The organism is Bradyrhizobium sp. SZCCHNS3016 (assembly GCF_032484535.1).
Lineage (GTDB): Bacteria > Pseudomonadota > Alphaproteobacteria > Rhizobiales > Xanthobacteraceae > Bradyrhizobium.
Genome location: NZ_JAUETE010000008.1, coordinates 225,132 through 318,995, shown reverse-complemented (window position 1 = coordinate 318,995; position 93,864 = coordinate 225,132). Strand labels below are relative to the sequence as shown.

Below are 93,864 nucleotides of genomic sequence, written 5' to 3'. Positions count from 1 at the left end.
AAACAAGGCACGATAGTCGTCGTGGCAACCCCACTGTCACAGAAATTATCGTGTCTCACTTAAGGGGGGCAGTCCAGTGCACTTAACTCTACGCGTTCCGGCTCCCGCATTGACGTGTATGGCTGGGGCAAGCTCGGCCATGGGCTGCCCCGAGCGCTCGCCCTGCCGCAGCATGCGTTCACCGCGATTCCGAACCGGGATCCCTCCTGACTTCAACATGCGAATTATTCCAGCAACTCCCGGACGCAGGAGGCAACCCAGGCCCCCCCCCCCAACAGTCCGCTGCCGGCGAGTCGATGGTCCCATTGGAGCCCCGCATGCCCCATCGCATTGACGAGAGCCTTGTAGGTGATCAGGAAGAGCACCGAATTACGGTGACAGTGCACTAAATTTGAATCCGCCCGCCGATCGAATGAGTTCTGTGCACTGCCACCGCAACTGAGTGTCACCGCAACCGTAACCGCCAATGACGAAAGATCCGTCCCTCACCTGCCGGAGGGATCGGCCTCCAGCACGACCTTCGCCACGGGATAACGCCAGTCGTTCTTCGTGTTATCGGCGGCGGCATCGATGCCTGCCACGATGACCGCACCGAGGATACCGCCGTTGACGCCGCTGGCCAGACGAGCCTGGCGCGTCGCATCGAAGGGTGCGACCGTGATCATCCGCTTTTGATAGCCGGGCTTTTGGCAGGTCACGGCAAGCGTGCTCGACTGTCCGCGATAGAGCGGCACGCGCACCTTCGCGGGGCTCGTCATGGTTGCGCTGAAACCGGAGGCTTCCAGTGAGCAGGAGGCCCCGGCCATCTCGACCTCGCCCTGGCCGGGATTGTGAAACGTTCGCACTTCCACAAGCTGGTCACCCGCGAACTCGGGCACGCTTGCGTCGGTTCGGCGCTTCGGCTCGTAGACGTCGATTCCTCGGCTGCCCGTGCTGGACCTGATGTCGGTCACATTGTTGACCGCAAGCGGCGCAGCACACCCGCCAAGACACGCCCCTCCAAGGATGGCCACCCAGGTGGCCAGCCAACGCAAACAGTCCATTTGAGCCCCCACAGCACCCCTACTGTTGTTGACCAGCGGTAGCAGGGGCCGATCTGGGGAACAATAGCCGCAACCTCAGGGGGAATAGAGCGACTATCAAAAACCAATGACGTTGCGGACAGGACACAGTCGCTGTCGTCCCCCAGCATCAAATACGTCGGTGGTCATGTGTCAGACGATCGCCAGCGGCGGGAATTCAGGGCCATCAACATGACGCGGTTGCTCCGCCACAACCTTCCGCGCGATCAATGCCAGGGCGGCGCGTTCAGTACCTGCACAGGTTGCAGTGACCGGTGGGCATCCCGGATCATGGCGCGACGGCGCTGCGCTTTCCAGCAACATGTGCTGTGAGGATGCGCGGACAAACTTATTTCATCAGGCAGCTCAACACGATCACCCCTGTCCAGTCCGCTTCTGAAAAATATTCCTCTTCCTTTTTTCCGAAATTCATGATTGACTGTCCCCATCCCGTGCTCCTCGAGAGGGGCGGATCGCGATCGTCACGGACGTTGGGCGCGGGATGCGGTGGCCGCAGGCGGGTCGCAGCGTGCTTGAGGCGCGCGGACGAACGACTCCGTGCGGACGTGAAATCGCGTGGTCCTGGCGCCCCGAAGCTGGCGCCAAGTCCTGGGGGTGATGATCCCCGAGGGCGACGGTGGCTATCTGTGGTCTTCCAGGAGGTTGTCCATCCGGTCTGAACCGAGGAAGCTGAGGTTGCGAAGCTTCAGTGTTCCAAGGAGAGACCAGATGGACGTCCACAAGAATGCGCCTATGACACCGAAAGGTCGAGAGGCGATGGTGCGGAGTGTCGTTGAGGGTGGGCTGAGCTATGCTGAAGCTGCTTACCAGTACAATACGACGCCGAAGACCGTAGCCAAATGGGTGAAGCGGTTCCGCGAGGAAGGTGTCGAGGGATTGCTCGATCGCTCCTCCAGACCGCACTCATCGCCAGGCCAAACCACTGCTGCCACATGTACCGCTATCGAGGCTTTGCGCCGTCAGCGCCACACGGGCAAGCAGATTGCGGCTGAGGTTAAGGTGTCGCCGGCCACGGTCAGCCGCGTTCTGCGACGACTGGGGTTGAACCGAATCCGTGATCTGGAGCCGATCGAACCCGTGCGTCGCTATGAGCACGCTGCGCCGGGCGAGATGATCCATATCGATATCAAAAAGCTCGGCCGTTTCGCGCAAAGCGGCCATCGCGTCACCGGCAATCGGAACGGCTATAGTCATTGTCGCGGACTTGGCTGGGAGTACATGCATGTCTGCATCGATGACCACTCCCGTGTCGCCTTTTCACAGCTCAAGCCTGATCAGACCGCCGAGAGTGCTGTTGCGTTTCTCAAGGCCGCTGTCGCTCACTACAAGAGCTTGGGCGTTACCGTCACCCGCGTCATGACCGACAACGGTGGCTGCTATATCGGCTTCGATTTCGATAAGGCCTGCCGCGATATTGGTCTCAAGCATATCCGCACCAAGCCCTACACGCCCAGAACCAATGGCAAGGCTGAGCGCTTTATCCAGACAGCGCTCCGGGAGTGGGCCTATGCACACACCTATCCCACTTCCGATCAGCGCGCCGCGCAACTGCCCATCTGGCTGCACCAGTATAATTGGCACCGGCCTCACGGCGGCATAAACTCCCAGCCGCCTATCAGCAGACTCGGTTTAACCGAGGACAACCTCCTGAGGCTCCACAGCTATCAAGCCGGACACCGGGGAGATCGCGTATAAGCGTGAAGACCATCGCGCGGGGAATGCCGGATGATCCGGCTGAACCTGTGGTGACTGCCGCCTGCTTTTTCTTCTGCAGGCGGGCCATGGGTGAGGCCCTCACCCGGCATTCCCCGCGCCCTCTGTTCGATCGGGGGCGAACGATGAGCATAGCTCGGGCGCGAAACGCGTCGCGACGATGCCTGATCGCGTCCCCTGCCCGGCAACCGCCCCTGCGTCGTGATGAGGTTCAGATGGCCCGGCCGATTGGTCGTCCTACGACAGGACTGAGCGCAGTCGCCCGTTGCGTCCCCGCGGTGCGGACGCACGCGGCTTTCAATCACCGGCTGCCGGGAGCGCGCGCACGAACAGCAACAAGATCTTACATGGCGACATCCGACCTGCGCAAAAGCGCCGCGTCCGCGGCGTGTGTTCGCATGTGTGGCCGCACGCGATCGAACCGATGGCGATCGTCGCGGTGCAGCCGCGATCGCGTCAACCGTATCGTGAGGAAGTCCCGATGTCGTCACCCACGCCCACAGGACGGCGGGCCATGCTCGTCCTGCTCGCCGTTCTCCTCCTCGGCAACATCGCCGCCATCATCGCCTGGCCGTCGCATTGCGGCACGAGCCCACGGCTCACGATCGGCGCCGTCGTGCTCGCCGGCTGCGGCGAGGCCGGCGCCGCCGGTCCTCACCTCGAGGCGATGCGGCGGCCGCATCGGGCGCCCGAGCCGGTTGAAATGGCGAGGGCTCCCTGACATCGTGGCCGTCACCCGTGGTCAGCGATCAGCAGCCCGCCGAGATCGAGCGCGACGACGCGTTGAGGCTGCTGCCGCGCCTTGCGGGCTGACGCGCCTCGTCTCGCCCAAGGAGCTTCCCCGATGTCCTACGCCTTCCTCTTGACCTCGCTGATCGTGGTGGCCTCGCCCGGCACCGGCGTGCTCTACACGCTCGCGGTGGCGCTGACGAAGGGGTCGCGGATGAGCGTCGCCGCGGCGTTCGGCTGCACGCTCGGCATCATCCCGGCGATGCTCGCCGCGATCGTAGGGCTTGCCGCCGTGCTGCACACCAGCGCGCTGGCCTTCGCCGCGCTGAAATGGTGTGGCGTTGCGTATCTCTTGTACATGGCCTGGCAGACGCTCGGTGAGCGTGGCGCGCTCTCGGTGGAGGCCAAGGATGACGCGAAGGACGCGGCGCGCTCGGCCGGGCGCGTGGTGCTGACCGGCTTTTTGATCAACATTCTCAATCCCAAGCTGTCGATCTTCTTCCTCGCCTTCCTGCCGCAGTTCATCGCCGCGAACGAAGTGCATCCGCTCGCCGCCATGCTCGAGCTGTCGGCCACGTTCATGGCGATGACATTCGCGGTGTTCGTCGTCTACGGACTGTTCGCCTCGGCGGTGCGCGATCGCGTCGTCAGCCGCCCCCGGGTGATGGCGTGGCTGCGCCGCGCCTTCGCCGGCGGCTTTGCTTTGCTTGGCGCCCGGCTGGCGCTGAGCGAGCGGTGAGGGCGGCCGATCAAGGGGGGCTGACGGCTCATGGCGACGGGAATACGACCTTCGCTCCTCACCCTGAGGAGCCCGCCGCAGGCGGGCGTCTCGAAGGGCGAGGCCCGCGCTGTGGCCTCATGGTTCTCACGGCGATGCAAGAGCATCGCCGGAACGCGCCGCAAGGGCGGCGCTCCTCACCATGAGGGGTGGGGGTCCGAGGCCGCCGCTGCACGTTGACCACGAGTAGCGCGCTTATGATGGGAGTATCGAGTTGCGCCTTGGAAAGCCTGCGCAAAAACAAAACCCGCCCGGAGCGGTGCCGCTCCAGACGGGTCGTGTTAGTTCAACAATTCAGCAGGACTGTATCAGCCGAACTGGTTCATCGTGTTGTGCGCGCCGCCGGCCTTCAGCGCCTTGTCGCCAGCAAAGTACTCCTTGTGGTCGTCGCCGATGTCGGAGCCGGCCATGTTCTGGTGCTTGACGCAGGCGATGCCCTGGCGGATCTCGGCGCGCTGGACGTTCTTGACGTAGCCCAGCATGCCCTGCTCGCCGAAGTACTCGCGGGCGAGGTTGTCGGTCGAGAGCGCGGCCGTGTGGTAGGTCGGCAGCGTGATCAGGTGGTGGAAGATGCCGGCGCGCTTGGCCGAGTCCGCCTGGAAGGTGCGGATGCGCTCGTCGGCTTCCTTCGCCAGCGGGGTGTCGTCGTACTCCGCCTTCATCAGCTCGGCGCGGTTGTACCTGCTGACGTCCTGGCCCGCCTCCTTCATCGCGTCATAGACCTGCCAACGGAAGTTGAGGGTCCAGTTGAACGACGGCGAGTTGTTGTAGGCGAGCTTGGCGTTCGGGATCACCTTGCGGATGCGGTCGACCATCTTGGCGATCTGCTCGATATGCGGCTTCTCGGTCTCGATCCACAAGAGGTCGGCGCCGTTCTGCAGCGAGGTGATGCAGTCGAGCACGCAGCGGTCCTCACCGGTGCCGGGACGGAACTGGTAGAGGTTGGAGGGCAGCCGCTTCGGACGCAGCATCTTGCCGTCACGGTTGATGATGACGTCGCCGTTGCGGGCGTTCGCGGGCGTCACCTCCTCGCAGTCGAGGAAGCTGTTGTACTGGTCGCCGAGATCGCCGGGCTGGCTGGAGAAGGCGATCTGCTGCGTCAGGCCGGCGCCGAGCGAGTCGGTGCGGGTGACGATGATGCCGTCCTCGACGCCGAGCTCCAGGAAGGCGTGGCGGCAGGCGCGGATCTTGGCCAGGAAGACGTCATGCGGCACGGTGACCTTGCCGTCCTGATGGCCGCACTGCTTCTCGTCGGAAACCTGGTTCTCGATCTGCAGCGCGCAGGCGCCCGCCTCGATCATCTTCTTGGCGAGCAGATACGTCGCTTCCGCATTGCCGAAGCCGGCGTCGATGTCGGCGATCACAGGGACGACGTGGGTCTGGAAGCCGTCGATCTTGGCGATGATCTCCGTCTCCTTCGCCTTGTCGCCGGCCTTGCGGGCTGCGTCCAGCGTGCGGAACAGGTCATTGAGCTCGCGCGAGTCGGCCTGGCGCAGGAAGGTGTAGAGCTCCTCGATCAGCGCGGGCACCGAGGTCTTCTCGTGCATCGACTGGTCCGGCAGCGGACCGAACTCGGAGCGCAGCGCCGCGATCATCCAGCCGGAGAGATAGAGGTAGCGGCGGTCGGTCTTGCCGAAATGCTTCTTGATCGAGATCAGCTTCTGCTGCGCGATGAAGCCATGCCAGCAGCCCAGCGACTGGGTGTACTTGGTGCTGTCCTCATCATAGGCGGCCATGTCGGCGCGCATCACGGCGGCGGTGTAGCGGGCGACGTCGAGGCCGGTCCGGAAGCGGTTCTGCAGGCGCATGCGCGCCACGGCCTCGGCGGTGACGCCGTTCCAGGTCGGGTTGGTCTCGAGCAGCGCGCGCGCCGCCTCGACCTCGGCCTGGTAGGACGAGGGGCCCTGGAGAGCCTGGTCGTTCAGTCCACGCGGTTGAAAGTTCATGTCCGTGATCCCTTGGTTAAGGACAACCTGGGACCTGTTGTAAGCACCCGGCGCGAGCGGACCAGACATTGCGCGGAAAACTTGTCACACTTTACAAACATCTCGTGTATAGCTGTAAGGAGATTACAAGACCGGGATTTGGCCATGACCACAGCCACGGCACGATCGATCTTCATGGGCCCGCGCCTGCGCCGCCTGCGGCGCGAGCTCGGCCTGACCCAGGCCGATATGGCCGCCGACCTCGAAATATCAGCGCCTTACGTGGCGCTTTTGGAGCGGAACCAGAGGCCGGTGACGGCCGACATGCTGCTGCGGCTGGCGCGGACCTACAAGATCGACCTCGCCGATCTGGCCGGCGACGGCGGCGCCGATCACACCGCGCGGATGCAGTCGGTCCTGAAGGACCCGATGTTCTCCGACATCGACATCCCCGCGCTGGAGATTTCCGACCTCGCCGTCAGCTATCCCGGCATGACCGAAGCCTTCCTGCGCCTCTACACGGCGTATCGCGAGGAGCAGCTCGCGCTGGCCGAGCAGCGCGCGCCGGCGCTGGCCGGCACTGCGCCGCGGCCGGGCAACGACGGTTTCGACGCCAACGATCCCGTTGCCGACGTCCGCCGCTTCCTGGCCGCCCGCCGCAACAACTTTGCCCAGCTCGACGATGCCGCCGAGCGCCTCGCCCAGGCCATCTTCCAGGGGCCGCCGACCGGGTCCCCGCAGGTCTCGGCGGGGCCGGCCGGCTTCATCGAGCGCTTTCGCGCGCGGCACAATCTCCAGGTCCGCTACATGCCACCGAACGTCATGCTCGGCTCGCTGCGGCGGCTCGACCTGCACCGGCGGCAGCTCCTGATCGAGGACTCGCTGGACAGCGCCAGCCTGAAATTCGAGCTCGCCCGGCAGCTCGCTTATCTCGAGCTCGATACCGAGATCGGCGCAGCGCTCGAGGACGGCAAGTTCGCGAGCAAGACCGCCGAGCTCTTGGCGCGGCGCGCGCTCGCGGCCTACGCGGCGGCTGCGATCATCATGCCCTATTCGATCTTCGCGAAGGCCGTCGATGCGAGGGCCTATGATCTCGAGGCGCTGGCGCGGCAGTTCGGCACCAGCTTCGAGCAGACGGCGCATCGCGTCACCACCCTGCAGAAGCCGGGCGCCGAGAAGATCCCGTTCTTCCTGATCCGGGTCGATCCCGCCGGCAACGTCTCAAAACTGCTCGACGGCGCCGGCTTCCCGTTCGCGCGCCACGGCGGCGCCTGCCCGCTGTGGTCGGTGCACGGCATCTTCAAGACGCCGCGCCAGATCGTGACGCAATGGCTGGAGCTGCCGGACGGCCGCCGCTTCTTCTCGATCGCGCGCACCGTGACCGCCGGCGGCGGCTCCTACGGCGCCGTCCGGGTCGAGCGGGCGATCGCGGTCGGCTGCGCGGCCGAGCATGCGGGCCAGTTGATCTACACCCGCGACGGCCACGGGCCTGATGCCGACGCGCCGACCCCGATCGGCGTCGCCTGCCGGGTCTGCCACCGCCCGAAATGCGCGGCGCGCTCGGCGCCGCCGATCGGGCGCGAGATCCTGCCGGACGATTTCCGGACGTCGTCGGTTCCGTTCGGCTTCTCGGCGGATTGAGCATGGGCCGGCAATGGAACAAGGAGCTGGTCGGCGGCCGGGATGGCGGGCGAAAATCCGCCAAAACGGGCTGCAAATCGGCTGGGACGCCATGGCCCTTGACGGAACAGCCATAAACCGGACAAAGATTGCGCCAAAATGTCGCGGCGGAGATTGGCCATGAGATACGTCGACGGCGCTGTGATGTTCCTCAGTCTGTGGCTGCTGGCATCGATGGTCCTCGACGCCGTGACGCCGCCCGAGCTGAACTTCTACATGATCGGCCCGATCATTGCGCCGGCCGCGATCATCACCGGCTTCCTGTACTGGCTTCGCATCCCCTCCCGCGACTTCGTGCTGGCGTCCGCAGCCATCTGGATGGTCTGCGAGATGACGATGGAGATGATCACCCCCAAGCCGCTGTCGCCGCTGCTGGCGGTGGCCGCCGTCGCGCCGCTGCTGGTGGCCGGGATCCTCCTGCACGTCCAGCACTGGCGCCAATCGAGCGGCCGCTCGCCACCGCCCGCTTCGGCGCCGACGACCAATCTGCCGGGCTCCTCCAACGCGATGCCGAGCCGGCGGCCGTTCTGAGAGCCGCGCCGGCAATGGTGGATAGCGTGCAGATCCTCCCGCTGTTCTACGGGACTGGTTGTTTACGAGGAAATCAGAAACCCCCTCTTAAGCTCCGCCGGTCCATCAGAAGCCGACACACAGCCGCGCGGGGACCATGCTCAACGAACTTCTCGTGATCGAAGATGCCGACGTTCATCTGTCGATCCTGCGCAAGATCGCCGTGCAGGCGGGCTTTGCGACGACCGGCGTGAACTCGGTCGACGGCGCGATGAACGTGCTGCGCCGGCGCAACTTCGAATGCATCACGCTCGACCTGAATCTGGGCGAGCGCTCCGGCACGGAGGTGTTGCAGCTGTTGGCGGACATCAAATCCCGCACGCCGGTGCTGATCATCAGCGGCTCCGACGATCAGACCCGGGACGTCACGGTCCGCGCCGGCAAGATCCTCGGCCTCAACGTCTATCCGCCGTTCTCCAAGCCGGTCGACCTCGCTTTGCTCCGACAGACGCTGCGCCAGATCGCCGCCGACACCGACCGGCAGCGCCGCGTCAAAGCCAGCATTCGCTAGCCCGAACGCTCGCTCGTTTTCCCGCTTGATCCAGATCAAGGCGCCATACCTCTGCCGCTTGTTGGCTGCAGAGGGACGAGCGGAAACGAGATGCGATGACGGCAGCGAATTCAGCCAACGAAGCAGAAGCAGTTGTGATCGAAGCGACGCCCTATGAGCTCGTGGGCGGCGAGGCTGGCGTGCGCCGTCTGGCGGAGCGCTTTTACACCATCATGGACCAAGAGCCCGGCGCCAGCCGCATCCGGGCGATGCACGACGCCGATCTTGGTCCGATCAAGCAGTTGCTGTTCGAATTTCTCAGCGGATGGCTCGGCGGGCCGGCGCTCTATTTCGAGCGGGCCGAGCATCGCTGCATAATGTCGGCGCACCGTCCGTATCCGATCGGCGATGCCGAGCGCGACGAGTGGATGACATGCATGCGCCGCGCGATGTTCGATTGCGACATCACCGGCGACATGTATGCACTGCTTGATCAAGCGTTCCTGCGGATGGCGAACGCATTCCGGAGCCGCCAGGCGAGCTGACCGGAGCTCCCATCAGTCCGACTTGGTGGCGGCCTCCCGCGCCAGACGCTCGGCCCTGAGCCGCTCGCGGTTGGCGTAAAAGGCCCGCTGGGCCGCCTCGTGATCGCGCATGGCCTGCTCGGCATCAGCCCTGCGGGTGGCGTCACGCGCCCGACGCTCTTCCGGCGTAAGGACGCGAGGCTGTCTGTCTGTGCTATCGTAAGGCATGGGCAGATAACGCCCAAGCGGCCGGGATGTTCCCAGCATACGATGGTTCAGTCCGACTTTCGTGGAAACAGCTGGTCGCGGATGTAGCGCGACGTCGGCGTCAGGCTGAGTCCGTAGGGCTTCTGCCACACCGCGCGGTCGATCTCCTTCTTGTCTCCGATCTCCAGGCGGCCTTTGGCATGCTTGGCGATGAAGATGGCGTCGCTCATCTTGCGGCCCGACCGCTTGTTCTTGGCGGTGACTTCCTTCCACAGCCGCAGGCGGCCGAGCTTGAGCTTCGGAAGCTCCTCCTTGATCTCGCGCTTCAGGCAATCCTTCGCCGTTTCCTGCGCGCGTTTGCGGCCACCCGGAAACATCCAACGTCCATCGGCCCGGCGCCGGACCAGGAGAACCCTTCCGCCCTTGGCGGCAACCAGCTTGGACGCCTTGGTCATGGCTCCGGAACTCTCACCTCTCGAACAATGAAGCGGAGTCTATCAAGATTCGCTCCCACTCCTGCTCCGGAGCTTTGCGGAGATTCGGCCAGGACCGCGCGTCCGCCGAGCAGGCTCGACCGCAGCGCTCCCCGTCGGCAGCGCTCAGTAGCAGGAGCGCGGATCGACCGCGACATACTCTCCCGACGGATAGCGATAGTAGCAATTGCCCTGCGACAGATAATAGCCTGGTCGCGCCGCAGCCGTCGCGCCGGCGATAGCGCCGGTGGCACCACCGAGCACGGCGCCCGCCGCGGCACCGCCCGCCTTGCCGGTGAGGATGCCGCCGAGCACCCCGCCGATGATCGCGCCCCCGAGCGCGCTGGCGCCCGGATCGACTTCGGCCGAAGGCGGCGCCGGCTCGTAGGCAACCGGCGGGGGCGCCTCGTAGGCCGCCGACGGTGCATAGACCACATCGTCAGCATAGTCCTCCGACACGTAGGTCGGCGGCCCTTCCATGGGCTCGGGATAATAGTACCAGACGCCACCGACGTCCCACCACCAGCCGGGACGGCCGTTATGAACCTCGTGCCGCCATCGGCCCCCCGCCCAGCCGACCCGGCCGCGATAAGACTGCCCACCATAGTCGCGCACCGCGACCCTGCCGTGCGCATAGCGCGCATCCGGTCCCCGCCCGATCGCCGCCGGACCCGGGCCTGCGGCGTAGCCAGGGCTGGCTCCCGGCGGACGTCCCTGCTGCGCCACAGGCGCTGGCGGACGTCCTTGGGGCGCAACGGCAGCCCGCGGCGGTGCGGCCGGCTGTGCTCCCTGCGGCTGGCCGGCCATGGGGCCGGCTTGCCGCGGAATCTGGACATGGGGCTGACCGCCCGGTTGCCCACCCTGGGCTGGCGCTTGGCGGATGACACCCGGCGAGCGGGCCTGGGGCGAATGCCCGGCGCCAGGACCAGCCTGGTCCTGGGTTTGCGCCCCGGCTTGGGCGGGGATCGCGACCGCGGTCAGGATTGCGATCGCGGGCAGCCACCGTGTGCTCTGGTTGGACAACGTCATTCTCCCCTACCCCTTTGATCGCCCGCCGTCTGCGTTGGTTGCCGCGCAGTGCGGGGTGCGATGCGGACTGATGAACCCCGGCTCGCCGGCTTCGGCTTGTATGGTCCGCACACACCATAATTTGCGCGACAAACGGGTAAAATCCCGACTATTTTGCGGCCAAGTCAACCTGCTGCCGTCAACCTGCTGCCCTCAGGTTAACCGAGACGCAGCCTGATTCGCCTCTCCGATCGTGCAACCTCGCTTGCGCGGTCTTGCCGATCCGGTTCGAGCTGATCGGCGGTCACCGGTCGGGCACGATCACGTTGCAGTTGGTTCGTCCCGACATCAGACAATCCTGCATCCGGCTTGCGGAGGTCAGGCTGCGGGCCAACCACAAGCCGAAGGCCACCACGACCGCCGCGAACACGAGTCCCGCCACGGCGCCGCGTCGCCCGTTATCCGGCCCCTGCGTACTCATCGGTGCCCTAAGCGGCCCGCAGGCCAGCGGCCTCACCGTGCGGTTGCTGCTGCTGCTGGCGCGATGCCGGCGAGATCGACTCGATCCGCGTGCAGCTCGTCACCCAGAACAGCTGCCCGCATTCCCATTCGGAACCCAGCACACCGGCCGAAACGGGCCTCGGGCGGGCGAGGACCGCGGTCATCACGCATGCGCTGACCACGAGAGCGACGAGCGCGAGGCCGAGCGCCATGCGCCCACGGCGAACAGAGGTCATGCCGGTCAACTCCGTTGGATGTCGCACCCGGGCGGTGCGCTGGTGCCGCGAGGCGTGAAGCGACTCACAGCCCGCCGACCTGCGTCAGCGACGGGGGTGCTTACATAGCCTCCGGCGAACGCCATGCAAGCGCCGGGCAGGTCGGATGTGGAGGAGCGGCGATAAAGCATTTGTCATCGACGCATGCGATCCTATACACACGGGCTCGCGTCGGCCTCCGCTCGTGTTCACGACATCGTGGAAGAATTGCCTGGCGGCGCGTGCAGCCCCTGACCGACCACACCCTGACCGAACACCCAACTAGCGAAGTGACGACGTCTCCATGAGAGGATTCAAGGAACCTGGATTTGCCGATCGGCAGAAGGCCGCACAGCAGGCCCGCCAGAGCATCGTGCAGAAGTTCAAATCGCAGCCGGGACCGGACGATCCCGAAGTCGTGAAGCGACGGCAGGAGCGCGAAGCCGCCGCCGCCCGCCGCGAGCAGCAGCGATTGGAGCGCGAGGCCACCAAGGCCGAGCAGAAGCGTCTCGAGGAAGAGGCCAAGGCCGCCGAGAGTGCCCGGCTTGCGCGCGAGGCGGAAGAACAAGCCGCCCGTCTGGCCGAGATGGAAGCCGAGCAGAAGGCGAAGCGCGATGCGCGCTACGCCGCGCGCAAGGCCCGTGGAAAGAAGAAGTAAGCAGCGACGCTGCCACCACGAGTCGTCGCAGCCGGCATCGCTGCGATTCCTCATTCATCGGCGATGGGACTGATACGGTCGTCCCATCGCACGATGACGTGCGAGACGCGTCAGTTCTTCTTCATCATGCCGTCGTCCTTCTTCATCCCGTCCTTGGACATGGCATCGTCCTTCTTCATGGCGTCCTTCGCCATCGAGTCCTTCTTCATGCCGTCGTGGGACATCGCGCCCTTTTTCATCCCATCGTCCTTGCTCATCTTGTCCTCCGCGAATGCCGCCGGCGCGACGGCCACGTTGAACGCGAGTGCGGCAGCGGAGATTCCGAGGATGAGGCGGCTACGATTGGTCATGATGATCGCTCCTTCGTATGACGGGTTCGACGGCGACGGACGCGCCGTTCTTGGACATCGACGTTCCGATGAAGGCGATTGTTACGAGCGCGGACGAGAATCTTTGTTCGATCAAATTTGACTCGAATGCGCCCTCTTCTGGAATCAACGACACAATTTTGCCCGGCAAAACCATGTTAGTACAACCAGCGCAAGGGATTCACAGGCCGGCACGTGCGCCGCAGCAATATGTCGCTTCCCATGCATTTGGCCTCGAACGAACTGTCTAGTTCGGCTAGAGGTAAGTCCGGCAAATTGGCTGGTATAAGTCACGCCAACGAACCGGGGTCGGGAACCCAACCAGAAGTTGTCCAGGGGAAATCTCATGCTATCACGCCGTCATGTCATCGCATCCGCGCTCGCTGCGCCGGCCATTCTGCGTTTTGGAACCGGTACGGCCCACGCGGCAACGACGCTGAAGATCTCCCACCAGTTTCCCGGCGGCACCATCGACAAGGGCGATTTCCGCGACCGGCTCTGCCGGGTGTTCTCGGAGGAGGTTGCGAAGCGCTCCGGCGGCGAGATCGCGACCGAGATCTATCCGAACTCCTCGCTGATCAAGACCGTCGCGCAGTTCTCCGCCATGCGGAAGGGCGCGCTCGACATCAGCCTCTATCCGATGCCCTATGCCGGCGGCGAAGTTCCCGAGACCAACATCGCGCTGATGCCCGGGCTCGTTACGAACTACGATCAGGGCATGCGGTGGAAGAGCGAGCCGGTCGGCAAGACGCTAAGCGATTTCCTGGCCGACAAGGGCATCATCTTGCTGACCTGGGTCTGGCAGGCGGGCGGAGTCGCCAGCCGATCGCGGCCGCTGGTGACACCCGACGATGCCAAGGGCATGAAGGTGCGCGGCGGCTCGCGCGAGATGGACATGGTGCTGCAGACCGCCGGCGCCTCGGTGCTGTCGGTTCCATCGAACGAAATCTACACCGCGATGCAGACCGGTGCCTGCGATGCCGGCATCACCTCGTCGACCAGCCTGATCTCGTTCCGCCTGGAAGAAGTGTCGAAGGCCCTCACCTCCGGAGCCAAGGCGTCGTACTGGTTCATGCTCGAGCCGCTGATGATGTCCAAGGCCTCGTTCGACAAGCTGCCGAAGAACCAGCAGGACATCCTCCTCGCGGTCGGCGCGGAGATGGAGGCGTTCGGGCGCAAGGGCGCGCAGGACGACGACATCGAAGTTGCCAAGGTCTATGAAAAGGCGGGCGCCAAGGTTGTGGAGCTCGATGTCGAGACCGTCAACAAATGGCGCGACATTGCCCGTGACACGGCCTGGAAGGACTATGGCGGCAAGTCTGCGAACTGCGCCAAGCTCCTCAAGCTCGCTTCCGACGTCGCGGCCTGATTGATGCACGCGCCCGTCATCGATACCGAGGCCACGACAGCCATCGGCGCCAGCGGTCCGCTGGCGCCGCTCCAGCGTGTTGTCTCGCTGCTCAATCGCATCATCGTCGTTCTGGCCGCGTTCGCACTGGTCGCGGCCTGCGTCATCCTGAGCTACAGCGTGGCGGGCCGTGCATTGTTCAAGGCCGCCAACTACTGGCAGGACGAAGCCGCCGTGTTCTTGCTCGTCGGCGCCACCTTCATGACTGCGGCCTATGTGCAGGAGCATCGCGGCCACGTCAGCATCGAAGCCTTCGTTGGGCTGATGTCGCCGCTCGCCAACAAGATCAGGCTCTGGCTGGTCGACGTCGCGAGCTTCTTGTTTTGTGCCTTCTTCACCTGGAAATCCTGGACCCTGACACACGAGGCCTGGGTCGATGGCCAGGTCTCGAATTCGATGTGGTCGCCGCCGCTGGCGATTCCTTACGGCCTGATGGCCGCCGGGATGACCCTGCTGTGCCTGCAGATGCTGCTGCAGATCGTGGCCCCGCTGACCGGAGCGCGTCGATGAGCGTGTTCGGAATTGGGGTTGCCTACGGACTCTCGACCCTGTTTGCGATGTTCGCGGGCATGCCGATCGCGTTCGCGCTCGGCGCCGTCGCCGTCGTATTCATGGCCATCTACATGCCGGCCGCGTCGCTCGATACCGTCACGCAGAACGTCTACGAGGAGATGGCGTCGATCACGCTGCTGTCGATCCCGCTGTTCATCCTCAAGGGTGCCGCGATCGGCCGTTCCCGCGCCGGACAGGATCTCTATTCTGCGCTGCACGCCTGGCTGCATCGCGTGCCCGGCGGATTGGGCGTCGCCAACGTGTTTGCCTGCGCGCTGTTCGCGGCGATGGCCGGATCGTCGCCGGCGACCTGCTCGGCGATCGGCTCGGCCGGCATTCCCGAGATGCGCAAGCGCGGCTATTCCGGCGGCTTCGCCGCCGGCATCATCGCCGCCGGCGGCACGCTCGGCATCCTGCTGCCGCCGTCGATCACGATGATCCTGTTCGCGATCGCCGCGGAGAAATCGCTGGGACGGCTGTTCCTGGCCGGCATCGGCCCCGGATTGCTGCTGGTCACGCTGTTCGGCGTCTATGCCGTCGTGCGCTTCCGCCAGGAATACGCGCGCGCAAAAACGGTCTATGAGAAGTCGGGCACCTGGTCGGACATCCTGATCAAGGACGAATACACGATGGCGCAGCGCTTCTCTGTGCTGCCCCGCGTGATCCCGTTCGTGCTGCTGCTGACTGGCGTCATGGTTGCGCTCTATGGCGGGTTGGCCACGCCGTCGGAGACGGCAGGTCTCGGCGGCATCCTGGCGCTGGTGCTGATTGCGATCATCTACCGGGTCTGGAGCCCAACCGACCTCGCGCCGATCATGAAGGCGACGCTGCGCGAGTCGACCATGCTGATGCTGATCATCGGCATGTCGCTCTTGTACTCCTACGTGATGAGCTACCTGCACATCTCGCAGTCGGTGGCGGAATACATCGTCGCCATGCACCTGCCGCGCTGGGAGCTGCTCGCCGCGATCCTGCTGATGGTGGTCGTGCTCGGCTTCTTCCTGCCGCCGGTGTCGATCATCCTGATGACGGCGCCGATCATCCTGCCGCCGCTGCGCGCGGCGAACTTCGACATCATCTGGTTCGGCGTGGTGATGACGATCGTCATGGAGATGGGCCTGATCCATCCGCCGGTGGGTCTCAACATCTTCGTCATCAGAAACGTCGCGCCGGACATCCCGCTGCGGGAGGTGATCTGGGGCACGCTGCCGTTCGTGCTGCTGATGATGGCCGCCGTGCTGCTGCTCTGCTTCGTGCCGCAGATCTCGACGGCGCTGCCGGATCTCGTGATGGGGCCGGATCTGAGCCGCTGACGCGGCGGCGAATGGCGAATGGGGAGTGGCGAATAGGGGATATAGCGAATGGGCCTTCCCTATTCGCTAGCCGCCATTCGCTACTCGCCTCATCTTCGCATTCAGTGCCGCTGCAACACGGCTGACCGGTGGCCGGCCGAGCAGCCGGCTGATTTCGTTGGTGGCGGCCAGCAGTTTCGTCATGTCGACGCCGGTGCGGATGCCCATGCCTTCGAGCATGTAGACGACGTCCTCGGTCGCGACGTTGCCGGTCGCGCCCGGCGCGAACGGGCAGCCGCCGAGGCCGCCGGCCGCGGCATCGATGACGCGGACGCCCTCCTCCATGCCCGCATAGAGATTGGCCAGCGCCTGGCCGTAGGTGTCGTGGAAATGCATCGCCAGATGCGTCACCGGCACGTCGCCGCAGACAGCGCGCAGCATCTGCCTGGTCTTGAGCGGCGTGCCGACGCCGATGGTGTCGCCGAGCGAGATCTCGTAGCAGCCGAGGTCCCACAGCGCCTTGGCGACATCGGCGACGGCCTGCGGCCTGATCTCGCCTTCATAGGGGCAACCCAGCGCGCAGGAGACGTAGCCGCGCACCCGGATGCCGTCGGCCTTGGCGTGGGCGATCACCGGCTTGAAGCGCTCCAGCGACTCTTCGATCGAGCAATTGATGTTGGCGCGGGAGAAGCTCTCGGAGGCCGCGGTGAAGACCGAGATCACCTTGGCGCCGGCAGCGTGCGCGGCCTCATAGCCCTTCACGTTGGGAACCAGCACGTGGAATTCGCCGGGCAGCGCGGCCACGCTGCGCATGACCTCGTCCGATCCCACCATCTGGGGGATCGCCTTGGGCGAGACGAAGGCGCCGACCTCGACCGTGGTCAGCCCTGCGTCCACCAGCGCACGGACAAAGGCGATGCGATCGGCCACGCTGATCGGCGTCTTCTCGTTCTGCAGGCCGTCTCGCGGGCCCATTTCGATGATGCGCACGCTTTCGCTCATGCCGACCTCTTCGGGTTCGAGGATCAGGCGGACGGTTCGAGGTCCGCCAGTTCGACGCCTTCCTGCACGATGTCGCCGACCTTGCACTTGATCGCCTTGAGCCGGCCTGCGAACGGCGCCCGCAGGGTCTGCTCCATCTTCATGACTTCGAGTGTCAGGATCGCCGCGCCCTTCTCCAGGACCGCACCTTCCTGCGCGAGCAGCGCCACCACGGTCCCCGGCAACGGCGCCACGATCTTGTCCTCGCCGGCCTGCTCCTCGTCGTCACCGCCGAACGGATCGATCCAATGCAGATCGAAACGGCCGTTGCGGGTTCGCAGGTACAGTTCGTGGCCCTCGATGACGGCCACCACATGGGATTTGACGCCGTCGCGCACAAGGTCGAAGCCGCCGTCGTCGGTCGGAAGTGCCGAGAACGAGGTCTCACGGCCCTCGATCGACAGGCGCTGCACGCCCGGACCATAGGCCAGCGTCACCGTCCGCGACCCCGCTCCGGCGCCCTGGCGGAACGAGAACATGCGCTGCCGCAGTCCCACCGGCATCCAACCGGATGCGCGCCACGGCGATCCCTGCTCCTTCACGGCCACGGTCTGCTCGTCGATGAGAATGGCCGCGACGGCGGCACAGAGCTCGACGTCGCCGGCCACCGCCCCTGACTGGGTTAGATGCGTCAGACGGCGCTCGATGAAACCGGTGTCGATCGCGTTCGCCACGACGTCGGGATGCGTCAGCAGCGCCGACAGGAACGGGATGTTGCTGACGATGCCGCGGACGTCGGTGTCCTCCAGGCCGCGGTTGAGCCGCTCGATCGCGACCTCGCGGGTCGGCGCCCAGGCAATCATCTTGGCGAGCATCGCGTCGTAATAGGGCGAGACCGCATCGCCCTCGCGATAGCCGGCATCGATGCGCAGGCCGCCGGTTTCAGCAGGAAGCCGCCAGGTCTTGATCGTGCCGACTGAGGGCATGAAGTTCTTGGCGGGATTTTCCGCGTAGACGCGGGCCTCAATGGCATGACCATGCAACCGGATCTGGTCCTGCGTCAGCGGCAGCTCTTCGCCGAAGGCGACGCGCAACTGCCATTCGACGAGATCGACGCCGGTGATCAACTCGGTGACGGGATGCTCGACCTGCAGGCGTGTATTCATCTCGATGAAGAACACGTCGCGGCCGTCGGAGACGAACTCGATGGTGCCGGCGCCGACATAGTTCACCGCGCCCGCCGCGCGCCTCGCCGCCGCGCAGACCGTCTCCCGCTGCTCCGGCGTCAGCGTCGGCGACGGCGCCTCCTCGATCACCTTCTGGTGCCGACGCTGCAAGGTGCATTCGCGCTCGAACAGCGACACCAGATTGCCGTGGCTGTCGCCGATGATCTGCACCTCGATGTGGCGCGGGTTCTGGACGAATTTCTCGATCAGCACACGGTCGTCGCCAAACGCCGCCTTGGCCTCGCGCTTGGCGCTGGTGACGGCATCAGCGAGATCGCCGGCTGCATTGACCACGCGCATGCCGCGGCCGCCGCCACCGGCGGAGGCCTTGATCAGCACGGGAAAGCCGATCCGCGCGGCTTCATTGGCGAGCGTCGCCTCGTCCTGCGCCTCGCCGTGATAGCCGGGCACCAGCGGCACGCCGGCCTGCTCCATCAGGAATTTGGAGCCGGACTTGGAGCCCATCGCGGTGATCATCGCGGCCGTCGGCCCGACGAACACCAGGCTCGCGTCGAGACAGGTCTGCGCGAATTCGGCGCTCTCGGACAGGAAGCCATAGCCGGGATGAACCGCCTCGGCGCCTGTCTGCCTTGCAGCCTCGATCAAGCGCTCGATGTTGAGATAGGAATCGCGGGCGCGTGCGGGGCCGAGCAGCACCGCCTCGTCGGCGAGCGCGACATGCAGCGCGTTTCGATCCGCCTCAGAGTAGACCGCGACGGTCTTCAATCCCATCGCGCGTGCCGTGCGGATGACGCGCACGGCGATCTCGCCGCGGTTGGCGATCAGGAGCTTGCGGAAACGGCGATACAATCCGGGACGAACCATGATCACATCCTGAACAGGCCGAACCTAGTCGGCTCGACCGGGGCATTGGCGGCGGCAGACAATCCGAGGCCAAGCACGAGGCGGGTATCGGCGGGATCGATCACGCCGTCGTCCCACAGCCGCGCCGTCGCGTAGTACGGATTGCCCTGCGCCTCGTATTGCGCACGGATGGGGCTGCGGAATTTCTCTTCCTCCTCCGTGGGCCAGCTCTCGCCCTTGGCCTCGATGCCATCGCGGCGGACCTGGCTCAGCACCATCGCCGCCTGCTCGCCGCCCATCACCGAGATGCGCGCATTCGGCCACATCCAGAGGAAGCGCGGCGCATAGGCGCGGCCGCACATGCCGTAGTTTCCTGCGCCATAGGAGCCGCCGATCACGACGGTAAACTTCGGCACTGCGGCGGTCGCGACCGCCGTCACCAGCTTGGCGCCGTCGCGTGCGATGCCCCCGGCCTCGTATTTCTTGCCGACCATGAAGCCGGTGATGTTCTGCAGGAACACCAGCGGGATGTTGCGCTGGCAGCACAGCTCGATGAAGTGCGCCCCCTTCAGCGAGCTCTCGCTGAACAGGATGCCGTTGTTGGCGATGATGCCGACCGGATGGCCCCAGATATGCGCGAAGCCGCACACCAGCGTCTGGCCGTAGAGCTTCTTGAACTCGTCGAACTCCGAGCCGTCGACCACCCGCGCGATGATGTCGCGCACGTCGAACGGCTTGCGGCCATCGACCGGCACGACGCCGTAGATCTCTTCCGCCGTATAGCGCGGCTCGCGCACCTCGCGCATGTTCAGCGCGCTGCGCGCGCCCGGCGGCTTCAGCGTGCCGACGATGCGCCGCGCGATGCCGATCGCGTGCGCGTCGTTCTGCGCATAGTGATCGGTCACGCCCGACTGCCGCGAATGCACGTCGGCGCCGCCGAGCTCCTCGGCGCTGACCACCTCGCCGGTTGCCGCCTTCACCAGCGGCGGGCCGCCCAGAAAAATTGTGCCCTGGTTGCGCACGATGATGCTCTCGTCCGACATCGCCGGCACATAGGCGCCGCCCGCCGTGCACGAGCCCATCACGATCGCGATCTGCGGAATGCCGGCCGCCGACATCTGCGCCTGGTTGTAGAAGATGCGGCCGAAATGCCGCTCGTCGGGGAAGATCTCATCCTGCAGCGGCAGGAACGCGCCACCCGAGTCGACCATGTAGACGCAGGGCAGATTGTTCTGCCGGGCGATGTCCTGGGCACGCAGATGCTTCTTCACCGTCATCGGGTAGTAGGTGCCGCCCTTGATGGTGGCGTCGTTGGCGACGACGACGCATTCACGGCCGGCAATGCGGCCGATGCCGGTGACGATGCTGGCCGAGTGGACGTCGCCGCCATAGAGCCCGTGTGCGGCCAATGGCGACAGTTCGAGGAACGCCGTTCCGGGATCGAGCAGCAGGTCGACGCGCTGGCGCGCCAGCATCTTGCCGCGCGACAGGTGCCGGTTGCGCGAGGCTTCGCCGCCGCCCTCGGCGACCTGCGCCAGCTTTGTTCTGAGGTCGGCGACCAGCGCGCGCATGGCGTCGGCATTGCGGGCGAAATCGGAGGACGATGGATCGATCGTGGAATGAAGCGTCATGACCGGCGTCTTCGTTGCGAGGCTGGAGGGGGAAGCCGTGGGAGCACGCGTCAGAGCGGTCGCGGCCGTCCAGGCCGCTGCGAGGCCGGGTGTACCATCTTTGCCCGCATGCTGTCCTCCCTGCCCGCCGGCGGCCCGGTTTGCGGCCATCCGTCCTTCTCGAATTAAACGATCATACGTTTTTAAATTCTATTCTCAAGCGGATTGTTGTAGGGTCCGGGGCGAGCAGCATTTGCTTGAGACCACGGAATTTTCAGACTTCACTACGGGACCCCCTACCGTGGCGGATCCGCCGCGATCGGCACCGGGACGGTCCAGCGAGGACGAGATGGCGCGCACGATCGGGTCGCATGGTCCGACGACGATGGAGGCGATCCGCAAGGCCGGCCTGCGGCTGATCTTCCAGCACGGCTATGAGGCCATGAGCCTGCGCCAGCTCGCCGCCGAGGTCGGCATCCAGCCAGGCTCGCTCTACAATCACATCAGCACCAAACAGGAGCTGCTGGCGGAGCTGATCCAGGACCACATCAACGACCTCCTGCGCGAGCTCGAACAGGCGCTGCGCGGCATCCAGGGTCCGGTCGAACGTCTCAGGGCGTTCGTCGCCTTCCACGTCGGCTATCACATGACCCGAAAGCGCGAGGTCTTCATCGCCAACTCGGAGCTGCGCAGTCTCGATCCCCGCAACTATGAGGCGGTGGTAGCGCTGCGCGGCGCCTATGAGTGCCGGCTGGCCGACATCCTCAGCGACGGTGTGGCGCAAGGCGTGTTCGACGTCGACGACATCCAGGTCGCGACCTTTGCCATCATCGCGCTCTTGACCGGGCTGTGCAGCTGGTACCGTCCGGGCGGCCGGCTCAGCAAGGAGACGATTATCGCGGCCCATGAGAAGCTCGTCCTCTCCGGCGTCATGCCGCGCACCGCCGGGCCTGCGCAGGCCGGCGGCGGCCGGCCTGATCACCCGACCGGCTGAACGGGCCGCGCCGATGGCTGGCAGCCCGGAGCTCGACGCGATCGATCGCAGGATCCTGGCGGAGCTCCAGGCCGACGGCCGGATCCGCATCAACGAGCTCGCCGGCCGGGTGGGGATCTCGCATCCGAACTGCCTGCGCCGCGTGCGGACGCTGCGCAATAGCGGCGTGATCAAGTCCATCCGCGCCAGCATCGACGAGCGGTCGCTGGGCTATGAGGTCGTAGCGTTCGTGTCGATTCAGCTCGACAGCCAGCACCAGACGGCGCTGGAGGCGTTCGAGGCCGCGATCGTGCCGTTGCCCTGGGTCCAGCAATGCTGGCGGCTGTCGGGAGATGCGGATTTTCTGCTGAAATGCGTGTCGACCGGGGTCGAAGGCATGAGCCGCCAGCTCCGCCAGTTCGCCGCCCTGCCCGGCGTCCGGGCCATCAGGAGCTTCCCGGTGCTCGGCCTGTCCAAGGACGCGCCGCTGCCCATCCCCGGCGGGCTGCTGAACGGATGATGGCCGTGTCGGCCCCTCAATGCGTCCAGGGCTCGCCGCGGCGGAACGAGAAATTGTCGGCATAGGCGATCTGCCGCTTCACCGGCTCCTTCGGCTCGATCACCTCATAGGGAATGCCCTTGCGTTCGCAATAGGCGATCGCCTCGTCCTTGGTGTCGAAGCGCAAGGTGACCTGCTGCTTCATGTCCGAGGACGACGTCCAGCCCATCAGCGGCTCGACCGAACGCGGCTGCTCCGGCTCGTAATCCAACTGCCAGTCCCGGGTCTTGGCCTTGCCCGATTGCATCGCGTTCTTGGCGGGCTTGAAAATGCGTGCGGTCATGGCTGGTAGAGCCCCTGGAAGCTGCGGTCGTCATGCGTTTGGCGGAAACGGCCGGGATGGGTTACAGGCAAGCTTCAGCACGGAACGGTGATTCCCATCCTGGACATGACCGTTTATCGTGCTCCGTATAGTCATTCTGCCGTCCCGTGACAATCTCGGTCGACTGCCACGGCGCCTCTGCCCCCCGACGTTTTCCATTCAAAACAGTGCGTTGAAGCGGCCATGAAAATCAATGCCACGCTGCCCGAGCGAGGGCGCGACCTTCGGCTCGACCTGTTTCGCGGAATCGCCAACTGGGCGATCTTTCTCGATCACATCCCCGACAATGTGGTGAACTGGATCACCACGCGGAATTACGGCTTCAGCGACGCCGCCGACCTGTTCGTCTTCATCTCCGGCTATACCGCCTCGTTCGTCTATGCGCGCATGATGATCGATCGCGGCTTCATCGTCGGCGCCACCCGGCTGTTCAAGCGGGTGTGGCAGCTCTACGTCGCCCACATCGTGCTGTTCGTGATTTATATTGTGGCCATCAGCTATCTGGCGACGCGCTTCGGCGTTTCCGAGATCATCGACGAGTTCAACGTCGCAGGCCTCGTCGACCACGCCAGCGATACGCTGGCCCAGGGGCTGATCCTGAAGTTCAAGCCGGTCAATCTCGACGTGCTGCCGCTCTACATCGTGCTGATGGGCTTCTTCCCGCCGGTGCTGTGGATGATGCTGCGCCAGCCCGACCTGACCATGATCGCCTCGATCGTGCTCTGGCTCCTGGCGCGGCAGATGGGCTGGAATTTTGCGGCCTACCCGGCCGGCACCTGGTACTTCAATCCGTATTGCTGGCAGGTGCTGTTCGTGTTCGGCTCATGGTGCGCGCTCGGCGGCGCCCGCCGCTCGATGGGCATCATCATGGCGCCGGCCACGCTCTATTTCTGCATCGCCTATATGGTGCTCGCACTGGTCATGACGATGGCCGGCCGCTTCCCTGAGCTCGGATCGATGTTTCCGAACTGGCTCTATTCGGCCTTCAATCCCAACGACAAGACCAATCTCGCGCCGTACCGCTTCCTGCATTTCGTGGTGATCGTCATTTTGGTCATCCGTTTCGTGCCGAAGGAATGGCCGGGCCTGGAGTGGAAGGCGCTCGATCCCCTCGTCGTCTGCGGCCAACAGTCGCTGGCGGTGTTCTGCGTCGGCGTGTTCCTGTCCTTCATCGGCCACTTCACCCTCATGCTGAGTTCAGGTTCGCTGCTGGCGCAGATCCTCGTCAGCGCGGCGGGCATCGCGATCATGACCACCGTGGCCTACTACATCTCCTGGTCGAAGCGGCAGGACAAGCCGCTGCCGAAGCCGCCTGCGCCGAAGTAAACCCCGCACATCAGGGGCGCGGGGGGGGGGGTCCCGCGTCCGTTGACCTGCATCAAGCCGGCCACGATCGGGCTCGCTAAGGTTTGCATCACAAAGGGTGCCGCCTTCCGCGGCGCGCGTTCCCTGGCGAACGCACAAGGCCGCCACGCGGCGATTTGCTGACAAGGACCAGAACATGCCGACTCATTTCCATGCCGTCGTGTGGCTCGATCACAGCGAGGCCAAGGTGTTCCATATCGGACTGACCGGTGCCGACGAGCTGACGCTGCATCCACACCTGCAGACCAAGCATCTGCACCACAAGGCCAACGAGATCGGCAGCGGCCACGCGGCGCCCGACAAGAATTTCCTCGAGGAGGTCGCGCACGCGCTCGATGACGCCGGCGAGATCCTGATCATCGGTCCGGCCAGCGCCAAGACCGAGCTTGCCAAGTACCTGCACGACAAGCATCCTGCGGTCGGAAAGCGCATCGTCGGCGTCGAAGTTGCCGATCACCCGACCGATCGCCAGATCGTCGCCTATGCCAAACAGCACTTCAAGATGGCTCCGCCCCGCGTGGCGACTGGCACTGCGGGCTAAGTATAGCCTTTCTCCCGTCGCAGGGTCCGTTCCATCATGGACATGCTGACGCCGGACCAATCCAATGCCATTGCTGCCACGCCGGCCCTCGATCGCGGCCGGCGTCATTTTCCGTGGCGCGGCCTGTTCTCGATCACCCTGCTGTTCGGCGCACTGGCTGGGCTTGCCGCATGGTGGATGCGTGGACCGCTCATCGCGACCGCCCGCATCACTCGCGGCACGGCGGCCGAGATCGTCTATGCGACCGGCGCGGTGGAGCCGGTGACGTGGTCGCGGAGCACGCCGCTGGTCCGTGGCCGCATCGTCGAGCGCTGCCGCTGCGAGGGCAAGCCGGTCAAGGCCGGCGACGTGCTGGCGCGACTCGACGACAAGGAGGCGCTGGCCACCTTGAACGATCTGCGCGCACAGGAGGAATTCCGGCGCCTCGAATTCGAGCGGCAGACGCAGCTGCTGGCCCGCGGCGCGGCCACCTCGCAAGCGTACCAGCGCTCCGAAAGCGATCTCGCCCGCATCCGCGCCCAGATTGCGGCCCAGACCCAGCGCCTCGACTACTTCAAGCTGGTGGCGCCGATGGACGGCGTCGTCCTCAAGGAGGACGGCGAGGTCGGCGACATGGTCGATCCCGGCACCATCCTCTACCGCGTCGGCCTGGAGAAGCCGCTCTGGGTCGTCGCCGACGTCAACGAGGAGGACATCCCCCGTGTCCAGGTCGGCCAGAAGGCGCTGCTGCGCGCCGATGCGTTCGGCAACCAGGCGCTGCCCGGGACGGTGAAGCAGATCACGCCGGCGGGCGATCCCGTGGCCAAGACGTTCCGCGTGCGGATCGGCTTGCCCGACAACACGCCGCTGCGCGTCGGCATGAGCGTCGAGGCCAACATCGTCAGCCGCGAGACGGCCGACACGCTGCTCGCGCCGGCCAATGCCGTCGTCAACAACAGCCTCATGGTGATCGAAGGCGGCCGTGTGCACCGGCGCGCGGTGCGGATCGGCATCCGCGGCTCCGCGGCGGTCGAGATCCTCGACGGCGCACGCGAAGGCGAGCTGGTCGCGGCGCCCGCGACCGCCGACATCACGGACGGCGAGCGGATCCGCGTGATCGAGCCCGAGACGTCCGCGCCATGAGCCTCGTCCTGACCATCGCCTGGACCCATGTGCGCCATCGCGCCCGCCAGACGCTGGTCGCAATCGCCGGCGTGATGACTGGCGTGGCGTTTTCGGTGATGATGGCGGCGATGATGGAGGGCTCCCAGGACGACTTCATCCGCACGCTGGTCGACGCGCTGCCGCACATTTCGATCACCGACGAGCTGCGCCAGCCGACCCGCCAGCCGGCCGACCAGGTCTATGCGGCGGCCGAATTCCACCGGTTGACCCCGAATGTCCGCCGCCCCGGCATCAAGAACCCAATGGCCACCATTGCCTCGCTGCAGGGCTGGGTGCCGGGCGCGCTGACGGCGTCGGTGCAGTCCAAGGCCGTGCTGCGCTTCGCCGGCCGCAACCTGACGGTCGCGATCATCGGCAACGATCCGCGCACGGAGGGCCAAGTCTCGACGCTGCCGAGCCACATGCGGCAGGGCAATCTCAATTCGCTGTACCGGTCCTCGCACGCGATCCTGCTCGGCGACCGGCTCGCGGCCAAGATCGGCGCGCGGGTGAACTCCAACATCACGCTCGCCTCGGCCCAGGGCATCAGCATGAACGCGACCGTCGTCGGCACCTTCCATTCCGGCTTCCGCGGCACCGACGAGACCACCGGCTACGTGCTGCTGCGCACCGCGCAGATCCTGGAGCGCCAGACCGGGATCATCAACGAGATCCGCGTCCGCACCAACGATCCGATGCAGGCGCGCCTGATCAGCGAGCGCATCGGCGAGCAGACCGGCTACAAGGCGGTCTCCTGGCAGGAGGCGCAGGAGGATCTGCTGGCGGCGATCACGCTGCGCAACGTGCTGATGTACACCATCGTCGGCGCCATCCTGCTGGTCGCGAGCTTCGGCACCTACAACATCATCTCGACCATCACCCACGAGAAGACCCGCGACATCGCCATCCTCAAGTCGCTCGGCTTCCGCGACCGCACGGTCCGCGCCATCTTCATCGTCGAGGCGCTGTTCATCGGCCTCACCGGTGCCGCCCTCGGCTGGGCATTCGGATACCTGCTTACCCGCGGGCTCGCCTCGCTCGAGTTCAAGACGCCGTTTTCCGACTACAATCATCTGCCCGTGCTGTATTCGCTGAAGCACTATCTGCTGGCGGGCGCGGTCGCGCTGATCTCCAGCGCCGTCGCCGGCTACTTTCCGGCCCGCGCCGCGGCGCGGTTGCATCCGGTCGACATCATCCGGGGCGCGACGTGAGCCCGCCCCTGATCGAGGCGCGGCAAGTGACGAAGGTGCTGCCCGGCGAGGTGCCGGTGACTCTGGTCGCCGACATCGATCTCGTGATCCATCCGCGCGAGCTCATCGCCATCACCGGACCGTCGGGCTCGGGAAAATCCTCCCTGCTCTATCTGCTTGGCCTGCTCGACCTGCCGAGCCAGGGGGACGTGCTGATCGACGGCCGCTCGACGACGGGCATGAACGAGGATGAGCGCGCCGAGGTGCGGCTGTCGCGGCTCGGCTTCGTCTTCCAGTTTCATTTCCTACTGCCGGAATTCTCGATCACCGAGAACGTCGCGCTGCCGATGCGCGCGCTGGCCCGGCTGTCGCCGCGCGCCGTCACCCAGCGCGCCGAGGAGCTGCTGGCGTCGCTCGGCCTCACCGATCATCTGCGCAAGACGCCGGACAAATTGTCCGGCGGCCAGCGTCAGCGCGTAGCGGTGGCGCGCGCGCTCGCCAACGATCCGCCGGTGATCCTCGCCGATGAGCCGACCGGCAGCCTCGACACCGCAGCGACCGCGCAGGTGTTCGGCATCCTGCGCGATCTCGTCACGCTGCGCGGCAAGACCGTCGTCGCGGTCACGCACGATCTCAACCTCGCGGCGCAGATGCACCGGCGCGTGCACATCATCGACGGCCGGCTGGCGCAGGACGAGCTGGCGCGCTGATCCGCCCGCCGCGACCTCGGCACGGCCGACGCGCGAACGGCCTCCTGCGCCTGATTTGATCTAGCGCAAAGACGCGAGATTTCGATTCAGAGGATGCTGACGATCAGCGGATGTTCCTTCCCCGGATTCACCCGCACACTTCGGATGCTCCCGGGTTTTGCCGCTGCGGGAGCATCCGAATTTTTTTATCGGTCCAGCCGCGCTCGCGGTCGCTCGGCCGATTGAGCGCTGGCGGCCTGGCCGAAATCTTTCTCGCTATCGTGAGTATCGCGCCAGCTATCGGGCCTCACCTGAGAAAGCTGCGCCGCTGCGGAGATGGTCGGGGCAGCTGGATTCGAACCAACGACCTGCAGTACCCAAAACTGCCGCGCTACCAGGCTGCGCTATACCCCGATGTTCTCAAGGACCATTGTCCTGGAGGACCCGTCACTACACGGTCGCGGCCTCCGCAGCAAGACCGCGGCCCGGTCCGTGAAGCGGAGCCGACATGAAAACGGCCCCAGGAAGCGCCGTTCCAGGGGGCCGTCAAATACCGTGGTCGCAGGAAGCATCCGCTCAGTGCGAGGACAATGCCGGCGAGCCCGTCTCGGGGTGGATCTCGGCCGCCATCATGCCCTTGGAGCCGGGCCCGTAGCGGACCAGCACCCATTGACCGGGGCGCAGCTCGGTCATGCCGTAGCGGCGCAGGGTCTCCATGTGGACGAAAATGTCCGGGCTCCCTTCCCCGCAGGTCACGAAGCCGAAGCCGCGCAGCCGGTTGAACCACTTGACCTGGGCTCGCTCCAGCCCGCTGGTCGGCGTCACCGTCACATGGGTGCGCGGCGGCAGCATCTGCGCCGGATGGATCGCCGTCGACTCGTCCATCGAGACGATGCGGAACGCCTGGTAGCCCTTGGAGCGCTGCACGCACTCCACCACCAGGCGAGCACCTTCATAGGCGGTCTGGTAGCCGTCGCGCCTGAGCACCGTGACGTGCAGCAGCACGTCCGGCCAGCCATTGTCGGGAACGATGAAACCGTATCCCTTCGAGGCGTCGAACCACTTGATGACACCGCTGATTTCGACGAGGTTCTCGCCAAGACCGGTCATCGCATCGATTGCCGAGTCGCGCGCGACGCCGGTTTGATATTCCGCCCCGAGCCGGGTTGGTGTCGATACACCAACGACCGGCGCCCCAAGCTTCTTGGACTCAAATCCGTCCGACCCCATAACCCCGGACCTCACATATGAATTGTGAGCCGCCACCCCTGCAACGGCGCCCTCATACACGTGCTCACCACCTATACCCACGATGAGTCACGCGAATCTCTCGAATCAAAGATAACATTCCCTCGTGCCGCGCATAGATAAAAATCGGTTTCAGTGAGGCATATGAACAGAGATGCCGACAAAAATGCATCAATTTCCGTTCAATTACGGACGAACGATCCGAGTACTTCGCCGATGTCGTGGTGGATAACAAGGTCTGCAACGTCGTCCTGATCGGTCGGTTCCCGGTTGATGATCACGAGTTGCGCGCCAGCCCGCTTTGCCATCAATGGAAAGCCCGCGGCCGGCCACACAACCAGCGATGAGCCGATCGCGACGAACAGATCGCAGTGCTGCGCGAGTTCGGTGGCACGCTGCATTTCATGCTCGGGCATCGACTGACCAAAGGATACCGTCGCCGTCTTCACCGGCTCCGCGCAATCGGGACAATCCGGCGCGGCACCGTCGGCCTCGAAGCGCTCGCGCACCCAGTTGAGCTCATAGCGCTGCCCGCATCCGATGCATCGCGCGTAGGTGGTGTTGCCGTGCAGTTCGATGACGTGATCCGGGGCGAAACCGGAGTCCTGGTGCAGGTTGTCGATGTTCTGAGTGATGACGGCCGGAATTTTCCCCGCACGGTAGAGCGACGAAAGCGCCAGGTGGCCGCGGCCGGGCCGCGCCGCGGCAAACGTCTCCTGCATCGCGAAGCGCCGCCGCCAAGCCTCGTCCCGCGCCTCCTGGCTGGCGACGAATTCGTCGAAATGGATCGGTCGGTTGCGCGTCCATAGACCGCCGGGAGAACGGAAATCCGGAATGCCCGTCTCGGTCGATAGTCCAGCGCCGGTGAAGGGCACGATCACGCGCGCCGCAGCGATCATGTCTCCCAGGCGATTCACCCCGTCGTGCAGATCGGATGCAATCATCAGCGGCTGCCCCGAACCATGAGACCTCGCATCATCATTGTCCTCCCTTCATAGCACGGCAAGCTGGCTCCCGCCTCCAAGCGTGTCCGGCCCGGCTGCGTCGTCGTGCCACTCCGTATCCACCGGAACCGGCCGTGAACGACGCGGCTACAAGCAAAACGAGTCGGATTGTTCCGTGTCTACCTGAAGACGTTGGCGCTGCTCGCCTCCCGCGGTCTGTCCCCGGCAAAACGCGCGGGCCGCCTGCAGCCGGGCCGTGCGTCCGCAATCACGCCTCAATCGGACATCCACATCGCGCCAGCGATTCGCCAGGAAGTTTGTCACGCGTCTCACGGCGAGACTCGCCGGATAGCAACCGGAGCAGAGAGGATCCGTGAGGCAGAACGAGACGCAGGACGACCGCCGCGCGAGGGAGCGCGCCGACATCACCGCAAGGATTGCACGGTTCAAGTCGACCCAGGAGAAGTTCGCGCGCGAACGCGAGGAATATGCCCGCTCGGCGTGGAAGAAGGCGCAGCGCGGCGAGGCCGCGGAATAGCAGGGATGAAACGAGAGCCCGGAGGCTTTCGCCATCCGGGCTCTCCTTCTCACGGCTGACGTCTACCAGTGATGACGCCAGTGGTGGTAGCGATGATAGTACGGTCCGCCGTAATAGGCATACGGGCCGGGCGCGTAGACGTAACGCGGGCCGTCGTCATAGTAGCCGTAGCCCGGACCATAGTAATAGGGATGCGACGCCGCGATCGCGCCGGCGGTCAGCGCGCCCGCCGCGAGGCCGAATGCGAGACCCGGACCAAGACCGCGCGCCTGTGCCGGCGCGGGCGCCGCCAATGCGGTGACGGCGACGGCACCTGCGGTCGCCAGAACTGCCAATGCCTTTCTCATGATCGATGTCCTCCAATTCCGATGCGTCCAAACAACGCAGATGCGGGGGAATAGGTTGCAGGCTGGTCGCCCCCGCGCGCGGCGGGAACGGTAACGGTAGTCATGCGTTTACCCCTCTAGGGGGAGTCCGCGATGGCATCCTGGCTGGAACTTCTATTCAACATCATCGGCTATGGCGGCTTCGTCGCGCTTGCGTTCCTTCATCCCGGGACCGAGGCGGCCGGTACGGAAGACGGAGCGGACCTGGACCGCGACTGACGCCGAGCCGCGCGGCGATCACGCCAGAGGCTCATCCACAATCGATCCAACGCCTGTCCACAGCTCCTAGCCTGTGTCTTTTGGCTCCCGGATCAACGGCTTGCTGCGCAATATCCACCAGCTTGTCCCCAGCGCGCGCGACGACGCTGCCCGCTCGGGCGGAGGCCGCACGGGCCAGTCAATCTTCCCGGAAAAACCCTTGAACCTTCCTGCGGCACGCCGAGACAGATCAGTACTGGGGATTTCAGGGCCCAGTGTTCGAGGGTGGCGCCACGCGACGAAGATATTCCGTCGCGCTGGCGCTGCTGTCGTTTTCCGCTCTCCCCGCGCGAGACTTCGCGATCCGCGCCGGCGGCGCTTCCGCGAACGCAACACTCAGGCCGCGCTGCAGCCTACACATTCCGCAACGAAAGAGGCCCCCTTCTCAGGGGGCCTCTGACGTGATCACGACCGTGGCTGACGGTCAGATCAGGCAACCGCGTCCTTGGCGGCCTTGACCGGGCGCGCGCGCACGATCTTGCGGGCCGGCTTGGCCTTGAACATCATCTCTTCGCCGGTGAAGGGGTTGGTGCCCTTGCGCGCCTTCACGGCGGGTTTCTTGACGACGACGAACTTGGCGAAGCCCGGCACCAGGAACACGCCGTTCTTCTTCAGCTCCTTGTGGCCGACGTCGGTGAGCGTCTCCATAACGTTCTTGACGTCGCGCTTGGACAGCTCGGTCGAGGTCGCAATCTTCTCGATCAGCTGCGACTTGGAAAGTTGGGTAGCCATCGTATCTCCTTGTGATTGGTACCGGTGAATGACGTGACGACTGCGCGGCTATCAGCGCATTGCTGCGCAGACTGGTCGGGGCTTTCTGGCTGCATTGCACAGCCGGGACTTCAGTCGTCTGGTGGCGTATCACCCCGCGATTTTTCGGGATTCTCCTGCATTTCAAGGGGCCCCGAAGCACCCACAGCGGCGCCAAAATTCCAACGGAGCGCGCAGAAGTCAAGCTGCGATGGCGATCGAACGGAGCATGCGATTCATTTTCCCCTATATTTCCAGGCATTTTCGATGGTCCTGCGTGATTTTGGCCTCACATTGCAGGCGAAACACGCTGAAATCCCTGCATGCGGTCGCATCGCGCCCGTTCATCCCTGCCCCGAATCACTGCCAAAACAGCGATTCGCTGGCATACGGAGAGGCTCTCGCAACACCGCGCAGCCCCGTCGAATGCGTCGCCGCGCGCACTGCACATCCGCGCGAGCCGGCATCGCCGCAGCATCAGGCTCGATACACGGGCGAACGAATTACTGCTATGGATCGGCGTCCGCAGGCGGCCGTTGAGCATCCGCTTCGAGTTCAGGGAGAGAAGAAACGATGCGTTATCTCCACACCATGCTGCGCGTGCGCAATCTCGACGCCGCGCTCAAATTCTATTCCGATGCGCTCGGCCTCAAGGAGGTGCGCCGGATCGAAAACGACAAGGGTCGCTTCACACTGGTGTTTCTCTGCGCACCCGAAGATGAACACCTGCTGAAGAGCCTGCCGCCGACGCGCGGCGCCCCGCTGGTCGAGCTCACCTACAATTGGGACGAGGAGAGCTATGGCGAGGACCGCTTCTTCGGCCATCTCGCCTATGAGGTCGACGACATCTACGCCACCTGCGACCGGCTGATGAAGCTCGGCATTACCATCAACCGGCCGCCGCGCGACGGCAACATGGCCTTCATCCGCTCGCCCGATCTGCACTCGATCGAGCTGTTGCAGAAGGGCGAGCCGAAGGCGCCGGCCGAGCCCTGGCTGTCGATGCCGAACACCGGACATTGGTGAGCCGTTCGCACTCGTCCACCTGCCGGAACATCGAGGCCATCCTCGCGTTGTCGCTCCGATTGATGGAGAGGATTCGAGGAGGCCGAGATGGGTCGAGGAATTCTACTGTGGTTGTTGGGCGTGCCGATTCCGGTGATCATTCTGCTGTGGCTGTTCTTCGGCCACTGATCGCCGCGAACGACGCGTTCGACGGAAAAGCCCCGCTTCGAGCGGGGCTTTTTGCGTAACATGCGCTAGCAATGCCGCTCGCCCAGACAGGAGCCGGACGTGTCCGCCGACAACAGACTGACGATCTGGGGCCGCCCCAATTCGGTGAACGTGCAGAAGGTGCTGTGGTGTCTCGCCGAGCTCGATGTCGCTTATGACCGTATCGACGCGGGCATGCAGTTCGGCCGCAACAACGAAGCGGACTATCTCGCGATGAATCCGAACGGCCGCATCCCGACGCTGGTCGAGCGTGATTTCGTGCTGTGGGAGAGCAACGCAATCATGCGCTATCTCTGCCTCGCCCATGGCGATGGCACGCCGCTTTATCCAACGACGCCGCGGCACCGCGCCGCAGTGGAGCGCTGGCTGGACTGGACGCTGTCGACGGTGCAGCCGATCGAGCGTCCGCTGTTCTGGGGTTTGGTGCGAACGCCGCCGGAGCAGCGCGACATGGCCGCATTGCAGAAGGCGGCCGACGACGCCGCGGCGATGTGGCGCATCCTCGACACACATCTGGCCACGCGCAGCCATGTCGAGGCCGAGCGCTTCACGCTCGCCGACATCGCGCTCGGCGCCTATGCACGGCGCTGGTTCGGAGTCGAAGGTGTCGTCAAGCCGGAGCTGCCGAGTCTCGCGCGCTGGTACGGGCAGATCGCGCGACGCCCGGCCTTCATCCGCCACATTGCGCCGCCGCTGTCGTGAGCACCTCAGCGGCTGGTCGAGGTGCCCATCTCGACACGCAGGGCGCCGCCGATCTTCACGCAGGTATCGGTTCCCTCGACGCGCACGAAGTTGGCACCGTAGGACGCGCAGGGATTGTTGCTGGCGGCGCCTGAACGGGGTGCAGCCTTGTTGGGTCCAGCCGCCTTCGGCGCGGGAAGCGATGGCGCAAGAAGCGATGATCCCGGCGAGCCGGCGGCTGCCACGGTCACGGCGGCCAGCGCCGTGATGGCGCCCAGGATGAGAGATCGACACATGCCGCTTGTTAGCGCGTCTGCCGCAGGGAAGCGACAGCGACGCCTAATTGCCGATGAACTTGACGCCGACCGAGGCGCCGCGGCGCCACACCACCTGGCACTGCCGGCCGGTTCTTGCGTCGCGCGCGAAGGCGAGCCGGATGGTCGCCGGCAGCGCCGCCGCGTCCTGCAGGGTCAGCTTGGCGCCGGCGCTGGAAATGTCCTGAACCAGGCAATGGCGAACGGCGAACCCGCCCTCCAGCGTGATCCACGCCGGCTGCTTCATCGATTTGCGGGCTTCCCGCTTCTTGGGCGCGGCCATCATCCTGCTCCTGCTTCGCCCGCTGCAGTACGGCAAGGACCCTAATGGACGGTTGACCGGACCACGTACTCGCCTGCGGTGCATGAGCGCAGACCTCACGCCGACCGCATCTCGACACGGACCGTGGATTTCAAGATCGGGGGGATGGGTAAGGAAAGCCGGCGCGGAGTGGCGCTCCCTAGCGGAATCGAACCGCTCTCTCCACCGTGAAAGGGTGGCGTCCTAACCGATAGACGAAGGGAGCAATACGCACGATGCCAGAGGGCACGAGGTCCCGGTGCCATCGCCGCTTGCACGTTTCGGTAAAACCTTCAGCAAATCAGCCGCTTGAGGCGATGATCTGCGAGGTCGGCTGAACCACCGACGGTGATTCCGTGCCGCGCGCCGAACGTATAGAGGCGTTTCGCCGGCCGGGCAAGCCACCCCTTGGCGGTCTTTCCGCGCTCCTCCAGCCATGCTCAACGCGCCGCAAACAGCGGGGAGATGCCGTCCGTGTCGATGTAGACCACGCCCTCCTCGACCTTGACCGGATATTGCGCCAGCGCGCTCTCCGGCGGGTGGAGCGGCGTACCGGTGAAAGCATCCCACGTCCAATTGTGCATGGGGCAACTGAGCACGCGGCCGTCGAAGCCGGCCTCCTCCATCGGCGCCGCCGTGTGCGGGCAGACGCCCTGGAACGCCTTGAGCTCGCCATTTTCGGGCCAGGCAAGGATGATGAGCTGGGCGTCGGCGATGACGAGGCGCATGCCGCCTTCGTCGATGGTGTCGGCCTTGCAGACGCGGGTGAACATTCGCTGGCCTCATGCTCCATTGCGACCATCGCAATCGAAAGACCACGAGCAAAACTCGTTCCGCGGACCGCGCTGTGCCCCGCGAGCCCGACAAGACCGTGGCACCCTTCTTGCTGCCCTTCCCGGCATCTCTCGTCGAACGAGCCGACGTGTCGCAAAGGCGACAGACCGCTCGGCGGCGAGTTGCGGCGGAGTGCGACATGACCGACATGACCGAGCTGAGAACACGCAAGGAGCCGCTCAATCTCGCCATCGTGCATGTCGATCCCGACGCCTTCATCGCCAACCTCATGGGCTGGCTCGAGATCACCGCCTTCATCAAGGCGCAGCGCGCCGGCGAGGCCACGGTGCCTGCAGACGGCAAGACACCCGCATTGTCGGCGGCGCAATTGCAGAACGGCGGCGTTCACGAGGTCGGCAACGACGCGCTGTTCGCCTTCGCGATGACGGCGTCGCTGAAGGGCGACAAGGCCGCGGTCGACAAGGTCGAGACCGCCTTGCTCGACGGCATGGGCAAGGATTTTCCCGGCTCGTTCGCGCTGTGGCACTTCCGCGCCACGATCGATGCGCCGACCACGCTCGACGATTTCGTCGGCCAGGCCGGCAAGAAGATGCTGACGGGCGATCTGCCGCCACCGCCACTGCGCGCCAAGGAATATTGGAGCGCCGGACTGCGCTTCTTCGAGAAGGCGCGCAAGTCGAACTTCGTCCACGAGATCATGTATCCGCTGGCGAAATGGACGCGGGCGCGCTGGACCGAGACGGCGGAGAAAGGCGTCGCCTTTCTGCATCACATCGAGGACAACGTCCCGGTGCTGCGCGAGGTGCTGGAGGAGCCGCGAAACGACCAGGCGTTCATCGCCAATGTCCTGCTGAGGCTCGCGCCCGCGGTCGATATGGAATTGAATGAGGAATATCAGGGGTTCCTGCGCTCGCTGGCGCGGCGCAACTGACGCAAGGGTGCGGTGTCAATTCCAGCTGACCCGCCCACGCAAAAAGGCCGACGGGCGTTACGCCGCCGGCCTCTTGTCGCGACTGCCGGCTCCGGCCGTCCGGTTCCGTCGCATTCCTGGGGAGTATGCGAACAGGGTCGCGCGATCTGGTTAATGACAGGTTAACGCACGTATACTGGAATAACCACGATCCTGAACTCTACAACCATGATCCCGGGTTTGCGTTCCGGCCATGAAGCAGCGCGAGAACCATCGAGCGGCGAGATCTGACAAGACCGTCAGCTCAGTTGCAAGGTGCGCTTCGTCTCACGGCGCAGCGCCTGCTCCTGGCAGCCCGACAGCCGGACGAGCTCCTGGGGATACATGTCGTAGCCGTGGCTGCCAAAGGCACTCTGCTGCGCCATCGGGACCTGCGCAGGCGTCCGGGCCGCATCTGCCCCTCCCCCTGCATTCGACGAACCTCGGACCGGATCGAGCCCAGTGTTCAAAGCGGCCATAGCCAGCTCCGCGAAAGAGTGCCTGCCCCGACTGGAACTATAGTCCACCAGCCACGGGGCGCAATTGGGCAAAACGCCATCAGCCGGCGGTGGCGCGCGCCTGCTCCGCCTCCTGTTCCCAGCGCAGGATGGTCCGCTCGAGATTGTGGAACTTCTCGGCGACATCGCCGTCGAACAGCGGGTCCTTTCGGTCGGACATGCGGGCATCGATGTCGGCCCAGTCCTCCGCGCTCAGGATGCGCAGCGCCGCGGGAAACAGCAGGGTCTCCTCCTTGCGCAGATGCTCGCGCTGGCTGTCGATGAACTGGTGCACGGCGGCATGAAAGCTTTCGCGCAGGATCTCCTGGTCCGACAGCACCGCGTTCACGGCGTCGGCAAAGCCGCGCAGCCGCTGCGCCTCGGTCTCGTGCTCGTCGTCGACGTCGCCATAGGCTGCGGCCGCAGCAGGGTCGCGCTCGCGCAGCTTGTCGAAGATCATCTCCTCCTTGGGATGATGACAGCGCTGCGGATAGTCCTCGAAATAGGCGATGATGCTTTGCAGGATGTCGTAGTCCGGCCGCCGATTGTGATCGAACAGCTCCAATTCGTGCTCGAGCACCGACAGAAGCTTCTCGAGATTCTCGTGCTCCTGCAGCAGCGCTTCGATGATCCTAGCCATGGCCGCCCTCGCCTGTGCGCCGGCCGGGCCCTGCCGAACCGGCATTTTCCCTGAACGCAGGAGACTACGCCCGCGCGAGCGCGGGCGGCATTGCGGCAGATCAAACTGACTGGCCGATGTGACAGGTCAGCGGGACGGGCTCACTCCGCGGCCAGCGCCTGCGGCGCCCGCGCAAGGCCGAGCCGGTCCCAGACGTCGACCAGCGCCTCAGCCAGGGCGTCGATCAGGCCGTCATCATGGTAGGGCGATGGCGTGATCCGCAGCCGCTCCAGGCCGCGCGGCACGGTCGGATAGTTGATCGGCTGGATGTAGATGCCGTGCTCGGACAAGAGCAGGTCGGACGCCGTCTTGCACTTCTCGGGATCGCCGACATGCACCGGCACGATGTGGGTGTCGGACGGCATGACCGGCAGCCCGGAGGCGTTCAGCACGGCCTTGAGTCGGGCCGCCCGATCCTGGTGCCGGTCACGCTCCCACTGCGAGGTCTTGAGGTGGCGGATCGCGGCGGTCGCGGCGGCGCAGACCGGCGGCGGCAAGGCGGTGGTGAAGATGAAGCCCGGCGCATAGGAGCGGACGGCATCGATCAGATTGGCATTGGCAGCGATGTAGCCACCGAGGCAGCCATAGGCCTTGGCGAGCGTGCCTTCGAGGATGTCGATGCGGGCCATCGCGCCGTCGCGCTCGGCGATACCGCCGCCGCGCGGGCCGTACATGCCGACCGCATGGACCTCGTCGACGTAAGTAAGCGCGCCATAACGCTCGGCGAGATCGCAGATCCGGTGCAGGGGCGCGACATCCCCATCCATCGAATACAGGCTCTCGCAGACGATCAGCTTGGGCCGGTCGGGATCGGCCGCCCGCAGCAGCTCCTCGAGATGGGCGAGGTCGTTATGCCGCCAGACCTGCTTCTCGCTCCCGGCCTTGCGGACGCCCTCGATCATCGAATTGTGGTTGAGCGCGTCCGACAGCAGCAGGCAGTTCGGCAGCAGTTTTGCGATGGTCGAGATGCCGGTCTCGTTGGAGACGTAGCCCGAGGTGAACACCAGCGCCGCTTCCTTGCCGTGGAGATCGGCAAGCTCGCGCTCGAGCTCGATCAGCGGATGGTTGGTGCCGGCGATGTTGCGGGTGCCGCCGGCGCCGGTGCCCATGCGCGCGGCGACATCGACCATGGCGCCGATCACCTTCGGATGCTGGCCCATGCCGAGATAGTCATTGGAGCACCAGATCACGACGTCCTTCGGCCCCTCCGGCGAATGCCAGATTGCGCGGGGGAAACGGCCGGCGAGGCGCTCCAGATCGGCAAAGACGCGATAGCGCCGTTCCTGGTGCAACTGTTCGAGGGCACGGTCGAAATAGCTGTCGTAGTTCATCACCTGATCCGTCCTTCCCCTGCCCGCGTCCCGAACCTGCGTTCCGGCGCGCCCTTGGAGGTTCCTGTTCGGGGTGGGACCAAAGCGCAATCCGGCGCGTCCTTCGTTGATCCAGATCAGGGATCGCGCACGATGCCGGGCATCCGGATGCCGCTCGCCGCGGTCCGCGACGCCCCCGGAGGCGTTCAGGCGCGCAGCGGGTTCTCCGCATCGGCAACCTCGAGCCGCAGCGGCGCACCGGTGTCGAGGAAGGCAGACAGAGCTGCCTCGTACGGCGCGGGGTCGAGACCGCGCGCGGAGAGCCATTGCGGCTCGTAATAGGTTTGGCGATAGCGCTCCCCGGAATCGCAGATCAGCGTGACCAGTGAGCCGCTCTGTCCATCCTGCCGCATCTCGGCCGCCAGCCGGCACAGCGCCAGGAAATTGGTCCCGGTCGAGCCGCCGACCGGCCGGCGCAGCCGCCGCGTTAGCACGTTCATCGCCGCGACGGAGGCGGCATCCGGCACCTTCATCATGCGATCGACGACCCCCGGCACGAAGGATGGCTCGCAGCGCGGACGGCCGACGCCCTCGATCAGCGACGGCCGTTCGCACGTCCGGGCGCTGTCGCCGTTGCAGAAGGCGTCAAAGAACGCGGAATGCTCGACATCGGCGACGCACAGCCGCGTCGGGTGGCGGCGGTAGCGCAGATAGCGGCCGATCGTCGCCGACGTGCCGCCGGTGCCCGCGCCCATCACGATCCATTCCGGCAGCGGGCAGCGCTCGCCCTGCAGCTGGTTGAAGATCGACTCGGCGATGTTGTTGTTGCCGCGCCAATCGGTGGCACGTTCGGCGAACGTGAACTGGTCCATGTAATGGCCGCCGAGCCGGCTCGCGAGCGCAGCCGCCTCGGCATAGAGAAACCGGCCGTCATCGATGAGATGGCAGTTGCCGCCGTAATGCGTGATCGCGGCGATCTTCTCCGCCGAGGTGGTGCGCGGCATTACCGCGTAGAACGGCACGCCGATCATCTGCGCGAAATAGGCTTCCGATACCGCTGTCGACCCGGAGGAGGCCTCGACCACGGGCGTGCCTTCGCGGATGTGGCCGTTGCACAACGCATAGAGAAACAGCGATCGGGCCAGCCGATGCTTGAGGCTCCCGGTCGGATGGGTCGACTCGTCCTTCAGGTAGATGTCGATGCCGGCGAGCGCGGGCACGATCAGCCGGATCAAGTGCGTGTCGGCGGTCCGGCACTGGTCGGCCTCGATGGCCGCCACGGCGTCGTCGACCCAGCCACGGCGATAGCGTGGACCACGGGCTCTGTCGGAAGCTGACCAAGGCGGCGAATTCATCGCGGCAACCGACCATGATCCCTTCGCCACATCAAGCCCGCCCGGCCGCCCATGCCGAGCAAGCTGGGGGCAAATAGCGGTTCGGCGCCAGCCGCCGAGCCTTGGCGCCGCAACGGAGCGAACAGCTTCGCATTTGCACCAGCGAAAAACGCTCGCATCGCTTGCAATTCATGGAATGCACGCGTGAATTTCGGAAGAATCTTTTGAATGACGGCGGGAATGGTCAAATATTTGCACGCTTTTGCGACCAAGCTGGGCATCATCGAACGGCACGACCGAGTCGAGCCTGCATCACGGGCGACCCACGCCTGCTCCGAGGGGCACCATGAGAGTTCTGTCGATTGTTCTGGTTGCGTGCGCGATCAGTCAGGCCGCTTTCGCTGAAGGTCTGGAATGCCGGCGTGTGGCCGACCCGACGCCGCGCTTGAGCTGCGTGGAAACGCCGACGACCGCCCAGGCGCCAACCACCTCCCGCACCGACGCCTGGACCCCGGTCGAGCCGCGCCAGGAGGCCCCGGTGCGCGGCGGCGAGGCGACGGCGCCGAGAGCCTCCCGGCCCCGTTGAGGCCAGCCGGGCGGCAGCCGACGGCGGCTGCACTCGGCCCTGCGGCGGTCTCTTCCCAATCGAGCGCCAGGGCGCGGTTCTTTCCCTTGAAGGGCGGCTCATTCTGCCGACATGTAGATCTTGCCGTGCGGCCACGGACCGATGTCAAATCCACCCCCGCGCGGGCGGTGGAGGGCCGGTTCGGCCCCGCCGCATTGGATGATCGGAGACCATGGCTTACTTGCCATCGCAAATGAACCTGCTCGAAGCCCTCGCTACCGTGATCGGCACCGCGGCGATCGCTCCCGCGCTGCTGATCCTCTGGCTGGTGGTCGCCGCCGGTGACAATTCAGGCCCCCCGCTCAAGATCTGGACCGCCTTCCTGCTCGGGGCAGCCAGCGTGCTGCTGCTCGGCATTGTCAGGATCCCGTTCCAGCATGTCGGGCTGGCGCTGGAGAATCCCTGGATCGCGCAAGCGATCCGGGCTCTGTTCGGCGTCGCCTTGCCGGAAGAGCTCGCCAAGGTCGCGGTGATCGCCGCGCTATGGTCGCGGCGCCGGCAGGTCGGCAACGCCATGGACACGGTGTTCTATGGCGCGGCCGTAGGCCTCGGCTTTGCTGCCTATGAAAATCTCGCTTACCTCGTCCAGCATGCCGAGATGTGGCGCTCGCTCGCGGTGCTGCGCAGCGTGCTCACCGTGCCGTTTCATGGCGCGCTCGGCATCATTGCCGGTGCCTATCTCGCGATCGCCCGCACCAGTACGGCGCTTGGCGCCAACCGCCACAATCGCGAAGGGGCGCGGCTGTCGAGCTGGGCGCTGGTGCTGGCCGCTCCCGTGATGCTGCATGCGGCCTTCGACTATCCATTGCTGTTGCTGCAGCGGGCGTCGACTCTCGACACCGCCGCGCGCCTCTGGCTCGGCGGCGCCAGCGTGCTGATCGGGTTCTCCTCGATCGGCCTGGCCGTTCGACTGGTGCGCCGGGTCGCCCATCACCACACGCCCCGCACCGAGGTGGCGCGAGCAAGACTGAGCCAGCTGCGCAGGATGTGGGCGCTGCTGCTGCTCGGCGGCGCCGCCGGCTTCGTCGGGCTTGGATTCGTGCTGACCTCGATTCGGCATTGGCTACTCAACCCCGACCGCAACGTCGCCGGCGTTCTGGTTCCGCTGGGCCTCACCGCGATCATCGTCGGGATGGCCCTTCTGATTGTCACGACGACGATCTATGTTTTCGGCCGCAACCGGATGCGGACGACGGCATAATCCCGGCCCCGCCGCGCCATCAGAGCAACGAAACGCGCATCACGCGCTTGTCCCGGCCGTCGTTCCTCACCATCTGCGTGGGAAGGCGGACGCGGCATCCAGCCCGTGACCTTGCCCGGAGTGACGATCATGACCCTTCCGCAGGATACGATTCCGCCCGAGCTCGAGCGCATGAGGTCGCAAATGGGCGCAGCCGTGCGCACGCATTGGAAGGCCTTCCTGATCGAGGGCATCCTGCTCGCCGTACTTGGCCTGCTTGCGATGATCCTCACCCCGCTGGCAAGCCTTGCGGTCACGATCTTCCTCGGCTGGATGTTCCTGATCTCGGGCATCACGGGGCTCGCGCTCACCTTCTGGGCCCGCGGCATGCCGGGCTTCTGGTGGTCGCTGTTGTCGGCGGTTCTCGCCATCATCGCCGGAATCATTCTGGTGGCGCAGCCGGTCCAGGGGACGGTGACGCTGACCATCGTGATCGGCGTCTATTTTCTCGCCGAGGGCGTCGCCACCATCATGTATGCGCTGGAGCACCGCCGCGAGCTGTCCGGGCGCTGGTCGTGGCTGGCAATCTCGGGCGTGGTCGACATCGCGATCGCCGGCATCATCATTTCCGGGCTGCCGGGCACAGCGTTGTGGGCGATCGGTCTGCTGGTCGGCATCAACCTGCTGTTCGGCGGGCTGTCTATGATCGGCATGGCGCTCGCCGCGCGCAACGGCTGACGCCGGGGGCTCGATTTTCGGGATGACAAGCGGCCGCGCGGCCGCTATAGGATGGCCATGATCAACGCCGCCACCAGCTTCTATTGGTACTTTAGCTACGACAGCTCGCTGGCGGCGGGAGGATCGCGCTCAATCTGACACATTGCAGCAAGATATCCGAACGAGCCGCCAGAACCTGGCGGCTTTTTTGTTGCCGGCAGGTGCCCATCAAGACACCCAGGAGCCCGCCATGCTGAGCACCACAGACGATCTTCGTATCAAGGAAATCAAGGAATTGAGCCTGCCGGCGGAGGTGATGGGTGAAATCCCCCGCACCCTGACCGCGACCCGTGTGGTGATGGCGGCGCGCAACGCGATCCACGCCATCCTGACCGGCAGCGACGACCGCCTGCTGGTCATCGTCGGCCCCTGCTCTATCCACGATCCCGACGCGGCGATCGACTACGCCGGCCGCCTCGCCGCCTTGCGCGAGCGCCTCGCCGACCGCCTCGAAATCGTGATGCGGGTCTATTTCGAGAAGCCGCGCACCACCGTTGGCTGGAAAGGCCTGATCAACGATCCAGGCCTGGACAACAATTCCTTCGACATCAACAAGGGCCTGCGGCTCGCGCGCAGCGTGCTGTCCGCCGTCAACAATCTCGGCCTGCCGGCGGGATGCGAATTCCTCGACATGACGACGCCGCAATACATCGCGGACCTCGTGGCCTGGGCCGCGATCGGCGCGCGCACCACCGAGAGCCAGATCCACCGCGAGCTGGCCTCAGGCCTGTCGTGCCCGGTCGGCTTCAAGAACGGCACCGACGGCAACATCCGCATCGCCGCCGACGCGGTGAAATCGGCCGCTCATCCGCATCATTTCATGGCGGTGACCAAGGGCGGCCGCTCGGGCATCGCGGCGACCACCGGTAACGAGGACTGCCACATCATCCTGCGCGGCGGCAGCGGCCCCAACTACGACGCCGCCCATGTCGAGCAGGCCTCGGCCGAGCTGATCAAGTCCGGACTGCCGGCGCGGCTGATGATCGACACCAGCCACGCCAATTCGAGCAAGAAGCCGGAGAACCAGCCGCTGGTCGCCGCCGACGTCGGACGCCAGCTCGCCGCAGGCGAGCAGCGCATCATGGGCGTGATGATCGAGAGCCATCTCGTGGCGGGTCGGCAGGACGTGAAGCCGGGCGTGGCGTTGACCTACGGCCAGAGCATCACCGACGGCTGTATCGGCTGGGACACGACGGTGGAGGTGCTGGAGCAGCTCGCCGATGCCGTCGCCGCCCGGCGTGCGGCGCAGCGCAACTCCCCGCGTGAGCGCTCGGCGTAGCACTCACGACCGATGAGCGGCGCGCGTCGGGCGCGCCGCAGGTCGCGCTCAGCAGCCGCGGCAGATGCCCTTGATCTTGCGATCGAGCTCGCGGTCTTCCTTGGTCATGCCGCTGAATGAATTTTCTTCGGCCTGCTCGGCCTTGGGCAAATCGCTCGGGCGGACCTGGCGGTGACCGACCGGCGCCTGCGGCGGCATGCCGCTCTTCGATCCGGTGCCGGCGGAGGAGCCGCTGCCGCTCTGCGCCAGCGCGATGCCATCAGTCACGACCATCAGGAGCCCCATCGCGATCGCAAGTCTCTTCATGTTGCTCCTCCGTGTCAGCGGAATCGGCAGGACACTTCATCCCGCGGCGGGCGGATAGAGGTGCGCCTCGCCGCAATAGTCAATCACACGATAGCGCGTTTGCGCACCTGCCGCATGATCCTGCTCAACAGTTTCATCGGCAGTGAGGTATTGCGGCCCCACCGGCGCCTTGCCGTAGCCGCCGGGAATGTCGAGCACGTAGTCGGGCTGGCACAGGCCGGACACCCGGCCGCGCAGCGTTCGAATCAGGGCCTGACCTTGCGCCAGCGTGGTCCGCAGATGCGCCGTGCCCGGCGCTAGGTCGCCATGGTGCAGGTAATACGGCTTGATGCGAATCTCGACGAAGGCGCGCATCAGCGCCTCCAGGGTCGCCGCATCGTCATTGACGCCGCGCAGCAGCACCGACTGGCTGACCATGGGAATGCCGGCATCGATCAGCCGCGCGCAGGCTGCCTGAACCGCAGGGCTGAGCTCGCGCGGATGATTGGCGTGCAGCGCGACCCAGGTCGCGGCGCCCGGCACCTTCAGCGCCTCGACCAGCGCCGGCGTGATGCGCTGGGGATCGGCGACCGGCAAACGGGTGTGGATACGGACGATCCTGACGTGATCGATGCCGGCGAGATCGGCCATGATCTCCTTCAGCCGCCGCGGCGACAGCATCAGCGGATCGCCGCCGGTGAGGATCACCTCCCAGATCTCGTCATGTGCGCGGATGTAGTCCAGCGCCGCGCGATAGGCCTCCTCCGACAGCGCATTGTCCTTGCCGGGTCCGACCATCTCGCGGCGGAAACAGAAGCGGCAATACACTGCGCAGACATGCACGAGCTTGAGCAGCACGCGATCGGGATAGCGGTGCACGATGCCGGGCACCGGCGCATGCGCATCGTCGCCGATCGGATCGCCGCTCTCGCCGGGCGCGGCCTTCAGCTCGTCCACGCTGGGCACGAACTGGCGCGCGATCGGATCGTTCGGATCGTCAGCGTCGATCAGGTCGGCGAGATGCGTCGTCACCGCCACCGCATAGCGCTGCGCCACGCGCGCCAGCGCCGGCTGGTCCGCCGCGTCAGCCAATCCCTGCGCGACGAGATCCTCGGCGCTGCGCAATGTCGTCGGACGTTCGACCCTGTTCATCGCTCACCTGCCGGCGGCGTCCACACCACCTGGTCGATCCTCGTGGCGCCGGCCGCCAGCATCACCAGGCGGTCGAAGCCAAGCGCCACACCGCTCGCCTGCGGCATCGCGGCCACGGCGGCGAGGAAGTCCTCGTCGAGCGGATAGCGCTCGCCATAGCGCCGCTCCTTCTCGGCCATCTCCTGCTCGAAGCGGCGGCGCTGCTCGGCGGCGTCGGTGAGCTCGCCAAAGCCGTTGGCGAGCTCGACGCCGCAGGCGTAGACCTCGAACCGTTCGGCAACGCGCGGGTCCGCCGCCACCCGCGCCAGCGCGGCCTCCGGCGCCGGATATTCATATAGCACGGTGAGGCGTCCCTGCCCGAGATGCGGCTCGACATGCTCGACCAGCACCTTGCTGAACAGGTCCGACCAGGTGTCGTCGTCGCTGATCCGGATCTTGCCAGCGGCGGCCTGCGCCAGCGCCGCACGGTCGCCCGCGCCGTCGCGGATGGTCGCCAGCAGGTCGATGCCTGCATGGCGCTCGAACGCGCCGGCAACCGTCAGCATCTCGGGCTCTGCGAAGGGATCGGCGGTGCGGCCGCGAAAGGCGAACTGCCGGATTCCGGTCGCCTGGGCCGCGTGCGCGATCACCACGACCGTGTCGGCCATGATCGCATCGTAGGGTGCCTCCGCCCGATACCATTCCAGCATTGTGAATTCCGGCAGATGCAGGTCGCCGCGCTCGCGGTCGCGGAACACGCGGGCAAACTCGAAGATCAGCCGCTCGCCGGCCGCCAGCAGCTTCTTGCAGGCGAATTCCGGCGACGTTCGGAAATACCGCCGATGGCGGGTTCCGTCCGGCCTCGTCAGGTCGGTGCCCGGCGCGTGCAGATGGGTCTCGTTGCCCGGCGACACCTGCAGGATGCCGGTCTCGACCTCAATAAAGCCCTGCTCGTCGAACCAGGCCCGCAGCGCGCGGATGATGGCGGCCCGGGCGAGCAGGAACGGCCTGATGTCGGCGTGCCGCTGCGGCGACCACCAGGGCGAAGGCGCGGGCTCCCGGGACATCAGGGGATCGCCCGTTCCGGCCGCAAAAGACTGGCAACCCCGGACAAAATCAGTATGTTGCCGCCCGAAACCGCATTCCGCGTCGCGTGGCGCCCCGGCCCAGTCCGGCGCCCCTTTTTCAGTGTCAGGAAAACAGCTTTGAAAGTCATCGCCAGCTCTATTCGCAAGGGTAACGTCATTGAGCAAGATGGAAAGCTCTATGTCGTCGTCACCGCCGAGAACATCCATCCCGGCAAGGGCACTCCGGTCAGCCAGATCGAAATGCGCCGAATCAGCGACGGCGTGAAGATCTCCGAGCGCTTCAAGACCACCGACCAGGTCGAGAAGGCGACGATCGAGGAGCGCAACTTCACGTACCTTTACGAGGATGCCGACGGCTTCCACTTCATGAACCCGGAGACCTACGACCAGGTCCAGGTGCCGAAGGACGTGGTCGGCAACCAGGCCGCCTATCTCCAGGAGAACATGACGGTCAAGCTGTCGATGCACGACGTCGTCCCGGTGGCGATCACGCTGCCGCAGCGGGTCACGCTCGAGGTGGTCGAGACCGAGCCGGTCACCAAGGGCCAGACCGCGTCGTCGTCCTACAAGCCGGCGGTGCTCTCCAACGGCGTTCGCACCGGCGTGCCGGCGCACATCACGGTCGGCACCCGCATCGTCGTCATGACCGAGGACGGCTCCTACTGCGAGCGCGCCAAGGACTGAGGCATCTCGAGGATCTGACGCCGGGGGGCGTGGGGGGAATTGGGGGCACGGGTCACCATCATCGCCGCCGCCCTTGCGGCGGTCATCGCGCTGGCCGCGTCGCCAACGCGCGCGGCGGATGGTTTCACGACGCCCTCCGTCACCATCAATCGCGCCGACTGGCGCGCGGCGCTGGACCAGCTCCGCTCCGAGCTCAACGCGGCGCCCGAGGTCGCCGCCGACTTCGCGCCGGCGCGCCGGCGCAGCGTTTCGGCCGGTGATGCGCGGCGCAGGCCCGCGCTGGTCCAGCTCAACGGCGTAACCTCGACCATCTTCACGGGGATCGGACGCAGTCCGGTCCCCGTTTTGCTGCCGCTCGACACCACCGCCTATCTCGCCGCGCGCCGCAGCGCCGCCAGCGCGGCGCGCGGCCTGCCGCGCTATCAGGCCGACTTCCAGACCGACCTGTTCGATGCCGGCCCGTCCGGCTACGACGCGGTGTTCTCGCTGCCGCCGGAGGTGACCTCCGGCCTGCCGTCGCGCGTCTTCGCAAAACCGGTCGAGATCCAGATCACCGGCTCACTCCTCACCTACGATGTCGCCGATCCCGCCGGCGGCAAGGGCGAAGGCGTCAAGGCGCTGTCAGCGCAATATCCCGATCTGCGCCGCTTCATTCGCGAGGGCTATGTCCGCTACGCCTTCACGCGCTTCGGCGTGCCCTATGTGGTCTCGATCCAGTGCCTCGACAGCGCGCCGCGACCGCGGCGGCTCGCCTGCCGCGAGGCCTATCCCATCGCCGAGCGCTTCCTCAAGGCACTGCGCATCGCCGGCGGGCAGCCGTCGCGCATCCCGCCGGAGATCGCGCCGCTCGCCGTCGAGCGCCCGGTCACGCTGGATGCCGATTTCACCTATCGGCCCGTTGGCGACATCGTCGCCAACAGCGGCGGACGCGGCCAGAGCGGGCGGGCCGACCGCACCGTCTATTCGCAGATCCGCTACCCCCTTGATGCGCCGGCCTATGTGCATTCGCAGTCGTTCGGCCGCCGGCGCGCGAGCGACAAATTCGACCAGCCGTGGAGCCAGTATCCCTGGCGTGACAATTTCTGCGAGGCGCGCAGCTTCAACGTCGGCCAATGCGCCAGCGGCTTCGGCCATCAGGGCCAGGATCTCAGGCCGGGCGCCTGCCCGGTGCGCCGCGACGGCGCCGACGGCTGCAACCCGTGGCGGCAGCGCGTGCTCGCCGTGCGCGACGGCGTCGTGATCCGCTCGACCCGGCAGCAGGCCGTGACGGTGCAGGTCAACAGCGGTACCGAGCACGTCCGCTTTCGCTACATGCACATGAATCCCGCGGCGATGGATGCCGACGGCCTGCTCAATGGCCGCAGCCTCCGCGAGGGCGAGCCGATCGGCGTGGTCTCGAACTATCTCGACCATCCCAACGGCACCACGCGCCATCTGCATTTCGACGTCCAGTTATTCACGCGCGATGGCTGGATCTGGGTCAATCCCTACGTGACGCTGATTACAGCCTATGAGCGCCTGATCAGCGGCCGCGGCCGCGAGGTCGGGCTGGAGGAGATCGCCGCGTCGCCGCCGGCGACCACCGGGGCACTCGGATCGTCGCCGCTCGGACCTGCGGCCGACGCCGCCGCCGCGCGCGACCGGAACTGATCGCCGGCGGACCCGGAACCGGGGCCCACCGCTCCGGGTTGTCTGGCCACGGAGGATCGCAGATGATGACAGCCAACCCGCATCGCAGAGCCGGACCGGCGCTCGCTTCAGCCGCAATTGCGCTGCTCTGCGCGGGCGCGCTGACAATGCTGGTGCGCGACCGCTGGCATCCGCCGGAGATCAAGTCCGTCGAGGCGGCACGGCATTCGACGACCGGCCAGGTCGCCCGCGCCGCCGGCGCGCGCGTGATGCCGACCGACCCCAGCCTCGCGGTCGAGCCGAAGCCGGAAGGCCCCAAGCGGGCGCAGCCGGCGAATCCGTTTTGAGCGTGGGACGCGGGCTTATTAGTTCGAGCTGATTGCAAGCAGCATCTGTCTCCCGCAACTCTCAGCGAGATACGAGACGGGGAGACAGTCAACAGTCACGCCGACCACTTGTCCTCTTCGCGACGATGCTCCTCGGCATTGAGGCGGTCCGCAATCTCTTGCGCCATCGCCTCGTTCTTGGTCGTGGCGATCGGCTTGCCGTCCTGGCGCTGCACGCGCTCCTTGTCGGCTTCCAGCGGAAAATCCTCCGGCTTGAGCGGTTCGTCCGTCCCGGTCATGCGCGCCTCCTCTACCTCCCGCGCATAACCCGCCGGGCCGTGCTGCGGTTCCAGGCAACTCAGGAGGCCGCCCGCACGGGCCGCTCCGCCGGCGTCCAGCGGAACGCGACGCCATAGCGATTCCAGAGATTGATCACGCCGATCGCCGACGTCAGGAACACCAGCTCCGTTTCCGAGAATTCGGCCCGGGCCTGGGCATAGACCTCGTCGCTGACGCCGCCCTGCAGCGTGGTCAGCGCCTCGGTGAACGCCAGCGCCGCGCGCTCGCGAGCCGAGAATTGCGGCGCCTCGCGCCACACCACGACGAGATTGATCTTGTCGGCGGACACGCCGAGCTTCTCGGCCAGCAGCACGTGATGCTGTACGCAGAATGCGCAACCGTTGATCTGCGACGCCCTGATCTTGACGAGTTCGAGCAGCTGCTTGTCGAGGCCGGCCTTGGCCGCCTGCTGACTCACCGCAAGGATGGCATCGTACAGCTCCGGCGCCTGGCTCCGGAACGCGGTGTACTCGCTGCGCGCATGTGACATGGGCCTGTCTCTCGTGTTATCAGATATCTGATAACTTATCAGGGCTCTGATGATATGCGCAAGGCACCGGAATTGACGACCTCGCGAGCGTCACGAAAGGCAGCCCCCGCAAAGGCCGGCCCCGCGCATCGGCCGAAGACAGCGGCCCGCCCGCTATCGCCCGGCGAGGGCAAGCGCGGCGAGGACGGCTACCTCGCCTATTTGCTGCGCCAGGCACAGGCCGCGGCGCGGCTGTCGCTCGACCGCGCGCTCATCGCGACCGGACTAACCCATCCGCAATTCGTGGTGCTGACGATGCTCAAGGCCTATCCCGGGCTGTCCGGCGCCGACCTCGCCCGCGTCGCGCTGCTGACGCCGCAGACCGTCAACGTCATCATCGGCAATCTGGAACGCGACGGTGCCATCCAGAGAGCGCCGCATCCCGTGCACGGCCGGGCGCTGCAATGGACCCTGACCCGGCACGGCCTCGCTCTGCTCGCCAAGGCCCGGCGCCGCGCCACCGCGGTGGAGCGGCGACTCGCCGGCGACCTGAGCAAGCGGGACCTCGCGACCATCCGCCGTTGGCTGGCCCGCATCGCCGCCGAGCTCCACCAAGCGTGAAAGTTCCGCCCGTTCCGGGCTTTGCCGCCGGCCCGCATCAGCGGGTAGACTGCCCTCCATGACCCAGTCCGATTCACAGCCCGATACGATGACCCGCCGCGCCCTGCTCCGCTCCGGCATCGGTGCCGCCGCGCTGCTCGGCCCCGCCCTGCCGGCAGCGGCTGCCCCGGCCGAGTTCGAGGCCTGGCGCGACGGCTTTCGCGCTCGTGCGCTGGCCAAGGGCATCTCGCCGGCGACCTGGACCCGGGTCATGGCGCGGCTCGAGCCCGACATGACCGTGTTCAAGGAGATGCGCAACCAGCCGGAGTTCAAGGAGCAGCTCTGGCAGTACATCAACCGTCGCGTCTCCGACTGGCGCGTCATCAACGGCAAGATCGCGCTGCAGAAGAATGAGGCGCTGTTCGCGCGCATCGAGAAGGATTTCGGCGTCGAGCGCGGCACCCTGCTGGCGCTGTGGGGCGTCGAGTCCGCGTTCGGCGATCCGCTGGTGCAGCAGAACCACATGCGCCCGGTGTTTCCGGCGCTCGCCGCGCTCGCCTGGAACGAGCCGCGCCGCAAGGCCTATTGGGAGACCGAGCTCACCAACGCGCTCAAGATCGTCGACCGAGGCTGGAGCACGCCTGAGGAGATGCGCGGCTCCTGGGCCGGCGCCATGGGCCACACGCAATGGATGCCCGAGGTCTGGCTCAACGTCGGCTTCGACTATGACGGCGACGGCAAGATCAACCCGTTCGGCAAACCCGACGACGCGCTCGGCTCGACCGCGCGCTATCTCGTCAACCGCGGCAAATATCATCGCGGCGAGCATTGGGGCTACGAGGTGCGCGCGCGCGGCAACATGTCGGGCAGCCGCAGCTACGCGGCCTGGCAGGCGGCGGGCGTCACCCGCGCCGACGGCCAGCCGTTCCCGCAGCCCAATGCCACCGCGCAGCTCTGGATCCCGGTCGCGGGCGGCCCCGCCTTTCTGCTCGGCCCGAACTTCTATTCGGTGAAGTCCTACAATCCGGCGATGAGCTACGCGCTCGCGATCTGCCATCTCGGCGACCGCATCCTGGGCGCCCCGCCGTTCCTGCAGCCCTTCCCCGGCTCCGAACGCGCGCTGACGCTTGCCGAGGTGCAGGAGATGCAGAAGCGCCTGACGGCCGCCGGCTTCGACACCGGCGGCACCGACGGCCGCGTCGGCAACGACACCATGAAAGCGATCCGCGACTTCCAGGCCAAGGCCGGAATCACCCCCGCCGACGGCTATGGCGGCTTGAAGGTGCTGGCGAAGCTCAGGCAGGGCGGCTAGCAGCGAAGAAATGTAGGGTTGGCAAAGGCGCGGCCGTGCTCTCTCCACCGGAGAGCTGGTAGTGGCGCCGTGCTTACCACCTCACCGCTGGCACGCCGCCCGACGGTGGGCACGCTGCCGCCTTCGGCGGCTGCTTTGCCCACCCTACGTGTCCGTCATGTTGCGAGCAACGGCGCGACGCTCAGCTTGCGTCACGCCTTGGCCGCCGCCTCGCGGTGTCCCCTCGGCGCCTTCGCCTTGGGCTGCGACGCGCTCGACGCCCTGACGCGGATACGCACCGAGCCGCCTTTCGGCTGCTCCTCGATCTCGAACGCGCCGGTCTTGCGCACGAGATCGCTGAGCTTGCGGCAGCCATAGGTGCGCGGATCGAAGTCGGAGACCAGGTTGGAGAGCTGCTTGCCGACCTCGCCGAGCGCGACCCAGCCGTCCTCGCTTTCCATCTGCGTGATGACGTTCTTGATCATCGGCGTCGCCGCGGTGATGGGCAAAAGAGACTTGGGTGCCGCAGCCGTATCGGCGTCCTTGCTGGTCGCGGCGTCGCTGCGCAAATTCTCCGTGTAGATGAACCGGCGGCAGGCCTGCCGAAAGCTCTCCGGCGTCTTCTGCTCGCCGAAGCCGAACACGTCGATGCCCTGCTCGCGGATGCGCGCCGCGAGCCGGGTGAAGTCGCTGTCCGAGGACACCAGGCAGAAGCCGTCGAACCGTCCGCTGTGCAGCAGGTCCATCGCGTCGATCACCAGCGTGATGTCGGAGGCGTTCTTTCCCGTGGTGTAGGCGAACTGCTGCTGCGGCACGATGGCGTGTCTGGCGAGCGTGTCGGCCCAGGGCCTGGAGCGCGGGCTGGAAAAGTCGCCATAGATCCGGCGCACGCTCGCCTCGCCGATCTTGGCGATCTCCTCGAACAGCCCGTCCACGATCTTGGCCGAGGCATTGTCGGCATCGATCAGAACGGCAAGACGTGGCGAGCGAGGTTCGGACGGCATCGGATAGTCCTCAAAGTTGGCCCAGTTCTCATTCCCTTATACGCGCCCTTATACGCGGGCCGACATCCAGCCGAATGATTTTCTTGAGACGAATGGCAAGACCACGGGATGCGCAACCAGGCACTCCGCGAGTCGCGGCACGGCTGGCTGGGTGCGCGGAGACCGGCCGCTGACGCTCCCTCCGTTCGTACACGAACAAATTTGGGTTCCAGGCCTGTTCTGACGGTTGTTTTCACCTTCTCTTAATTCGCCTCGCACAACGATGCGGACGACCCAACGATGGGATCTGCGGCAGATGATGAAGGAAGGCACCTATTCGGCCTGGTTCAGGACCCCCAAAGGCCAGGGAACCGGCATCGTCGAACTGGTGGGCGGCAAGGTCTGCGGCGGCGATACCGTGCTGAGCTATGCCGGCAGCTACGAGACGCATGGCGATCGGTTTACCGCCATCATCAAGACGAAGCGTCACGCGCCGGGACAGCCGTCGCTGTTCGGCCCCGACGAGCTGACGCTCAGCCTCGAAGGGTGCTGCAGAGGCACGCCCGTCACGTGCTCCGGCTATGCCGCGGAAGCTCCCGACGTGCCGTTCGAGGCGCTGCTGCTGTTCTCGGCGTCCGACGACGCCGCCGCTACACCGGCTCCTCGGCCGCCCCCGGCATACAATCCCGATCATCTGCCGAAGCCGTCCTGGCGCTAGCATCCGACGCGATTGACGTCATCCTTTCCCCTGGGAACCGAGCGCCTACGCGGTCGCCAGCGGCAGCTTGCGTTCGGCCACGATCCGCACCGGCGGAAACACGACGCAATCAATCGCATCGAACACGACCTCAAAGCGGCCGACGAACGAGCGCGCAAACGTCATCGCATCGTCGCGCCGGTCATCCGAGATCCGCGTGCCCAGCGTGCAGTGAGGCACCCACGCGCCGGGACGATAGTGCGGCCGGCAAAGCAGCGGATCGATCGCTGCCGAGATCGATGCATGCCATCGCAACAGCGTCGCGTTCATCTCAGGCTCGGCCCACAGCACGCAACGAGGGTGCGAGAACCAGCGGACCCGATTGAACGCGATCCGCAGCGCCGTGTCGCCTTGAACAGCCACGCGCATTGCGCGCGAAGCCGTCTCGACGTCGATCTCAGGCGCGTCATAGATCGCGAAGGTGAAGTGCGGCCGGTAGCGCAGCTCGCGCATCGACGGCGCGTCCTCGAAAGCCGCGACCTGCTTCCACAGGTGCTCGATCTCGCACGAAGAGGCGTCGTCGGATCGGAGGTTGATCGCCAGGGCCATCGACGTCCTGCTCAAGGAACCGACGCGCTGATCTTGCCGACGAGATCGAGGAAGCGCTGCGTTCGGACGCCGTTCCGATTCACGGCCAGATCGACCAGCTCGACGACCACCAGGTGCTTCGAGGGAACGACCACGATCTGCTGTCCGCCGTAGCCGGAGGCAAAATAGCCGCTGATGCCGGATCGGACGCTGCTGAAGGTCCACCAGAGATAGCCGTAACCCCGTCCGGGCTGCTCGGTGTCCGAGAGACGGCTGGTCGATTCCGTCACCCATGTCGGCGGGATCAGTTGAGCCCCATTCCAGCGTCCGCCGTTCAGGAACAGCAGGCCAAACCTCGCCAGGTCTCGCGCGCTCATCCGAAACACATAGGCCGGATGCGACGAGGAGGCTTCCTTCACGTACACGCCGTCTGCGGCGGAGAAATCCTCCATCCCGATCGGCCGGCCGATCCGTCTGTCGAAGCTTGCGAACACGTCGTCGACGGACTGCCGATAGATCGTGCCGAGCGCGTTGAAATCCCAGTTGTTGTAGTACCAGAAACTGCCCGGCGGATGGCTCTCGCGCGCCGGCCGCCCCTGCTTCATCTGCCCCGTCTCATAGGACGCGAGATGATAGACCCCGGAGCGCGCCATCAGTAGCTGACGCACCGTCGCGGTCTGCTCGGCCGGCGAAAGCCCCGGCGGAACGTCGTCGATCTCGAGCGCGGCAAGCGTGCTGTCGAGGTTGATCCGGCCGGCTTCGACGGCGATGCCATACAACGCGCTGAGCAGACTCTTGCGCACGGACCGGACATTGACCTTCGCACCGAGATCGCCGAACGAGGCAACAATGTCGTCGTCCCTCACGACCATGATCGCAGTCGGCTTCTGTTCGACCGCAAACTCCTGCACCTCGCGTGCGATCGGTGCAGACCAGGGCGTCTCGTCCGGGCTTGCCGTCCGCCAATGCAGTCCCGGCTCGGCCTGAGCCCAGGACCACCCCATCGCAAGGATTGCCAGCACGGCAAGCGGACGTCGCATTGGCACGTTCATTCCCGTCTCGACAAAACCGATGTCGAGAATGCTAGAGCAAGACCGACGGACGGTACAGAGGTCACCGGCCATCGACGTCTCTGTCTGCATGGCCGCGGATCTCCACTGCTCGATGACGCAACATGCTCCGTTGCAATTTTTTATTTTCACCCGCAGCATCAGCCAGATGACCGCCGCAGCCAGCCCCGCCCTCAAACTTTCCGCTTGCTTTTGTTCCGAAAATCGGAAATAACATCCGCGTCCCGTCCTCGTGAGAGGGGCGCTTCGCGATCGTCATGAACGTGGAGGGCGGGATGCGGTGGCCGCGATCATGTCGCAGCGTGCTCGATGCATGCGGACGAACGGCGGGTTGCGGACGTGAAGTCGCGTGGTCCTGGCGCCCCGATGCTGGCGCCAAGCTCTTGGGAGATGATGATCCCGGGGGCGACGGTGGCTAACTGTGGTCTTCCAGGAGGTTGTCCATCCGGTCTGAACCGAGGAAGCTGAGGTTGCGAAGCTTCAGTGTTCCAAGGAGAGACCAGATGGACGTCCACAAGAATGCGCCTATGACACCGAAAGGTCGAGAGGCGATGGTGCGGAGTGTCGTTGAGGGTGGGCTGAGCTATGCTGAAGCTGCTTACCAGTACAATACGACGCCGAAGACCGTAGCCAAATGGGTGAAGCGGTTCCGCGAGGAAGGTGTCGAGGGATTGCTCGATCGCTCCTCCAGACCGCACTCATCGCCAGGCCAAACCACTGCTGCCACATGTACCGCTATCGAGGCTTTGCGCCGTCAGCGCCACACGGGCAAGCAGATTGCGGCTGAGGTTAAGGTGTCGCCGGCCACGGTCAGCCGCGTTCTGCGACGACTGGGGTTGAACCGAATCCGTGATCTGGAGCCGATCGAACCCGTGCGTCGCTATGAGCACGCTGCGCCGGGCGAGATGATCCATATCGATATCAAAAAGCTCGGCCGTTTCGCGCAAAGCGGCCATCGCGTCACCGGCAATCGGAACGGCTATAGTCATTGTCGCGGACTTGGCTGGGAGTACATGCATGTCTGCATCGATGACCACTCCCGTGTCGCCTTTTCACAGCTCAAGCCTGATCAGACCGCCGAGAGTGCTGTTGCGTTTCTCAAGGCCGCTGTCGCTCACTACAAGAGCTTGGGCGTTACCGTCACCCGCGTCATGACCGACAACGGTGGCTGCTATATCGGCTTCGATTTCGATAAGGCCTGCCGCGATATTGGTCTCAAGCATATCCGCACCAAGCCCTACACGCCCAGAACCAATGGCAAGGCTGAGCGCTTTATCCAGACAGCGCTCCGGGAGTGGGCCTATGCACACACCTATCCCACTTCCGATCAGCGCGCCGCGCAACTGCCCATCTGGCTGCACCAGTATAATTGGCACCGGCCTCACGGCGGCATAAACTCCCAGCCGCCTATCAGCAGACTCGGTTTAACCGAGGACAACCTCCTGAGGCTCCACAGCTAACAAGCCGGACACCGGGGAGATCGCGTATAAGCGTGAAAACCTCCGCGCAGGGAATGCCGGTTGAAACGGCTTTGCCTGTGGTGACTGCCGCCTGCTTTTTGTTTGCAGGCGGGCCATGGGTGAGGCCTTCACCCGGCATTCCCTGCGCCCTCTCTTCTCTGATGAGGGTCTTGATCCAGCATCACTCGGGCGCAGATGCGCGGCGAGATTACAAAGACTTGCCCTGCAATGAGACACGCGACGGCCACCCCGCACTCCGCTGTCGTCCCGGCCTCCGCGCCGGGACCCATACCCACACGGAGCAGTTTGAGGCACGATCGGAGTGGGCATCTCGTCCTCACAACATCTGCTGCTGCGTATGGGTCCCGGATCGGCGCTTCGCCGACGCGAGCGTCGTCGAAGCTTGTCCGGGGCGACAGCGGTGTTGGGGCTGCTACCTGATCATCGCCGGTCCATGATCCGGCACGGCGACATCGAGCACGCGCAGTTGCACGCGCTCGACTCCCTGGTAGCGGTCGACGGTGAGCGTGCCGGCGACATGCAGGATCTGGCCGCGATGCTGAACCAGCGCATTGCCGAGCTTCTGACCGACGGAGCGGAACGCGATCGCGTTCACCATGGCGCCGTCGCCGGACTTGAAGCGCAGCTTCAGATGCGCCTGCCCGACTTCGTCGGCGTAAACCAGCTGATGCGACGGCAGCGCCACGATCGGCTCCGGATTGCCGCTGCCGAAGGGACCTGCGCGATTGAGGGTCGCCACCAGCTCCGGCGTCGCGGCGCGCGCGCTGATGGCGCCGTCGATCAGGATCTCGTTGACGTGCCGTGCGTCGGCGACGTCGGCGGCGAGCGCGCTTTCGAGAAAGGCGCGAAACTCGGCCAACCGCTCCTTGCGCAAGGTGACGCCGGCGGCCATCGCGTGCCCGCCGCCCTTCATCAGGATGCCCTGCTCCACGGCATGGCGGACGGCCTTGCCAAGATCGACGCCCGGAATCGAGCGGCCCGACCCGGTGCCGATGCCGCCCGGCTCGAGCGCGATCGCAAACGCCGGCCGGGCAAACTTTTCCTTGAGCCTGGACGCGACCAGTCCGACCACGCCGGGATGCCAGCCCTCGGACGCCGTCACGATGACGGCGCCCTTGTCCTCCAGGCCGAGCGAGGCCAGCGCCTCGGCCTCGGCCTGCGCTTCGGCCTGCTGCTCGATGACGCGGCGCTCGCTGTTGAGGCGGTCGAGCTCGACGGCGATGCGCGCGGCTTCGGAGACGTCGCTTTCCAACAGCAGCCGCACGCCGAGATCGGCGCGGCCGATGCGCCCGCCGGCATTGATGCGCGGTCCCAGCATGAAGCCGAGATGCCACGCCTCGGGCGGGCCGTTGAGGCGGGCGACATCCATCAGCGCGGTGTGCCCAACATGGTCGCGCCGGCGCATCGCGATCAGGCCCTTGGCGACGAACGCGCGGTTGAGCGCGATCAGCGGCGCGACGTCGGCGACGGTGCCGAGCGCGACGTGATGCAGCATGCTAAGCAGATCCGGCTCCGGGCGCGTGCTGCTCCAGAAGCCGCGGCCGCGCAGCTCGCGATTGACTGCAACCAGCGTGACCAGCGTCAGCCCGACCGCGGCGAGATAGCCGAGGCCGGAGAGATCGTCAGGCCGGTTCGGATTCACCAGAGCGTCAACCTCGGGCAGGTCCTCGCCGCATTGATGGTGATCGATCACCACCACGGACATGCCGAGCCGCCGCGCCTCCGCCAGCGGCTCGAGGCTGGTGGTGCCGCAGTCGACCGTGACGAGCAGCGTCGCGCCCTTGGCCGCGAGCGCGCGGATGGCATCGACGTTCGGGCCGTAGCCTTCGAAGATGCGGTCGGGAATGTGGATAAGCGGATCGAGCCCGCAATGGCGCAGATGCCAGGCGAGCAGCGCCGCCGAGGTCGCGCCGTCGACATCGTAGTCGCCGAAGATCGCGACCGTCTCGCCCTTGACCGCGGCGTCGGCAATGCGCTGCGCCGCCGCCTCCATCTGCGTCACCGTGAACGGATCCGGCATCAGCTTGCGGATGGTGGGATCGAGGAAGTCGTTGACTTGATCGAGCTCGACCTCACGCCCCGCCAGAACCCGGGCCAGCATCTCCGGCAGTTGATAGCGCTGCACCATCGCAAGCGCGCGCGCCGCGCCGCGCGCATCCAGCCGGTCGCGCCACAATTTGTTGGTCAGCGACAGCCGCACGCCCAGGAACGCCTGCGGGGCGCTCAGGGGCAGTGCAAGGGCGGATGGTGCCATGATGCGCGGGGCCTCGCTTGCAGCGCAGCGATTCGAAACGGACGCCGTCGAATCTACAGCAACTGGCCTGCCTCAGCAGGTTCCATCCATGAAACCCACCAGAATCGTCCCAGAACTTGGCGGAACTCACAGGAAATCAGGGAAATGCCGCCCATATACGGCTGGTTGCCTAAAATTCGAGCTGCGTTCAATGGAGTGCATTAAACAGCCGTTAGGCGAACTCCGTAACATTTCAATCAATTATTACGTCCGATTTGTCCGCCCTCTTCGTGCCGACCAGGAGGCGCGGCAACATGGAGTTCATTGCCGATGCTGACCGCGCCCGAGTTGAAGACGCAGCCCTCCGCCGCTCCGGCACAAACGACTCCCAGGGATGACGAGACCGACGTCTCGGCCCTGATCGCCCGGCTCACCGGCGAGGTCAATCAGATCGCCTGCGAGAAGACCAAGTCGATCCAGCAGATCACCAACCAGATGAAGATGCTGGCGCTGAACGCGCTGATCGAGAGCTCGCGGGTCGGCGCCCAAGGCGCGGGCTTCGCCGTGGTGGCCCAGGAGGTCCGCGCCGTCGGACAGCTCGTCGAGACCATCGCGCGCGAGCTGGAAGGCCAGCTCACGACGCGCACCGGCAATCTGAAGAGCTCGATCGAGCGCATGACCGAGCGGGCGCGCGGCGAGCGCATGGTCGATCTGGCGCTGAATGCGATCGAGCTGATCGACCGAAATCTCTACGAGCGGACCTGCGACGTGCGCTGGTGGGCGACCGATTCGGCCGTGGTCGATTGCGCGGCGGACCCAGACGCCGCACGCGTCGCCCATGTCTCCGATCGGCTCGCGGTGATTCTGTCGGCCTACACCGTCTATCTCGATCTGTGGCTGTGCGATCCGAGCGGCAAGGTGATCGCCAACGGCCGCGCCGACCGCTTCAACGTCGTCGGCCAGAGCGTCGCCGACACCAAATGGTTTCGCGAGGCGCGCGGACTGCGCTCGGGCGACGACTACGTCGCCGGCGACGTCGAGTGCCAGCCCCTGCTCGGCAACGCCCAGGTCGCGACCTATTGCGCCTCGGTCCGCGAGGACGGCAAGGCCCATGGCAAGCCGCTCGGCGTGCTCGCCATTCATTTCGACTGGGAGGCTCAGGCGCGCGCGATCGTGCAGGGCGTCCGTGTCAGCGAAAGCGACAAGGCCCGCGTGCTGCTGGTGGATTCCAATCTGCGCGTCATCGCGTCCTCGGACGGCCAGGGCATTCTCAGCGAGCGGGTGTCGCTGAAGCTCGACGGCAAACGCAGCGGCTTCTATCAGGACATCTCCGGGCGCATGGTCGCGTTCCACGCGACGCCCGGCTACGAGACCTACAAGGGTCTCGGCTGGTACGGCGTGATCGTGTCGGGTGCGTGAGGCAGGAGGATCAGCAGCCCAGCCGGTCGGCGATGCCGTTGAAATCATCGGCGACGATGTCCCAGGCGCCGGTGGCGTCGAAGTCGCGGCTCTGCAGCGGGCCGTATTCGGTGGGGCGAGCGACGAAGGCGGTCTTCAGACCGTAGCGTTGCGCCGCCTCGAGATCATTGTTGTGCGCGGCGACCATCATGACCTCAGCGGGCGAAAGACCAAGGAGACGTGCGGCACCGAGATAGGTCTCGGGATCGGGCTTGTAGTGCGCGAACAGCTCGGCCGACAGGACGAGATCCCAAGGAAGCCCGGCAAACTTCGCCATGTTGGTGAGCAGCGCGACATTGCCGTTGGAGAGCGGCGCGATGATGTATCTGGATTTCAGCCGGGTCAGCCCGGCGACACTGTCGGCCCACGGATGCAGCCGGTGCCAGCCGCGGGTGAGATGATCGAGGTCGGCCTCGGTGAGGCCGGTGATGCCGAGCTGCGCGACCAGCGTCTCCAGCGAGCGCCGGTGCAGCACGTCGAGGATGACGTAGCCGCGCTCCGGATGCTTCCGGACCTCGTCCATCGACCCGACATAGAGCCCGCGCCAGCCATCGACCAGTGCGGTCCAGTCACCCTGGATGCCGCGGGTCTTCGACCACGCGGTAAAGTCGTTGATCAGGCTGGTGCGCCAGTCGACGACAGTGCCGAACACGTCGAACACCAGCGCCTTGACCATGGACAGATCGGACATGCTGAGCCGCTCTACAATTTCGTCATTCCGGGATGCGCGCACAGCGCGCAGACCCGGAATCTCGCGCCACGGTCTCTAGATTCCGGGTTCACGCTCCGCGTGCCCCCGAACGACTGTGCTGGATCAGTCGAGGTGGAATTTCGCCAGCTGGCGGTGCTCGGCGCGGATGTAGCGCACCGTGCCGGTGACCGAGCGCATCACGACGGTCTCGGTCTCGATGACGCCGTCCTTGCGGAACTTGACGCCGGAGAGCAGCGAGCCGGTGGTGACGCCGGTGGCCGCGAACAGACAGTCGCCGCGGGCCATGTCCTCGATGCCGTAGATCATCTTGGGATCACCGACGCCCATCTTGTGGGCGCGCTCGCGCTTCTCCTCGGTGTCGAGGATCAGGCGGCACTGCATCTGGCCGCCGATGCAGCGCAGCGCCACCGCGGCCAGCACGCCCTCCGGCGCGCCGCCGGTGCCGAGATACATGTCGACGCCGGTGTTGTCGGGATCGGCGCAGTGGATCACGCCGGCGACGTCGCCGTCAGTGATCAGGCGTACCGCAGCGCCGGTCGAGCGCACGCCCTGAATGATGTCAGCATGGCGCGGGCGGTCCAGCACCAGCACCGTGATCGCGCCCGGCTCGACGCCTTTGGCCTTGGCGAGCCGGCGGACGTTGTCGGCGGGCGTCGCGTCGATGTCGACCACGCCCTTGGCATAGCCGGGGCCGACCGCGATCTTCTGCATGTAGACGTCGGGAGCATGGAGGAGCGTGCCGCCATCGGCCATCGCCATGGTCGCGATCGCGCCGGGCATGTTCTTGGCGCACAGGGTGGTGCCCTCGAGCGGGTCGACCGCGATGTCGACCCTGGGGCCGGCATTGAGGCCGACCTTCTCGCCGATATAGAGCATCGGCGCCTCGTCGCGCTCACCCTCGCCGATCACGACCGTGCCTTCGATCGGCAGCTTGTTGAGCTCGCGGCGCATCGCATCCACGGCGGCCTGGTCGGCCGGCTTCTCCTGTCCATGGCCGCGCAGCCGCGCCGCCGATACCGCCGCCCGTTCGGTCACGCGCACCAGCTCCAGCGTCAGGATGCGCTCGAGCAGCAATTGTTGCGGGACAGAAATCTGCGTCGACATCGGTCAACTCCTCAAGACGTCACGGCGGACATCCGCCATCAAAATCTACCGCTCGCACGCCGCCCCCTGGGCGGCAGCCGGGTCAGGCGGTCGGCACGAATGGCCGTTCCCCGCCTGTCTACTCTCCCGGTTTGAGCATGAACCTATACCAAACGCCACGCGTTTGTTTGAGCAGGGACAAGCGGTTCCCTGTGCATCATGCGCTAGTTCTTCTCGATCCGGATCACCTGGGGCTTGCCGCTGATGACCTTGTCGCGCTGCACCGCCTGGAGCGCGCGATGCACGGCGTCCTCGTGGGTCGCGTAGGTGATCAGGATCACCGGGACCGGCGCGGACTTGCCGGCGGTCTTCGCCGGCTCGCAGCCATTGGGATGGCGCTGCACGATCGATTCGATCGAGATCTTCTGCTCGGCGAGCCGGGTGGCGATGGTCGCGGCCGTGCCGGCATGGTCACGCGCCATCAGGCGGATGTAATAGCCACCCTCGTGCCGCTCCATGGGCGCCTTCTCGGTCGCCTGCAGCCTGTCGACCGGACGCCCGAACGGCGCGGCGCGGATGCCGCGCGCGACGTCGGCTATGTCGGCAACGACGGCGGACGCCGTCGCGGCGCCCCCTGCTCCCGGACCGACCAGCGTGATCGGCGGGATACCGTCGCCGTCAATCGTGACCGCGTTGGTGACGCCCATCACCTGGGCGATCGAGGAGGATTTCGGCACCATCGTCGGATGCACCCGCTGCTCGATGCCCTTGGCGGTGCGCACGGCAACGCCAAGCAGCTTGACGCGGTAGCCGAGCTCAGCGGCCGCGCGCAGGTCCTCCGGCGCGATCGAGGAGATGCCTTCGACATAGACGGAGTTCTGCGCCACCTGGGTGCCGAAGGCGAGGCTCGCGAGAATCGCAAGCTTCTGTGCGGTGTCATGGCCGTGGATGTCGAACGACGGGTCAGCCTCGGCATAGCCCAGGCGCTGGGCATCCTTGAGGCACTCGTCGAACGACAGCCCCTCCTGCTCCATCCGCGTCAGGATGTAGTTGCAGGTGCCATTCAGGATTCCATAGACGCGGTTGATGCCGGTGCCGGCAAGCCCCTCGCGCAGGGTCTTGATCACCGGAATGGCGGCACCGACGGCCGCTTCGAAGTTCAGCGCGCCACCATGCTTCTCGGCCGCCTTGGCGAGCTTCAGGCTATGCTTCGCAATCAGTGCCTTGTTGGCGGTCACCACCGACTTGCCGGCCTTGAGCGCGGTGTCGATCGCCGACAGCGCGGGATCACCTGCGCCCCCCATCAGCTCGACCAGGCAGTCGATTTCGGGATCAGCAGCCAGTGCGATCGGATCCTTGGCCCATTTGATCCCGGACAGATCGATGCCGCGCTTCTTGGCCTTCGACCGCGCCGTCACGGCAACGACCTTCACCGGGCGTCCCGTCCGCTCGGTGAGCACGCGCCCCTGACGCTCGATGAGACGAACGACCTCGACACCCACGGTGCCGAGGCCCGCGATGCCCACTCTCAGGGGTGCGACCATGGAATCAAAGAACCTGTCGAAAGGAAAATACGGGAGGGTTCAACGCCGGTTGGCGATGGGAACGACGTTGTGCAACGTTTCGATCCCGCTTTCAAGGAAGCGGCGGACGCCGCGCGCGGCCTGCCGGATGCGCTGCTCGTTCTCGACCATCGCGATACGGACATAGCCCTCGCCATGCTCGCCGAAGCCGACGCCCGGCGACACCGCCACGCCGGACTTCTCGACCATGAGCGTCGCGAACTGCATGCTGCCGAGGCTCTTGAACTTCTCCGGCAAAGGCGCCCAGGCGAACATCGAGGCCTCAGGCGACGGGATCTCCCAGCCGGCCCGGCCGAACGCCTCGACCAGCGTGTCGCGGCGCTTGCGATAGACGTCGCGCATCTCGCGGATGCAGTCGTCGGGACCGTTCAGGGCAGCCGTGGCCGCGACCTGCACCGGGGTGAACGCGCCGTAGTCGAGATACGATTTCACGCGGGCGAGCGCTGCGATGATGCGCTCGTTGCCGACGGCAAAGCCCATGCGCCAGCCGGCCATCGAATAGGTCTTGGACATCGAGGTGAACTCGACCGCGACGTCCATCGCGCCGGGCACCTGCAGCACCGACGGCGGCGGGTTCTTGTCGTCGAAATACACCTCGGCATAAGCGAGGTCCGACAGGATCAGGATCTCGTGCTTCTTCGCGAATGCGACGAGGTCGCGATAGAAGTCGAGGCTCGCGACATAGGCAGTCGGGTTGCTCGGATAGCAGACGATCAGCGCGAGCGGCTTCGGAATCGAGTGAATGATCGCACGCTCGGCCGCCTCGAAGAACTGCGGCGTCGGTTCCGACGGCACCGAGCGGATCACGCCGCCCGCCATCAGGAAGCCGAAGGCGTGGATCGGATAGCTCGGATTGGGACAGAGAATGACGTCGCCCGGCGCGGTGATCGCCTGCGCCACGTTGGCAAAGCCTTCCTTGGAGCCGAGCGTCGCCACGATCTGGGTGTCGGGATTGAGCTTCACCCCGAAACGGCGATCGTAATAGGCGGCCTGCGCCCGGCGCAGTCCGACGATGCCGCGCGAGGCCGAATAGCGGTCGGTGCGCGGCTTGCCCAGGGTCTCCTTGAGCTTCTCCAGCACGTGCGGCGGCGCCGGCAGATCAGGATTGCCCATGCCGAGATCGATGATGTCGGCCCCGGCGTTCCGCGCGGCCGCCTTGGCCCGGTTGACCTGCTCGAACACGTAAGGCGGCAGACGGCGGATGCGATAGAAATCTTCCATGGGTCTCTCGGCTCCGGCAACCGGGGGCGGATTCGCCAGCAGAGCTGGCGCTGCGGCGACGCGGGCCATGCATTGAAACCGGTGCTGGATCAGGAGTTTAGCACGGGCTCGCGGCTTGGCTGGCAACGACACGCGAAGGTGTTGATTGCGGTGTTTTATCATGGCCGCCGCGCCACGCCAGACAATTACGCCGCTCAGAGCGGCCGATCTCCCAGCCCTTGGTCACCTGGCCGATCATTTGGGCCTGGTGCTGGTGCCCGCCGAAGCCTGGCGGTCACGCGCCGCGAGCAGCTCCTTTTCGATCTTGGCGCGCTCCTGCGGCGAAATGATCGGCGCATCACGGTCGCGCGGCACGTCGTTGACGGGCAGATACCCGCCCGGCTCCTTGGGCCGGACGACCGCATCCGCGTCGAGCGATGGCATGTCCGCGATTGGACTGGAGCACCCGGCAAGCGCGAGCGCGCCGAACACAACGAGCCCCGCAACAAGGGCGCGCCGTTCCGACCTCCAGCCTCGCCCCTGCGTCCCCACGCGCACGCCCCTCGGTCCCCAACTTCCAGTCAACGGTCCCCAGTCCGACCGCAGCGCGGCGCATTTTGCCGCAGTACAACCAATTGTCACTCGAAACGTTACCGGCTTGAACAGGAATTTCATCCAGCTACGTGATCAACATGTCGGAAGCGAGAGATTTTTTCGCAACGCAACAATCAGAAATCGAATTTGTCGCAAACTCGCGGATTATTGATCTCGCGCGGTGACGAGACGGTCCCGACGCGATAGTGTGATCGAGCCATGACCGACGTTCAGAACAGCAGCAATCCAGAAAAAACATTCGATGCGGAAGCGTTCGCGATGAACATCGCGAAAGCCATGGAAAGCAGCGGCAAGGCGCTCTCGGCCTATCTGAAGCCGCGCGAGACAGGCGACGTTCAGGACCGGCCACCGACCGAATTGACCGAGGTCGTCAAATCCTTCACCGCCGTCGCCGACTACTGGCTGTCGGACAAGGATCGCGCCAGCGACATCCAGACCAAGATCGCCAAGGGCTATCTCGATTTGTGGGGCTCGGCCGCGCGCCGTCTCGCCGGCGAAGACGCGCCCCCGGCCATTTCGCCCTCCCCGCGCGACAAGCGCTTCGCCGATCCGGAATGGAAGTCGAACCAGTTCTTCGATTTCGTGATGCAGGCCTATCTGCTGACGACGCAGTGGGCCCAGGACCTCGTCCACAATGCCGAAGGCCTCGATCCGCACACGCGCAAGAAGGCCGAGTTCTACGTCAACCAGATCACCAATGCGCTGGCGCCCTCGAATTTCGTCCTGACCAATCCGGAGGTGCTGCGGCAGACGGTGACGTCGAGCGGCGACAATCTGGTGCGCGGCATGCAGATGCTCGCAGAGGACATCGAAGCCGGCAAGGGGTCGCTGAAGATCCGCCAGTCCGACCCGGGCAATCTCGAGGTCGGCGTCAACATGGCGACAACGCCGGGCAAGGTGATCTTCCAGAACGACATGATGCAGCTGATCCAGTATGCGCCGACGACGGAGAACGTGCTGCGCACGCCGCTGCTGATCGTGCCGCCCTGGATCAACAAGTTCTACATCCTCGATCTGCGCCCCGAGAAATCCTTCATCAAATGGTGCGTCGATCAGGGCCTCACGGTGTTCGTGATCTCCTGGGTCAATCCCGACAAGAAGCTCGGGACCAAGACCTGGGATGATTACATGAAGGAAGGCCCGCTCACCGCGATGGACGTCATCGAGAAGGTGACCGGTGAGATGAAGGTGCACACGCTCGGCTATTGCGTCGGCGGCACCATGCTCGCGACCACGCTGGCCTGGCTCGCCGACAAACGCCGCCAGCGCGTGACCTCGGCGACCTTCCTCGCCGCCCAAGTCGATTTCACCCATGCCGGCGATCTGCTGGTGTTCGTCGACGAAACCCAGATCTCGGCGCTGGAGCGCGACATGCAGGCGTCGGGCGTGCTCGAGGGCAGCAAGATGGCGATGGCTTTCAACATGCTGCGTTCGAACGACCTGATCTGGTCCTATGTCATCAACAACTACCTCAAGGGCCAGCCGCCGCAGGCGTTCGACCTGCTGCACTGGAACTCGGACGCCACGCGGATGTCGGCGGCGAACCATTCCTACTACCTGCGCAACTGCTATCTGGAGAACCGGCTGACGCAGGGCACGATGGTGCTGGATAACACGCTGCTGGATCTCTCCAAGGTGAAGGTGCCGGTCTACAACCTCGCCACCCGCGAGGACCACATCGCGCCGGCCGACTCCGTGCTGTACGGCTCGCAATTCTTCGGCGGGCCGGTGAAGTACGTGCTGTCGGGCTCCGGCCACATCGCCGGCGTCGTCAACCCGCCCTCCTCCGGCAAGTATCAGTACTGGACCAACGACCAGATCCACGACATCTCGCTGAAGGACTGGATCAAGGGCGCGCAGGAGCACAAGGGCTCCTGGTGGCCGGACTGGCGCGAATGGCTGAGCCAGCTCGATCCGGAAGAGGTTCCCGCGCGCGGCGTCGGCAGCGAGGCCTATCCACCGCTCGAGGATGCGCCGGGCTCCTATGTCCGCGTCCGCGCGTAGCGTGATCCGCCGCGATTGACTATAACCGCTCCGTCCCGCCGGGACGGGACGGGAATCAGTTGAGGGGATCTCGATGACGCGCGAACTGTTCTGGCTGACGCTCACGGTCATTCTGACCGGCCTGCTGTGGGTTCCCTACATCCTGAACCGCTGCCAGGTCCGCGGCCTCACGGGCGCGATGGCCAACCCCTCCCGCAACGACAAGCCGCACGCGCCGTGGGCAACGCGGCTGATGTTCGCGCACGACAATGCGGTCGAGAACCTCGTGATCTTCGCGCCGCTGGTGCTGATCCTCAACGCGATCGACTATTCGACCAAATGGACCGTGCTCGCCTGCGCCGTCTATTTCTGGTCGCGGGTGGCCCACGTCATCGTCTACGCGATCGGCCTGCCCGTGTTCCGGACGCTGGCGTTCGTGGTCGGCTTCATCGCCCAGGCCATCCTGGCGCTCGCCATCTTCGGCTGGCTCTAGGCCGATCTGCTAGGGCAGATTGTCCCGCAGAAAGATATCGATGCGGATGCGCTCCTGGTCTGGACTGATCGGCTCCCCCGAGCAGTGCGCGAGCAGAATGCGCGCCGCCGAGCGCGCCTCGTGGCCGGGGTCCTGGTTGATGATGGCGTCCAGCGTTCCGCGGACCAGGAACCGCCGCGTGTGCTGGGTCAGCTCATGGGTGATCCAGACCACATCCCGGGCACGGCCGGATGCCTCGAGCGCGTCGGCGATGCCACGGTTGCCGGCGCCGCAGCAGTAGATGCCGCGCAGATCCGGATGGCGGGCGAGCAGCGCGGCGGTCAGCTCCCGCGTGCGCTCGCTCTCATCGCGGCCCTCGATGGCCGGAAGCGCGAGCAGGTTCGGGTACTCGCTGGACAGGATCTGGTGAAAGCCGAATTGCCGCTCGGCGTGATCGCGCAGCGACAATGATCCCGCGATCACGGCAACCGTCCCCTCGCGGCCGCCGAGGTAGCGCCCCATCAGCGTGGCCGCCGTCCGTCCCGCGGCAGGGTTGTCGATGCCGACATAGTGCAGGCGGCGCGAGCTCGGGGCATCCGAGACCAGGGTCACCACCGCGACGCCGCGCGCGGTGAGCTCGTCGATCGCGGCGCGCACTCTGGGGTGATCCAGCGCGATGACCGCAACGCCCTGATAGGCCGGCGACAGGTTCTCCAACGCACCGGCCAGCACGTCAGGATCGAACACGTCGACGTGGAGGATATCGATGAAGCCGCGCTGGCCGGCCAGCCACTCTGCCGTGCGCTGGACCTGCTCGGTCAGGATGGTCATGAAGCTGTTGCCACCGGTCGGCAGCACGAAGGCAAAGCGGAAGCTCTGCCCGCGCGCGAGCCGTGCCGCTGCGACGTCGGCGCGATAGCCCAGCTTGGCAACAGCGGCCTCCACCCGGGCAACGGTCTTGGCACGCACGCCCTCGCGCCGGTTGATGACGCGGTCGACGGTGGCGAGCGACACGCCCGCCGTCCGCGCGACGTCCTCCAGCGTGGCCCGGACCGGTAACGGGTTCGCGTCAGCCGTCACTCGCGCGCCGCCCATAGCATGCCGCGGGTCATCAACGTCCGGATCTCCGGCACGTCGAGCTCGTAGGCGCGGTGGCCGAGCGAAGAATAGAATACCCTGCCCGCGCCGTAACGCTTCTTCCAGACCACCGGCATCACCACGCCCTCGATCCAGGGGGCGTGCTCGCCGGTGAAGGTCGTGGTTGCCAACACCTCGTTGGCCGGATCGACATGCATGTAATATTGCTCGGAACGATGCTCGAAACTCTTCAGGCCTTTCATGATTGGATCGTCCGGCCGGGTCAAGTCGACCCGGTAGTCGATGATGTTGCCGGGATGGGCGACCCATTGCCCGCCGCACAGGAACTGGTAGTCGACCGAATCGCGGAAGGCATCGCACATGCCGCCATGATGGCCGGCGAGCCCGACCCCGCTGCGCACCGCCGCGCAGAGATTGAGCGCTTCCGCCTTCTCGATCTTGGACATCGTGTAGATTGGGATGATCAGCGACAGATCGTGGATCGCCGGATCTGCGAACGCGGCCGTCGTGGTCTCGATCCGCACCTCGAAGCCTTCCGCCTTGAGCCAGCCGCGGATCATCGACGCACAGAGATCGGGGTCATGTCCTGGCCAGCCGCCCCATACAATCATTGCCTTGCGCATGTCTCTGTCCTCAGTCGATCTGTCCGGTGTCGCGTCCAACAGGCAACATCGCCGGCCGCTCCACGCGGCTCTCGATCCTGACCCGCCGGCCTTCGTTTGCGGAGGTCTGGAACGCCTCCATGACCTCCAGCACGTGGAAGGCGAGCGCACCGCTAGCCCGATGCGGCCGGTCGTTCAGGATCGCGGTCGCCATATCGGCCACGCCGATGGAGCGGAACTCGCCGTCGACGTGACCATGCGTCAACGGCATCGTCTGCCATTCGCCGCCGGTCTTGGCGACTAGGACCTCTCCACCGAAGCGGTTGGGGTCCGGCACCAGCATGCTGCCCTCGGCGCCATAGATCTCGATGGGCGCGTGCCGGTGCTTCGGAACGTCGAAGCTCATCGTGACCGAGACCACCGCCCCGCTCTCGAACTCGAGCGTGCCCGCGACGTGGGTCGCTACCTCGACCGGGATCAGCGTGCCGTTCATCGGCTGGCTGGTGACAAGGCGCTCCGATCGCGGGCGCGCCGTGGAGCCCATGACGCTCGCGACCGGGCCGAGCAGTTGCACGAGATCGGTGACGTAGTACGGACCCATGTCGAGCATCGGCCCGCCGCCGCGCAGATAGTAGAACCCCGGCGCCGGATGCCAGCGTTCATGGCCGGGACAGCCGAAGAAGGCGCTGCCCGCCACAGGCCTGCCGATCGCACCGTCGTCGATCAGCTTGCGCGCGCTCTGGTGTCCGCCGCCGAGGAAGGTGTCGGGCGCGCAACCGACGCGCAGATTTTTTTGCGCGGCAAGCTCGATCACCTTGCGGGCTTCCGCGACGTCGATTCCGAGCGGCTTCTCGGAATGCACGTGCTTGCCGGCATTCAGCACGGCGAGACTGACGTCGGTATGGGCGAGTGGCACGGTGAGATTGATGACGATCTCGACGTCATCGCGCTTCAGCAGTTGATCGACCCGCATCGCCGGCAGGCCGAACGCGGCCCCCTGGCGCTCGGCCGCGTCGCTGCGCATGTCGGCGAGCGCCTTGATGTCCAGAACGGGGAAGCGCTGGGCGGCCTTCAGATAGGCGCTGCTGATGTTGCCGCAGCCGATGATGCCGATGCCGACTTTTCTCATTGTGGTCTCCGTGAGGTGTCGTTCATCCCTTGACCGCGCCCGATGTCAGGCCGGCGACGATGTGCTTCTGCGCCAGAAGGAACAGAATGATGGTGGGCAGGATGGTCAGGGTGATGAAGGCGAGGATCAGGTGCCACTCGGACGAATACTCGCCCTGATAGACCATGATGCCGAGCGGCCATGGATACAGCGCATCGGTGTTGAGCATCACGAGCGGCAGCAGATAGGCGTTCCAGCTGTTGACGAAGGCAATGGTGCCGACCGTCGCCAGGATCGGGCGCGACAATGGCAACGTCACGTAGCGGAAGAATTTTATATAGCTGCAGCCGTCGACCAGCGCGGCCTCGAGCAGCTCGTAGGGGATGTCCTTGAAGAAGCGGCGCAGCAGCAGCACGCTCATGGCGAGGCTGAAGGCGACCTGCGGCAGCGCGACGCCGAAATAGGTGTCGAGCAGCCCGAGATCGCGCACCTTGATGAACAGCGGCAGCACCGCGGTCGCCGCCGGAAACAGTAGGCCGAGCGTCAAATAGCTCAGCAGCATCGAGCTGCCGTAGAATCGGACATGGGCAAAGGTGAAGGCCGCCATCGAGGCGACGATAAGAGTCAGGACGACCGTCAGCGTCGAGATGATCAGCGAATTGCGCAGCAGCTGCCAGTAGCGCCCGGAGAACAGGATGTCGGCATAGTTCTGCCACTCCCAATGCTGTGGCAGGCCGAACGGGTTGACGCGCAGCTCCCCGAGCGACTTGAAGCCACCGAGCAGCGTCGCGAGCAGCGGCACCAGCACGAAGATGGCGACGATGGCGAGGAACGCTGCCTTGAACAGCACGGCAGGATCGAACGGCGCCCTGGTGGCCTCGGCACTATTCATCGCGCATGAACCATCGTTTGTAGGTGAAGGCAAAGGTCACGCAGATCACGAACAGGATGACGCCGATGGCGCTGCCGTAGCCGACCCGCATGCGGGAGATGCCGTTGTTGTAGAGAAAGCTCACCATCGTATTCGAAGAGTCGGCGGGTCCGCCGCGGGTCAGCGGCATGACCAGGTCGAACAGCTGCAGCGAGCCGACGATGGCGAAGAACACCGAGAGCCGGATCGTCGGATGGAGCAAGGGAATGACGACGTGGCGCAGGCTCTGCGACCGCGTCGCACCGTCGATCCGGGCGGCCTCGATCAGGCTCTTGTCGATGCTCTGCAGCGCGGCGATGAACAGCATCATGTGGAAGCCGAAATACTTCCAGACGATCACGATCAGCACCGCCAGCATCGCCGTGTCCGTCGAGGCCAGGAGATGCGGCGGGTCGGCGCCAAAGCTGCGCCAGATCGAGGCGACCAGACCGTAATCGCCGTCATAGACGAAGCTGAAGATCAGCCCGGTCGCGATCTCGGCGAGGATATAGGGCATGAAGAACAGCATCCGCAGCGCCACTGCGCCGCGGAACCGCTCCGCGAGCATCAAGGACAGCGTCAGCGCAAGCGGTAACTGGACACAGAGCGAGACCGCAATGATCAGGCCGTTGTTGCGCAGCGCGAGCCAGAACGCCCGCGTCTCCAGCACGAAGCGATAGTTATCGAAACCGATCCAAGTGGTCGGCCTGCCGAACCCATTCCAGTTGAAGCCCGAGTACCAGGCGGCCTCGCCGATCGGCAGCACCACGAAGAGCGTGAACAGCAGCAGCGCCGGCGGCAGGAACAGGATCAGGACGGTGAAGCGGCCGTCCCAGCTCGGGCCACGCACCGCGCGAGACGAGAGCGATGCCGGCGACACATCCATCGCCGGCGAGCCCGCGAATGGCCTTGCCACGTCAGTTGCCCTGCTTCCGCGCCGCCTCGATCGCCTTGGCGGCGTCCTGCGGGCTCATGCTGCCACCCGCGATCTCCGCGGAGACGTCGTTGACGACGCGACCGACCGAGGGGCCGAGGCTCTGGTCATAAAAGTTCTGGTGATAGTTCGACTTCGCCAGATTGGACGCGATCAGCTTCATGAAGGAGTTGTTGAGGCCGGCTTCAGCGCCCTGCACCACCGGGATGATGAAATTCCCTGCCGCCAGCCGTGTCTGCACATCTTTCGAGATGAAGTACTTCAGGAAATCGACCGCTTCCTTCGGCGAGCCCTTGGTGACCAGCCAGCCGGTGATGCCGCCGAGCGTATCCGTCGGCGCCCCCTTGCCGCCTTGCACGACCGGAAAATCGAACCAGCAGATCTTGTCCTCGCTCAACCCGACCTTGTCGGCAGCGAGCGCGCGCTGGAGATTGTAGACCGAGCTGATCGCCAGCGTCATCGCCGCCTTGCCATCGCCGAAATAACCGACCGCCTGCGGATTCTTGAAGCCAAGAAAGCCGTTCTGGAACGGCTGCAAATCGACGAGCTGCTTGAACAGCTCGCCTGATTTGACGAAGGTGTCGCCGGCAAAGCCGCCATTCTCGCCGCGCAGCGCCGCGTCGAATGCCGGCTTGCCGCCGATCCGCACCGCAAGATGCGTCCAGTAGAAATGCAGCGGCCATTTGTCGGCGCCGCCGACCACGATCGGGGTCACGCCGGCCGCCTTCAACGTCTTCACGGCGCTCAGCAGATCGTCCCAGCTCTTGATCGCCGAGGGATCGACCTTCGCCTTGGCCATCAGCTCCTTGTTGCAGACGAAGCCGACCTGCGACAGCGAGATCGGCAGGCCGTAGACGTGGCCGCTATCGGTGAATGCCGCGAGCGCCGCCGGAGTCACGCTGTCGCTGTAGCCTTTCACCTGCTCGGTGATGTCCTCGAGCACGCCAGCCTCGATCTGCGCCTTCAGGACACCGCCAGCCCAGCTGTAGATGATGTTCGGCCGGTCCTTGGATTGCAGGATGGTCGGCAGCTTGGCCTTGTAGGCCTCGTTCTCGAGGAACTGCATCTCGATCTTGACGCCCGGATGCGACGCCTCATAGGCGCGGGCCACCTCCTCCCAGATCTTCACCTGGGCCGGATTGACCTCGATATGCAGCCATTTCACGGTCGTATCGGCGCTCGCGGCGTTGGCCCAGAGCAGGCATGCGGCAGCGGCGAGTCCCAGCTTCGCGAGCAGTCTCATCACAATCCTCCCAACCGTCTTTTTGTTGCGGTAATCCTGTCCTCATTTTTTGAGGTACGCAACTGAAATTCTGACCGAGCAAACCTCAAACGCGTTCGCATTTGCGAACAGCCTCACGAGCAGACAGAGAGATTGCTAATTGGGCTGAGCAAGAATCGGCGGGCAGCCGCACGCGCCTTTCGCCTGGAAAATGCGGAGCGGACGTCTGCCGCACCGCGAAGGATCTGCTGGAGATCGCCTGACGCTCAGGTGCAGCGCGCCTTGAAATCGGCGGCAACAAGCTTCGCCATCACGTCGTTGAGATGCGCCTGATCGCGCGTCTCGATCACCAGCTCCAGCAAGGTCGCCTTCGCCGGCAGGTCCGAGAACGTTCGCTGATGCGACACCTCGATGATGTTGGCGCCGGCATCGGCGAGCAGGGTCGAGACGGCAGCGAGTTGTCCGGGACGATCGACGATGTCGATCGACAGCTGCGTCAGCCGCCCCTCGCGCGCCAGCTCGCGGGTGAGGACCGAGGCGATCAGCCGGGTGTCGATGTTGCCGCCGCTCAGCACCAGCCCGACATTGCGTCCGGCAAACTGCGCGGGGTGCGCGAGCACGGCAGCGAGACCGGCCGCGCCGGCGCCTTCGACGACCGTCTTCTCGATCGAGATCAGGGTGGCGAGCGCCCGCTCGATCTGCGGTTCGGTGACGAGCAGGATGTCGTCGACGAGATGGCGGATGATCTCGGTCGTGATCCGGCCCGGCGATTTCACCGCTATGCCCTCGGCGAGCGTGTCGCCGCGCATCGGCAGCTGACTGCTGCGGATGGCGTTGTACATCGACGGATAGAGTTCGGCCTGAACGCCGACGATGCGCAAGCCCGGCTTGATCGCGCGCGCCGCGACTGCCATGCCGGAGATCAGCCCGCCCCCGCCGATCGGCACCACGAGCGTATCGAGCTCGGGGACCACCGCGAGCATCTCCAGCGCCACCGTGCCCTGCCCCGCGATGATCAGCGGATCGTCGTAAGGATGGATCATGGTCATGCCGTGCGCCGCGCCGTGCTCCCGGGCGAACGCGCCCGCCTCCTCCAAGGTGGCGCCGGAAATCACGACCTCGGCGCCGTGCCGCTTGGTGTTCTCCACCTTCACCATCGGCGTGCCCACCGGCATCACGATGGTCGCGGGAATCCCGAGACGCCGCGCGTTGTAAGCGACGCCCTGCGCGTGGTTGCCGGCCGACATCGCGATCACGCCGCGTTCGCGCTGCTCGGCGGACAGCGCATTCAGCCGGTTCAGCGCGCCACGCTCCTTGAACGACGACGTGAACTGCAGGTTCTCGAATTTCAGCCAGACGTTGCAGCCGCAGATCTCGCCGAGCGTCCGGCTCTGGTTGCAGGCCGTCGCGAGCACGGCGCCACCGATGGTCTCAGCGGCGGCCCGCACATCGTTGACGGTGACGGGCAGCGCGTTCAGATCAGTGGCGGTCATGGGTCTGCCCATTCCTCAGCGTGCTTCATTGCACAGCGCAGCCGGCAGAACGCCGGCCGTCGCATGATGTTGCCGATCGTGCCGGCGCTTCCGCGACCGGATCGATCCAGATCGATCTCAGCTCCCGAGATCGGGCAGCCCGAGCATCAGCCGCATGTTCTGCACGGCCGCGCCCGACGCGCCCTTGCCGAGATTGTCGAGCCGCGCCACCAGCACCGCCTGGTGATGCTTGTCGCTGGCGAAGACGTAGAGCTCGAGTTCGTTGGTCTCGTTCAGCGCCTCCGGCTCGAGCCGGCCGCTCTTGGCCGCCGCGCCATCGAGCGGCATCACCGAGACGTATTTGCTGCCGGCATAGTGCTTCGCCAGGGCCGCCTGCAGGTCCGAGCCTGACGGCTTACCCGGCAGGGTGTCGAGTTGCAGCGGCACGGAGACCAGCATGCCCTGCCGGTAGTTGCCGACGGAGGGAATGAAGATCGGCCGCCGGGTCAGCCGCGAATAGAGCTGCAGCTCAGGCAGATGCTTGTGCTCGAGGCCGAGACCGTACAGCTCGAAGTTCGGCGCGGTGCCATTCTCAAAGGCCGCGATCATCGTCTTGCCGCCGCCGGAATAGCCGCTCACCGCGTTCACCGTGACGGGATAGTCCTGCGGCAGCAGGCCGGCATCGACCAGCGGCCGCAGCAGCGCGATGCCGCCGGTGGGATAGCAGCCGGGATTGGAGACCTTCCGTGCATTCCCGATCTTGTCGGCCTGGTCGGCGGCCAGTTCGGGGAAGCCATAGGCCCAGTCCGGCGCGACCCGATACGCGGTCGACGCGTCCAGCACCTTCGGCGCGGCATTTCCCATGCCGTCGATCAGCGCCACCGTCTCCTTGGCCGCATCATCCGGCAGGCAGAGGATGACGAGATCGACCTCCGCCAGCAGCGCCCGCTTGGCCGCTGGATCCTTGCGCTTGTCCTCGGCGATCGTCTTCACGACGATGTCCGGCTGGTGCCGGAGCCGCTCGGCGATTCCCAAGCCGGTCGTGCCCGAGCCGCCGTCGACGAACACGGCGCGCGCCGCAGCCCCGGAGGCGGTGTGGGCTTTCGGCAAGTTGCTATCGATCACGGTCATGACACGCTCCTTGAGGGGTGGGTTTCGCCGGCAAAGGCCTGGGGCCGCGCCTGCCGCATGAGAGACGATATCTGTTGCGAGCCGATGTCGGGCCGCTCGCCGAGCCGGGTTGCGACCGCCGCATAGTCGGCTTCGGACTTGTGCTGGTTGAGCTTGAAACTGCCTTCGACCTGGTCGATCGTCATCACGATGCCGATGATCGCCTTGCGCATCGCCTCCAGCCGGCCCGCGCTCATCTTGTCCGAGGTCCACGGCGTTTTCGGCAACAGCCTTTGCTCGAACTTGGCACTGACCGCATCCACCTGCTCTGCGAGCTCCGCCTCCGACAGGATGCGTGCCGGGCCGGTCAGATGCACTGCCTGATAAAGCCAGGTCGGCACCTGATCGGGCGAGACGTACCAGTCGGCCGACACATATGCATCGGCGCCGTTGACGGCGAGCAGCCACGGCGTCGCGCCGTCGGCGAGCTTCGCCAGCGGATTGCCGCGGGCGACGTGGAAGAACGCCTGCGGCGTGCCGTCGTTGAGCGCCCCGAGATGAAACGGCACGGAGGACGCGATCGGCTTGGTGCCGTCCGACGCGCACACAGTGCCGAAGCCGCGCGCGTCTGCAAAGCCGAGGCTCGCGGCGCGATCGGGCTTGAAGGGTGGTGGCGTGTACATCGGAAACTCCTGCTGGACGAAGGAGCCGCCTGATCAATCGCGCTGCAAGGAGAAAGTCTGCCGCGGGATTCGGATCCGGCGGCAGGGGCTGTGATCTAGACGCAGATCATCGCCCGTACCGCGGGGGTACGACGGCGCATTTCGGCGATCATGTTGGTCGCTGCGTTGATCATGGGGGCAGGCCTATAAGGCCGCCGGGTTCCTGCGTCAAGCTCGCAAGTCGGCCCGGCCCCCGGTTTTGGGGCTGGCATCAGACCGCATGCCACAGCCATTCCATGATGCGCCCGATGATGTCGCCGAACAGCAGCAGCACCGCCGACCACACCAGCGCCGACACGAAGTTGGCGATCTGGAACACCATGTAGGGCATCTCGAAAATGCCCGCCGCCAGCGGCACCGATGCGCGCAACGGGCCGAAGAACCGGCCGATGAAGATGCTCGGCACGCCCCAATCGCGCACGAAGGCCTCGCCGCGCGGAAGCATCTCCGGGTAGCGCGACAGTGGCCACATCTGGGCGACACGATCCTTGTAGCGATAGCCGAACCAATAGGAGAGCCAGTCGCCGAGCGCGGCGCCGATGCCCCCGGCCAGCCATATCGGCCAGAAGCTGATCCCGGTGGCGCCGATCAGGGCTCCGATCGCGACCAGGGCGCCCCAGGCAGGAATCAGGAGTGAGACAAAGGCCAGGGACTCGCCAAAGGCAAGCAGCAGGACGATCGGAGCAGCCCAGGCCTGATGGTCGCGCACGAAGTCGGCAACCGCGCGGCCAAAATCTTCCATCTGCTCGACGCCTTTCTGCTCCGGGGCGCTTAAGTGCTTGAAGGCCTTCGCGGTTCCCTGGCGCAGACTGGTACGCCACCGAACCCGCCCACTTCAAGTCACAACAACCGGCTGAACCGCGTGAACAGCGTCGATCCGGCGATCGGAACCGGCCAAGACGTGGCGGGCCGGTGAACGTCGTTGTTTCCCGGGTCATTGTTTTATGCCGGTCCATGGCATAGTCAGGCCCAACGATTCGTTCCATCTTGCGCACACGCAACATCAGATTCCATGGGTAAGCCGTTGAAATCAGCTGCAAAAGCCAAGGCCAAGGGCGTCACGGACCCGTTGGCGGCGTTCGCCGCAAAGGGCAAGGCTCCGGCCAAGCCAACCGCCCGCTCGGCGGGTGCCGAGGGCGATTACACTGCCCGTGACATCGAGGTCCTCGAGGGCCTGGAGCCGGTGCGGCGCCGCCCCGGCATGTATATCGGCGGCACAGACGAAAAGGCGCTGCACCACCTGTTCGCCGAGGTCATCGACAATTCGATGGACGAGGCGCTGGCCGGCCATGCCACCTTCATCGAAGTCGAGCTCGACGCCGAAGGCTTCCTCACCGTGACCGACAACGGCCGCGGCATTCCTATTGATCCCCATCCCAAATTTCCGAAGAAGTCGGCGCTCGAGATCATCATGTGCACCCTGCACGCGGGCGGCAAATTCGACTCCAAGGTCTACGAGACCTCGGGCGGCCTGCACGGCGTCGGCATCTCCGTGGTGAACGCGCTGTCGACCCGGCTCGAGGTCGAGGTTGCCCGCAACCAGAAGCTCTACCGCATGGTGTTCGAGCGAGGCCACCCGAAGGGCAAGCTCGAGGAGGTCGGCAAGGTCGCCAACCGGCGCGGCACACGGGTGCGTTTCCAACCCGACCCAACCATCTTCGGCGCCAAGGCGACGTTCAAGCCACAGCGCCTGTTCAAGATGGCGCGCTCGAAGGCCTATCTGTTCGGTGGCGTCGAGATCCGCTGGAAATGCGATCCGTCGCTGCTCAAGGGCATCGAGGACGTTCAGCCCGAGGCGACCTTCCACTTCCCCGGCGGCCTGAAGGACTATCTGGCCGCCGCGATCCATGCCGACACGCTGGTCCATCCGGATATCTTCGCCGGCAAGTCGGGCCGCACCGGTGGCCATGGCGGCTGCGAATGGGCGGTGGCCTGGACCGCGGACGCCGACGGATTCCTGTCCTCCTATTGCAACACGATTCCGACGCCCGACGGCGGCACGCACGAATCCGGCATCCGCAGCGCGCTGCTGCGTGGCCTGAAGGACCACGCCGAGCGCGTCGGCCAGGGCAAGCGCTCGGCCAACATCACCTCCGAGGACATCATGGCGGGCGCCGCCATCATGCTCTCGGTGTTCGTGCGCGAGCCGGAATTCCAGGGCCAGACCAAGGACCGTCTCGCTACCGCAGAGGCCCAGCGCATCGTCGAGCAGGCCGTCAAGGACCCGTTCGATCACTGGCTGTCCGGCAACCCGGTGCAGGCGAATCGCCTGCTCGACTTCGTCATCGAGCGCGCCGAGGACCGCATCCGCCGCCGCCAGGAAAAGGAGACGGCGCGCAAGACCGCGACCAAGAAGCTGCGCCTGCCTGGCAAGCTCGCCGACTGCACCGACGCCGGCACCGAGGGCTCCGAGCTGTTCATCGTCGAGGGCGATTCGGCCGGCGGCAGCGCCAAGCAGGCGCGCGACCGCAAGAAGCAGGCCGTGCTGCCGCTGCGCGGCAAGATCCTCAACGTGGCCTCGGCCGGCAAGGACAAGCTGACCGCCAACGCCCAGCTCGCCGATCTCGTGATGGCGATCGGCGCCGGCACCGGCACGTCGTATCGCGAAGAGGATCTGCGCTACCAGCGCATCATCATCATGACCGACGCCGACGTCGACGGCGCCCACATCGCCTCGCTGCTGATCACCTTCTTCTACCGGCAGATGCGGCCGCTGATCGACGAAGGGCATCTCTACCTCGCCGTGCCGCCGCTCTACCGGCTCACCCATGGCAGCAAGACGTTCTACGCGCGCGACGATGCCCATCGGGACGAGCTCCTGAAGCGCGAGTTCAATGCCAACGCCAAGGTCGAGATCGGCCGCTTCAAAGGTCTCGGCGAGATGATGCCGGCCCAGCTCAAGGAAACCACCATGGATCCGGCCAAGCGCACCCTGCTGCGCGTGGTTCTGCTGGCCGAGGATCGCGACGGCACCGCCGACTCGGTCGAGCGGCTGATGGGGACCAAGGCAGAGGCCCGCTTCGCCTTCATTTCGGAAAAGGCCGAATTCGCCAGCGACGAGCTGCTCGACGTCTAGCTTTTGACCCGATTTCACGCCTCGATTGCAGGTTCCATTCGCTCGCCTGGGCCTGCTTTTCTCTTTCTGTTTCAGTTGTTTACAGAAAGCTAAGGCGTCCCGCACCGCACTTTCCCCTCCGGTGTGGTCAACCGGCAACAGCTTTTGGGCACCAATCGGCTATAGTTCGGGCACATCTGGCGAGGGAATCGCCGCCGCAACCCGGCACCTGCGACATGACGATCTTGGGGAATTGAATATGAAAAAGCTTTTGCTTGCTGCCACTGCGCTGGTTGCGATCACGGGTGCCGCTTCGGCTGCTGATCTGGCGGCTCGCCCCTATGTGAAGGCTCCGATGATGCCGGTGGCGCCGAGCTGGACCGGCTTCTACATCTTCGGTGGTGCCGGCGGCGGCATCTGGGATGCAGACTCGCACACCAACTTCAACGGCGTGCCGGTGACGATCGATCAGCGCGTCGGCGGCGACGGCTGGTTCGGCACCGTCGGCGCGGGCTATGACTGGCAGGTCAACCCGACCTGGGTCTTCGGTGTGTTCGCTGACGGCCAGTTCGGCAGCCTGCGTGGCACCGTGCAGGATCAGTTCGCTGCCCTGACCGGCCGGATCAAGATGGAAACCGCCTGGGCCGCTGGCGCTCGCGTCGGCTACCTGGTTGCGCCGAACGTGCTGTCCTACGTCAACGCCGGCTACTCCGGTTCGCACTGGTCGGGCACCGGCCTGACCACCCTCACCGGCGCGGCGTCCGGCTTCCACACCGACTCGTTCAACCGCAATGGCTGGTTCGTCGGCGGCGGCGTCGAGAACAACCTGAACATCTTCGGCATCTCGGCGCCGGGCTGGTTCATGAAGACCGAATATCGCGCTGCCTATTACGACCGGAAGGACATCGCGGTCCGTACCGACGTCGGCAACCTCGTGACGACCGACTCCGTCAGCTTCAAGCCGTGGGTGCAGACCATCAGCACCTCGCTGGTCTACCGCTTCAACTGGACCGGCCCGGTCGTCAAGTACTGAGGCGAACGCACTCGGTCTTTCAATAATTCTGCGAAAAGCCCCGGTTGATCCGGGGCTTTTTGTTTTTGGCTCGGATATTGGCGGCTGGAGTCGCTGGTCATCTGCCGCGCCGGCCGCTAGCCTCCTCGTCACAAAACTTCACAAAAAAGACGGCAGCAGCGTTTCCGATGCTGTGACGCGGTCGATGAGGGAGGAAGTAGCCATGCGGAAATTCCTGATGATCGGCGGCCTGCTTCTGCTCGCCATCGGCCTGCTCTGGGTCGGTCAGGGCACCGGGGTGGTGGCATGGCCGCGGACGAGCTTCATGATCAACCAGCTGCAGTGGGCAGGTTACGGCGTCGGCATGGGTGCGCTCGGCCTGGTGATGATCTGGCAGGGCACCTGCTGATCTCTGACAACAACAATGGAGACACTGCATGGCGGGCCGTTTCGACCTGAGGGGCAAGGTTGCGATCGTGACGGGCGGCAACGGCGGAATTGGCCTGGGGATGGCACGCGGGCTTGCCGATGCCGGCGCTGACATCGCCGTGGTCGGCCGCAACGAAGCCAAGTCGAAGGCGGCAGTTGCCGATCTGGCGGCGCGCGGCGTCAACGCCATCGCCGTCACGGCCGACGTCAGCAACAAGGACGACGTCACCGCCATGGTCGCGCGCGTGACCGGCGAGCTCGGTCGCATCGACATCCTCATCAACAATGCCGGCATGAGCATCCGCAAGCCGCCGCACGTGCTCGAGCTGGAAGAGTGGCAGGAGGTGATCGACACCAATCTCACCAGCGCCTTCCTGTGCTCGAAGGCCGCCTACCCGGCCCTCAAGGCGAACGGCGGCGGCAAGATCATCAACATCGGCTCGATGCTGTCGATCTTCGGCGCCAGCTTCGCACCGGCCTATGCAGCCAGCAAAGGCGGAATCGTGCAGTATACGCGCGCCTGTGCCTGCGCCTGGGCGCCCGACAACATCCAGGTCAACGCGATATTGCCGGGCTGGATCGACACCGACCTGACGCGCGCGGCGCGCAGCCAGATCGACGGCCTGCACGACCGCGTGCTGGCGCGCACGCCCGCGGCACGCTGGGGCGACATCGACGACTTCGCCGGCATCGCCACGTTTCTGAGCTCATCGGCCTCGGACTTCGTCACCGGCACAGCCATTCCCGTCGACGGTGGCTATTCGATCATGGCGTAGCCGAGGCCTCAGCGTCGAAAGCTCTTGATCTCGGAGACGCTGCCGTCGCGATAGGTCAACTCCACCGAGACGAACTTCGTCGCCGGCGGCAATTTCAAATAGGGCGTGGAGTTGGATGGAATCGCAATGGGATCGCGCATGTCGCAGCCGGGCATGTTCAGGACCTTGTCCGGCACGGCCGTGTCGATACCGATGCGGACCTCGCGGATCGCGCAGCGATACGACATCAGGTGCGTGTAGTAGACCAGGAGACCGTTGAACTCGCGGAACGACAACCAGCTCGTCGCCGTCATGTCGAGGATCTTGCGCTGGTCACGCACCAGCGCGGCCTCCGGCTCGAAGCGGATCGGGAACGGTCCCTGCATCTCGCCGGATGCATCGACATAGCGGACCTGGATGGTGCCCGCGGGCGCATCCGCCGACAGCTGGATCGAGGGATTGGGCATGCGCTTGCGCGTGCGCGGATCGAGCACGTCCATGAAGCCGGTCTCGCGAAAGTCCCCTGCCTCACCCATGCGCCAGGAAATACCGAGCGTCGGATCGGCGATCGAGAACGTGACGGTCCAGCCGCCATTGTGGCGCGAGAACATCGCAATCGGTGCGTTCAGGCTCTCGTTCGCCGGCGGAATGCGCGGCGCCGAGACGGGAGGCAGCGCCGCGAGCTTCGGCTGCGGCTCGGCCGGCTTGTCGGCTGCAGCCGGTCCCTTCGCCATGCCGTTGAGAAACACATCGTCGACCATCTGGTCGAAATAGACCGGAATCTGCTTGTGCCGCACGGTATCGGCGAGCTCGCTGACCAGACGGCGGGTGCGCTGTGCGACCTGCACCAGATTGACGCCGGGCTGCGTGAGCTCCTTGGCGAAGGTGCGCGTGAACACCGAGTTCGGATTGGCGTCATCGTTGGAGAGCCGATCGAGCGCGGTCTGGCGCGGACCGGCTGAAAACACCGAGAACACGCCTTCGGGCAACTGCGTCATCGGCGCCAGGCCACCCCCGCCCGCCACCGCGCGGGTGCCCGAGCGCTCGAACGGATTGTTGCGGCAGGCGTCGAACACCAGGATCGAGGTGCGCGCCTTCTTGTTCTGCAGCCGCTCGATGACGCGGTCCGCGAGGATCGAGGCGTCGCGCACCAGCTCCTCCTGCCCTTCGGTCGCCGCCGGCACGTCGGTCGGCAGCAGGAAGTTCTGACCGGCAATCTCGAAGCCGTGGCCGGCATAGAAGAAGAATGCCGTGTCGCCCGGCTCGACGGCATTGTCGAACGCCAGCAGTGTCTGGCTGAACTGCTGGCGACTGAGATTCTCCGCGACCATGACATCGAAGCCGAGCTGTTTCAGCGTGTCGCCCATCGTGCGCGCGTCGTTGACGGCCTTCTGCAGCTTCGGAACATAGCGGTAGTCGTTGTTGCCGATCACGAGCGCAACGCGCTTCTCGGCATGCGCGGCGGCCGACGCCAGAACCACCGCCAGCATCGCCAGCCCGCACGCCAGCCACGTCCGCATCGATCTCATCGTCCGTCCCTGCCCTCATTGCGTGGGCTGCCGCCATCGATAGTCATCGATAGTCGGCGGCACGCCGCCACCGGTTCATCCCCGAGGCGCCCGCGGGCCGCTCCAACTCCCTGCCGAACACACGCCGCAATTCCGTCGACAATTCGACCAGAGCGCTTTCCGCCAGCCGGCCGGCCAGAGCTTCTGGAGCAGCCGAATACGACAGCTCGACGACAGGTTGCCCGCAAATAATGCAAAAACATTAAGCTTTTTCGGTACTTCGTTCCCCTCTTCCATTGACTTTGCAGGATTCGCCCCTATCTTCTGCAGCAGCGCGGCCGGATCGCATCCGATTCCTGAGAGATTGACCGCGGGTCGGCGTTAGTCAGAAAACCCCCAGCTTCCTTAGAGCATGCCGTTTCGGGGTTGAGCGCGACCACAGCCTTTTACCCCTCGATTCCTAACGGCGGCGTCGAACAGAGGCCCCGTGCCTATCGGCGCGTGACATAGAGGCTCGATGTCTTTTTCCAATCTCGGCTTGTCCGACAAGGTGTTGGCTGCAGTTGCGGCCACCGGTTACACCACCCCCACGCCCATTCAGGAACAAGCGATTCCTCATGTCCTGGCGCGCCGCGACGTGCTCGGCATCGCCCAGACCGGCACCGGCAAGACCGCCGCGTTCGTCCTGCCGATGCTCACGATCCTCGAGAAGGGCCGCGCCCGCGCACGAATGCCGCGCACCCTGATCCTGGAGCCGACCCGCGAGCTGGCCGCCCAGGTCAAGGAGAATTTCGATCGCTATGGCGCCGGGCAGAAGCTCAATGTCGCGCTCCTCATCGGTGGCGTCTCCTTCGGCGACCAGGACACCAAGCTGACCCGCGGGGTCGACGTCCTCATCGCCACGCCGGGCCGCCTGCTCGACCATACCGAGCGCGGCGGATTGCTGCTCACCGGGGTCGAGCTCCTGGTCATCGACGAAGCCGATCGCATGCTCGACATGGGCTTCATCCCGGACATCGAGCGCATCTGCAAGCTCGTCCCCTTCACCCGCCAGACGCTGTTCTTCACAGCAACCATGCCGCCGGAGATCCGGCGCATCACCGAAGCCTTCCTGCACAACCCGCAGAAGGTCGAGGTTTCCAAGCCCGCCACCACCGCCGTCACCGTGACGCAGTTGCAGGTCCCATCCGGACGCGAGGCGCATCAGAAGCGCGAGGTGCTGCGCAGGCTGTTGCGGGACGCCAAGGATCTGAAGAACGCAATCATCTTCTGCAACCGCAAGCGCGACGTTGCCATCGTTCACAAGTCGCTGCAGAAGCATGGCTTCAGCGTCGGCGCCCTGCACGGCGACATGGACCAGTCGGCCCGCACGGCCGCGCTCGATCAATTCCGCAAGGGCGAACTGCCCTTGCTCGTCGCCTCCGACGTCGCCGCACGCGGCCTCGACATTCCGGAAGTCAGCCACGTCTTCAATTTCGACGTGCCGCATCATTCCGACGACTACGTTCACCGCATCGGCCGCACCGGCCGTGCCGGACGGACCGGCACCGCAATCTCGATCGTGGCCCCGGCCGACCAGAAGTCGATGGTTGCCATCGAGAAGCTGATCGGACAGGGCATTCCGACGATCGAGGGCGACTACGAGGTGCAGGAATCCTCGGGCGACGAGGACACGCGTGAGCGCCGTCCGCGTGACGCCGCGCGTCGCGGCAGCCGCGGCAAGGCGCGGGAGCGCGATGCGGCCCCTCGCGAGCGTGATGCAGCCCCGCGCGAGCGTGAGCCGCGGGCGGCAGCGCCGCGCGCCGCACAGGCAAATTCTCCTCGGCCTGCCGCGCCGAGCGCTCGCAAGGAACAGCCTCGTAACGAACAGCCTCGCAATGAAGCGCGGCGGCCGCGGCGCGACCTCGACAACGAGCCCGCTGATCACTCACATCTGCCGGCGTTCCTGCTTCGCCCGGTGAGGGCACCGCTTCCCTGAGCAAGCAAGATTCCGGGCTGTTCCAAAGGCGGTCGCCCGGAACGTCGCGTCAGCAAAAAGATCAGCTGCCGCTTCCGTCAGACATGAGACCTAAGTCGACGACAGCGCTGAGCTATCAGCGAGGCGCACACCCGAGCGAACAGCTCCAGCCCGCTTCAGCAAGTTCCCAGAAGCGTCCTATGTAGCTTATTGAACATACGAGGTGACGTTCCCGTATGCGTGGCTTGGGCGTATCCGGGACTCTACGGCCGTATTTACCCCTGGTTCACAAACGTCCTTTAGCTTGGCCGGCATTGTTTATTTCATTGCTGTGACGACGGCGACGCGGGCGGTTGGGGAGAACCTGTGGTGGTCAATGCGCTTGACGAACACGAACGCACGATAGGCTTCGCCGAAGTCGCGCTCAGCCAGATCAGAACGCTTCGCCATTCGGCCAATCCGCGCAATTACGAGGTCTGGTACGTCTACGCGACGGGCTACAACGCACCGCTGAACGAGATCATCAACGAGACGCTGTCGCGCAACGGCAAGCTGTCGCAGTCCGATCTCGATCAGCTCTACGACTCCTACCTCGCGCAGCTCAAGACGTCGGATCGCATCGACAAGGTCGGCGCGCGCGTCGTCGGCGAGATCGACGACCTGGTGAACATGCTCACCGATGCTCTCGGCAGAACGGCGAGCTACGATGCGAGCCTCGCGGGCGCCGATCAGCGGCTCGCGTCGGCGACCAGCCGCGAGCAATTGGTGGACATCATCGAGGCGCTCACCGATTCGACCAGGCAGATGCGCGAGACCAACCGGATCCTCGAAGAGCGGTTGACGCTGTCGAAGGATGAGATCAGCGGGCTGCAGCATAGCCTGGAGGTGATCCGGGCCGAGAGCCTGACCGATCCGCTCACCGGCCTCGGCAATCGCAAATATTTCGACCGGATGATCGAAACGACGGTGCAATCGGGGCTAGCGACCCAACAGCCGCTATCGCTGCTGATGTTCGACATCGACCATTTCAAGTCCTTCAACGATTCCTACGGACATCTCACCGGAGACCAGGTGCTGCGCCTGGTCGGAATGACCCTGAAGCACGCCATCAAGGGGCAGGACATCGCGGCGCGCTACGGCGGCGAGGAATTCGCCGTCGTGCTGCCGAACACCTCGCTGCAGCACGCGCTGACAGTCGCCGATCACATCCGCCGCGCCGTGACGGCGAAGGAGCTGAAGAAGAAGTCGACCGGGGAGATCCTGGGACGTGTGACGATCTCGGTCGGCGTGTCGCTGCTGCGGGCCGGCGACGATACCGATACGCTGATCGAACGCGCCGACGCCTGCCTCTATGCCGCCAAACGCAACGGGCGCAACAAGGTGGTGTGCGAGAACGATCCCGAATACGCGACGACGACGCGAGGTCGGGTGGCCTGACTGCGACGGTGCCGGCGTTGCCCCGGCAGCAGCATCAACGCGTCCGCGATGATGGCGTGCGAGATTTCTGTCGGCCCGACGCTGCTGCCGCACTGCGCGTCTTGCGACCTGCCGCGGGCGCTTTGCGGATCGTCTTGGCGACCTTCCGCGTCTTGGCCGGCTTGGCCGTTTTCGCCGCTGGCTTGGTCGCACCGGGCTGCCCCCCACCACGTGCCGGACCCTGCTCGCGCCCGCGGCGAGATGCCGCCCGCTTCCTGGTCTGCTTGCTCAGGGCCGCTCTTTGCGCCGCTGCAAACGCATCTCTGGCCCATATCGCGAACTCGTCGGAGTCGTCGAACAGATGCGCCGGCACTTGCCAATACGAGCGCACCGTCATGGTCCGCGCGCGGGTCTCGTAGGAGAACGGCTTGGATCCGGCCTCCTCGAACCTGGCAAAGCTGGTTTCATCAGCACGGAGATAGAGGCCGCTGCGCAGCGCAAGCGCGAAGTTGATGCCGTCGGCGGAGATGCCGAAGCCGGAGAACATCCGCCGGATTGTGACCGGACCGAAACCGGCGAACAGATCGATCAGGAATTCGCGGTCCATCGCACCAGCTCTCGCCAACGCCCCAGTTGCTCGCCTGGAGTTTTCGGTCGAGAGGGTGGCGCGTGTCAATGTCCGGAACGCGACAGCTCCGGTGCCGCCCTGGCTGAAAGCGGACGATCAGACCTCGGCCGGTTTGAGCTGAACCGACTCGCCGCAGCCGCAGGCGCTGATCTGGTTCGGATTGTTGAACACGAACTGCGCCTGCATCTTGTCGGCCTGATAGTCCATCTCGGTGCCGAGCAGGAACAGCACGGCCTTGGGATCGACCAGGATCTTGACGCCCTTGTCCTCGACGACCTCGTCGGTCGGCCGGATATCATGGGCATATTCGACCGTGTAGGACTGACCGGCGCAGCCGCCATTCTTGACACCGACACGCAATCCGATGATCTCGGACTCGGCGCGATCAGTGAGCTCACGGATGCGCCTGGCCGCCGCATCGGTGAGCCGCATCACCTGCGGACGGGGCCGCGGCTTGGGCTTGGCAACAGGCGCTGTCGAATTCGTCGTGCTGGTCATGGCGTCATCCCGGCGGGGTATGTGATCCGCCCTTACTATTCAAACTTCGTGCCCGCTCGTCTCACCACATGTTCAGGACGAGCCGGGCCTCGTCGCTCATCCGGTCCGGCGTCCATTGCGGCTCCCAGACGATGCTCACATTGACCACGCCGACGCCCGGAACGCTGGCGATCGCGTTTTCAACCATGGTCGGCAACTCGCCGGCCGCCGGGCAGTTCGGCGTCGTCAGCGTCATCAGGACGTCGACGCTGCGATCGTCCTTGATGTCGACCTTGTAGATCAGGCCGAGTTCGTAGATGTCGGCCGGGATCTCCGGATCGAACACCGTCTTCAGCGCCGCGATGATCTCGGTGGAGAGCCGCTCGGTCTCCTCCGGCGGCAGCGCCGAATGGGTTTCGACAGTCTGAGTTTTGACGTCGGCCGTGTCGGTCATGCAAACAATTCCCGCGCCTTGATCAATGCCTGTGCAAGCTGATCGACCTCTTCCCTCGTATTGTACATGCCAAACGAGGCCCTGCAGGTCGCCGTGACGTTGAATCTCTCCAAAAGCGGCATCACGCAGTGCGTGCCCGCGCGCACCGCGACGCCCTGGCGATCGATCACGGTCGCGATGTCGTGCGCGTGCGCGCCCTTCATCTCGAACGAGATGACCGGGCCCTTGCCCTTGGCGGTGCCGATCAGCCGCAGCGAATTGATCTCGCGCAGCCGATCCTGGGCATAGGTGAGCAGGTCGTGCTCGTGCGCGGCGATGCGCTCCTTGCCGACCGAATTGACGTAATCGATCGCCGCGCCCAGCCCGACCGCCTCGACGATCATCGGGGTGCCGGCCTCGAATTTGTGCGGCGGATCGCCATAAGTGACCCAGTCGCGCGCGACCTCGCGGATCATCTCACCGCCGCCATTGTAGGGGCGCATGGCAACGAGGTGGTCATACTTGGCGTAGAGCACGCCGATGCCGGTCGGCCCGTACAGCTTGTGGCCGGTGAAGACATAGAAGTCGCAATCGATGTCCTGGACATCGATTGCGAGGTGCACGGCGGCCTGGCTGCCGTCGACCAGCACAGGGATGCCGCGCGCATGCGCTGATCGCACGACCTCCTTCACCGGAACCAGCGTGCCCAGCATGTTCGACATCTGCGTGATCGCGACCAGCTTGGTCCTGTCCGTCAGCAGCTTCTCGAACTCGTCGATCAGGAAGTTGCCGTCATCGTCGACCGGAGCCCACTTGATCACGGCGCCCTGGCGCTCGCGCAAGAAGTGCCACGGCACGATGTTGGAATGGTGCTCCATGATCGAGAGCACGATCTCGTCGCCTTCACCGATGTTCGGTCCGCCCCAGGAGGATGCGACGAGGTTGATCGCCTCGGTCGCGTTGCGGGTGAAGATGATCTCTTCACTGCGCCGCGCGTTGAGGAAGCGCGTGACACGCTCGCGGCCGCCCTCATAAGCTTCGGTCGCGGCATTGGCGAGATAATGCAGGCCGCGATGCACGTTGGCGTATTCGCTGGTGTAGGCCTGCGTCATGCGGTCGAGCACGGCGCGCGGCTTCTGCGCCGACGCCGCATTGTCGAGATAGACGAGCGGCTTGCCGTAGACCTGCAGCGCCAACGCCGGAAAATCTTCGCGGATGCGGGCGACGTCGTAGGAGCCGTTTGAGACAGCGGGATGCGTGCTCATGCGCGCGCCTCCATCCAGTCCTGGGCGGCGGCGATGACGCGCTCGCGCAGGCCATCATCCTCGATCGCCTCGATCGCCTCACCGACGAAGGCCTGGATCAGTAGCGCCTGCGCCTGCTTCTCGGGCAGGCCGCGGGCGCGCAGATAGAACAGCAGGCTTTCGTCGAGCGCGCCGGCAGTGGCGCCGTGGCCGCAGGAGACGTCGTCGGCGAAGATCTCGAGCTCCGGCTTGCTGTCGGCCTCGGCCTCGTCGGACAGCAGCAGCGCCCGCGTCATCATCTTGCCGTCGGTCTGCTGCGCGTGGGGGCGGACGATGATGCGGCCCTGGAACACGGAATGAGCGCGATCGTCGAGCACCGCGCGGAAGTTTTCGCGGCTGGTGCAGCCCGGCACCGCGTGGTCGACGACGAGCGTCAGGTCGCCATGCTGCTTGTCACGCAGCAGGTTGACGCCGTTGACGATCAGCTCGCTGCCTTCGCCCTTGAAAGTAATGAAGCCCTGCAGACGACTGACGGCGCCGCCTGTCGTCATATTGAAGAGATTGAGTTTCGACCGCGCACCGACCTGGTACTTGGCTGAAGTGATGTTAACGGCGTCCCCGGCATCGCGCATCAGGCGAATGGTGGACAGCGCAGCGTCATCACCGAGGGAGACGACCACGGCGTCATTGGCCTGATAGCCTGAGGCACCATCGGCGGCGATCGCGCTTTCGATCAAGGTGGCCTGCGCGCCGTTCCCCACCGAAAGATGTGAGCGACTGGCACGCGATGCTTGCGATGCTGTCGCGATGTGAATGATCTGCAACGGATGCGAGAGTTTTGCACCGTCCGCCACGGAGATCAGGACTCCGTCGGTCGCAAGCGCCCCGTTCAACAGGACCATCGCATCGTTGACAGTCGTCTCCAGCAGCCGCTCGCTGCCGACGCTCTGCAACGCTTCGCGAAGCGCGTGAACCTTGACACCATCCTCGGAGGCCGAAATATCCGAGAGCTCCGCCACGAACACGCCGTCGACCAGCACCAGCTTCCGAGCACCCTCGACGGCAACAGAAGCCAGCACGGCTTTTGCCCGCGCCAGCGCCGCCGCGTCCGGCGCGCCTGCCAGCGGCAGCATCTCGCGCATCAGCGCACGCAGGTCGGTGTACTTCCATTCCTCGATACGACGGTGCGGCAGGCCGGTGCGCTCGAAAGCCGAGAAGGCTTCGCGCCGGATATCGGCCACCTTGCCGGTGCCGGGCAGACGGCCCCAAGCGGCAGAGAGCAAGCTGCTCGCCGCCGGACCGCTGTCGTTCTTGACCAAAGCTACGTTCATCACAGATCCATTCACGCAGCGATCAGGCTGCGTCTTCGAACTGGGCGTAACCGGACGCCTCGAGCTCCAGCGCGAGCTCCTTGCCGCCGCTCTTCACGACGCGGCCCTTCGACATCACGTGAACGACGTCGGGCACGATGTAGTTCAACAGTCGCTGATAGTGAGTGATCACGATCATCGAGCGTTCCGGCGAGCGCAGCGCGTTGACGCCGTCGGCGGCAATGCGCAGCGCATCGATGTCGAGACCGGAATCCATCTCGTCGAGGATGCACAGCGACGGCTGGAACAGCGCCATCTGCAGCACCTCGTTGCGCTTCTTCTCGCCGCCGGAAAAGCCGACATTGACGCCGCGCTTGAGCATGTCCTGCGGAATGCTGAGCGATTTCGAGATCTCGCGCACCTTCCTGAGGAAATCCGGCGTCGAATACTCCTCCTCGCCGCGCGCCTTGCGCTGCGCGTTGAGCGCGGTGCGCAGGAACGTCATGGTCGCGACGCCTGGAATCTCGACCGGATACTGGAACGCCAGGAACACGCCCTTGGCGGCGCGCTCGTCCGGCGCCATCGCCAGGAGATCCTCGCCCTTGAACAGGATCTCACCGCCGGTGACCTCATAGCCCGGCTTACCGGCGATGACATGGGAGAGCGTCGACTTGCCGGAGCCGTTCGGCCCCATGATGGCGTGCACCTTGCCGGCGTCGATCGAAAGCGTCAGGCCGTGGAGAATCTCGCGCTCCTCGACACGGACCTGCAGGTTGTTGATTTCGAGTAGTGCCATAATCTGTTTCCGCTCAACGCTTGCCCTGGAGCAACCGATCGATCGGGTCCGAGGGCGGATGATGTTGATGTCAGCAAGAGCGGGCCGCGCCGCGGACCCGCTCCCATGTGGTCTTAGCCGACCGATCCTTCGAGGCTGATCGAGATCAGCTTCTGCGCCTCGACCGCGAACTCCATCGGCAGCTGCTGCAGCACGTCCTTGACGAAGCCGTTGACGACGAGGCCGACCGCCTCCTCCTGCGAAAGGCCGCGCTGGACGCAGTAGAACAGCACGTCCTCGGAGATCTTGGACGTGGTCGCCTCGTGCTCGAAAGTGGCCGAGGAATTCTTGGCCTCGATATAGGGCACGGTGTGCGCGCCGCACTTGTCGCCGATCAGCAGCGAATCGCAGGCGGTGAAGTTGCGCGCACCGGACGCCTTGCGATGCGCTGTCACCAGGCCGCGATAGGTGTTCTGCGAGCGGCCTGCGGCGATGCCCTTGGAGATGATCCGGCTGGTCGTGTTCTTGCCGAGATGGATCATCTTGGTGCCGCTATCGACCTGCTGATAGCCGTTCGAGATCGCGATCGAATAGAATTCACCACGGGAATTGTCGCCGCGCAGGATGCAGCTCGGATATTTCCAGGTGATCGCCGATCCCGTCTCGACCTGGGTCCACGAGATCTTGGAATTGTTTCCACGGCAGTCGCCACGCTTGGTGACGAAATTGTAGATTCCGCCGACACCTTCCGAATTGCCCGGATACCAGTTCTGCACCGTCGAGTACTTGATCTCGGCGTCATCGTGCGCGATCAGCTCGACCACGGCCGCATGCAGCTGGTTCTCGTCGCGCTGCGGCGCGGTGCAGCCCTCGAGATAGGAAACGTAGGCGCCCTTGTCGGCGATGATCAGCGTGCGCTCGAACTGGCCGGTATTGCGCTCGTTGATGCGGAAGTAGGTCGACAGCTCCATCGGGCAGCGCACGCCCGGCGGCACGTAGACGAACGAGCCGTCGGAGAACACCGCCGAATTCAGCGTTGCATAGAAATTGTCCGAGGTCGGCACCACGCTGCCGAGATATTTCTGTACGAGCTCAGGATGCTCGCGGATGGCTTCCGAGATCGGCATGAAGATCACGCCGGCCTTCCTCAGCTCCTCCTTGAACGTGGTCGCGACCGACACCGAATCGAACACGGCATCGACCGCGATCTTGCGCGTCTCGGGGCTGCCGGCGCCGGGCACCGGCTCGACGCCTTCGAGGATCGCAACCTCGCGCAGGGGAATGCCGAGCTTCTCATAGGTCTTCAGGATCTCAGGATCGATCTCGTCGATCGAGGAGAGCTGCTTCTTCGGCTTCGGCGCCGAGTAGTAGTAGAGATCTTGGAAATCGATCTTGGGATAGTCGACGCGCGCCCAGGTCGGCTCGGTCATGGTCAGCCAGCGGCGATAGGCCTCGAGGCGCCATTCGAGCATCCAGGCGGGCTCGTTCTTCTTGCCCGAGATGAAGCGGACGGTGTCTTCGGAAAGGCCCTTCGGAGCCTTCTCGGATTCGATGACGGTCTCGAACCCATAGCGATATTGGTCGACGTCGATCCGCCTGACGCGGTCGACCGTCTCTTGTACGGCTGGCATTCCATCCTCCGCTCGCGGTTTCAAGGACCGCGGTGGACACATTCTGGAACCGTCTTACGACGTTTCGTCGACGAAATCACGCCCTTAGAATCGCTCAAGCACGGTTTCGTCGCCTCCTTTAAGTAGGGTCAATGACAGCTTTCGCCAAGCCTGGACGCAACGATCGACCTCCGCCTCCGTGGTGGACCAGCCCAGACTGAGGCGCACCGCTCCCTGGGCCGCTGCGGAACTGGCGCCCATCGCTTCGAGCACATGGGACGGCTGGACCTTGCCGGACGAGCACGCCGAGCCGGAAGACACCGCGATCCCTTCGAGATCGAAGCCGATCACGGCCGTCTCGGCCTTGAGCCCCGGTGCGGTGAA

Annotated in this window: 100 protein-coding genes and 2 tRNA genes (1 of these 102 cut by a window edge); 43 read left to right on the top strand and 59 right to left on the bottom strand. The window is 65.4% G+C overall.

The window, feature by feature from the left end; all coding sequences use genetic code 11:
- Positions 1 to 485: 485 nt before the first annotated feature.
- Positions 486 to 1,043: a hypothetical protein gene (locus tag QW881_RS17915; protein WP_315755508.1), complete on the bottom strand. Its 558-nt coding sequence runs from the start codon at positions 1,041 to 1,043 to the stop codon at positions 486 to 488.
- 747 nt (positions 1,044 to 1,790) lie between these two features.
- Between QW881_RS17915 and QW881_RS17910 the strand changes: the two genes are divergently transcribed.
- The 3 genes from QW881_RS17910 to QW881_RS17900 all read left to right on the top strand — a co-directional run bounded on the left by QW881_RS17910 (position 1,791) and on the right by QW881_RS17900 (position 4,263).
- On the top strand, positions 1,791 to 2,777 hold the full coding sequence (locus QW881_RS17910) for an IS481 family transposase (RefSeq protein ID WP_315755509.1): 987 nt from the start codon (positions 1,791 to 1,793) through the stop codon (positions 2,775 to 2,777).
- A 532-nt stretch (positions 2,778 to 3,309) separates the two neighbouring features.
- Complete coding sequence (locus QW881_RS17905) at positions 3,310 to 3,516, top strand: hypothetical protein (protein WP_315755510.1); 207 nt, start codon at positions 3,310 to 3,312, stop codon at positions 3,514 to 3,516.
- A gap of 123 nt (positions 3,517 to 3,639) precedes the next feature.
- Positions 3,640 to 4,263 (top strand): LysE family translocator, encoded by a 624-nt coding sequence (locus QW881_RS17900; RefSeq protein ID WP_315755511.1) that lies wholly within the window; start codon positions 3,640 to 3,642, stop codon positions 4,261 to 4,263.
- A 347-nt stretch (positions 4,264 to 4,610) separates the two neighbouring features.
- Here the strand turns inward: QW881_RS17900 and QW881_RS17895 are convergent, their stop codons facing one another.
- The gene (locus QW881_RS17895) at positions 4,611 to 6,248 is read right to left on the bottom strand and encodes an isocitrate lyase (protein ID WP_315755512.1); all 1,638 of its coding nucleotides are present in this window, start codon (positions 6,246 to 6,248) and stop codon (positions 4,611 to 4,613) included.
- A gap of 144 nt (positions 6,249 to 6,392) precedes the next feature.
- Here QW881_RS17895 and QW881_RS17890 point away from each other — a divergent pair, with 144 nt between their 5' ends.
- The 4 genes from QW881_RS17890 (at position 6,393) to QW881_RS17875 (ending at position 9,512) form a co-directional block, all read left to right on the top strand.
- Entirely contained in the window at positions 6,393 to 7,868 is a 1,476-nt protein-coding gene (locus QW881_RS17890; RefSeq protein WP_315755513.1) for a short-chain fatty acyl-CoA regulator family protein, read from the top strand.
- A 159-nt stretch (positions 7,869 to 8,027) separates the two neighbouring features.
- Positions 8,028 to 8,438: a hypothetical protein gene (locus QW881_RS17885; protein WP_315755514.1), complete on the top strand. Its 411-nt coding sequence runs from the start codon at positions 8,028 to 8,030 to the stop codon at positions 8,436 to 8,438.
- 136 nt (positions 8,439 to 8,574) lie between these two features.
- Positions 8,575 to 8,988 carry a response regulator gene (locus QW881_RS17880; protein ID WP_315755516.1) on the top strand — a complete coding sequence of 138 codons (414 nt, stop codon included), beginning with the start codon at positions 8,575 to 8,577 and terminating at the stop codon, positions 8,986 to 8,988.
- A gap of 95 nt (positions 8,989 to 9,083) precedes the next feature.
- Complete coding sequence (locus QW881_RS17875; RefSeq protein WP_315737881.1) at positions 9,084 to 9,512, top strand: group II truncated hemoglobin; 429 nt, start codon at positions 9,084 to 9,086, stop codon at positions 9,510 to 9,512.
- Positions 9,513 to 9,524: 12 nt separating this feature from the next.
- Here the strand turns inward: QW881_RS17875 and QW881_RS17870 are convergent, their stop codons facing one another.
- From QW881_RS17870 to QW881_RS17850, 5 genes are all read right to left on the bottom strand, one after another.
- Positions 9,525 to 9,719 (bottom strand): hypothetical protein, encoded by a 195-nt coding sequence (locus QW881_RS17870; protein WP_315737880.1) that lies wholly within the window; start codon positions 9,717 to 9,719, stop codon positions 9,525 to 9,527.
- A 47-nt stretch (positions 9,720 to 9,766) separates the two neighbouring features.
- Complete coding sequence (locus QW881_RS17865; protein WP_315712048.1) at positions 9,767 to 10,153, bottom strand: NUDIX hydrolase; 387 nt, start codon at positions 10,151 to 10,153, stop codon at positions 9,767 to 9,769.
- Between the two features lie 144 nt (positions 10,154 to 10,297).
- On the bottom strand, positions 10,298 to 11,200 hold the full coding sequence (locus tag QW881_RS17860; RefSeq protein WP_315755518.1) for a hypothetical protein: 903 nt from the start codon (positions 11,198 to 11,200) through the stop codon (positions 10,298 to 10,300).
- Between the two features lie 283 nt (positions 11,201 to 11,483).
- Positions 11,484 to 11,621, bottom strand: coding sequence for a hypothetical protein (locus QW881_RS17855; RefSeq protein ID WP_315755519.1), 138 nt, complete (start codon positions 11,619 to 11,621; stop codon positions 11,484 to 11,486).
- 46 nt (positions 11,622 to 11,667) lie between these two features.
- A complete protein-coding gene (locus QW881_RS17850; RefSeq protein ID WP_315755520.1) occupies positions 11,668 to 11,916 on the bottom strand; it encodes a hypothetical protein in 249 nt (82 codons plus the stop codon).
- Between the two features lie 322 nt (positions 11,917 to 12,238).
- Here QW881_RS17850 and QW881_RS17845 point away from each other — a divergent pair, with 322 nt between their 5' ends.
- Entirely contained in the window at positions 12,239 to 12,592 is a 354-nt protein-coding gene (locus QW881_RS17845) for a DUF6481 family protein (protein WP_316158536.1), read from the top strand.
- A gap of 110 nt (positions 12,593 to 12,702) precedes the next feature.
- Here the strand turns inward: QW881_RS17845 and QW881_RS17840 are convergent, their stop codons facing one another.
- Positions 12,703 to 12,942, bottom strand: coding sequence for a pentapeptide MXKDX repeat protein (locus tag QW881_RS17840; RefSeq protein ID WP_315755521.1), 240 nt, complete (start codon positions 12,940 to 12,942; stop codon positions 12,703 to 12,705).
- 364 nt (positions 12,943 to 13,306) lie between these two features.
- Between QW881_RS17840 and dctP the strand changes: the two genes are divergently transcribed.
- The 3 genes from dctP to QW881_RS17825 are packed head-to-tail and all read left to right on the top strand — an operon-like array spanning position 13,307 to position 16,233.
- The gene (gene dctP / locus QW881_RS17835) at positions 13,307 to 14,329 is read left to right on the top strand and encodes a TRAP transporter substrate-binding protein DctP (protein ID WP_315755522.1); all 1,023 of its coding nucleotides are present in this window, start codon (positions 13,307 to 13,309) and stop codon (positions 14,327 to 14,329) included.
- A gap of 3 nt (positions 14,330 to 14,332) precedes the next feature.
- On the top strand, positions 14,333 to 14,878 hold the full coding sequence (locus QW881_RS17830) for a TRAP transporter small permease (RefSeq protein WP_315737875.1): 546 nt from the start codon (positions 14,333 to 14,335) through the stop codon (positions 14,876 to 14,878).
- Positions 14,875 to 16,233 carry a TRAP transporter large permease gene (locus QW881_RS17825; RefSeq protein ID WP_315755523.1) on the top strand — a complete coding sequence of 453 codons (1,359 nt, stop codon included), beginning with the start codon at positions 14,875 to 14,877 and terminating at the stop codon, positions 16,231 to 16,233. Before QW881_RS17830 ends, QW881_RS17825 begins: the two co-directional genes overlap by 4 nt.
- Before the next feature lie 66 nt (positions 16,234 to 16,299).
- Here the strand turns inward: QW881_RS17825 and QW881_RS17820 are convergent, their stop codons facing one another.
- From QW881_RS17820 to QW881_RS17810, 3 genes are read right to left on the bottom strand one after another with little or no spacing between them, the layout of a single operon-like run.
- Positions 16,300 to 17,214 (bottom strand): hydroxymethylglutaryl-CoA lyase, encoded by a 915-nt coding sequence (locus tag QW881_RS17820; RefSeq protein ID WP_316158537.1) that lies wholly within the window; start codon positions 17,212 to 17,214, stop codon positions 16,300 to 16,302.
- Positions 17,215 to 17,237: 23 nt separating this feature from the next.
- Complete coding sequence (locus QW881_RS17815) at positions 17,238 to 19,244, bottom strand: acetyl/propionyl/methylcrotonyl-CoA carboxylase subunit alpha (protein WP_315755525.1); 2,007 nt, start codon at positions 19,242 to 19,244, stop codon at positions 17,238 to 17,240.
- Between the two features lie 2 nt (positions 19,245 to 19,246).
- On the bottom strand, positions 19,247 to 20,854 hold the full coding sequence (locus QW881_RS17810) for a carboxyl transferase domain-containing protein (RefSeq protein ID WP_315755526.1): 1,608 nt from the start codon (positions 20,852 to 20,854) through the stop codon (positions 19,247 to 19,249).
- 328 nt (positions 20,855 to 21,182) lie between these two features.
- On the opposite strand from QW881_RS17810, the gene QW881_RS17805 reads away from it, so the two are divergent.
- Positions 21,183 to 21,827 carry a TetR/AcrR family transcriptional regulator gene (locus QW881_RS17805; protein ID WP_316158538.1) on the top strand — a complete coding sequence of 215 codons (645 nt, stop codon included), beginning with the start codon at positions 21,183 to 21,185 and terminating at the stop codon, positions 21,825 to 21,827.
- Between the two features lie 13 nt (positions 21,828 to 21,840).
- On the top strand, positions 21,841 to 22,326 hold the full coding sequence (locus QW881_RS17800; protein ID WP_315737869.1) for an Lrp/AsnC family transcriptional regulator: 486 nt from the start codon (positions 21,841 to 21,843) through the stop codon (positions 22,324 to 22,326).
- 16 nt (positions 22,327 to 22,342) lie between these two features.
- On the opposite strand, the gene QW881_RS17795 is transcribed toward QW881_RS17800, so the two are convergent.
- Positions 22,343 to 22,648, bottom strand: coding sequence for an ETC complex I subunit (locus QW881_RS17795; protein WP_315737868.1), 306 nt, complete (start codon positions 22,646 to 22,648; stop codon positions 22,343 to 22,345).
- Between the two features lie 222 nt (positions 22,649 to 22,870).
- On the opposite strand from QW881_RS17795, the gene QW881_RS17790 reads away from it, so the two are divergent.
- From QW881_RS17790 to QW881_RS17770, 5 genes are all read left to right on the top strand, one after another.
- Positions 22,871 to 24,013: an OpgC domain-containing protein gene (locus tag QW881_RS17790; RefSeq protein WP_315755528.1), complete on the top strand. Its 1,143-nt coding sequence runs from the start codon at positions 22,871 to 22,873 to the stop codon at positions 24,011 to 24,013.
- Between the two features lie 175 nt (positions 24,014 to 24,188).
- Positions 24,189 to 24,593 (top strand): translational machinery protein, encoded by a 405-nt coding sequence (locus QW881_RS17785; protein ID WP_315755529.1) that lies wholly within the window; start codon positions 24,189 to 24,191, stop codon positions 24,591 to 24,593.
- A 36-nt stretch (positions 24,594 to 24,629) separates the two neighbouring features.
- Positions 24,630 to 25,715: an efflux RND transporter periplasmic adaptor subunit gene (locus tag QW881_RS17780; protein WP_315755530.1), complete on the top strand. Its 1,086-nt coding sequence runs from the start codon at positions 24,630 to 24,632 to the stop codon at positions 25,713 to 25,715.
- Positions 25,712 to 26,947 (top strand): ABC transporter permease, encoded by a 1,236-nt coding sequence (locus QW881_RS17775; protein WP_315755531.1) that lies wholly within the window; start codon positions 25,712 to 25,714, stop codon positions 26,945 to 26,947. The genes QW881_RS17780 and QW881_RS17775 overlap by 4 nt, the downstream gene beginning before the upstream one ends.
- Complete coding sequence (locus QW881_RS17770) at positions 26,944 to 27,636, top strand: ABC transporter ATP-binding protein (RefSeq protein ID WP_315755532.1); 693 nt, start codon at positions 26,944 to 26,946, stop codon at positions 27,634 to 27,636. The genes QW881_RS17775 and QW881_RS17770 overlap by 4 nt, the downstream gene beginning before the upstream one ends.
- Before the next feature lie 316 nt (positions 27,637 to 27,952).
- Here the strand turns inward: QW881_RS17770 and QW881_RS17765 are convergent.
- The 3 genes from QW881_RS17765 to QW881_RS17755 form a co-directional block, all read right to left on the bottom strand.
- Positions 27,953 to 28,029 (bottom strand) — tRNA-Pro (locus tag QW881_RS17765).
- 162 nt (positions 28,030 to 28,191) lie between these two features.
- Positions 28,192 to 28,845 (bottom strand): cold-shock protein, encoded by a 654-nt coding sequence (locus QW881_RS17760; RefSeq protein WP_315755533.1) that lies wholly within the window; start codon positions 28,843 to 28,845, stop codon positions 28,192 to 28,194.
- A 200-nt stretch (positions 28,846 to 29,045) separates the two neighbouring features.
- The gene (locus tag QW881_RS17755; protein WP_315737861.1) at positions 29,046 to 29,807 is read right to left on the bottom strand and encodes an SIR2 family NAD-dependent protein deacylase; all 762 of its coding nucleotides are present in this window, start codon (positions 29,805 to 29,807) and stop codon (positions 29,046 to 29,048) included.
- 373 nt (positions 29,808 to 30,180) lie between these two features.
- Here QW881_RS17755 and QW881_RS17750 point away from each other — a divergent pair, with 373 nt between their 5' ends.
- The gene (locus QW881_RS17750) at positions 30,181 to 30,345 is read left to right on the top strand and encodes a hypothetical protein (protein ID WP_315755535.1); all 165 of its coding nucleotides are present in this window, start codon (positions 30,181 to 30,183) and stop codon (positions 30,343 to 30,345) included.
- 62 nt (positions 30,346 to 30,407) lie between these two features.
- Here the strand turns inward: QW881_RS17750 and QW881_RS17745 are convergent, their stop codons facing one another.
- The gene (locus QW881_RS17745; RefSeq protein ID WP_315755536.1) at positions 30,408 to 30,692 is read right to left on the bottom strand and encodes a hypothetical protein; all 285 of its coding nucleotides are present in this window, start codon (positions 30,690 to 30,692) and stop codon (positions 30,408 to 30,410) included.
- Between the two features lie 132 nt (positions 30,693 to 30,824).
- Between QW881_RS17745 and QW881_RS17740 the strand changes: the two genes are divergently transcribed.
- Positions 30,825 to 30,950, top strand: a complete 126-nt coding sequence (locus QW881_RS17740; RefSeq protein ID WP_315755537.1) for a hypothetical protein — start codon at positions 30,825 to 30,827, stop codon at positions 30,948 to 30,950.
- A gap of 468 nt (positions 30,951 to 31,418) precedes the next feature.
- On the opposite strand, the gene QW881_RS17735 is transcribed toward QW881_RS17740, so the two are convergent.
- The gene (locus tag QW881_RS17735) at positions 31,419 to 31,721 is read right to left on the bottom strand and encodes an HU family DNA-binding protein (RefSeq protein WP_172109121.1); all 303 of its coding nucleotides are present in this window, start codon (positions 31,719 to 31,721) and stop codon (positions 31,419 to 31,421) included.
- A gap of 591 nt (positions 31,722 to 32,312) precedes the next feature.
- Between QW881_RS17735 and QW881_RS17730 the strand changes: the two genes are divergently transcribed.
- A complete protein-coding gene (locus QW881_RS17730; RefSeq protein ID WP_315755538.1) occupies positions 32,313 to 32,765 on the top strand; it encodes a VOC family protein in 453 nt (150 codons plus the stop codon).
- 267 nt (positions 32,766 to 33,032) lie between these two features.
- Positions 33,033 to 33,674: a glutathione S-transferase family protein gene (locus tag QW881_RS17725; RefSeq protein WP_315755539.1), complete on the top strand. Its 642-nt coding sequence runs from the start codon at positions 33,033 to 33,035 to the stop codon at positions 33,672 to 33,674.
- A gap of 5 nt (positions 33,675 to 33,679) precedes the next feature.
- Here QW881_RS17725 and QW881_RS17720 read toward each other — a convergent pair whose 3' ends face one another.
- The 4 genes from QW881_RS17720 to QW881_RS17705 form a co-directional block, all read right to left on the bottom strand.
- Complete coding sequence (locus tag QW881_RS17720; protein WP_315755540.1) at positions 33,680 to 33,949, bottom strand: porin; 270 nt, start codon at positions 33,947 to 33,949, stop codon at positions 33,680 to 33,682.
- A gap of 43 nt (positions 33,950 to 33,992) precedes the next feature.
- A complete protein-coding gene (locus tag QW881_RS17715) occupies positions 33,993 to 34,250 on the bottom strand; it encodes a PilZ domain-containing protein (protein ID WP_315755541.1) in 258 nt (85 codons plus the stop codon).
- Between the two features lie 169 nt (positions 34,251 to 34,419).
- Positions 34,420 to 34,494: transfer RNA gene (locus tag QW881_RS17710), tRNA-Glu, on the bottom strand.
- Between the two features lie 214 nt (positions 34,495 to 34,708).
- Complete coding sequence (locus tag QW881_RS17705; RefSeq protein WP_315755542.1) at positions 34,709 to 35,041, bottom strand: Rieske 2Fe-2S domain-containing protein; 333 nt, start codon at positions 35,039 to 35,041, stop codon at positions 34,709 to 34,711.
- A gap of 200 nt (positions 35,042 to 35,241) precedes the next feature.
- Between QW881_RS17705 and QW881_RS17700 the strand changes: the two genes are divergently transcribed.
- Entirely contained in the window at positions 35,242 to 35,994 is a 753-nt protein-coding gene (locus QW881_RS17700; protein ID WP_315737853.1) for a hypothetical protein, read from the top strand.
- Between the two features lie 278 nt (positions 35,995 to 36,272).
- Here the strand turns inward: QW881_RS17700 and QW881_RS17695 are convergent, their stop codons facing one another.
- The 5 genes from QW881_RS17695 to QW881_RS17675 form a co-directional block, all read right to left on the bottom strand.
- The gene (locus tag QW881_RS17695; RefSeq protein ID WP_315737852.1) at positions 36,273 to 36,398 is read right to left on the bottom strand and encodes a hypothetical protein; all 126 of its coding nucleotides are present in this window, start codon (positions 36,396 to 36,398) and stop codon (positions 36,273 to 36,275) included.
- 172 nt (positions 36,399 to 36,570) lie between these two features.
- Positions 36,571 to 37,149, bottom strand: coding sequence for a hemerythrin domain-containing protein (locus tag QW881_RS17690; protein ID WP_315755543.1), 579 nt, complete (start codon positions 37,147 to 37,149; stop codon positions 36,571 to 36,573).
- Positions 37,150 to 37,289: 140 nt separating this feature from the next.
- On the bottom strand, positions 37,290 to 38,519 hold the full coding sequence (gene hemA / locus QW881_RS17685) for a 5-aminolevulinate synthase (protein WP_315755544.1): 1,230 nt from the start codon (positions 38,517 to 38,519) through the stop codon (positions 37,290 to 37,292).
- A 185-nt stretch (positions 38,520 to 38,704) separates the two neighbouring features.
- On the bottom strand, positions 38,705 to 39,853 hold the full coding sequence (locus QW881_RS17680; RefSeq protein ID WP_315755545.1) for a PLP-dependent cysteine synthase family protein: 1,149 nt from the start codon (positions 39,851 to 39,853) through the stop codon (positions 38,705 to 38,707).
- Positions 39,850 to 40,104: a hypothetical protein gene (locus QW881_RS17675; protein ID WP_316158539.1), complete on the bottom strand. Its 255-nt coding sequence runs from the start codon at positions 40,102 to 40,104 to the stop codon at positions 39,850 to 39,852. Before QW881_RS17675 ends, QW881_RS17680 begins: the two co-directional genes overlap by 4 nt.
- A 74-nt stretch (positions 40,105 to 40,178) precedes the next feature.
- Between QW881_RS17675 and QW881_RS17670 the strand changes: the two genes are divergently transcribed.
- The 4 genes from QW881_RS17670 to QW881_RS17655 all read left to right on the top strand — a co-directional run bounded on the left by QW881_RS17670 (position 40,179) and on the right by QW881_RS17655 (position 43,693).
- Positions 40,179 to 40,418 (top strand): hypothetical protein, encoded by a 240-nt coding sequence (locus QW881_RS17670; protein ID WP_315755547.1) that lies wholly within the window; start codon positions 40,179 to 40,181, stop codon positions 40,416 to 40,418.
- Between the two features lie 211 nt (positions 40,419 to 40,629).
- Positions 40,630 to 41,658 carry a PrsW family intramembrane metalloprotease gene (locus QW881_RS17665; RefSeq protein ID WP_315755548.1) on the top strand — a complete coding sequence of 343 codons (1,029 nt, stop codon included), beginning with the start codon at positions 40,630 to 40,632 and terminating at the stop codon, positions 41,656 to 41,658.
- A gap of 129 nt (positions 41,659 to 41,787) precedes the next feature.
- On the top strand, positions 41,788 to 42,375 hold the full coding sequence (locus QW881_RS17660) for an HdeD family acid-resistance protein (RefSeq protein ID WP_315737847.1): 588 nt from the start codon (positions 41,788 to 41,790) through the stop codon (positions 42,373 to 42,375).
- A 229-nt stretch (positions 42,376 to 42,604) separates the two neighbouring features.
- Positions 42,605 to 43,693 (top strand): 3-deoxy-7-phosphoheptulonate synthase, encoded by a 1,089-nt coding sequence (locus QW881_RS17655; protein ID WP_315755549.1) that lies wholly within the window; start codon positions 42,605 to 42,607, stop codon positions 43,691 to 43,693.
- A 48-nt stretch (positions 43,694 to 43,741) separates the two neighbouring features.
- Here QW881_RS17655 and QW881_RS17650 read toward each other — a convergent pair whose 3' ends face one another.
- The 3 genes from QW881_RS17650 to epmA are packed head-to-tail and all read right to left on the bottom strand — an operon-like array spanning position 43,742 to position 46,176.
- Positions 43,742 to 43,999 (bottom strand): hypothetical protein, encoded by a 258-nt coding sequence (locus tag QW881_RS17650; RefSeq protein ID WP_315737845.1) that lies wholly within the window; start codon positions 43,997 to 43,999, stop codon positions 43,742 to 43,744.
- Positions 44,000 to 44,035: 36 nt separating this feature from the next.
- A complete protein-coding gene (locus QW881_RS17645) occupies positions 44,036 to 45,130 on the bottom strand; it encodes a lysine-2,3-aminomutase-like protein (protein WP_315755550.1) in 1,095 nt (364 codons plus the stop codon).
- Entirely contained in the window at positions 45,127 to 46,176 is a 1,050-nt protein-coding gene (gene epmA, locus QW881_RS17640) for an EF-P lysine aminoacylase EpmA (RefSeq protein WP_315755551.1), read from the bottom strand. The genes QW881_RS17645 and epmA overlap by 4 nt, the downstream gene beginning before the upstream one ends.
- 138 nt (positions 46,177 to 46,314) lie before the next feature.
- Between epmA and efp the strand changes: the two genes are divergently transcribed.
- The 3 genes from efp (at position 46,315) to QW881_RS17625 (ending at position 48,857) form a co-directional block, all read left to right on the top strand.
- A complete protein-coding gene (gene efp / locus QW881_RS17635; RefSeq protein WP_315712097.1) occupies positions 46,315 to 46,881 on the top strand; it encodes an elongation factor P in 567 nt (188 codons plus the stop codon).
- A gap of 39 nt (positions 46,882 to 46,920) precedes the next feature.
- Entirely contained in the window at positions 46,921 to 48,531 is a 1,611-nt protein-coding gene (locus QW881_RS17630; RefSeq protein WP_315755552.1) for a M23 family peptidase, read from the top strand.
- A 62-nt stretch (positions 48,532 to 48,593) separates the two neighbouring features.
- Positions 48,594 to 48,857 (top strand): hypothetical protein, encoded by a 264-nt coding sequence (locus tag QW881_RS17625; protein WP_315755554.1) that lies wholly within the window; start codon positions 48,594 to 48,596, stop codon positions 48,855 to 48,857.
- A gap of 95 nt (positions 48,858 to 48,952) precedes the next feature.
- On the opposite strand, the gene QW881_RS17620 is transcribed toward QW881_RS17625, so the two are convergent.
- Together QW881_RS17620 and QW881_RS17615 are read right to left on the bottom strand one after the other, a co-directional pair.
- Positions 48,953 to 49,135: a hypothetical protein gene (locus QW881_RS17620; protein ID WP_315712101.1), complete on the bottom strand. Its 183-nt coding sequence runs from the start codon at positions 49,133 to 49,135 to the stop codon at positions 48,953 to 48,955.
- A gap of 59 nt (positions 49,136 to 49,194) precedes the next feature.
- Entirely contained in the window at positions 49,195 to 49,665 is a 471-nt protein-coding gene (locus tag QW881_RS17615) for a carboxymuconolactone decarboxylase family protein (protein WP_315826897.1), read from the bottom strand.
- A 54-nt stretch (positions 49,666 to 49,719) separates the two neighbouring features.
- Here QW881_RS17615 and QW881_RS17610 point away from each other — a divergent pair, with 54 nt between their 5' ends.
- Positions 49,720 to 50,265, top strand: coding sequence for a MarR family winged helix-turn-helix transcriptional regulator (locus QW881_RS17610; protein ID WP_315755556.1), 546 nt, complete (start codon positions 49,720 to 49,722; stop codon positions 50,263 to 50,265).
- A 58-nt stretch (positions 50,266 to 50,323) separates the two neighbouring features.
- Complete coding sequence (locus tag QW881_RS17605) at positions 50,324 to 51,556, top strand: lytic murein transglycosylase (RefSeq protein ID WP_315755557.1); 1,233 nt, start codon at positions 50,324 to 50,326, stop codon at positions 51,554 to 51,556.
- Positions 51,557 to 51,747: 191 nt separating this feature from the next.
- On the opposite strand, the gene QW881_RS17600 is transcribed toward QW881_RS17605, so the two are convergent.
- Complete coding sequence (locus tag QW881_RS17600) at positions 51,748 to 52,539, bottom strand: NYN domain-containing protein (RefSeq protein ID WP_315737836.1); 792 nt, start codon at positions 52,537 to 52,539, stop codon at positions 51,748 to 51,750.
- 295 nt (positions 52,540 to 52,834) lie between these two features.
- On the opposite strand from QW881_RS17600, the gene QW881_RS17595 reads away from it, so the two are divergent.
- Positions 52,835 to 53,236, top strand: a complete 402-nt coding sequence (locus QW881_RS17595; protein ID WP_315755558.1) for a hypothetical protein — start codon at positions 52,835 to 52,837, stop codon at positions 53,234 to 53,236.
- A gap of 45 nt (positions 53,237 to 53,281) precedes the next feature.
- Here the strand turns inward: QW881_RS17595 and QW881_RS17590 are convergent, their stop codons facing one another.
- Both QW881_RS17590 and QW881_RS17585 read right to left on the bottom strand, forming a co-directional pair.
- Positions 53,282 to 53,824, bottom strand: a complete 543-nt coding sequence (locus QW881_RS17590; protein WP_315755559.1) for a 2'-5' RNA ligase family protein — start codon at positions 53,822 to 53,824, stop codon at positions 53,282 to 53,284.
- 11 nt (positions 53,825 to 53,835) lie between these two features.
- Positions 53,836 to 54,855 (bottom strand): serine hydrolase, encoded by a 1,020-nt coding sequence (locus QW881_RS17585; RefSeq protein WP_315755560.1) that lies wholly within the window; start codon positions 54,853 to 54,855, stop codon positions 53,836 to 53,838.
- Positions 54,856 to 55,376: 521 nt separating this feature from the next.
- Between QW881_RS17585 and QW881_RS17580 the strand changes: the two genes are divergently transcribed.
- Positions 55,377 to 56,333: an IS481 family transposase gene (locus QW881_RS17580; RefSeq protein WP_315755561.1), complete on the top strand. Its 957-nt coding sequence runs from the start codon at positions 55,377 to 55,379 to the stop codon at positions 56,331 to 56,333.
- Positions 56,334 to 56,766: 433 nt separating this feature from the next.
- Here the strand turns inward: QW881_RS17580 and recJ are convergent, their stop codons facing one another.
- Positions 56,767 to 58,608 carry a single-stranded-DNA-specific exonuclease RecJ gene (gene recJ / locus QW881_RS17575; RefSeq protein ID WP_315755562.1) on the bottom strand — a complete coding sequence of 614 codons (1,842 nt, stop codon included), beginning with the start codon at positions 58,606 to 58,608 and terminating at the stop codon, positions 56,767 to 56,769.
- Between the two features lie 309 nt (positions 58,609 to 58,917).
- Between recJ and QW881_RS17570 the strand changes: the two genes are divergently transcribed.
- A complete protein-coding gene (locus tag QW881_RS17570) occupies positions 58,918 to 60,006 on the top strand; it encodes a methyl-accepting chemotaxis protein (protein ID WP_315755563.1) in 1,089 nt (362 codons plus the stop codon).
- Positions 60,007 to 60,016: 10 nt separating this feature from the next.
- Here QW881_RS17570 and QW881_RS17565 read toward each other — a convergent pair whose 3' ends face one another.
- From QW881_RS17565 to QW881_RS17545, 5 genes are all read right to left on the bottom strand, one after another.
- A complete protein-coding gene (locus tag QW881_RS17565) occupies positions 60,017 to 60,736 on the bottom strand; it encodes a haloacid dehalogenase type II (protein ID WP_315755564.1) in 720 nt (239 codons plus the stop codon).
- 123 nt (positions 60,737 to 60,859) lie between these two features.
- Positions 60,860 to 61,861 (bottom strand): class II fructose-bisphosphatase, encoded by a 1,002-nt coding sequence (glpX, locus tag QW881_RS17560; protein WP_315737830.1) that lies wholly within the window; start codon positions 61,859 to 61,861, stop codon positions 60,860 to 60,862.
- Between the two features lie 203 nt (positions 61,862 to 62,064).
- Positions 62,065 to 63,384, bottom strand: a complete 1,320-nt coding sequence (locus QW881_RS17555) for a homoserine dehydrogenase (protein WP_315755565.1) — start codon at positions 63,382 to 63,384, stop codon at positions 62,065 to 62,067.
- A gap of 39 nt (positions 63,385 to 63,423) precedes the next feature.
- Positions 63,424 to 64,644: an LL-diaminopimelate aminotransferase gene (locus QW881_RS17550; protein ID WP_315737828.1), complete on the bottom strand. Its 1,221-nt coding sequence runs from the start codon at positions 64,642 to 64,644 to the stop codon at positions 63,424 to 63,426.
- A 234-nt stretch (positions 64,645 to 64,878) separates the two neighbouring features.
- A complete protein-coding gene (locus tag QW881_RS17545; RefSeq protein WP_315755566.1) occupies positions 64,879 to 65,115 on the bottom strand; it encodes a hypothetical protein in 237 nt (78 codons plus the stop codon).
- A gap of 321 nt (positions 65,116 to 65,436) precedes the next feature.
- Here QW881_RS17545 and QW881_RS17540 point away from each other — a divergent pair, with 321 nt between their 5' ends.
- Positions 65,437 to 67,242 (top strand): class I poly(R)-hydroxyalkanoic acid synthase, encoded by a 1,806-nt coding sequence (locus QW881_RS17540; RefSeq protein ID WP_315755567.1) that lies wholly within the window; start codon positions 65,437 to 65,439, stop codon positions 67,240 to 67,242.
- Positions 67,243 to 67,315: 73 nt separating this feature from the next.
- A complete protein-coding gene (locus tag QW881_RS17535) occupies positions 67,316 to 67,714 on the top strand; it encodes an MAPEG family protein (RefSeq protein WP_315737826.1) in 399 nt (132 codons plus the stop codon).
- Positions 67,715 to 67,723: 9 nt separating this feature from the next.
- On the opposite strand, the gene QW881_RS17530 is transcribed toward QW881_RS17535, so the two are convergent.
- The 10 genes from QW881_RS17530 to QW881_RS17485 form a co-directional block, all read right to left on the bottom strand.
- Entirely contained in the window at positions 67,724 to 68,773 is a 1,050-nt protein-coding gene (locus QW881_RS17530) for a LacI family DNA-binding transcriptional regulator (protein ID WP_315755568.1), read from the bottom strand.
- Entirely contained in the window at positions 68,770 to 69,414 is a 645-nt protein-coding gene (locus QW881_RS17525) for a ThuA domain-containing protein (RefSeq protein ID WP_315755569.1), read from the bottom strand. Before QW881_RS17525 ends, QW881_RS17530 begins: the two co-directional genes overlap by 4 nt.
- 10 nt (positions 69,415 to 69,424) lie before the next feature.
- A complete protein-coding gene (locus QW881_RS17520; RefSeq protein ID WP_315755570.1) occupies positions 69,425 to 70,522 on the bottom strand; it encodes a Gfo/Idh/MocA family oxidoreductase in 1,098 nt (365 codons plus the stop codon).
- Between the two features lie 22 nt (positions 70,523 to 70,544).
- Complete coding sequence (locus tag QW881_RS17515; RefSeq protein ID WP_315755571.1) at positions 70,545 to 71,393, bottom strand: carbohydrate ABC transporter permease; 849 nt, start codon at positions 71,391 to 71,393, stop codon at positions 70,545 to 70,547.
- Complete coding sequence (locus QW881_RS17510; protein WP_315755572.1) at positions 71,386 to 72,327, bottom strand: sugar ABC transporter permease; 942 nt, start codon at positions 72,325 to 72,327, stop codon at positions 71,386 to 71,388. Before QW881_RS17510 ends, QW881_RS17515 begins: the two co-directional genes overlap by 8 nt.
- Position 72,328: 1 nt before the next feature.
- Positions 72,329 to 73,588: an extracellular solute-binding protein gene (locus QW881_RS17505; RefSeq protein WP_315755573.1), complete on the bottom strand. Its 1,260-nt coding sequence runs from the start codon at positions 73,586 to 73,588 to the stop codon at positions 72,329 to 72,331.
- A gap of 245 nt (positions 73,589 to 73,833) precedes the next feature.
- Positions 73,834 to 75,060, bottom strand: coding sequence for a threonine ammonia-lyase (locus QW881_RS17500; protein WP_315755574.1), 1,227 nt, complete (start codon positions 75,058 to 75,060; stop codon positions 73,834 to 73,836).
- 117 nt (positions 75,061 to 75,177) lie between these two features.
- Positions 75,178 to 76,170 carry an N-acetyl-gamma-glutamyl-phosphate reductase gene (gene argC, locus QW881_RS17495; protein WP_315755575.1) on the bottom strand — a complete coding sequence of 331 codons (993 nt, stop codon included), beginning with the start codon at positions 76,168 to 76,170 and terminating at the stop codon, positions 75,178 to 75,180.
- Entirely contained in the window at positions 76,167 to 76,832 is a 666-nt protein-coding gene (locus QW881_RS17490; protein ID WP_315755576.1) for an FMN-binding negative transcriptional regulator, read from the bottom strand. Before QW881_RS17490 ends, argC begins: the two co-directional genes overlap by 4 nt.
- A gap of 250 nt (positions 76,833 to 77,082) precedes the next feature.
- Positions 77,083 to 77,613 (bottom strand): DedA family protein, encoded by a 531-nt coding sequence (locus QW881_RS17485; RefSeq protein WP_315737817.1) that lies wholly within the window; start codon positions 77,611 to 77,613, stop codon positions 77,083 to 77,085.
- A 270-nt stretch (positions 77,614 to 77,883) separates the two neighbouring features.
- On the opposite strand from QW881_RS17485, the gene parE reads away from it, so the two are divergent.
- From parE to QW881_RS17465, 4 genes are all read left to right on the top strand, one after another.
- Complete coding sequence (gene parE / locus QW881_RS17480) at positions 77,884 to 79,947, top strand: DNA topoisomerase IV subunit B (RefSeq protein WP_315755577.1); 2,064 nt, start codon at positions 77,884 to 77,886, stop codon at positions 79,945 to 79,947.
- Between the two features lie 238 nt (positions 79,948 to 80,185).
- Positions 80,186 to 80,959: a porin family protein gene (locus QW881_RS17475; RefSeq protein WP_315755578.1), complete on the top strand. Its 774-nt coding sequence runs from the start codon at positions 80,186 to 80,188 to the stop codon at positions 80,957 to 80,959.
- Between the two features lie 202 nt (positions 80,960 to 81,161).
- Positions 81,162 to 81,347, top strand: coding sequence for a hypothetical protein (locus QW881_RS17470; RefSeq protein ID WP_315712631.1), 186 nt, complete (start codon positions 81,162 to 81,164; stop codon positions 81,345 to 81,347).
- Between the two features lie 28 nt (positions 81,348 to 81,375).
- Entirely contained in the window at positions 81,376 to 82,143 is a 768-nt protein-coding gene (locus QW881_RS17465) for a glucose 1-dehydrogenase (protein WP_315755579.1), read from the top strand.
- An 8-nt stretch (positions 82,144 to 82,151) separates the two neighbouring features.
- On the opposite strand, the gene QW881_RS17460 is transcribed toward QW881_RS17465, so the two are convergent.
- Positions 82,152 to 83,651, bottom strand: coding sequence for a caspase domain-containing protein (locus tag QW881_RS17460; protein WP_409998965.1), 1,500 nt, complete (start codon positions 83,649 to 83,651; stop codon positions 82,152 to 82,154).
- Between the two features lie 496 nt (positions 83,652 to 84,147).
- On the opposite strand from QW881_RS17460, the gene QW881_RS17455 reads away from it, so the two are divergent.
- Positions 84,148 to 85,608, top strand: a complete 1,461-nt coding sequence (locus tag QW881_RS17455) for a DEAD/DEAH box helicase (RefSeq protein WP_315755582.1) — start codon at positions 84,148 to 84,150, stop codon at positions 85,606 to 85,608.
- Between the two features lie 348 nt (positions 85,609 to 85,956).
- The gene (locus tag QW881_RS17450; protein WP_315737811.1) at positions 85,957 to 87,024 is read left to right on the top strand and encodes a diguanylate cyclase; all 1,068 of its coding nucleotides are present in this window, start codon (positions 85,957 to 85,959) and stop codon (positions 87,022 to 87,024) included.
- 34 nt (positions 87,025 to 87,058) lie between these two features.
- On the opposite strand, the gene QW881_RS17445 is transcribed toward QW881_RS17450, so the two are convergent.
- The 8 genes from QW881_RS17445 to QW881_RS17410 all read right to left on the bottom strand — a co-directional run.
- The gene (locus tag QW881_RS17445; protein ID WP_315755583.1) at positions 87,059 to 87,610 is read right to left on the bottom strand and encodes a TfoX/Sxy family protein; all 552 of its coding nucleotides are present in this window, start codon (positions 87,608 to 87,610) and stop codon (positions 87,059 to 87,061) included.
- A 117-nt stretch (positions 87,611 to 87,727) separates the two neighbouring features.
- On the bottom strand, positions 87,728 to 88,129 hold the full coding sequence (locus QW881_RS17440) for an iron-sulfur cluster assembly accessory protein (protein WP_315737809.1): 402 nt from the start codon (positions 88,127 to 88,129) through the stop codon (positions 87,728 to 87,730).
- 61 nt (positions 88,130 to 88,190) lie between these two features.
- Entirely contained in the window at positions 88,191 to 88,562 is a 372-nt protein-coding gene (locus QW881_RS17435) for an SUF system Fe-S cluster assembly protein (RefSeq protein WP_315737808.1), read from the bottom strand.
- Positions 88,559 to 89,806, bottom strand: a complete 1,248-nt coding sequence (locus tag QW881_RS17430; RefSeq protein WP_315755584.1) for a cysteine desulfurase — start codon at positions 89,804 to 89,806, stop codon at positions 88,559 to 88,561. The genes QW881_RS17435 and QW881_RS17430 overlap by 4 nt, the downstream gene beginning before the upstream one ends.
- The gene (gene sufD, locus QW881_RS17425; protein ID WP_315755585.1) at positions 89,803 to 91,116 is read right to left on the bottom strand and encodes a Fe-S cluster assembly protein SufD; all 1,314 of its coding nucleotides are present in this window, start codon (positions 91,114 to 91,116) and stop codon (positions 89,803 to 89,805) included. The genes QW881_RS17430 and sufD overlap by 4 nt, the downstream gene beginning before the upstream one ends.
- A 22-nt stretch (positions 91,117 to 91,138) precedes the next feature.
- Complete coding sequence (gene sufC, locus QW881_RS17420; RefSeq protein WP_315712154.1) at positions 91,139 to 91,891, bottom strand: Fe-S cluster assembly ATPase SufC; 753 nt, start codon at positions 91,889 to 91,891, stop codon at positions 91,139 to 91,141.
- Between the two features lie 113 nt (positions 91,892 to 92,004).
- A complete protein-coding gene (gene sufB, locus QW881_RS17415) occupies positions 92,005 to 93,501 on the bottom strand; it encodes a Fe-S cluster assembly protein SufB (protein ID WP_315755586.1) in 1,497 nt (498 codons plus the stop codon).
- Between the two features lie 84 nt (positions 93,502 to 93,585).
- Positions 93,586 to 93,864 carry the end of a cysteine desulfurase family protein gene (locus QW881_RS17410; RefSeq protein ID WP_315755587.1) on the bottom strand. 885 nt of this gene lie beyond the right edge of the window, so only the last 279 of its 1,164 coding nucleotides appear in the window; its start codon lies off the right edge, out of view; it ends in the stop codon at positions 93,586 to 93,588.

Coding starts and splice junctions, on each gene's coding strand:
- hemA (WP_315755544.1), bottom strand. CDS start 38,519: ATGAACTACGACAGCTATTTCGACCGTGCCCTCGAACAGTTGCACCAG.
- QW881_RS17435 (WP_315737808.1), bottom strand. CDS start 88,562: ATGACCGACACGGCCGACGTCAAAACTCAGACTGTCGAAACCCATTCG.
- QW881_RS17780 (WP_315755530.1), top strand. CDS start 24,630: ATGGACATGCTGACGCCGGACCAATCCAATGCCATTGCTGCCACGCCG.
- QW881_RS17790 (WP_315755528.1), top strand. CDS start 22,871: ATGAAAATCAATGCCACGCTGCCCGAGCGAGGGCGCGACCTTCGGCTC.
- QW881_RS17720 (WP_315755540.1), bottom strand. CDS start 33,949: ATGTGTCGATCTCTCATCCTGGGCGCCATCACGGCGCTGGCCGCCGTG.
- QW881_RS17610 (WP_315755556.1), top strand. CDS start 49,720: ATGCGCAAGGCACCGGAATTGACGACCTCGCGAGCGTCACGAAAGGCA.
- QW881_RS17825 (WP_315755523.1), top strand. CDS start 14,875: ATGAGCGTGTTCGGAATTGGGGTTGCCTACGGACTCTCGACCCTGTTT.
- QW881_RS17730 (WP_315755538.1), top strand. CDS start 32,313: ATGCGTTATCTCCACACCATGCTGCGCGTGCGCAATCTCGACGCCGCG.
- QW881_RS17815 (WP_315755525.1), bottom strand. CDS start 19,244: ATGGTTCGTCCCGGATTGTATCGCCGTTTCCGCAAGCTCCTGATCGCC.
- QW881_RS17580 (WP_315755561.1), top strand. CDS start 55,377: ATGGACGTCCACAAGAATGCGCCTATGACACCGAAAGGTCGAGAGGCG.
- QW881_RS17470 (WP_315712631.1), top strand. CDS start 81,162: ATGCGGAAATTCCTGATGATCGGCGGCCTGCTTCTGCTCGCCATCGGC.
- QW881_RS17910 (WP_315755509.1), top strand. CDS start 1,791: ATGGACGTCCACAAGAATGCGCCTATGACACCGAAAGGTCGAGAGGCG.
- sufB (WP_315755586.1), bottom strand. CDS start 93,501: ATGCCAGCCGTACAAGAGACGGTCGACCGCGTCAGGCGGATCGACGTC.
- QW881_RS17905 (WP_315755510.1), top strand. CDS start 3,310: ATGCTCGTCCTGCTCGCCGTTCTCCTCCTCGGCAACATCGCCGCCATC.
- QW881_RS17800 (WP_315737869.1), top strand. CDS start 21,841: ATGGCTGGCAGCCCGGAGCTCGACGCGATCGATCGCAGGATCCTGGCG.
- QW881_RS17665 (WP_315755548.1), top strand. CDS start 40,630: ATGGCTTACTTGCCATCGCAAATGAACCTGCTCGAAGCCCTCGCTACC.
- QW881_RS17565 (WP_315755564.1), bottom strand. CDS start 60,736: ATGTCCGATCTGTCCATGGTCAAGGCGCTGGTGTTCGACGTGTTCGGC.
- dctP (WP_315755522.1), top strand. CDS start 13,307: ATGCTATCACGCCGTCATGTCATCGCATCCGCGCTCGCTGCGCCGGCC.
- QW881_RS17775 (WP_315755531.1), top strand. CDS start 25,712: ATGAGCCTCGTCCTGACCATCGCCTGGACCCATGTGCGCCATCGCGCC.
- QW881_RS17865 (WP_315712048.1), bottom strand. CDS start 10,153: ATGACCAAGGCGTCCAAGCTGGTTGCCGCCAAGGGCGGAAGGGTTCTC.
- QW881_RS17620 (WP_315712101.1), bottom strand. CDS start 49,135: ATGACCGGGACGGACGAACCGCTCAAGCCGGAGGATTTTCCGCTGGAA.
- QW881_RS17880 (WP_315755516.1), top strand. CDS start 8,575: ATGCTCAACGAACTTCTCGTGATCGAAGATGCCGACGTTCATCTGTCG.
- epmA (WP_315755551.1), bottom strand. CDS start 46,176: ATGTCCCGGGAGCCCGCGCCTTCGCCCTGGTGGTCGCCGCAGCGGCAC.
- QW881_RS17490 (WP_315755576.1), bottom strand. CDS start 76,832: ATGTACACGCCACCACCCTTCAAGCCCGATCGCGCCGCGAGCCTCGGC.
- QW881_RS17695 (WP_315737852.1), bottom strand. CDS start 36,398: ATGGCGCAGCAGAGTGCCTTTGGCAGCCACGGCTACGACATGTATCCC.
- QW881_RS17430 (WP_315755584.1), bottom strand. CDS start 89,806: ATGAGCACGCATCCCGCTGTCTCAAACGGCTCCTACGACGTCGCCCGC.
- QW881_RS17795 (WP_315737868.1), bottom strand. CDS start 22,648: ATGACCGCACGCATTTTCAAGCCCGCCAAGAACGCGATGCAATCGGGC.
- QW881_RS17660 (WP_315737847.1), top strand. CDS start 41,788: ATGACCCTTCCGCAGGATACGATTCCGCCCGAGCTCGAGCGCATGAGG.
- QW881_RS17585 (WP_315755560.1), bottom strand. CDS start 54,855: ATGAACGTGCCAATGCGACGTCCGCTTGCCGTGCTGGCAATCCTTGCG.
- QW881_RS17875 (WP_315737881.1), top strand. CDS start 9,084: ATGACGGCAGCGAATTCAGCCAACGAAGCAGAAGCAGTTGTGATCGAA.
- QW881_RS17475 (WP_315755578.1), top strand. CDS start 80,186: ATGAAAAAGCTTTTGCTTGCTGCCACTGCGCTGGTTGCGATCACGGGT.
- QW881_RS17845 (WP_316158536.1), top strand. CDS start 12,239: ATGAGAGGATTCAAGGAACCTGGATTTGCCGATCGGCAGAAGGCCGCA.
- QW881_RS17505 (WP_315755573.1), bottom strand. CDS start 73,588: ATGAGACTGCTCGCGAAGCTGGGACTCGCCGCTGCCGCATGCCTGCTC.
- QW881_RS17785 (WP_315755529.1), top strand. CDS start 24,189: ATGCCGACTCATTTCCATGCCGTCGTGTGGCTCGATCACAGCGAGGCC.
- sufC (WP_315712154.1), bottom strand. CDS start 91,891: ATGGCACTACTCGAAATCAACAACCTGCAGGTCCGTGTCGAGGAGCGC.
- QW881_RS17550 (WP_315737828.1), bottom strand. CDS start 64,644: ATGGAAGATTTCTATCGCATCCGCCGTCTGCCGCCTTACGTGTTCGAG.
- sufD (WP_315755585.1), bottom strand. CDS start 91,116: ATGAACGTAGCTTTGGTCAAGAACGACAGCGGTCCGGCGGCGAGCAGC.
- QW881_RS17895 (WP_315755512.1), bottom strand. CDS start 6,248: ATGAACTTTCAACCGCGTGGACTGAACGACCAGGCTCTCCAGGGCCCC.
- QW881_RS17830 (WP_315737875.1), top strand. CDS start 14,333: ATGCACGCGCCCGTCATCGATACCGAGGCCACGACAGCCATCGGCGCC.
- QW881_RS17615 (WP_315826897.1), bottom strand. CDS start 49,665: ATGTCACATGCGCGCAGCGAGTACACCGCGTTCCGGAGCCAGGCGCCG.
- QW881_RS17540 (WP_315755567.1), top strand. CDS start 65,437: ATGACCGACGTTCAGAACAGCAGCAATCCAGAAAAAACATTCGATGCG.
- QW881_RS17760 (WP_315755533.1), bottom strand. CDS start 28,845: ATGGGGTCGGACGGATTTGAGTCCAAGAAGCTTGGGGCGCCGGTCGTT.
- QW881_RS17915 (WP_315755508.1), bottom strand. CDS start 1,043: ATGGACTGTTTGCGTTGGCTGGCCACCTGGGTGGCCATCCTTGGAGGG.
- QW881_RS17840 (WP_315755521.1), bottom strand. CDS start 12,942: ATGACCAATCGTAGCCGCCTCATCCTCGGAATCTCCGCTGCCGCACTC.
- QW881_RS17465 (WP_315755579.1), top strand. CDS start 81,376: ATGGCGGGCCGTTTCGACCTGAGGGGCAAGGTTGCGATCGTGACGGGC.
- QW881_RS17445 (WP_315755583.1), bottom strand. CDS start 87,610: ATGGACCGCGAATTCCTGATCGATCTGTTCGCCGGTTTCGGTCCGGTC.
- QW881_RS17690 (WP_315755543.1), bottom strand. CDS start 37,149: ATGGCTAGGATCATCGAAGCGCTGCTGCAGGAGCACGAGAATCTCGAG.
- QW881_RS17805 (WP_316158538.1), top strand. CDS start 21,183: ATGGCGCGCACGATCGGGTCGCATGGTCCGACGACGATGGAGGCGATC.
- QW881_RS17525 (WP_315755569.1), bottom strand. CDS start 69,414: ATGCGCAAGGCAATGATTGTATGGGGCGGCTGGCCAGGACATGACCCC.
- QW881_RS17735 (WP_172109121.1), bottom strand. CDS start 31,721: ATGGCTACCCAACTTTCCAAGTCGCAGCTGATCGAGAAGATTGCGACC.
- QW881_RS17500 (WP_315755574.1), bottom strand. CDS start 75,060: ATGACCGCCACTGATCTGAACGCGCTGCCCGTCACCGTCAACGATGTG.
- QW881_RS17520 (WP_315755570.1), bottom strand. CDS start 70,522: ATGAGAAAAGTCGGCATCGGCATCATCGGCTGCGGCAACATCAGCAGC.
- QW881_RS17555 (WP_315755565.1), bottom strand. CDS start 63,384: ATGGTCGCACCCCTGAGAGTGGGCATCGCGGGCCTCGGCACCGTGGGT.
- QW881_RS17850 (WP_315755520.1), bottom strand. CDS start 11,916: ATGACCTCTGTTCGCCGTGGGCGCATGGCGCTCGGCCTCGCGCTCGTC.
- QW881_RS17650 (WP_315737845.1), bottom strand. CDS start 43,999: ATGAAGAGACTTGCGATCGCGATGGGGCTCCTGATGGTCGTGACTGAT.
- QW881_RS17535 (WP_315737826.1), top strand. CDS start 67,316: ATGACGCGCGAACTGTTCTGGCTGACGCTCACGGTCATTCTGACCGGC.
- QW881_RS17570 (WP_315755563.1), top strand. CDS start 58,918: ATGCTGACCGCGCCCGAGTTGAAGACGCAGCCCTCCGCCGCTCCGGCA.
- QW881_RS17455 (WP_315755582.1), top strand. CDS start 84,148: ATGTCTTTTTCCAATCTCGGCTTGTCCGACAAGGTGTTGGCTGCAGTT.
- QW881_RS17600 (WP_315737836.1), bottom strand. CDS start 52,539: ATGCCGTCCGAACCTCGCTCGCCACGTCTTGCCGTTCTGATCGATGCC.
- QW881_RS17625 (WP_315755554.1), top strand. CDS start 48,594: ATGATGACAGCCAACCCGCATCGCAGAGCCGGACCGGCGCTCGCTTCA.
- QW881_RS17655 (WP_315755549.1), top strand. CDS start 42,605: ATGCTGAGCACCACAGACGATCTTCGTATCAAGGAAATCAAGGAATTG.
- QW881_RS17900 (WP_315755511.1), top strand. CDS start 3,640: ATGTCCTACGCCTTCCTCTTGACCTCGCTGATCGTGGTGGCCTCGCCC.
- QW881_RS17890 (WP_315755513.1), top strand. CDS start 6,393: ATGACCACAGCCACGGCACGATCGATCTTCATGGGCCCGCGCCTGCGC.
- QW881_RS17590 (WP_315755559.1), bottom strand. CDS start 53,824: ATGGCCCTGGCGATCAACCTCCGATCCGACGACGCCTCTTCGTGCGAG.
- glpX (WP_315737830.1), bottom strand. CDS start 61,861: ATGTCGACGCAGATTTCTGTCCCGCAACAATTGCTGCTCGAGCGCATC.
- QW881_RS17860 (WP_315755518.1), bottom strand. CDS start 11,200: ATGACGTTGTCCAACCAGAGCACACGGTGGCTGCCCGCGATCGCAATC.
- QW881_RS17885 (WP_315755514.1), top strand. CDS start 8,028: ATGAGATACGTCGACGGCGCTGTGATGTTCCTCAGTCTGTGGCTGCTG.
- QW881_RS17715 (WP_315755541.1), bottom strand. CDS start 34,250: ATGGCCGCGCCCAAGAAGCGGGAAGCCCGCAAATCGATGAAGCAGCCG.
- QW881_RS17680 (WP_315755545.1), bottom strand. CDS start 39,853: ATGAATTCGCCGCCTTGGTCAGCTTCCGACAGAGCCCGTGGTCCACGC.
- QW881_RS17705 (WP_315755542.1), bottom strand. CDS start 35,041: ATGTTCACCCGCGTCTGCAAGGCCGACACCATCGACGAAGGCGGCATG.
- recJ (WP_315755562.1), bottom strand. CDS start 58,608: ATGGCACCATCCGCCCTTGCACTGCCCCTGAGCGCCCCGCAGGCGTTC.
- QW881_RS17595 (WP_315755558.1), top strand. CDS start 52,835: ATGATGAAGGAAGGCACCTATTCGGCCTGGTTCAGGACCCCCAAAGGC.
- QW881_RS17515 (WP_315755571.1), bottom strand. CDS start 71,393: ATGAATAGTGCCGAGGCCACCAGGGCGCCGTTCGATCCTGCCGTGCTG.
- QW881_RS17700 (WP_315737853.1), top strand. CDS start 35,242: ATGACCGACATGACCGAGCTGAGAACACGCAAGGAGCCGCTCAATCTC.
- QW881_RS17810 (WP_315755526.1), bottom strand. CDS start 20,854: ATGACGCTTCATTCCACGATCGATCCATCGTCCTCCGATTTCGCCCGC.
- QW881_RS17460 (WP_409998965.1), bottom strand. CDS start 83,651: ATGAGATCGATGCGGACGTGGCTGGCGTGCGGGCTGGCGATGCTGGCG.
- parE (WP_315755577.1), top strand. CDS start 77,884: ATGGGTAAGCCGTTGAAATCAGCTGCAAAAGCCAAGGCCAAGGGCGTC.
- QW881_RS17820 (WP_316158537.1), bottom strand. CDS start 17,214: ATGAGCGAAAGCGTGCGCATCATCGAAATGGGCCCGCGAGACGGCCTG.
- QW881_RS17755 (WP_315737861.1), bottom strand. CDS start 29,807: ATGATTGCATCCGATCTGCACGACGGGGTGAATCGCCTGGGAGACATG.
- QW881_RS17485 (WP_315737817.1), bottom strand. CDS start 77,613: ATGGAAGATTTTGGCCGCGCGGTTGCCGACTTCGTGCGCGACCATCAG.
- QW881_RS17745 (WP_315755536.1), bottom strand. CDS start 30,692: ATGAGAAAGGCATTGGCAGTTCTGGCGACCGCAGGTGCCGTCGCCGTC.
- QW881_RS17440 (WP_315737809.1), bottom strand. CDS start 88,129: ATGACCAGCACGACGAATTCGACAGCGCCTGTTGCCAAGCCCAAGCCG.
- QW881_RS17670 (WP_315755547.1), top strand. CDS start 40,179: ATGAGAGTTCTGTCGATTGTTCTGGTTGCGTGCGCGATCAGTCAGGCC.
- QW881_RS17740 (WP_315755537.1), top strand. CDS start 30,825: ATGGCATCCTGGCTGGAACTTCTATTCAACATCATCGGCTATGGCGGC.
- QW881_RS17605 (WP_315755557.1), top strand. CDS start 50,324: ATGACCCAGTCCGATTCACAGCCCGATACGATGACCCGCCGCGCCCTG.
- QW881_RS17870 (WP_315737880.1), bottom strand. CDS start 9,719: ATGCCTTACGATAGCACAGACAGACAGCCTCGCGTCCTTACGCCGGAA.
- argC (WP_315755575.1), bottom strand. CDS start 76,170: ATGACCGTGATCGATAGCAACTTGCCGAAAGCCCACACCGCCTCCGGG.
- QW881_RS17645 (WP_315755550.1), bottom strand. CDS start 45,130: ATGAACAGGGTCGAACGTCCGACGACATTGCGCAGCGCCGAGGATCTC.